This is a genomic window from Paenibacillus sp. B46(2026) (assembly GCF_056786355.1).
Genome location: NZ_CM165907.1, coordinates 288,358 through 403,700 on the forward strand (window position 1 = coordinate 288,358; position 115,343 = coordinate 403,700).

Genomic DNA, 115,343 nt, shown 5'->3' on the forward strand with positions numbered 1-115,343 from the left:
AACGTCCCTTTTTCGCAGGTTGTCTTGCAGGCGGATTAGTCGGTGGATTCTACAGCTTGGTGCACACAACAGCGAATGCAATTTCACTTCCAGGTGTACTGGCAATTGGTACGTATACATCTGATCGTTACATGTATGTCGTTATTGGTTGTATTGCTGCCGTTGTACTTGGCTTTGTGTTCACGCTGTTGGCTGGCATCAAGGAAGGTACAGAAGGAGCCAAACAGCAACAAGCTACTGATAAGGTAAATGACAATCCAACAGCAGTTGTCACAGAGGCAGCTCCAGAGTCAGTATCATCACAGACATCCACCTCTTCGGACATGCTTATCGTTAGTCCAATGACAGGGGAGATCAAACCAATCTCTGAAGTGGAAGATCAGGCATTTGCCCAAGAGTTAATGGGTAAAGGTATTGCGATTGTTCCGACAGATGGCAAGGTATACGCTCCATTTGACGGGGTCGTCGAAGCACTTTATCGCACCAAACACGCCATCGGATTGAAGGCAGCGAATGGTGTCGAGATCCTGATCCATATCGGGGTGGATACCGTTAGTCTGAAAGGCAAATATTTTAACGCTCATATCGAACAGGGACAGACAATCAAGGCTGGCGATTTATTGGTGGAGTTTGATCCAGAAGGCATTACGTCAGCAGGCTATAACACCATTACGTCCATTGTCGTTACCAACATGCAACAGTACGGAGACGTGCTGACCACAGCAACCAGCGGCCCGATTCGGGAGAGTGAACCTTTGATCAAGCTGATTTCGTAAGAACTGCCCATCTTTTCATTGGTCAAGCTACGAGCTATAAGCCAGAAGGTCTTATTAAGACCTTAATAACACGTAATAACAGGAGGAAGCTAAATGACAAATACCAATTTTCCAAAAGGTTTTTTATGGGGCGGTGCACTATCTGCCTGCCAGGCAGAGGGAGCTTATAATGTGGACGGCAAGAGCCTGACCATTCCAGAAGTGATGAAGTTTAACGAGAAGAACGACCGCAAAGTGACCAAGCAGATCAGAGTGAATTGGGAGATGATTGAAGAGGCCAGGAATGACCCGGATACGATTAAATATCCGAAGCGCCGGGGAATTGATTTCTATCATTCTTTCCGTGAGGATATCGCCTTGTTCGCCGAGATGGGCTTCAAAGTATTTCGTTATTCGATTTCATGGGCCAGAGTATTTCCGGGTGGCGATGATGCCGCTCCGAATGAAAAGGCACTAGAGTTCTATGATCAGGTTATTGATGAATGTCTAAAACAGGGTATGGAGCCCCTGATTACCATCAGTCACTTTGATACGCCAATTGTGCTGATGGACAAGTTCGGAGGATGGTATAACCGCAAGCTAGTTGATCTGTATGTGAACTATTGTGATGTGCTGTTTAATCGCTACAAGGGTAAAGTGAAATATTGGGTGACGTTCAACGAGATCAACATGAGCGTGAAAGCATCGGCCAAGACGCTGGGAATCATTGATTATGATGCTCCGAATTATGAGGAAATGTTGTTCCAGGGGTTGCATCATCAATTTGTAGCTGCGTCCAGAGCAACCAAGATAGCACATGAGATTGATCCGAATAACCAGATCGGCAGTATGGTGGCTTATTTTACAACGTATCCTTACACTTGCAAGCCGGAGGATGCACTTCAGATGCAGCAGGATGATCAGATGAAAAATCAGTTCTATCTCGATGTGCTTAATAAAGGCGAATACCCTTACTATAGTAAAACGTATTTCAAAAACAAGGAGATCCAGCTGAATATCGAGGATGGCGATCTGGATAGCATTCGCGCACACACGGCTGATTTCGTGGGAATGTCGTATTACAACTCGATGATTTCCAGTAGTGATACCGAACAACTTGAATTAACAGCCGGGAACGTACACAGCGTCTACAAAAACCCGCATTTGCCTGCAAACGAGTGGGGTTGGCAGATTGATCCGATTGGCCTGCGGTATACGCTTAATCTCGTCTATGATCGGTATCAAAAGCCTGTCTTTATTCTGGAGAACAGCTCAGGCTTCTACGACAAGCTGAATGAGGACGGAACGATCAACGATCCCTACCGGATTGATTTCCTGAGCAAACATATTGAACAGATGGGACTCGCCATTGCGGATGGGGTCGAAGTGTTGGGTTACACGATGTGGGGGCCGATCGACATGATCAGTTCAGGGACTTCCGAGATGAGCAAACGATACGGGTTTATCTACGTGGATCAGGATGACTATGGCAATGGTACGCTGAAAAGATATCGGAAGGATTCGTTCTTCTGGTATCAGAATGTGATCCGTACCAACGGAGCAGAACTGTAACAGGTCATGAATATTCTGGGTCGAATCAAAAAAATACCCGGCGGCTTGCTGATTGTTCCTATGCTGGCCGCCGCGGTCATCAACACGGTGTTTCCATCGTTTTTTCAGATCGGGGATCCAACGACAGCGCTATTCACATCGAAAGGTACCATGGTACTGATTGGCATGATTTTGCTGGTGTCAGGGACACAATTGAACTTGTCACAGCTTCTGGTGACCTTGAAGAGAGCAGGAGTACTCTGTATTTCACGTATCCTCATCAGCTGCCTGTTCGGCTGGGCGTTTGTACACTTTTTTGGCATAAGTGGGGTTGGAGGAGTGTCTGCGGTAGCCTTCATCGCCGTTCTGACCAGTTGTAATCCGGGATTATATCTGGCGCTGATGAACACATACGGAGATGATGTGGACCGTGCTGCGTTTGGCATTCTGAATCTAATAGCCGTACCGGTTATTCCGGTTATGATATTGAATTCGGCAAGCGGTGTTGGCATTGATTACCTTAGTGTACTTGCTACGTTAGTGCCTTTTTTCATCGGCATACTTCTTGGTAACCTGGATAGTAACATACAGAAGATGTTCGCTCCGGGAACACTGATTCTGCTGCCTTTTCTAGGTACCAGTTTCGGGTCCAACATTGATCTGCGTATTGCATTTCAGTCCAGTTTATCCGGCTTATTGGTCACGGTGTTATTTTTGCTGATCTGTATGCTGCCGCTCATTGGGATCGATCGCACGATATTAAGACGGCCCGGTTACGCCGCGGCTGCGACATGTTCGGTTGCTGGATTATCCATGGTGGTGCCTTCGATGGCTGCCGGGTTTAATCCGGCGTATGCGCCTTATGTGGACACAGCTATCGCTCAGATTGCGTTTGCCGTGATCCTGACGTCGGTGACCGTGCCTTATATCGTGAAGCGTTTGGCTGGAACAACAGCGACGGAAGCTTCTATACGGGAAAATCACTAGCAAAAACAGCATGTGTTCTGTCAGGTCATGACGGAATACGTGCTGTTTTAATTTGTTCATCTATATGAGCTCCTGGGGGAGGAGAGGGATCAATCGGTTTATTTTACAGATCAAGCAATTGTTTAACACTTTCGGCTACAGCTTTGCTGGATTGCGGATTCTGTCCTGTGACCACGCGGCCATCTGTTGTGACATAGGAGCTGAATGCAGCAGCTTTATCGTATTGTGCAGCGCGTTCTCTCAAAGCATCTTCCAACAGGAAAGGAACATACTCGGTTTGTTGAGCCAATGCTTCTTCTTCATTCGTGAAGCCGGAAACGGTTTTGTCTTTGATCAAAAGCAGGCCGTTGGACAGCTTCACATTCAACAAGGCTGTAACCCCGTGGCACACGCCGGATACAACGCCACCCTTTTCATAGATTTCACGAGAAAGCTCTTGAAGTTCAGCATTGTCCGGGAAATCCCACATCGTACCGTGACCGCCTGTGAAGTAGATCGCATCATAGTCACTTGCATTCACTTCGCTAGGTTTCAACGTATTTTTCAATTGGTTCATGAACGTTTCGTTCTCGAAATAGGCTTTGGTGCTTTCATCCAGAGAGTCGCCCAGACTTTTCGGATCAAGAGGTACGTTCCCACCTTTAGGGCTAACCAGATCGATCTGAACATTGTCATTATGGTCAAACTCTTCAATAAAGTGAGTTGCTTCGCTCAGCCACAAGCCAGTGGGCTCGTCCTTCGTTTCGTATTTATCTACATTTGTTAGAACAACCAGTATCTTTTTCATATAAAAACCTCCCGTAAAGTGTATAACATTCATTTATATTAAATATTACAAAATTAAATTGTGTAAAATATATTGTTAAATATAACATAACCATTTTCTAAAGTAAAATCATGAACGTATCGTCGATCTCCAATTTGATGTTAATTTGATTGAACAACTAGTTCTTGTGATTTAGAATGGCGGAAGATGCCAACCCAAAAACGGGATGAATGATGAATTTTATCAAAAAAATGCAGGATTCAAGATCATCTATCATCGGTAACATGCGTTAAGAACGGATGATTAACCGCAACAACACAAAAAGAGCGAAGCCGGAATTCAAATTCCGAAACTTCGCTTTTTTTTATTTCTCTTTTTTATTGTATTTCTCATTTCATTCCGAGTCACCCAGACCAATCACGACGCCGAGTGAACAGATCCTTCAGCTCATCTGTTGACAATTCGGTAATCCAGTTCTCGGAGCTTGTGATGATGTTATCGCTAAGCTGCTGTTTGCTCTCCAACATCTCGTCGATCCGCTCCTCCAATGTGCCAAGAGAGATGAACTTATGCACCTGGACATCCTTGGTCTGACCCATCCGATAAGCCCGGTCGGTAGCTTGATTCTCAACAGCCGGGTTCCACCAGCGGTCAAAATGGAAGACATGATTGGCTGCGGTCAGATTCAATCCCACACCGCCTGCCTTGATGGACAGAATGAAGACGGACGGTTGCTTATCCTCAGGCAATGTACGGGATTGGAATTCCTCAATCATGCGATCCCTTGCCGTCTTGGATGTGCCCCCGTGCAGGTATAGCACCGGCTCCTGTAACTCCTGACGCAATACCTGCTGCAGCATCTGTCCCATCCCGATGTATTGGGTGAAAATGAGGCATCGCTCGCCCTCGTCCCGCAATTCACGGACGAGCTCCATCAGTCGCTCCAACTTCGCGGAGCGGCTAATCAGCATGGCCATATCCTGCGGGCTGTACACGTCATAAGAGGATGTCAGTGTGCCGTCCTCGGGCAGTTCCTCCGGCAAAGCTTCTTTCGTTAGCAGCAGAGGGTGATCACACAATTGTTTAAGCTGGGTTAACGCCGATAGAATCGCACCTTTACGCTTGATGCCTTCCAGCTCTTTCATTTTATCCATCAAGGCCTGTACGGACTGGTCATACAATGCACTTTGTTCACCCGTAAGGTGAATGTAGGTCTTCATCTCGTTTTTGTCCGGCAGATCAAGCTGGATATTCGGATCTTTTTTCTTCCGGCGCAGCATGAACGGCTTCACCAATTGCTGCAGATCCTGCATCCGCTGCTCATCCTTGTCTTTTTCGATCGCACTGATGAAGCGAGTCTGGAATGCACGGGCGTTGCCCAGGTATCCTGGATTGATAAAGTCATAGATCGACCACAGCTCAGACAACCGATTCTCGATCGGCGTACCTGTCATGGCAATGCGGTGTTTCGCCGGGAAACTGCGGACAGCCAGGGATTGTTTGGTCTGGGCGTTTTTGATATTCTGTGCTTCATCGAGACAGATGCATGCCCACGTATAAGTCTGCAACATCTCCTGATCCAGTGTAGCTGTAGCAAAGGACGTGATAATAATATCCACCTTCTCCGTCTGCTCCCGGAATTCTTCTCTGCTTAATCGGCGTGCCCCGTAATGCAGGCTGACATGAATGGAGGGCGCAAAGCGGCTAATCTCCTTTTGCCAGTTGCCCAATACGGAAGTCGGACAGATCAGAAGTACCGGGGCTTGTCCCGGCTTACGTGGTTCATGTTCTTTGATGTGTAATAGATACGTGATGAACTGAATGGTTTTCCCGAGACCCATATCATCGGCAAGACATGCCCCAAGTCCAAATCTGCGCAGGAAACCAAGCCATGCAAAACCTTCCTTCTGATACGATCGCAGTTCGGCATGGAGCCCTGTCGGAATGGGCAGAGAAGGCGCGCCACCTTGTCCACCCCCCAGTTGTGCGATAACCCGATTCAGGTGTTCGTTAAGTTCAACCTCCAGCCGAATGTTCTCATTAGCCTGCGGTTGCTCTTCCTCCTCGGTTTGTTGTCCTTCCTTCCATTTCTGGTTGCGATATTCCCGTTGCTCATTATGCAGAAGATGCAGGTGCAGAATATCCTGGAATGAGAGTCCCTGTTCCCGATCTACACCGCCCATGGCACGGCGTATCTGTTCCAGCAGGTCAGGGTCGAGTGGAACCCATTCTCCACGGAAGCGAACCAATCGTTCATTACGGGCAACAAGATCGGCGAATTCATCTTCGCTAAGATCCGTGTCACCAATCGCAATTCGCCAGTCAAAATGAATAATCGAGTCCAGTCCAAAGAACGACTGTCCCCGCTCACTGCCTTCCTCCGGTTGCACCTTAGCACGCAGCTTTGGCTTCTTCTTACGGGCTGCTTCCCACCAACCAGGAAGCAGAACTTGCCAGCCCGCTGCGAGCAACCGCCCGCTATCCTGCGTCAGGAACTGCCAGGCTTCCTGATCTCCCAAAGGGTCACTCAGCACATCCCGTCTGCCGCTAATGGAGCTTCCCAGACGCGGCAGATGTGCGCGGAGCTGATCCAGCCATCCGGCGGAGCGATCCAGAATGAACGGTGTCCATACCTCTGGCCATTCGCCTTCAAGTCTGCCGCGTGAATCCAGCATGACGGGCACCAAGATGGCGGCATCCAGCTTGTTCTGCAACACCAGTCGCAGCCGCCAAGATGGCTCATCCTCGTCTGGCTCCTGCAATTGCAGCATGGGTCTGAATGGTGCGGCATCTGCTTTCCAGCCAATGGATACGAGCCAGGACTGGGCGTCCATTCCGGCTGTCTTAGGGAGAGTGCCGCGCTCTGGGAACAACTGCGGGAATTCACGCCGCAGATCGGTCCCAGCTTCCTCCGAACTGTACCAGCGCTGGAATACGAAGGCGGAATAGGCAGCCCCAAGTCCTTCGGCATAACTCTCGTCCGTCTGTTGAATCGCTTTGGTAAGTGATGCCCGATCCTGCTTTTTCAAGCTGTCTGGGTCCCAGGTCCACTGAAGCTGTCCTGCACGATAAGCCTCGAAGCTGGGCACGTATTTGCGTTTCTCGATAGATGCTGTGAGTGCCGGAGCCAGTCGAATCAGATGTTCCGCTTGTTCGTCCCACTTCCATTCAATATGAAGCAGGGTATGCATCTCGGCAAAGAAGGGAATCACTTCTTCCGCAGGCAGAACAACCAGCTCAATCTCCTCAATCTGCCGAACTTCTAATTCGGTACCGTAGAAGGAAGGGGCATGCCAAGCGAACAATCGCTGCTTAAGCGACTGTCCCGATACAAAGTGGTGTGTGTTGAGTGCTCCGTAAAACAAAGCATCGCCATATCCGGTTAAAGCGACGTGAACCTCAATCGTTTCAGTGTATGGATGAATTAAGCTCATGAGATCAGTTTACCTTTCCGAAGCTCTTCCTGCAGGGCACGCAGCCGACTGTTACGAACGGCGAGTGTGGTGATGAACTGCTCCCAGTGCGCTTCTTGCTTCAACTTTTTATAGATTTTGGACAGGCGTTTCAGCAGCTTCACCGCTGCCTTGTATCCGTCCCTGTTCTTGTGTCCGATATAACGCTCCACTGCCTGATGATAGAAGGGGAGCAGCAGTTCAGGTGCATCTTTTTCAATCGGTTGCAGCACCGCTACGCGGAATTCGAGAGGTTCCGTTCCTGTACTTAGCTGAAAATCAATCCATCTGCGCCACTGTCCACGCGAATGCATAGCATCCTCGTAGGCGGGGCGGGAGTGGGGAAGCATACTGACAAGCGTGTCCCACATACGGTTCTCTGCATCGGGCAGATGTTGAATGGCCGTATCCCATATATGCATGTAATCATTCAAAGGTGTATTACGGCGATTCGCCAGAAGGGGGCCAAGTTGTACCAACCAATCGCCAAGCCGCTTCCATTCAGCCGAATCTGCGAGTACATGGAGAAAATGCAACAGTTGTTCTGGCGGGAAACCGTAGGCCGAGCTTCCATGGATGAGTCGCTGCCATGCCTGATCATCCTGCCCCAGATGGAAGTGCATCCAGCTCTGCGCGAGTACTAGCGGCAGGGGCAGTGTTACGGCTTTGCCTGGTCTATCACTACTACTTCCATTACTTTGAGCGCTACTCAAGACACTTCCACCTGACTGGGAAGGTGTCGAAGCGGCGGTTATATTGCGCTCTATATCATCTAAGATGGCCTGTTCCGACACTAACATGTCCCGCGATCCTTGCAGCTTAGGTACGATCCAGTTCAACCACAGTTGTCGATAGATCGGAGTGAAGAACATCATGCTAGCTGTCTCAGGCATCATCTGTTTGCGTAAATAAGCCGAGGTTTCGGACAGTCTGTTCCAAAGTTGTTCAAGCTTGTTTCCCTTTAAACCTGACAGGTCTAGCGGATGGTTAAAGATCCGTTCAATGTCTTTCTGAAGTGCATCCACCGCGAGCTGGGCAGGGTAGCTCAAGTACACGGGGGTATGCGTGATGGAGTTACGAGCCGGCGGCACGCAGAATCGGATGAGGTACAGCTGCACATGTAGTTCAAAAAGTTGGTCCATCGCAGCGGGCAGCCTTGGCTTAATGGCATATAACTCGTCCGTTGCTTCCTGTACGTAGGATGTGCTTGCTGTGCCAGAACCCAGCCGTCTCAGACAGGAGTGGAATAGCTCATGCCATTCCGAGATTTCGAGATCAGCAAGCTCTGTCGCACGCTCCTTGATCTGGCTGTATTGGTTGTCCGGAATATCCATATCCTGTTGTTCATCGGCATCTGTATAGCTGGATAGTCCTGCGGACATGGCCCCGACGGGTTTGGTCGTTTGTTTGAGCGCAGTACTGGAGTGTGCATTCACAATGGCATGCACAGGTCGCTCCAGTTGCTCGGCATAACTCATCAATACAGCAGTCATATGTTTGCATACGGAACTCACCGGGCAGGTACAATGACTTGTAGACAGGGATTGCATGCTCAGGGTGACCTCATATTCTTCCGATCCTTGTACAACGGCCAAGATTCCTTGTTGTTCTGAATAGGTTAATGGTCCGACACGTTTCTGTTTATAATATTGGAATCCGCGCATGATTGTCAGGTTGTTAAAATGCTCTGCAACTTCCCGAATTAATTGTTGCCACTGCGCATCATCCATCCTCATGTTATTGGGTATGTTCATCATTCCATCTCCTGGGGTAAACATAGGTTCAGTAATCACCACGTCTATGACGTGATGTTGTAAATTTGTTGTATCCATCATATCAGTTATGAGCCAATCCGTGCATGGGTTATGAAGAATTTGAAGTTATTTTAGACCAACAGGAATCAGGATGAACACGTCGATTATGCTGGCGGACGACATGCAAGAATACACCATATTGTGTATGCTTATGGTATGTATTCCTTTCAGGAACGATGCAGGCCGGGGAAACGGTCATATTACAAACAACAGGAGAGAGCATATGAAAATACTTACGTTAAACACACACGCTTGGGCGGAAGAGGATCAACTGAACAAGATCAGTCAGCTGGCTGATTTTATTAATACACATCAATTTGATGTCATCTCCATGCAGGAGGTCAACCAATCCATGCAGGAAGCGGCGCTTTCTGAAGAAGAACTGGGGACTTATTTTGCTACTGAATCCGACGCTGTAATTAAAAAAGACAACTATGCCTACGTCCTGCTTCAACAGCTGACAGAGCAATATCACTGGACGTGGATTCCTGCCCATGTCGGGTTCCGAAAATATGACGAAGGACTGGCGATCCTTAGCCGGACGCCGATTAAGCAGGCTTTTGGAGAATACGTGTCCCACATGCGGGATTATAACAACTATCGTACACGCAAGATTGTGGGAATCCAGACGGTCGTCCAAGGTGAAGCAACCTGGTTTGTGAACGGGCACTACAACTGGTGGGATGATGCGCAGGAACCTTTCAAGGGACAGTGGGAGTTGACGGAGAGCAAGCTTGCCCGCTACATGGACCAGCCGTTATATATAATGGGTGATTTCAATAATGTCGCGGAAGTGCGTGATGAAGGCTATGATTATATGATGAGCAAAGGCTGGAATGACCTGTATACCACAGCATTGCAAAAGGATGATGGAGCAACCGTGGTGAAAGCCATTGCCGGCTGGGCAGACAATAAACGCGATCTGCGGATCGACTATATTTTCTCCAATCGTCCGATTCAGGCTAAATCTTCTACCGTGGTCTTGAACGGTAAAACCGGGCCGGTCGTGTCCGATCATTTTGGCGTCGCTGTAGAGATATAACAGCCGTGTGAACATAAACCATAAAGGTGATATCACCGCAAATATGAAACAAAGCCTCCGCTAACTTCCTGCAAGGGGAAGTGGCCGGAGGCTTTTCACATTCTAAATCATTTGTTATGTACATTTCATATCATCTTTATTTCTGCTGTGGAACTGTATTTTTATTCGAGCGCCAGCATCTGATGTACGAACTTTTTCAGATTTGCGCTTGTCTCGCTAAGCTGTTCGATACTTTCCATGAATTCGGTAACAAGCTTGGCCTGATCCACTGTTGCGGTTGTAATCTGACCGATCTCCCGCTCCATATGTTTCATGGAATCTTGTACACTGCCTAGGGATGTTTCGATATCAGTCGCTGCTTGTTTCGTATGATCCGACAGCTTGCGTACTTCACTGGCCACCACACCGAAGCCGGCTCCCTGATCGCCCACACGGGCCGCCTCGATCATGGCGTTGAGTCCAAGCAGATTGGTTTGTTCCGATACTTCACGAATGACGTTTGTTACTTTAGACACACTGACGGAGTTCTCGGAAGCTTTTTTGGAGTTGCGCAGAATCTCTTCCGAGGTCGCAGAGAGTTCTTCGGAATGTGCTGCAATCTGCTGAATGCCGCCGACGAGTGCATGAATGGTCGTTTCATTTTCACGGATCAGATTTTCGAGGGTCATATGGCTATCCAGTGCGTAGTTCACACCCAATATACCCACGACCTGATCGTCTTCCTTGATGGGAATTAGGATGGCGTCGAAAGGTCTGCCTTGCAGATCACCAGGCATACGTGCCACGGTACGCGTATCCTTGTTGGTGAGCATTTTGAAATCTTTGTAATCGTCATGCAGCTCATCTCCAACCTTCACACCAATCTCCAGACTTTTTGCTTCGGAAAAATACAATACTTTCTCATGATCATTAATGGATATGGATATGTCATCACGGAACATTTGGCTAACAAAAGGCATAGCATTTACCAGAGATTCAAGAGTATTCAATGTGCATCTTTCCTTCCCGTTACAAAAAGTGGAATTTTTCAGCCTACTATCTATATCGGCAACGTTTTCTGTTTTTTTAAACGAATGTTCAAATATAAGTTCAACGGGCGAGACATAAAGTAAGACTTTGAATTTATTTGTAAGCGTAATCAAAAATCTGTAGCCACCGTAGAACATGTCAGTTATACTGGGATTATTAATTGGTGTCTGAGTAAAACAGAGGATATTAACGTTCAGGGCAAGGGAGTTTCTTACGAAGGTTAAGCGCTATATCTCCTGAGGCTGTGACAGCAAAATACGGATCTGGTCTGCCCGGGCGAACGTTTAATTCGGATAAAACTTTTATTTCAACAGGAGAGGGATGTGTGCCATCGATGACGACCTATTTCAGTGAACCGCAGAGCATGTATTACCGATTTGGGGAAGATCAGGATCAGGTACTGAAGGTACTGGCCGAGAGGTATATTGGAGCAAATGCGCAGGCTGATTTTGTATATCGGGTATTCCAGAAGTCTGGTATTTTGCAAAATGAAAAAGGGCTTTATGATCTGAATTTAGGTAAACGCTTTCCTGATGCACCTAAAGACCATATATCCTACGCAGCTGCACTGGTTTGGGGGGACGAGGACCGAAACCTGGATGTACTGGTCCGCTGTTATGGGCCTGTTCGTTTCTATTTCAATGAGCAGATGGTCTATCGCTCAACAGTAATGGATGAGATTAGTCCAGACGCAACGGTGAAGCTCAGCATCGATATCAAGCCTGGTTGGAACACCATATGGCTGGAAATGAAAAACACCCCTGCCGGCTTCGGCTGCCAATTTGGGTCAGATGAAGGAAAAGTGCGCATTTTGAATGTATTTGCTCCATTCCAGGAGAGACAGGGGCAAGCCGGGTGGGTATTCTCCCAACCGAACCGAACCGCGAGTAAGCAACCGGACCTGCTTGGAAAAGAATCAGACTACAGCTTGAACTGGCTGCCTGAGACAGGCTGGTCTGATGAAGATAAAGCCAAATCAGCTTTCGAACGAATATACGGAAACCTTCCTGGAAAGCATGCTTATGCCTGGACCCATCTGAACAATAACGATTCAACCGGGAATGCGGTGCGATTGTCAGGTCAATCTTCCGGTTCTCTGAGTATTTGGATTAGCGGCAAGCCTGTGGCGCAAGTGAAGGAGCCGGGTTCGTTCGAAGTGGATGTACCAGTCCCGTTTGGACGGAATGACCTGCTTGTCCGAAGTGAATGCAACGATACGGCGAGACCTTGGCATTTTAATTTGAATGCAACCGTTTCGGGTAAGCAACTTTCACTGGAACTTCCTCAGCGTGTGCACGGTGCTACTGGAGAGTCTTGGTTATATGTTGGGCCTTTTGAGTCGGAAGTTGAACCGGATTTGCAGGAACTTACCCGAACGGACCGAGTGTACCAAACGGGGCTAGAACAGACATATTGGCGCTTAGATCGACCGGATGCTTGGATCAGACCTTATTATGAAAACGCCATGTTAAGCAACAAATGGACAGTGGGCAGTGTGACCAATTATGGCCGCTGGGATTATCCATTGGGTGTCACTGTATACGGTCTATTACGGACTGGGCGTTATTTGCAGAGACCGGACATTACACGTTATGCGGCTGAGCATGTGCAGGCGTGTACCCAGATGTATGAATACTCATTATGGGATCGGGAGCAGTATGGTTTCCCGGCAGTCAATCAACAATTGGTCATGCTGAAAATGCTGGATAACTGCGGTTCTTTTGGTTCGGCCATGCTGGAAGCGTATTCAGAGTGTCATGAACCAACGTTTCTTCCGATTGCTGAACGGATTGCGGATTTCATGCTTTCCCGCCTGGAACGGCAGGAGGATGGGGCGTTTTATCGCACATGCATAGGGGAGTATGCAGAGAATACCATGTGGGCAGATGACCTCTATATGAGCACGCCGTTTCTCGTTCGTTATGCCCGGGTGACGGGAAGCTCATCCGCACTGGATGAAGCCGCCAGACAATTTTTATTGTATCGGAAATATCTGTTCATGCCTGAGTTCAAAATTATGTCTCACGTATATGATTTCAAATATGGACAGGCAACGCAGATTCCATGGGGACGGGGGAACGGCTGGACACTATTTTCGTTGACGGAGGTGCTGGAAGCTTTGCCAGCAGAGCATCCTGAGCGCCCAGCCTTAATAGATTTCTTCAATGAGCTGTGTGAAGGGTACGCGGCACTTCAAGGGGAAAGCGGGTTATGGCATCAGGTGTTGAATGACTCGCAGACGTATGAAGAAGCCTCCTGCACGGCGATGTTTGCCTATGGTTTTGCGAGGGGTGTACGCTTTGGCTGGTTCAAAGACCCTGATGTTTACGTCACGGCTGCCCAGCAGGCATGGAAGGGACTCATCTGTAAAGCGATTGATCGTCAAGGGAATGTCCATGGCGTGTGCAGCGGTTCGAGATATGCGTTTACGGCAGAGTATTATGATCAGGACTTGCGTACCGTCACCAATGACAATCACGGAATAGGCATTATGATGCTGGCAGGAACTGAGGTTGCAAAAATGAAGAATCATTTGGCTGATCACAGGATGACTTCACCTGCCGCCACGCACTCCATCTGATTTTCATGCTTTCGTTTCATACAAACCCGCTATCTTCTGCTCCACGTACTACACTTGTATACCCGTAATCATATCTAATACGGGAACATCACCGCCGGGAATATCATTCCTGGTGGTTTTTGATTCCTGTAACTCCTTACTTTTTTGACAGGAAAGCTTACTTTTGTTTATGTCATGTGCAGCAATGGACCGATACAATAGGTTTTGTAAGCGATTCCATAAATGCAAGAAGGGGAGGAAATTCATTTATGATGATTACAAAAAAGTGGGTAACCCTGTTCTGCCTGTCCCTGTTATTGTTCGCTACAGCCTGTTCTGGAGGGGCCGCCGATACACCATCTTCTTCAGGTGAAGCAAGTGGAAGTGAAGGAGATTCATCAGGTAAGGTTGAACTGCGCATGACCTGGTGGGGATCACAGACCAGACATGATTTGACGACTAAAGTGATCCAATTGTTTGAAGAGAAACATCCGGGAATCACCATTAAACCTGAATACTCCGGTTGGGATGGTTATTTTGACAAGTTGACTACACAGGTAGCCGGTTCGAATGCACCGGATATCATCCAGATGGATTACGCCTTTCTGACTGACTTTGCCCGGCGTGGTGCCTTGCGTGACCTGACCCCGTTTGCAGAGAGCAAAGAGCTGCGGACAGAGGATCATGATCAGAGCATGATTACAGCCGGATCAATTGACGATAAATTATATGCAATTACGCTTGGAGTAAACGCACCGGGTGTCATCTATGACGCCACCGTATTTCAGGAATTAGGCATTGAAGAACCACAAGAGAGCTGGACATGGAAGGATTTTGGGGATATTGCGACCAAGATTGCCGCAGCCAAAGGTGAGGGGTTCTATGGATCTGCAGACATTTCCGGTACCACAAACATGTTTGAAGTGTTTATCCGGCAATCGGGGAAAGGATTGTTCGACGGTGGCACGATGACCGCTACCAGCGAGGAGCTTCAACAATGGTTCGATATGTGGGGCGCACTACGCGAGAATGGTGGAGTGACCACAGCGGAGATAACGGCATCCACAACCAATGCGCTGGAGACACGCCCGATCTCGCTGGGTACAGCTGCCATGGATTTTGCGTGGTCTAATCAATTGCTGACATTCCAGCAGGTGAACAAAAACCAGGATCATAAGCTTGGCATACAAGTGCTTCCGCATGGTGTTAACGAGCAGCAAATTGGCGAATATCTGAAACCAGGTCAGTTCCTTTCCGGATATGCCAAAACCAAACATCCGAAGGAAGTCGCCATGTTCATTGATTTCATGGTCAATGATCCAGAAGCAACCGCTATTCTTGGTTCTGAACGTGGTGTGCCGGTTAACTCCAGCATTCGTGAGCAGATGCAGCCAACGCTTCCGGAAGCGGAGCAAGTTATTTTCCAATTTATCGATACCGTATCGAAGCATTCCAGTGAGATTGATCCACCATACCCGCAAGGATTTGCTGAAGTGGACACGAGTTTCAAGAGCGCAAGCGAGCAGATCGCCTTCGGTCAAGGCAATACTCCGGATGTGATTGCTCAGTTTATTGAAGGGGCCAAGGCTACCCTTGGATCGAGTCAATAAACCATTGAAACCGTTCCAGACTTCTAATTCTGCGGGGAGGTTGCGAAGATGACGACATCACAGGTCAGTCAGGCCCGAATCGAGAGTGTAGCTAGCCGGCGGGTGAAACGAAGATATGCCCATAATGGAGCAGCGCTTCTGTTCCTCGCCCCATGGCTTGTCGGGTTGTTATTTCTAACCCTGGGTCCCATGTTGGTATCCTTGTACATTTCGTTCACCGATTACAGTATCCTGGCCGCCCCTTCCTGGGTCGGTCTGGATAACTACACCACCATGTTTACATCGGATAAACTGTTTACCCAGTCGCTCAAAGTCACATTCACGTATGTCGCTGTATCCGTACCGGTCAAATTGATCTTTGCACTGCTTGTAGCGATGCTGCTCAACAAAGGGATTCGAGGGCTCGGTATTTACCGGACGGTGTATTACATCCCGACATTGCTTGGGGGTAGCGTGGCGATTGCGATGTTGTGGCGTAAAATGCTGGGTGGGGACGGGCTGCTCAACAGTGTTCTTGCCATGGTGGGTATTAAGGCACCCGATTGGGTTGCGAATCCGAAGTATGCCTTGTACTCCATCGTGCTGTTATCCGTGTGGCAGTTCGGATCGTCGATGATTATTTTCCTGGCAGGCCTGAAGCAGATTCCACCCGAATATGATGAAGCCTCAGCGGTAGATGGTGCGGGCCCACTGCGGAGATTCTTCTATATAACGTTGCCGATTCTGTCACCCGTTATCTTCTTTAATCTCGTCATGCAGCTGATTACGTCCTTTCAATCGTTTACGCAGGCTTTCGTCATCAGTAATGGTAGCGGAGGGCCAGTGAATTCAACCCTAATGTACTCCCTGTATCTGTACAAGAAAGGATTCTCATTCTTTCAGATGGGCTATGCTTCCGCGATGGCCTGGGTACTGGTAATCCTGATTGGCGTATTTACATTGCTCGTATTCCGCAGCAGCAAGCTGTGGGTGCACTATGAGGATGGTGGAAAATCATGATTGGACAACGGAACTCTACAGCATGGGTCGTCGGCAAACATGTGTTGATCTCAGGCATCGCCTTTGTCATGCTCTACCCGATCCTCTGGATGCTGGGCAGCTCGTTCAAACCGGGACATATGATCTTTACAGAGACATGGTTCTGGCCGCAGGAATGGAATTGGCAAAATTACATGAATGGTTGGTCCGGAATTCAGGGCAATCCGTTCTCCCGTTTCTTGACCAACTCCATCGTCCTGTCGCTTGGAGCTGTGCTGGGCAATGTGATTTCCTGCTCTATGGCGGCATATGCCTTCGCCAGGCTGAATTTTCGTTTCAAAGCCATCTGCTTCGGCCTGATGCTCATGACGATCATGCTGCCACATCATGTGACGCTGATCCCGCAGTATATCCTTTTCAACCACCTGGAGTGGGTGAATACGTATCTGCCTCTCGTCGTGCCAAAATGGTTGGCGACTGACGCCTTCTTCATTTTTCTCATGGTGCAGTTCTTCCGGGGATTGCCCAAAGAGCTGGATGAAGCGGCCACTATTGATGGATGCGGCCCTGTGAAAATATATACCAAAATCATCATTCCACTGGCTTTCCCAGCGCTGGTTACCACGATGATCTTTACGTTCTTGTGGACATGGGACGACTTCTTCAGTCAGTTGATCTACTTGAGTGATGTGAGCAAATACACCGTGCCGCTGGGTCTGCGTCTATTCCTTGATTCCAGTTCTCAATCCGATTGGGGCCCAATGTTTGCGATGTCGGTATTGTCGCTGGTGCCATGTTTTATCGTATTTATCGTGTGTCAAAAGTATTTCGTGGAAGGAATCGCAACCTCTGGGCTCAAAGGGTAATTCCAAGACGAAACGAGTTGGTTTTCGCATGCGGAAAGGAAGATGGTCTTCATTTATTAATCAAAAGCTGCAACAAAGCAAGCTCTCCACATTGATGGTGACTTGCTTTATTGCGTTTAACCTGCTGCTCGTCTCGGTTGTGGTCTGGCTGGCATATCAGTCTTTCTCAGCAGTCACCTTTGCCGAGATTAGCAAAGCACGCCTGGCTCTTCTGAACGAGAGTACACGACGGGGATTTGATTTCATCACAAGTGTAACGGGAAATGCCTACGCTTTGGCAAGCAATAGGGAACTGTCCAGTCTGCTCGAAACGATGGAGACAGGGAGACTTTCGCAGATTCATCAACGGCGGGAAGTATCCCGCATATTGGATCATACGCTGGTCGTCAGTGAAGGTATTACTTCTATAGAGTTGTACACGGATGCATTTAACGGTGTAGCTGTTACCATGCCTGATCGCATCTTCCCGGTAGATACCATTTCCGGCGACTCCTGGTTCGGTGCATTGGAGCAGGCTGATGCGGCATGGGTCCCGCTGCGGGAGAATGAATCCGGTCAATCCCTCATTGGGTATGCTCAGCGAATCTTTGACAGCCGAGGGGGGACGGTAGCCTATGTGCTTATCCGGCTGAGTCGCGCAGACATTGTACGCAGATTTGCAGATATGCCCATGGTATTGGATGGCAAGGTGCTGCTGGTAGATACGGCTGGTAATGTCGTCATGCAGATGGGTGAAGCTGATCCCATTAAGAGATCTAAGTGGCCATATGACTCCAATACAAGTGTTGGAGATGAAGATTCCTCTTCTTTAGTAGACAGTGCCTGGATTCAGGAACATACCAAGCATGGTGAAGACGGATTCGAAGTGGTCTCTGGTCAGTCTGGTGGCTCACAGCTTGTGCTATATTCCAGACCGGCCATGCTTCAGTGGCGTCTGGTGCAGACGATCCCGGTTCATATGCTTTTATCTCCAGTCAGACAAGCAGGATGGCAGATCCTCGGAATTGCGGTGCTGGGGTTATTATGCTCGGCAGTACTCGCGTATCTCTTCGTGCGGCGGATTATTCGTCCTCTACGTCAATTGATCAAACGGATGAGACAATTGGAGAAAGGGGATTTCAATACCCGAGTGCAACTGTCTTTCACAGAGGAATACGCTCACTTGGCTTATGGTTTTAATCACATGGCTTCACAACTCACGACACTGATGGAACAGGTGAAGGATGAGAGCCGTGCCAAGCGGGAAGCACAGACGGGCTTGCTTGAGGCCCAGATCAAACCCCATTTTCTGTACAACACCCTCGACATGATCCATTGGCGTGCACTCGATTACGAAGCCAAAGACATCAGTCGTATGATTGTGCAACTCAGTAAGCTGTTACGGATCGGACTGAGTGGGGGGAGATTGTTTATTCGGGTACGAGATGAGTTGGAGCATGCGCGTTGCTACGTCAGTATTCAGTCAGAGCGTCTACCCTTCTCTATTCAATATCAGGAACATATTGATCCGCGTATTCGCGGTTGTTACATTCCCAAGATCATTTTGCAGCCCTTTATCGAAAATGCTGTTATGCACGGACACCCTGAAGAAGGCACACTTCGAATTCAGGTGCACATGCACGAAGCGGAAAGCACTCACACGGATATCGTTATTCGTATCACGGATAATGGGCAAGGTTTACCGGAAGGGTGGGAGCTGGAAGATACGTGTGGCATCGGTGTACGGAATGTACATCAGCGCATTCAGCTGTATTGTGGGAAGAGATATGGCGTTCAACTGAGCGATGGAGAGTCGGGTGGTGTGGAGGTGACCATTACGCTGCCATGCATAGAGACCAACGAGCAATTAAATCTGTGGCTGGACGGTGAAAAAGGATGAAGACCATTATGCTTGTAGATGACGATCCGCATATTGTAAAGGCATTAACCGAACATATCGACTGGTCTTCCCTGGGCCTCAGCATTGCAGGTACAGCTTCCAATGGCTTGGATGCGCTGGAGTTGTTCCACCGCATGCATCCCGATCTCGTCATGACCGACGTTTATCTACCGGGGATGACCGGGCTTGAGATTACACAGGCGCTGCGGCGCGATCATCCCCATCTGCCGATTATTATCCTTAGTGGATATGACGAATTCGAGAACGCCCGGGCAGCCATGCGCTGGGGTGTGAATCACTTTTTGCTGAAGCCGGCAGAGGTGGAGGAGATTGAGTCTGTGTTGCGTGAGGTATTATTGGAGCAAGATGTACGAGAGCGACATGAGCGGCTGGAGCGGACGTACAAGCAGGAGGTCGGGCGGGTACTTCCCTATCTGCGCAAACAATTTCTTCACGAACTGCTGACTACGCGATATCGGGCGGAGGAGCTGCCTAAAGAACGCATGGAGTATATAGGCATTCATATGTCCTCACAGGCACGAGCCATTAGTCTGCAACTGAATCGCCCCGTATTTTTGACACGGATGAAAGAACGGGACTGGCAGCTTCTCCGCTATGGGGTGGCCGATATTATTCAGGAGACGGTGAAAGAGCATGCGGTGCGCATGAATGGTCAGGTAGAAATTGTTGATTATTCGGATCAGGTATTTGTGTTGGTTCTATTAGGAGATAAAGATCATCTGGAGGAAATCCTGCCACTTGTGGAGAGGATGATCGATCAGATCTTTACGTATCTGAAAATTGAAGTAAGTGCTGGAATAGGAAGATCCAAGAGTCACCCATGTGAGGTGATAGATTCTTATCTGGAGAGCAGGGAAGCGGTGGAAACAGCAGAGTTTCAGGGTGGAAGTCGCATCTACCGTTATGAAGCGTCAGCGGATACGGGGCCAAGCGCGACTGATTATTCATTATTGCTTCGCCAATGGAATGAGGCATGGGCAGATATCAGACCCGATCAGGCGGAAGAGGTGTGGCATCGTATTCGTCTTTTACTGAAAGAGGGAAACTGTGTTGGGATACAGGATATACAGGTTGTTGCCGTCAGTCTGTTTGACACGTTGATTCATAGCTGGAATCGACTTCATCCCATGTTAACGCCGCCGCTTGCGATGAGTGATTTTCTGCGTGAAATTCAATCAAAATATGCATTGCATGATCTGGTAAACTGGATGGACTGTATTATCTGCAACTGGCTGGAACAGATACGCAAAGAGATGGGCGAGAAGAAAAGCAATAAACTGATAGAGCAGGTGAAACAGTATGTGGAGCTGCATTACGCCGAAGAGATTAGTTTTGAAGCGATTGCCAAGGGGCTATTCGTGCATCCAAAGTATCTGAGTCAACTGTTCAAAAGGGTGACTGGAGAGAATTTCGTCAGTTATTTGAACAGGTACCGAATTCAGAGAGCGTTGGAACTGTTGCAGTCGGGACATTACATGGTATACGAGGTGAGTGAGATGACGGGGTTCCGTAATGCTACGTATTTCAGTCAGGTGTTCAAGATGCTTACAGGCAAGAGTCCGTCTGAGGTTGGTTAGAGCAGTAGAGAGTACAGTAACTTAAATAAAGAGGAATAGGCGGATTGGTTCTTATGATTATCGATCAACAGGAGTATTACAATAAAGGAGTATCTTACTCGATTAGATCGGCAGAGGAAAAGGATGCTGAGGCTTTGGCTTCACTCCGTGTACAAATAGACGGGGAAACCGAGAACATGGATCGTGAAGAGGGTGAGGCGTGTATCAACGCAGCCGGGTTTAGGCGTATCATCCATTTGGACAACGAGAAGTCACGGAATTTGTTCCTTGTTGCTGTAGTAGCTGGCGAGATTGTGGGATACTCCCGATGTGAGGGTACAGAGTTGAAGCGTTTTTGCCATAAGGTTGAGTTCGGCGTGGGTGTAGCCAGAAATTTCTGGGGACATGGGATTGGCAAGAACTTGTTGGAGAAGTCGATAGAATGGGCAGACCAGACTGGTATAGAGAAGATGGCGTTGAACGTGCTGGCATCCAACGAAAAGGCAATTGAGCTATATCAAAAGTGTGGCTTTGGGATCGAAGGCGTTTTGAAAAGGGATCGGCGACACGCGGATGGACATTATCACGACACGATAGTGATGGGCAGGTTCAAAGACTGACCGTGTAGAAAGTAAAGGTTACAATCTATTACGCTCACAGAAGAGTGAGTTCAAATACTATTTTTGATATCTATATGATAGATAGCATTGTACTCGAATAGAGATAATGCGTTTTTAATTATATAGAACATAATTAGTTTGATCGCTCTGTTCACAACAGATATTGAGACAGATTAGACTGGTGTGTGTATAGGATATAGTAAGAGAGTATTACCATCCGAAAAAGAGTTTAGAAGAGATTGAATCAAGTAATCGATTAGTTCGCTAATGGGATATTTTACAAGTGGTATTTATATTGTGCATATGGTATATTCTATTTCCGGCCAAAAAACACGAGAAACAAAGTGCCGCAAGCAAAATTAAATAAGCTTCGAAAGAAACTTGAAAAAAAGAGCTTGCTAAGTTGGTTCGGTAGTGTTATGATATAAAAGTTGCTGAGGTAAACAACGCTCGGTAACAAAACAAGTTTGATCTTTGAAAACTGAACAACGAGTGAGTGAACATTCTGCTTACAGAATGAACGCGAAAGTTGGAGACAAGCCTTGGCTTGAATCGACTGGAGCACAAATGAGATTTTTAATCTCGTCAGATTCAAAATGAGCTTATCGCTCTTTTCAATTTATTGGAGAGTTTGATCCTGGCTCAGGACGAACGCTGGCGGCATGCCTAATACATGCAAGTCGAGCGGAGTTGATAGGAAGCTTGCTTCCTGGATACTTAGCGGCGGACGGGTGAGTAACACGTAGGCAACCTGCCCTCAAGTTTGGGACAACTACCGGAAACGGTAGCTAATACCGAATAGTTGTTTTCTTCGCCTGAAGAGAACTGGAAAGACGGAGCAATCTGTCACTTGGGGATGGGCCTGCGGCGCATTAGCTAGTTGGTGGGGTAACGGCTCACCAAGGCGACGATGCGTAGCCGACCTGAGAGGGTGATCGGCCACACTGGGACTGAGACACGGCCCAGACTCCTACGGGAGGCAGCAGTAGGGAATCTTCCGCAATGGGCGAAAGCCTGACGGAGCAATGCCGCGTGAGTGATGAAGGTTTTCGGATCGTAAAGCTCTGTTGCCAGGGAAGAACGCTTGGGAGAGTAACTGCTCTCAAGGTGACGGTACCTGAGAAGAAAGCCCCGGCTAACTACGTGCCAGCAGCCGCGGTAATACGTAGGGGGCAAGCGTTGTCCGGAATTATTGGGCGTAAAGCGCGCGCAGGCGGTCATTTAAGTCTGGTGTTTAATCCCGGGGCTCAACCCCGGATCGCACTGGAAACTGGGTGACTTGAGTGCAGAAGAGGAGAGTGGAATTCCACGTGTAGCGGTGAAATGCGTAGATATGTGGAGGAACACCAGTGGCGAAGGCGACTCTCTGGGCTGTAACTGACGCTGAGGCGCGAAAGCGTGGGGAGCAAACAGGATTAGATACCCTGGTAGTCCACGCCGTAAACGATGAGTGCTAGGTGTTAGGGGTTTCGATACCCTTGGTGCCGAAGTTAACACATTAAGCACTCCGCCTGGGGAGTACGGTCGCAAGACTGAAACTCAAAGGAATTGACGGGGACCCGCACAAGCAGTGGAGTATGTGGTTTAATTCGAAGCAACGCGAAGAACCTTACCAGGTCTTGACATCCCTCTGACCGGTACAGAGATGTACCTTTCCTTCGGGACAGAGGAGACAGGTGGTGCATGGTTGTCGTCAGCTCGTGTCGTGAGATGTTGGGTTAAGTCCCGCAACGAGCGCAACCCTTATATTTAGTTGCCAGCACTTCGGGTGGGCACTCTAGATAGACTGCCGGTGACAAACCGGAGGAAGGTGGGGATGACGTCAAATCATCATGCCCCTTATGACCTGGGCTACACACGTACTACAATGGCCGGTACAACGGGCTGCGAAATCGCGAGATGGAGCCAATCCCAACAAAGCCGGTCTCAGTTCGGATTGCAGGCTGCAACTCGCCTGCATGAAGTCGGAATTGCTAGTAATCGCGGATCAGCATGCCGCGGTGAATACGTTCCCGGGTCTTGTACACACCGCCCGTCACACCACGAGAGTTTATAACACCCGAAGTCGGTGGGGTAACCGCAAGGAGCCAGCCGCCGAAGGTGGGATAGATGATTGGGGTGAAGTCGTAACAAGGTAGCCGTATCGGAAGGTGCGGCTGGATCACCTCCTTTCTATGGAGAATCGTTTCCCGAGTGGAAACATTCAAATACGCAGACTTGATCTGCACAAACTACTCACTCGTTGCTCAGTTTTGAGAGCTCAAACTCTCAAACAGCTTGCTTTTGCATGGAGCTTGTTCTTTGAAAACTAGATATCGAAACGAAACAAACGCGAATTAGAACATTCCTTTTTAGCTGAACTTGTGTTAAAACAAGTTTCAATAAAAACGGTAGTTAATTGCTTTTGCGATGGTATTGGATGGGAGCGACTTTTGGCTTTGCGCAAGCAAAACAAGGGAAGCGAGCAGTCAAAACCGGAGCAATATGGTTAAGCTACTAAGAGCACACGGAGGATGCCTAGGCGCTAGGAGCCGATGAAGGACGTGGCGAACAACGAAACTGCCTCGGGGAGCTGTAAGCAAGCTTTGATCCGGGGGTGTCCGAATGGGGAAACCCAGCTGGGGTAATTTCCAGTTACTCACAACTGAATACATAGGTTGTGCAGAGGCATACCAGGGGAACTGAAACATCTAAGTACCCTGAGGAAGAGAAAACAATAGTGATTCCGTCAGTAGCGGCGAGCGAACGCGGAGAAGCCCAAACCAGAGAGCTTGCTCTCTGGGGTTGTGGGACGTCTCACATGGAGTTACAAAGGAACCGGTTAAGCGAAGAGGTCTGGAAAGGCCCGCCAAAGAAGGTAAAAGCCCTGTAATTGAAAGTTGGTTCCCTCCGAGACGGATCCCGAGTAGTGCGGGGCACGTGAAACCCCGTATGAATCCGGCAGGACCATCTGCCAAGGCTAAATACTTCCTAGCGACCGATAGTGAAGCAGTACCGTGAGGGAAAGGTGAAAAGCACCCCGGAAGGGGAGTGAAATAGAACCTGAAACCGTGTGCTTACAAAAAGTCAGAGCCCGTTTTAGGGGTGATGGCGTGCCTTTTGTAGAATGAACCGGCGAGTTACGTTCCCGTGCAAGGTTAAGGTGAAGAGCCGGAGCCGCAGCGAAAGCGAGTCTGAATAGGGCGAGTGAGTACGTGGACGTAGACCCGAAACCGGGTGATCTACCCCTGTCCAGGGTGAAGGTGCGGTAACACGCACTGGAGGCCCGAACCCACGCATGTTGAAAAATGCGGGGATGAGGTGGGGGTAGCGGAGAAATTCCAATCGAACTCGGAGATAGCTGGTTCTCCCCGAAATAGCTTTAGGGCTAGCCTCGGAAAACAGAGTCGTGGAGGTAGAGCACTGATTGGGTGCGGGGCCCGCAAGGGTTACCAAGCTCAGTCAAACTCCGAATGCCATAGACTTACTTCCGGGAGTCAGACAGTGAGTGCTAAGATCCATTGTCAAAAGGGAAACAGCCCAGACCATCAGCTAAGGTCCCCAAGTGTGTGTTAAGTGGGAAAGGATGTGGAGTTGCACAGACAACCAGGATGTTGGCTTAGAAGCAGCCACCATTGAAAGAGTGCGTAATAGCTCACTGGTCGAGTGACTCTGCGCCGAAAATGTAACGGGGCTAAACACACCACCGAAGCTATGGCTTGATGCTTTGCATCAGGGGTAGGGGAGCGTTGTATAAGGGTTGAAGGTGTACCGTAAGGAGCGCTGGACATTATACAAGTGAGAATGCCGGTATGAGTAACGAAAAGATCAGTGAGAATCTGATCCGCCGAAAGCCTAAGGGTTCCTGAGGAAGGCTCGTCCGCTCAGGGTAAGTCGGGACCTAAGGCGAGGCCGAAAGGCGTAGTCGAAGGACAACAGGTCGAAATTCCTGTACCACCGTAAGCCGTTATGAGCAATGGGGGGACGCAGTAGGGTAGTGACGCGGACTGATGGATGTCCGTCTAAGCAGTAAGGCTGATGTGTAGGCAAATCCGCACATTGTAAGGCTGAGCTGTGATGGGGAGTGAAAATTACAGTAGCGAAGGTCATGATCTCACACTGCCAAGAAAAGCCTCTAGCCAGGTGATGGTGCCCGTACCGCAAACCGACACAGGTAGGCGAGAAGAGTATTCTAAGGCGCGCGGAAGAACTCTCGTTAAGGAACTCGGCAAAATGACCCCGTAACTTCGGGAGAAGGGGTGCCCCGGTAGTGTGAATAGCACGAGGGGGCCGCAGTGAAAAGGCCCAAGCGACTGTTTAGCAAAAACACAGGTCTGTGCGAAGCCGTAAGGCGAAGTATACGGGCTGACGCCTGCCCGGTGCTGGAAGGTTAAGGGGAGTGGTTAGGGACTCGTCCCGAAGCTGTGAACCGAAGCCCCAGTAAACGGCGGCCGTAACTATAACGGTCCTAAGGTAGCGAAATTCCTTGTCAGGTAAATTCTGACCCGCACGAATGGCGTAACGACTTGGGCGCTGTCTCAACGAGAGATCCGGTGAAATTTTAATACCTGTGAAGATGCAGGTTACCCGCGACAAGACGGAAAGACCCCATGGAGCTTTACTGCAGCTTGATATTGAATTTGGGTACGATCTGTACAGGATAGGTGGGAGCCTTTGAAACGTGAGCGCCAGCTTGCGTGGAGGCAACGTTGGGATACCACCCTGATCGTATCTAGGTTCTAACCTGGTACCGTAAACCGGTACGGGGACAGTGTCAGGTGGGCAGTTTGACTGGGGCGGTCGCCTCCTAAAGAGTAACGGAGGCGCCCAAAGGTTCCCTCAGAATGGTTGGAAATCATTCGAAGAGTGCAAAGGCATAAGGGAGCTTGACTGCGAGACCTACAAGTCGAGCAGGGACGAAAGTCGGGCTTAGTGATCCGGTGGTACCGCATGGAAGGGCCATCGCTCAACGGATAAAAGCTACCCTGGGGATAACAGGCTTATCTCCCCCAAGAGTCCACATCGACGGGGAGGTTTGGCACCTCGATGTCGGCTCATCGCATCCTGGGGCTGAAGTAGGTCCCAAGGGTTGGGCTGTTCGCCCATTAAAGCGGTACGCGAGCTGGGTTCAGAACGTCGTGAGACAGTTCGGTCCCTATCTGTCGTGGGCGTAGGAAATTTGAGAGGAGCTGTCCTTAGTACGAGAGGACCGGGATGGACGTACCGCTGGTGTACCAGTTGTTCCGCCAGGAGCACCGCTGGGTAGCTATGTACGGAAGGGATAAACGCTGAAAGCATCTAAGCGTGAAGCCCCCCTCAAGATGAGATTTCCCAGTATGTAAGACCCCTTGAAGACGACGAGGTAGATAGGCTGGGGGTGGAAGTGCAGCAATGCATGGAGCTGACCAGTACTAATCGGTCGAGGGCTTATCCAATATGCAAGTTGTAAATCGCAGGTTTCGTTTCGAATCTAGTTTTCAGAGAACAACACTCTGAAGATGCGCTGAACCATTCATCCACACAGCCGTGCCCGGACCGAATGGAACGCGAACGCATTTGTTATACAAATGCCCGTTTGGTGGCGATGGCGGAGGGGTTCCACACGTACCCATCCCGAACACGACCGTTAAGCCCTCTAGCGCCGATGGTACTTGGACCGCAGGGTCCTGGGAGAGTAGGACGCCGCCAAGCGAAACCCCTTTGGGGTATTTTTTTTCGAAATTTGATAAGGGCCCTTAGCTCAGTTGGTTAGAGCGCACCTCTGATAAGGGTGAGGCCGGTGGTTCGAGTCCACCAGGGCCCATAGTAATATCAAAACAAGAAATACACCAGTGTATGGGGCCATAGCTCAGCTGGGAGAGCGCCTGCCTTGCAAGCAGGAGGTCAGCGGTTCGATCCCGCTTGGCTCCACCATTCCCTGATAGCTCAGTTGGTAGAGCACTCGACTGTTAATCGAGTTGTCACAGGTTCGAGCCCTGTTCGGGGAGCCAGTAAGGCCCGTTGGTCAAGGGGTTAAGACACCTCCCTTTCACGGAGGTAACAGGGGTTCGAATCCCCTACGGGTCATAGCTATATTTATTAGCTTCAAAAAGGGATGAGAATCCCAAAGGTTCGTCGGAGGATGTACTTCGTTAGCAACTGCTTCGCAGTCTCGAACGAAGTGAGAGTATCCCCTACGGGTCATATAGATGGAGGCTTAGCTCAGCTGGGAGAGCATCTGCCTTACAAGCAGAGGGTCGGGGGTTCGATCCCCTCAGCCTCCACCATATAACTTATTTTATAACGACGCGGGGTGGAGCAGCCCGGTAGCTCGTCGGGCTCATAACCCGAAGGCCGCAGGTTCAAATCCTGCCCCCGCAATTAACTTTCCTTGAGAAAGTACTATGGAACCGTGGTGTAGTTGGCCTAACATGCCTGCCTGTCACGCAGGAGATCGCGGGTTCGAATCCCGTCGGTTCCGCCATCATGTATATGCTTCAGGGATGAGAATCCGTTTTTGGGTTCGTCGGAGCATTTACTTCGAGAGTATAAGCTTCGCAGTCTCGAACGAAGTGAGAGTATCCCGTCGGTTCCGCCATTTTTTAATGTAGTAAGGCTCGGTAGCTCAGTCGGTAGAGCAGAGGACTGAAAATCCTCGTGTCGGCGGTTCGATTCCGTCCCGAGCCACCATTATAACACCATGTTATACGCCGGTGTAGCTCAACTGGTAGAGCAACTGACTTGTAATCAGTAGGTTGGGGGTTCAAGTCCTCTCGCCGGCACCATGTAATCCTGGAGGATTAGCGAAGTGGCCAAACGCATCAGACTGTAAATCTGCTCCCGTACGGGTTCGGTGGTTCGAATCCATCATCCTCCACCAGTTTTCTATGAGTCATTAGCTCAGTTGGTAGAGCACCTGACTTTTAATCAGGGTGTCGAAGGTTCGAGCCCTTCATGACTCACCATCATATGCGCGTGTGGCGGAATTGGCAGACGCACTAGACTTAGGATCTAGCGTCTTTGACGTGGGGGTTCAAGTCCCTCCACGCGCATCCCTTATATGCGGAAGTGGCTCAGCGGTAGAGCATCGCCTTGCCAAGGCGAGGGTCGCGGGTTCGATTCCCGTCTTCCGCTCCAATATTTTGCGCCCTTAGCTCAGCTGGATAGAGCGTTTGACTACGAATCAAAAGGCCGGGAGTTCGAATCTCTCAGGGCGCGCCATTATAACTTCATATTTTGCCGGCGTGGCGGAATGGCAGACGCGCTCGACTCAAAATCGAGTGGGAAACCGTGGAGGTTCGAGTCCTCTCGCCGGTATAGATAACGGGATGTAGCTCAGCTTGGTAGAGCACCTGGTTTGGGACCAGGGGGTCGCATGTTCAAATCGTGTCATCCCGATTGTTGTTATGCGGGTGTAGTTCAATGGTAGAACTTTAGCCTTCCAAGCTAATAGCGTGGGTTCGATTCCCATCACCCGCTTATATATCGTAAAAGAAAGAGATGGTATTCACCGTCTCTTTCTTTTTTTGCATTTATAGGTATGTTGGCGATTGTAGTATACAAAAATCACGGATTATATGGCTCACTAGTATGTACGAGCATGGATCATCGGTCCTTACGATAGTCCCCTCTCTTCTCTCTTAGTAATTGTGGAAGCTTTTGAAATGATGCAGGACTAATAGCTCTTACAACAATGAATTACCGCTGTTTTATCGCAATTTATAAAAACGCTTACAAAAATAGCTTGCGTAAATCAGCAGCCTGTAATACCATATCAATTAAGCGCTTAACCTTTAGGGGTAAGGCGCTTAAACTTAACGCAGATTAAGCGCTTAACCCGTAAAGGAAAGGAAGGCGATCAATTCATGACAACAATTCGATTAACGATGGCTCAGGCACTGCTTCGATACCTGGATCAGCAATATATCTCGGTTGACGGTGTGGAAACCAAGTTTGTGAAAGGGATCATCGGCATCTTTGGACATGGCAACGTAACTGGCATTGGAGAAGCGTTGGAGCGCAGTCCGGGAAGCCTGACGTATATGCAAGGAAAGAACGAACAAGGTATGGTGCATACGGCAGCGGCCTATGCCAAACAGAAGAACCGCAGACAGATCTATGCATGTACAACATCCATTGGTCCGGGTGCTTTAAATATGATTACAGCAGCGGCTACCGCAACGGTGAACCGGATTCCGGTTTTATTGCTTCCTGGAGATAACTTTGCTACACGGGAACCGGACCCGGTACTGCAGCAGTTGGAAGTGAGCAGTGATTATACAATCTCAGCCACTGATCCATTCAAAGCCGTCAGTAAATACTGGGATCGCATCGTTCGTCCTGAACAGTTGATGATTGCTGCTACACAGGCCATGCGTGTGCTTACCGACCCGGCAGAGACGGGAGCTGTTACGCTCGCGCTGCCGCAGGATGTGCAGGCAGAGGCGTACGATTATCCTGAATCGTTCTTCGCCCGCAAAGTACACTATCTGGACCGTCGCCCCCCGGTACAGGCAGCCATTGAACGGGCAACACAGCAGATTGCCCGAGGCAGAAATCCGCTGCTCGTTGCAGGCGGCGGTGTGTTGTACTCTGAGGCTTCCGCCCAGCTCGTGGAGTTCGCCGAGGCCTTTGGTATTCCGATCGCCGAGACGCAGGCGGGCAAGAGTGCAGTCTCTTGGGACCACCCACTGAATGTGGGAGCCATCGGGGTTACTGGCTCTCTGGCAGCCAACAGGCTGGCGAGAGAAGCGGATGTGGTGATCGGCGTCGGTACGCGATTCTCGGATTTTACGACGGCATCCCGCTCTGCCTTTCAACATCCGGAAGCGTCATTCATTAACATCAACCTGAACGGTATGGATGCCGCCAAGCTAGGCGGAGAAGCCATTCTGGCAGATGCACGCGAAGGATTGCAGGCTTTGCAGAAGGAATTGCAGCATAGACAATATCGCAGTGCATACGGTGCATCTGAAATCGCTGATCTCCGCGCTGAGTGGAATGCAGAAGTGGATCGGCTGTATGCAGCTCAACATGAAGCAGGACTGGCACAGACTACAGCAGTCGGCGTCGTTAACCGGAGCATTGATCCATCCTCCGTCATAGTGTGTGCGGCGGGTAGTCTGCCAGGCGATCTGCATCGTCTGTGGCGTGCGTCTGAACCAAAGACGTACCACATGGAGTATGGATTCTCCTGTATGGGGTACGAGGTAAGTGGGGCATTCGGAGCAGCACTAGCCGAGCCGGATCGTGAAGTGTACGCCATGGTAGGAGATGGCAGTTATCTGATGCTGCACTCGGAGTTTGTGACCAGTTTGCAGGAACAGAAGAAGATGACTGTCCTATTATTCAACAACAATGGATTCCAGTGTATTCATAATTTGCAACGGGAACATGGTAGTGACGGGTTCGGCAATGAGTTCCGTTATCGGGAATCAGAAAGCGGACGATTGACCGGGGATTACATGCCAATGGACTTTGCAGCTCACGCCCGAAGCATGGGAGCCAAATCCTATAGAGCGGAGACGGCAGAACAGCTAGAACAAGCACTCCGAGATGCGAAGAAAGAAACGGTAAGTACGTTAATTGAGATTCCGGTCGTGCCTGGAACCAACGCAGGTGGATACGAGTCATGGTGGAATGTGGGTGTACCTGAGGTATCTGCCGAAGAAAAGGTAGTTCATGCTCATCACACCATGCAAGCCAACCGCGCCAAAGCAAGACCGATTTAATCCGGTTTAATATAGTGAACCACAATGTTGAACGACAAAGGAGACGTGGAGCAATGAGCAAGCTGCCATTCCAGCTTGGGATTCATCCGATCAATTGGGTCGGTGAAGATGTGAAGGAGCATGGTGATGCGACAACGTGTGGACAGATTCTGGACGACATTCAGCGTCTTGGGCTGACAGGCACAGAGATGGGTCGTAAATATCCAACCGACCCCGTTATACTGCGAGAGGAACTGAGCAAGCGGGATATCAATCTGGTCTCCCAGTGGAAATCGGTGCTGTTGTCCGATCCGGCATATCGTCAGTCTGAGTTGGATAGCTATCGCAGACATGCGGAATTTCTGCAATCCATGGGCAGTAAGGTGATCAGTACGGCGGAGGTAGGCGGGTCACTTCATTTTGATCCAAGACGGACTCCGCATGAAAAAGAAGTGCTTAGACTCAGCGAATCCGAATGGCATATCCTCGCTGAAGGATTGAATGAAGCAGGAGCGATTGCCCGTGAACACGGGTTGAAGCTCACGTATCATCATCATGGAGGCACGGTGGTAGAACAACCGGATGAGATCGATCGACTGATGGAGCTGACAGATCCTTCTCTCGTGTATCTGCTCTATGACACAGGTCATGCCTACTATGGCGGAGCTGATCCGCTTGAACTGCTGCGTAAACATTATGACCGGATCGCTTATATCCATCTGAAAGATATCCGCCCTCATGTGCTGGATGAAGCACGCGCCGAGCAGTCTGATTTTGTCGGCTGTATTCGTAGAGGAGTGTTCACCGTACCAGGGGATGGATGCATTGATTTTGCACCAATACTGCAAGAATTGATCACACGAGGATATGACGGCTGGGCAATGCTTGAAGGAGAGCAGGACCCTGCGATTCATAACCCCTATGAGTATGCTAAACGCTCCTTGAACTATATGGAGTCCTTATACCAACACAGCTGATTCGTTCAGCATTGCAGCGGTCAGAGGCCACACTCATAAAGTGAAACAGGAAGAAGGCCAGCAAGAGTATAACGTTATGATTGGAAAATAAAACGGACCTACTCTAGCCGTTTACGAGTCCTCACGATGGAATGAGTAACGAGTCTAGATATCCATATAAACCATGTAAAATCTCAACACAGAAAGGGGCTCACATGAAATGACCTATGTATCCTTTCCAAGATCAAGGAAGAAGGATTTCACCGCGATTGGCCGTCTGTGTATCGACTTGAATGCCAATGAGATCAATCGCCCGATGGAAGAGACGATGACGTTCACGAAATATGTGGGTGGCTCTCCGGCCAACATTACGATTGGCATGTCCAGGCTGGGTATGGAGACAGCTTTTATCGGCAAAATCGCGGGTGACCAGATGGGCAGATTCATCCAGAGTTATTTGGAGAAGAACGGCATCGACACATCGAATGTGGTTACAGATGACACCGGAGCGGTGACAGGGCTTGCTTTTACCGAAATCAAGAGCCCAACCGATTGCAGTATCCTGATGTACCGGGACAATGTAGCTGATCTGTTATTACAGGCGCAAGAGGTACAAGAGCAATTAATTGCCGACTCCAAAGTACTGCTAATCTCAGGCACGGCTCTCGCTCAGAGCCCATCCCGTGAAGCCGTATTACAGGCACTAACGTATGCGAAAAAGCATGGCACGGTTATTGTGTTTGATCTGGACTACCGCCCATACACATGGACATCAGATGAAGAGACGGCGGTCTATTACAACCTCGCAGCCGAGAAATGCGATATCATTCTGGGCACACGTGAAGAGTTCGACATGATGGAGACATTCGACCACAATCCGGATCATAGCGATCAGGTAACTGCACAGAAATGGTTTGATTTCTCAGCCAACATCGTTGTAATCAAACACGGCAAGGAGGGGTCCATTGCTTATACGCGTGAAGGGCTTTCTCACCGTGCGGACAGCTATCCGGCAAAAGTGGTCAAAACGTTCGGTGCAGGCGACTCCTACGCGGCTGGCTTCCTGTATGGATTGATGCAGGGCTGGACGATTGAGCGCAGTATGGCGTATGGCAGTGGAGCAGCAAGTATCGTGATTTCAAGCCACAGCTGTTCGGATGCGATGCCAACGGTGGAACAGGTGAATGACTACATCGAACGTTGCAATCGGGGCGAGATTACCGCGCTCTGAAGCTCGTTGTAATTGTTTAAGCAACACGCTCATACAGATCAACACCAATGATATAAGTTGAACATAAGAGATCGACATATAAGCGAAGGGAGACAGGGCTATGGGAAAAGGGATTTCTGAAGCGTCTGCAACAGCGACAATGGTACAAAACTGGATCGGAGGTGCCTGGGTAACCCCAGCGGCAACTCGTACGGAGCCGGTTGTGAATCCGGCTACAGAAGAGGTTATTGCGCATGTGCCACTGTCCGAACAAGCGGACGTGGATCTGGCCGTTCAGACGGCACGGGAAGCGTTCAAGTCATGGAGCAGCACACCGGTTCCACGCCGTGCTCGTATTCTGTTCCGCTACCAGCAGCTGCTAGTGGAGCATTGGGAAGAGCTCGCCCGCCTGGTAACGTTGGAGAACGGTAAAAGCTACGCCGAAGCGTATGGCGAGGTATTGCGTGGCATTGAATGCGTCGAGTTCGCGGCAGGTGCCCCGAATCTAATGATGGGCAAACAACTGCCTGATATCGCGACAGGACTGGAGTCGGGCATGTACCGGTACCCCATCGGCGTAATTGGGGGAATTACCCCGTTCAACTTCCCGATGATGGTACCGTGCTGGATGTTCCCGCTGGCTATTGCGTGCGGTAACACCTTTGTCCTGAAGCCGTCCGAGCGTACACCACTGCTGGCAGGCCGCCTGGCAGAGCTGTTCAAGGAAGCGGGGCTTCCGGATGGCGTGCTCAACATCGTTCACGGTGCGCATGATGTCGTGAACGGTCTGCTGGAACATAAGGATGTTCAAGCGATCTCCTTTGTCGGCTCACAACCTGTAGCTGAATACGTCTACACCACTGCATCCAAGCATGGCAAACGGGTACAGGCACTGGCTGGTGCCAAAAACCACTCCATCGTTATGCCGGACGCCGATCTGGATCTAACCGTGAAAGAGATTACCAGTGCAGCATTTGGCTCAGCAGGGGAACGCTGCATGGCATGTTCGGTTGTTGTGGCTGTGGGTGATGTGGCTGACGAACTGGTACAAAAGCTGGTGGAAGCAGCAGACCGCATTACCATCGGTAACGGTATGGATGAGGGCGTGTTCCTCGGTCCCGTCATCCGTGGACCACATAAAGAGCGCACACTCAGTTACATTGAAGCCGGAGAGCAGGAGGGCGCGGCCTTGATCCGGGATGGACGTAAGGATCAGGCGACAGGTGAATCCGGTTATTTTGTGGGGCCAACGGTATTCGACCAAGTGCAGAGCAACATGAAAATCTGGCAGGATGAGATCTTTGCTCCAGTACTCTCGGTGGCAAGAGTGTCTACGCTGGAGGAAGCCGTTGAGCTTGCAAACCGTTCCGACTTTGCTAACGGGGCGTGTCTGTTCACCCGCAGCGGGGCGAGTATGCGTCAATTCCGTGAGACGATTGATGCGGGCATGTTGGGTATTAACCTGGGCGTACCTGCACCAATGGCATTTTTCCCGTTTTCCGGTTGGAAAAAGTCCTTCTATGGTGATCTGCATGCCAATGGCACGGATGGTGTTGAATTCTACACTCGCAAGAAGATGGTAACGGCGCGTTGGTAACAACCAGAGCATAACTCGGGCTAAGGGGAACGCCCAGCCCATATGGACGCACATAGGGAGGATAACGGAATGGGCAAGGACAAAGTGAGAATTGGCATCATCGGTGCTGGACGGATCGGCAAAATTCATGCAGACAATCTCCTGCGTAACCCGCATGCCGAGATTGTGGGAATCAGTGACTTGTTTGCAGGTCCTGAATTGGAGGCTTGGGCCTCCAGACGCGGCATCCCTGTTGTAACGACAGACAGCAGCCAGTTGATCTCAATGCCTAATGTAGATGCTGTGCTGATCTGTTCTTCAACAGATACACATGTGCCGCTGATCGAACAGGCCGCCCAGGCAGGTAAACACATCTTCTGCGAGAAGCCAGTCAGCATGGATCTAGCGCAGACCCAAGCAGCTGTAGCAGCGGTACAGAAGGCTGGCGTGAAGCTTCAAATTGGATTTAACCGCCGTTTCGATCACAACTTCAGACGGATACGGGCACATGTGCAGGATGGTACGATTGGTGATCCGCATATTATCAAAATTACGTCTCGCGACCCAAGTCCACCGCCTGCGGAATATATCCGGGTGTCTGGCGGGATCTTCATGGACATGATGATCCACGACTTTGACATGGCTCGGTATCTGTCCGGGAGTGAAGTGGAAGAAGTATACGCTCAAGGCAACGTGCTGATCAATCCGGTCTTTGCAGAACATGGCGATGTGGATACGGCGATTGTAACGATGACTTTTGCCAATGGAGCGATTGGTGTTATTGATAACAGCCGCCAAGCTGTATACGGGTATGACCAGCGTGTTGAAGTATTTGGTTCGATGGGCAGCGCCGCAGCGGCGAATGATCATCCGAATACGGCTGAGATCAGTACAGCGGCCGGGCTCATGCGCGACAAACCGTTACACTTTTTCCTGGAACGCTACAATGAAGCATATGTACAGGAGACAGCCCTCTTTATCGATGCAATCCTCCATGATAAACCAGTTATCGTAGATGGCCACGATGCAGTACAGGCAGAACGCATTGCACTGGCAGCAAAAATGTCCATGGAGCGTGGAAGACCTGTGAAGCTGAGTGAAGTCCCTGGGATGTCACTGGAATCGCAAACGGCAACACCATAGTGGATGATTAAAGTCACTTTTTCTAATAGAGGGCATGAATAGTCCAAGTTTTTATTTTTTTATAAGTATCAGGTTGTTGTGGACGACTACAGAAAGGAGTGGATGGCAAGATGTCAGAACGTATTGTGAAACCCGTGCCTAACCCGGAGGGAGACGGTACACTTATAAACGTAACACCGGAGTCGGCGGGGTGGGAATATGTTGGCTTTCAGGTAGCGAAGCTGGCGGAGGGGGAGACGTTAACCCGTGAGAGCGGTGATCAGGAACTCTGTGTGGTGCTTCTTAGTGGTTTCGCCAATGTAAGTACCCGGGAGCACACATGGGATAATATCGGAAAAAGAATGAGTGTTTTCGAGAAAATTCCGCCGTATTCGGTCTACGTCTCAACTTCCGATCAAGTACAGATCACAGCACGTACCGAACTGGAAATCGCTATATGTGTTGCACCCGGTAAAGGCACGTACCCGGCTCGTCTCATTGCACCCGAAGATGTAGGGGTAGAGGCGCGAGGGTATGGCAATCTGGAACGCCAGATTCACAACATTTTGCCGGAACAAAAGGAAGCGGACAGTCTGCTCGTTGTTGAGGTATTCACACCAGATGGGCATTGGTCCAGTTACCCGCCACACAAGCATGATCGGGACGCACTCCCGGATGAATCTTTGCTGGAAGAAACGTATTATTTCCGTGTGCAGCCTGAGCAGGGGTTTGCCATTCAGCGCATATACACGGATGATCGCTCTGTGGATGAGACGCTCGCAGTTAAGAACGGTGAAGTGGTGCTTGTTCCGGACGGATATCATCCGGTAGGTGCTCCTCCGGGGTATGAGGTCTACTATCTGAACGTGATGGCTGGACCAACCCGGACCTGGAAATTCCATAATGACCCTGACCATGAGTGGTTGATGAAAAAGTAAAACAGTTCATGCTACGCACATTTTGCTCGCTTCAAGTTGCGTATGCAGACTTCCCCCTGCATAATGAGAAGAGAACAATTATCTATGCGAATCAATTTCATAATTCACTAAAAATGGATTTTTGTAACTAAATATAGACAAATTGAACCATTTTGCTCTATATTTAGCCTTGATTGAAGCAGCTAAAGGTATTATGAAATTGATTCATGTATAACGAAATTTATATATAGCACAAATGGGGAAAAAACAATGAAAGCAACCATATACGATATCGCACGCGAGGCGGGTGTATCCATTGCAACTGTCTCGCAGGTCATTAATGGCAAAGGCAAGATCAGTGAGAAGCGGCGCGCCGAGATTATGGAGATCATGGAACGCCTCCACTATCAGCCCAGCGCGATCGCAGCCGCACTTACAGGTAAGCAGACGTATACATTGGGACTGCTTGTACCGGACATCTCGAACCCGTATTTTGCAGAACTCGCCAGAGCGGTGGAGGATCGAAGCCGTCAATTGGGCTACAGCGTGGTCATCTGCAGTACGGATAATAAGGACGAGCGGGTAGAGCGTTACCTGAATCTGCTCCAGCAAAAAAGGGTCGATGGCATGATGATCGGAACCGGGATCGATAATGCCGAGATTTTGTCACCTCTATTGCAGCAGTCCATCCCTGTCGCTTTGATTGCTCGCCATATGCCCTCACTGTCGGTGCATACAGTCACCATTGACGACTTGCTTGGCGGCACGCTCGCAGCACAGCATCTGCTTGAACTTGGGCATACTCGTGTAGCAGTGCTGTCGGAGCCGTCCAAAGTCAGCAGTAGTCAGGAACGTGTGCGTGGATTCCGCGAAACATTGAATAAGGCGGGATATACGCTGGAACCGAATCAGATCAGAGAATCGGCGGCTGACCTGAGCTCGGCCAAAAAAGAGGCGCTACTGCTGCTCGGTGAAAACAATCATCCCACAGGCTTGTTCTGCTGTAATGACATTCAGGCCATCGGTGCACTTCAGGCAGCCAAAGAGCTGGGTCTACGCGTGCCAGAGGATGTGTCGATTATCGGATTCGATAATACCATTCTAGCTTCGGTAACCAGTCCACCGCTTACGACCGTTGCCCAGCCGATTGAAGATCTGGGACATCGCGCTGTAGATCTGTTGATTGAAGAGTTGAAGGAAGAGCGAAGAGAGCCACAGAAGATTGTCCTGAAGCCCGAACTGGTCATCAGAGAATCAGCAGGCCGAGTATCGGGCTGAAAACAATGACACTTCCAGGTACTCTGACCAGCCGTGAGGCTAAGCTTACGTGTGTCATAGTCTTGTATCCAGATAGATGTGCCGTTTCATCTCTCATTCTGAATAAGTAACATATCAACATAACAAACAAGCCGCGTTCCCCCAATGGGAGAACGCGGCTTGTTGATTTAAATCTTGAACTTCTTCACTTCCTCGGCGAGCGTATTGGCTTGTTGAGCCAGTTCATTGGAGCGTTCCGAGATACTCGTAATGTAATTGAACTGTTCCTGCGTAGAGGAAGCAACCTCTTCTGTGGAAGCGGCGCTCTGTTCCGACATGGCCGCTACACTGGAGATCACTTCAGCAATCTTGCCAGAGCTGTTATCCAGTTCAGTTGTTGCGGATGATACTTGTTGAAGCTGGTTGTCGATGCCTTCAATGGATTGCTTGATTCGCATAAACGAGTTGCGCATCTCATGTACGGCAGCGACCTGTTGCTCAATACCATGTTCAGCAGAATCGACCTCGCTCACACTTTGGCGGCTAGCTGACTGAATTTCATTTAGCAATACGATAATATCCTGAGCAGAGCCTGCGGATTGTTCAGCCAGTTTGCGCACTTCCTCGGCAACCACTGCGAATCCACGTCCATGTTCACCCGCTCGGGCTGCTTCAATGGAAGCGTTCAGGGCCAGCAGGTTGGTCTGGGAGGCAATAGCTTGAATCATGCTGACGATGCCTTCAATCTTCTGTGATTTGTCTGCCAGTAGGGTGATGGATTCACCTACACGGTCAATCGATTGGCGGTTGCCATCCGAAAGTTCCACTTGGTAATCTACCGCCTGTAGTCCAGCCAGCATGGCTTCTCCTGCCTCACGCATCATCGTTACGGACTGCTCGACACTGCGATTAATGCCGCCGACACTATCACTCATCTCCGACAGACGGCTTGAGCCATCATACACGGATTCAGCCTGTGTACTGGAACCTTGAGCGAGTTCATCAGTGGCAATGGAGATCTGCTCTGCGATGCGTTTGGTGTTATCTGTATGCTCCTGCATCTCACCCGAGATACTTTGTACGCGATCGGCAGAAGCCGTTACTTGCCTGAACAGCGAGCTAAGCTGATCGGACATCTGATTGAATGCCATGCCAAGTTCAGCGAACTCATCTTTGCCTTTGATCTGCACCCGTCCTGTAAAATCACCACTCGACATCTGGCGGGACGTTCCATGCAGACTTCTCAGTGGCTTGATGAAGAGTGTTGCGATCCAATAGGCACCTGCCAGTACAACCAATAACGTAATGCCGATAATGAGAATGTAGTTATTGCGCAATTCATAATACTCAGCGTAGGCCAGCTTCTCGGAGATGATGGAGCCTACAACCCAGCCGGTGCTTGGAATCTGATGATAGAACAACAGATAATTCTCATCGTTATATTGGAATGGCTTCTGACCTGACGGATTCGTCTGCATATCTTCCAGCAGCGGGTTTAACTCTGTGTTATCCTTGGCGGAGGTGTTCACCAGTTTATCGTCAGGGTGAGCCAGAAGCAGTCCGTTTTTATCGATTAAAAAGGTGTAGCCCAATCCATCCAGATTTATTTTTGCCACGGTATCGGTAAGTGTAGAGAGCAACAAGTCGCCTGCGACAACCCCTTGCAATGCGCCTTCTTTATTTTGGACCGGCATGGCAATCGACACCGCATATTGCTCCGACATCATATCCAGATAGGGATCAGAGAATGTTAACTGATTGGCCTGCTTCGCTTTCTGATACCAAGGACGCTGTCTTGGATCATAATCTGAATCGGGGGTCCAATCTGAACCATTCATGAAGCTACCTTTTTGTTCTGAACCGTAATATAGATCCGACAAGCTCTCTTTATTACTGCCCAGCTTCATAATGTTAAAGTATTCTTCTGTGAGTTCTCCCTCGGGCACGCCCTCCTGGATGACAAAACCTAACGTTTCAATCACTTTGGCATTACTGCTGATCCAGCCATCCAACTGATTTGCGGAAGAGGACATTAAGCCATTCAGTTTGGAGTCAACATTACGAGTGGCTTGCTTTTCGGTTTGAAACAAGCCAAGTGAAGCCAGTGGCAATGCGGTGATCAACACAGCGGCAAGAAACATGATCATTAATTTTGGTTTGAGCTTCATTCCAATTCCCCCTAGCGTTTTACCATTACACACCTATACTTCTTCAAATCACATATTATCTTGCGTGGCGAGCATGTTGTTCCAAGCTGATTTGTTGATCATGCTCACTTGTTGAAACTGCCCGAGAATAGCCTCGGGATGTCATGGATGTGTAAGAATAAATGGAGCTTATGAAGTATATCGTCATTTTTAGTTCAAATTTTAGAAAATTAAACAAGTTAGTTAGCGAGTATGGATTTATATTTTGTCCACCAACATTGAAAGCGTAATTATGTATTGCAGTTCTTTTATAGCTGCTTATGTACACTTTTTCTTTTCCGTTCAAGCATTATGAGTAACTATAGTTTAGACAAAAACGTTATCGAAATAGATGGTAAGGAATAAGAAACGACATTGGAACAGAAAGATTGAGATGATATACTGGGAAGTATCATTAATTACCATTTTATATATGTTTTGTGGTGTATGAGGAGAGCGGTATGATTAAAAGAATTAAAATCATTATGGCTATCGTCACGATTATTGTTGTTGTAGCTATTGCAGTGCGTATGTATACCTCTGGTCAATATACTATGTATATCCCCAGCCAATATACGACGTTTCGAGCAGAGGTTACAGATCATATGAGCATGTTGGATAGATTGGATCGACTGACGATTAGGAAAATTTCAAGTGCAGATCCGTATAATGAAGATGATGAAGTGATGATTAAAGATTCTAAAGAGATTAGAGACATGCTGAAGCTATTAAAGGATGTTGAACTTAAAAGAGTACGGGAATTCGACGTTTCCGAAAGGAGTCCATATTACTATGAATGGCGACTTACCATTAATAAAGAAGGTCGCTTTACCGATGGATTCGGACTGACGTTTTATAATGAAAAGTCCATCTCAATCTACAGCGAGGCAAAAACGAGAGATAAACTTGAGGATTACGAGATTACTAATGAGTTTAATCTGAATGAGATGGAACGCCTATTTGAAAAGTTGAAGGAGGAGCAAACATGACCAAGACCAACTATCATGTACGTCCGATTGAGGAACAGGATATCCCCTTTCTATGGGAGATGTTATATGCATCCCTGCATACACGAGAAAGTGATGAACCTCTCCCAATCGAAAGTATACATTCTCCTGAGCTATCCAAATACGTTGAAGACTGGGGAAGAGAAGGGGATTTCGGGTATGTTGCGGTAGACCAGTATGGCAAGAGATTAGGTTCAATAACATTACGATTCTATACGGATCAGAATGCGGGATATGGTTATGTGAATGCAGCTACGCCAGAGATGGGGATGGCTGTAATTGAAGATGCACGCGGAAAAGGAGTAGGTACCTTACTGCTTCATATTGCACTGGATGAAGTTGAACGGCGGGGAATTGAAGCAGTCTCCCTCAGTGTTGATCCGGATAACCAAGCGATTCGCTTATATAGGCGGTTAGGATTTGTGGAGAAAGGCCTCTGTGGTACATCGGTAACGATGGTACGAGTGAGTGCTTCGGAATCTTAAATGATAAGCGATCCTTCTGCAAAGTAAGAAAACAAGGGTAAGCAAAGTATTACTGCATAAAAAAGGCGCTTCCTCATGGGAAACGCCTCTTTCTTTACTACGTGTAGCACATACATGTTCTCTCTCTTTGAAATCACATTGTAATACCTCAATTTATTTCAACAAAAATGCCAAAGCCTCGTCATACGTTTCCCATTGGAATTCCGTCTGGTGCGCCGATTCCTTGGAAATCCGATTCAATTGCATTTTGGCGATCGCACCACCTACGGCTACACTAGCCCGCTTCATACCCCACTCTAGCAGTAATTTCTGATGCGCTACAATTTTTTCTTTTGTATCCTGAGGGAAAGCCTTCATGTTCCGCATATCTACTAGCACATCAAAAGAACTTCCCAATTGTTCCGCTATTCTCTGGATTTCTGTATTCGCTTGTTCGACATGTTCAGGAGAAACAATACCTTCCCAGACAATTTCAATAATAGGTTTAGTTGAATCCAAACGTCTAACAGACATGTAGGCAGCTCCTCGATAATAAAATAGCTGCAATATGATAATATAAGATGAATACGTAAATTTAGAATCCAATCTTCAAACTGTTACCTTCCGTCGCTACACCTTTGGAAAGGGAAATGCTCAGCTTTTGTTCTGCCGAGAAACCGAGTGTTTCCCCGTCATGCAGTGTGACGTCGTTTTCAACCACATAAGTTGTGGTCATGAACATCATCTCAAATACATCGCTTAAGGACTCCGACGATTGTATAATCTCCATCTCTTCTTTTCCGAAGTTACGTAGTCCGTAAGTATAAGCTGAAGCGCCTTCGGCACTTTGGAATAATCCGATGAAAATCCAGAGTGAGACGGGCAACTCATCATGCTTGATTCCGCGGCTGGTTTCTACATATTGACTGGCTTCAACAACAAGCGGGGCCATATATATTGCAAGTGCGTGGTCCAACTGTAATAACGCACTCGCAGTCTGAGTGAACAGAACATGTCCCTCAATTGCATTTGTTGCGTTCAGAACGGATACGATAATCTGAGACTGGTGCCGTGAGGTGACTTGTTCTGCTTCTCGCCAAAGGATGTTTAGTTTGGCATTCTCCTCAACTTCACGGTCGGGTACAGGCGCGGCAATGTGAGCACATACCACCTGCATTCCATTTACCTCAAAAAAGAGATTGCCCTCCTCCGGGCGTTCCTCAATCTTGATATCCCACTCGTTTTTCATGTTCCTAATGAAGAGGTCAAAATCACAATCGTCACGCTCCAGCAGGACAAAACCCACGATGGTTTCACTGTAATTCGTCGATTCTACAGTGCCGCCTGTGGGTACCTTCTCCTTTTTACGCCGTCGAAGCTTGTCGAACAATCCCATAACATGTTCTCCTTCCGATCCCAGATTGATTCTGGTCATTGTACACTGCTATCTATTCACTACCTTACCATAAAGGAGTTAAGATGAATCGCAGCAATGCACCTATCGACAGGAAATTACAGGAACAAGACCAGCAACAATGCTATGATCGCAGGCAATCCTTGTTTGATAATGATTGACCGTGAAGCAGTTACTCCTCCATAGAGGGCCGCGATAATCACACAAGCCAGGAAGAAAATCTGAATATGCTGTCCAACGGCAGCATCCGGATACACGAGACCCCAGATCAGACCTGCGGCGAGAAATCCATTGTAAAGGCCTTGGTTGGCCGCGAGGGATTTGGTGGATTTGGCGAATTCCGGCGTGAGATTAAAGGTTTTCATTGTGCGTGGACGAGTCCACATGAACATCTCCATCACCATGATATAGATGTGTTCGACAGCTACAAGAGCTACAAAAATGATACTAATCAAAAGAAACACCTTACTTTCTGATATGTAATTTATTTACTTGTCCATCCTAGTATAAATGTTTGCAACGAGAACGGAAAGAGTAAAATTAATTTGTAACAATTTAATTGTGTGTTGTATAAAATATTTATCATTTTCCAAGTGAGTTATAATGTTAAAAATAAAAAAAACGTACAAAGGTAAGCATACGCCGATTGTCGACAATCCATTCATTGGGTAATAATGAACAATAGAGAAGTGATAATGCTCAGGAAAGGGAGGAGATTACTATGGGAACGGTTCAATTCGTTTTGTTGGCTGATGATCCATCCACATTTGTGACCCGAGTTGTACCTTTTATCGACATTGAGCTTGCAGGAATTCCGGGTGACCGTCATTATGGTCTGCTTCGTCCGGCGGACTCACGTCAGAAAATCTACAAGCGTGGCACACCGATTGCGAATCGTCGCCAGATCAGTATTGTGTCTGAGGAAGAATGTGCTCTTATTGCTGAGAAAATGAACATTCCTGAAGTGCGTCCAGAGTGGCTTGGTGCCAATATACTTGTCCGTGGCATTGATCATTTGACGGAACTGCCTGCTGGAACGCGGCTTTTATTTCCGAACGGTACAGGGTTAATATGCGAAGGGGAGAACCTTCCCTGTGTGCATCCGGGGAAAATGATTGAACAATTCTACGAACAGGACGGTTTGCGTAAAAAATTCGTGCCTGCGGCTCGCAAAAAGCGGGGAATCGTCTGCTCGGTCGAACGGGAAGGTGTCATCCATACGGGGGATACCATAGAAGTCATTCGCCTGTCCTGATTTTCAGGACAGGTTTATAATTGATCAGCCCTCGGCGCTTACTATTCGGAAGTGTAAGTACTCCTCTGGTGTACTGCCAATAATAGACTTGAAATCTCGGATGAAATGGGATTGATCATGATATCCAAGGTCCTGAGATAGCTTAATCAGGTCACATTGAAGACCGCGGTCCATCATTTCTGCAGCATTTTGCAGACGATACAACTTAATTACCGTTTTGGGTCCGATGCCCACATACTGATTGAACAGGCGCTGAAGCTTTCGGGTATGCATATTCCAATAGGAAGATAGATCATCCACTCTCAGCATCTCCCGGTTCTGTTCAATGTGTTGCACAATATCGTTAACCATTACCGCTTGAGCATCTTCAGCAGGAAGGTGTGCACATAATAGCTGGTCGATGTAACTGGTTTTATCCGCATCATCCCCCGCCCCAAGAAGCCGGTCTTCCAAGGATTCCCCTGTGACGTCAAGAATATTGGATACATTCATCGGCTGTCCGTACAATGAAGAGACAGGAACCCGCAGGAAGGGATAAAAACCTCCTGGTTTGAACTTCACGCCCAATACACGACCTTTCCCGCTCACAAGATAGGAGAATTTACGTCCCGATGGTCCGAAGAAAAACGTATTATTCCGTTCCACAATCAGATTGACACAGGGGTTAGGCACGACATGTTGGGGATACGGTTCAAGTCCAGTCAGATCCCACGATACGATCCAGTAATGTTTAACAAAAGGGCGAAGTGCTTCGGAAGGAGCATGGCGTGTCAGTTGATACTTATGATCACCTTCATTCAGATTCAGCAGGCCCATACTTGGTCTGTCTCCTTGTTCTACCTGTTTCATCCGAATCATTCCTCCTGCTCATCACACATTATTTAGGTTCTCTGAACAACAATGCCCGCACAGCAAAACGGGGTAAAATGAGTTGCCTGCGCCATCTCGAAGGTTGACTGAGGAGGCGATAGAGCCATTCCAGATTAAGCTTCTGCCATATCGCAGGGGCACGTTTGGTTTTTCCAGCCACGATATCGAGACTGCCTCCTACACCTATGGCTACACGAGCGTTCAATCGATGGCGATATTTGTTAATCCAGTGTTCCGCATGGGGCGCGCCAAGAGCTACAATAAGAAAGTCTGGTTGAGCAGTACGAATCTCTTCCACAATCTGTTGCTCCTCATCTGCCTGGAAATAACCATGGTGTCTGCCTTTTACGATAACTCCTGGGTAACGCTGTGCAATGATTTTTACTGCCTGTTTACTGACGCTTTCCTCTGCTCCCAGCAGGTAGAAAGACCAGTGTTTTTGATCGCCTTCCTCCAATAAACGAAATAGCAGATCACAACCGGTTACCCGTTCAGTCAATTGTCCGCCCCGAAAACGGGATACCATCACAATGCCAGCACCGTCAGCTGTGACCAACCCCGCTTGATCGACGACTTTGCGAAGAGAGGCATTCTTTTGACAGTTCATAACAATCTCGGGATTGCCTGTGATGACATGGAATAGTTCATTACTTTCCTGATCTACGACTTCACCAAGAATTGCAACAGTTTGATTCATCGTTACATTGGGAAAAGGGATGCCCATGATATGGGTTGACTGGCTCATGTCTTATTTCCTTTCTGCTTGTGTCTTATCAACTTGAACAACTCCTGTTATTTCATTCCAGTTTAGTATATCTGATCTTCTGGGAAAGCACTATATGGGCGTAATTCATTTGGATTGGGGTAGAACACTCCTGAAAACATAAAGGGCTTATATTTTACCTGATGTCGCGTTTTTACAATACGGCCTTTGGGGTATAACGATAGGATAGGAGTGCGAGGTTGGCAGATCGCTATCCATTACATAAAGGGAGTGAGTCCATGGAACTGAAATATGAATTCTATATCAACGCAGGACTGGAAGATGTGTGGAATGCTCTAATATCACCAGACGGCACACGGAATAGTTTTTTCGGCAGCGAACTTCGCACCAATTTCCAACCAGGCCAGCCATTTGCTTATGTAGGGCCAGGTAATGATGGTGCAGAGACTGTCCATGTGTATGGAGATATATTGGAATTTGAACCGTTGTCCAGACTTAGTTATCAGGAGCATCCCGGACCGTCATACCATGCCAATCATGCCGAGCTGCAATCCAGAGTGGTCTTCCAGTTGGAAACTGTGGGGGAGTGTACGAAGCTGACGCTGATTAATGATCAATTTACAGATAATCATCCTTCCATTGCGAATGCACAGAGCAGCTGGTGGATGATTATAAGCAGCATCAAAACTTGGGTGGAGACGGGGAAAACACTGAATTTTGGCTGGTAGCTGGTAAGAGGCAGTCATTTAAGATTTATTTTCAAAAAAATAAAGGCATTTAATATAAGAACCAGTGCTGATTCAGCGCTGGTTCTTGTTTTTATGCAAAATTAAGACCATTGCTCTACATTTAATGTCTGATAATGTCGAAATATATATCATATGAGCTAAGAGGAGAAATGAGCATGTTTCGTAAACGTACTGAATCGACCAAACACCTTCGTATAGATGCGCATCAGAATTTACTGGAGTATAGTCGTAAACTGGTAGCAAACGCAGAAAAGGGCGACTATGACGCATGTATCGAAGATGGCATTGAGTTTCAGGATACCGATGAAATAGCTAGTAATATCAAAAAAGCAGTACATATGATGAAAACACAAAACGAAGCCGTGGAAATGCGTCTTAGAATGCTGAATCAGGCAATGAATGTGGGATTATGGGAATCTGAAATTGTTGCTGGTGATCCACTGGATAACAATAATATCGTTTCATTTTCGAATGAATTCCGCCAAATGTTAGGCTTCCATAATGCCAAGGATTATCCCGATTCATTTGCAAGCTGGGCCAAATCGATATATCCGGATGACAGACCCCAACTGGTGCAGGAGATTATGAAACATGTGAATGACACAAGAGCAACAACTGCCTATAACGTCATCAGCCGTATGATTACAAAAAGTGGAGAGATTCGCTGGTTCCGATGCCTTGGACAAGTCATCCGAAATCAGGCTGGAGTTCCGGTTAAACTTCTGGGTATCATGTTTGACATTCATGAGGAGAAGAGCAAATCCGATGAGCTGGAAGCGCTCGTTACCCGATATGATCTTGTTAACCGCGCCTTGGTCGAGGCCCCATGGGATATGACCGTTGTAGCTGGAGATGTGGTTAATCCGAATAATGAATTTTGGTGGTCACCCCAGTTCCGCCGAGAATTAGGATTTAAAGATGAGCAGGATTTCCCGAATGTGTTCAGCAGCTGGAGTAGCCGTCTTCATCCAGAAGACCATGATCGCACGATTAACGAGTTCGCCAGACATATGAATGATTATAGTGGCCGTACGCCGTACGATCTGGATTATCGTTTGCAACGCAAAGACGGAGAGTATCGGTGGTATCATGCCGGCGGGGAGACCATTCGGGATCATGATGGAGTACCGCTCCGTGTAGCTGGAACCATTCGAGATGTTACCCATGAGAAGAACAAGGAACAGATCGTAGAAGCGATGAATATGAAAACCAAACAATTGTCGGAGTCCATTGGTGAGATGGTACGTGGAATCAATTCGATCACCGATCAGGCACAGGATTTGGTGACTGCACAGGAGTTATCTGCCGATGCAGCCATTCAAGTGAAAAGCAGTGCAGATGATACGAAGAATATAACGGTGTTTATTCGAGAGATTGCCAGTCAGACCAATCTGCTCGGGTTGAATGCAGCAATTGAAGCTGCACGAGCGGGGGAGCTGGGACTGGGATTTGGCGTCGTTGCGGGTGAAGTGCGGAAACTGGCTGATCATAGCTCAGAGGCCACAGTAAATATTGAAGACAGCATGCAGAAGATGAAAACACTGATTGATCAGATTCTTGAGCATATCGGTAATATGTCCACGTTAACGCAAAATCAGGCTGCCCTGACACAGCAGGTAAATGCTTCAATGGATGAGATCAACACCATGTCACAGGATCTGGTTAATTACTCGCGGAATCTATAATCTCGAGGCCGGTCGTTGTAACATCACGATCATTGACACACATCATCAACAAAAACCACCGGGAGGCATTTCTGCTCCCGGTGGTTTTTTGTAATTCTATTTATAGTTACATGTTCATCTGCTCAATTATACTTGTTGAACTTTAATCAGGTTTGTATTACCGGATTGACCGATTGGAACACCAGCGGACAATACAATAATGTCACCTTTTTCGATGTAACCTGTTTTGATTGCGTTACGTGTAGCAGACTCGAACATTTCATCCGTTGTGGTTACTTTGTCGCCCATAACCGGAATGACACCGGAAAGCAGGCAGATTTTCGCCAATACTTCTTCATGTTGTGTAACTGCGATGATCGGTGCTTTTGGACGATACTTGGAGATCATACGCGCGGTGAATCCACTCTCAGTCGAAGTGATGATTGCTTTTGCATTCAGTACGAGGGAAGAACTTACAGCGCCCTGACTGATAACTTCAGTAATATCAGCGATCTGTTGAGCCGATTTTTGTGCGAATTGTTCTTTGTAATCGATCATGGTTTCAGCACGGCGAGCAACAGCAGCCATCGTGCGGACGGATTGTACCGGATATTTACCAGCAGCTGATTCACCGGACAACATCACAACGTCTGCACCTTGAAGTACAGCATTCGCCACGTCACTAACTTCGGAACGAGTAGGGCGTGGGTTCACTTGCATGGACTCCAGCATGTGTGTAGCTACGATAACCGGTTTACCAGCGCGGTTACATTTATCGATCATTTCTTTTTGCATCATCGGCACGTCTTCGATCGGCACTTCAACCCCGAGATCTCCACGAGCTACCATGATACCGTCAGATGCTTCGATAATATCATCCAGGTTCGTCATACCTTCCTGGTTTTCAATTTTGGAGATGATCTGTACGTGTTCTACACCGCGCTCTTTCAGAATGCTGCGGATTTCACGGATGTCATCGCCTTTACGAACAAAGGATGCTGCAATAATTTCGATATCGTTTTCGATGCCGAATCCGATGTGCATAACGTCACGCTCGGTTACACCTGGCAGTGTCGTTTTGATTCCTGGCAAGTTAACCCCTTTGCGAGGTTTCAGAATGCCGCCACTGATAATTTTACAATGGATATCGGAACCCTCCACGGACAGTACAGTTAGATCCACAAGGCCATCATCAATGAGGATACGATCGCCAGGTTTTACAACGAGGTTCAGTTCCGGATAGTTAACTGAGATACGCTCAGCGTCACCAAGAATTTCTTCAGTTGTCAGGATCAGTTCTTTGCCAGCTTGCAGGTGGCAGGATGCTTCTTTCAGTTTGCCAATACGTACTTCCGGCCCTTTGATGTCCATCATGATCGGTACATAGGTGTTCAGTTCGGAAGCCGCTTTACGGATATTGTTAATCCGTGTAACGTGATCTTCCAGTTCGCCATGAGCCATGTTCAGACGGGCAACGGTCATACCTTCCTGAATCATTACTTTCAACAATTCGATTGAGTCACAAGCAGGTCCCATGGTACAAATAATTTTCGTTTTTAACATGCTAATTTCCTCCTCATATTTATGCTTATATGTGTATTGTAGCGTTTTCTGTCGAAACAGGGTATGAACTATAGTACAATGATTAGAGTATAGTCCAGTAATGAGGTGTGTTATGGTTACTCCACTTGAAGTACGACACATTAATGGTGTTGGTTGGTACGAAGAAGCTGTGCAAACTCAAGAGACTTGGCGACTTAGCTTGGTTACATATGGGAAATGTGTATATTGGGTGAACGGTGATAAACAGATCATGGAAAAGGGTGAATTGCTACTCATTCCAGGTGGTGTCCCGTATTATGGCAAGAGTATTCCTACGGTAACGCACACACAGATTGTGATTCAACTGCAGCGTGACCATACGGAAGGTTTACCTGCATTGGAGCGGTATGAGGCTTTGCGGCATAAACCGGGATGTTACGAACTGATTCATCAACGCATGAGCGCTATCCATCAGCAGTGGCAGGAGCGTCCGTCTTATTATGTCATGATGAGCCAAGCCTTATTGATGGAAGTGTTGATTTATATGAACAGGGAGCTTGATCGTGGAGTTATCCCGCCGGAGAGGCATAATCATGTTGAACGGATGAAGCGATATATTGAGCGGCATTATCGGGAGAAAGTGACGAAGGAAGAACTCGGGGACGAGATCAATAAGACTCCCAATTATGCTGCTGCCTTATTCAAAAGCATGACAAATCAGACCATCAGTCAATATGTCCATGATCAACGGATGAAACGAGCCATATATTTGCTCACCGAGTCACAACTCTCCATCCAGGAAATTGCCGAATTTCTCGGCTACCGGGATCTGTCTTATTTTTACCGCATATTCAAACGTATAACCGGAAGTCCACCGTCTGACCTTCTTCATGAACGGCCACCTATAGTATGAAACGCGTAGTCCAACCCAAATAAAGTTCTTCTATATAAGTAGGTTTAATTAAATGAGTACAAAAAAAGAGGGCCTATGCCCTCTTTTGCTGTATGGCAGGGTCATTTCCCTCCTGTTACATACATAAATAAATCGCACTATACATGACTGCTTGGATTAGAAGCTGTGAGTGGCTGCTTGCCTTTTTTTCGTGCCTGCCCAAGACGAAGAGCAAAGACATGTACAGTCCAATACGCGGCCTCTGCAAACAAAATCCCTCCGGCTATATCGAGCAAGGAATGCTGTTTAACAAACACCGTCGAAGCAATAATCAACCACAACCATACCGACCAGGAGATCCGTGCCAAAGGCTTAAAGTTCAAGTGTCTGTTGATGATAATAAATAGCAAGTAGCTGGTCAGAACGTGAACACTTGGGAAACAATTAAATGGAGCGTCATTCGAATAGATAAACTGTACTAACACGCTACTCAGATCAGTTCCGCCGACCTCCGGGCGTGGCACATGGGTAGGGAACACCGCAAAACAGACATTGGCAGCCATAACACCAACATTATAGGTAATCAACGTACGCCAGAATAGCGACTTGTTCGTCAGACCCAAATAGAGAAATCCAAGATACAGAATGGGCATCCAGCTAATGTACGGATAAATAAATTCTTTGAGAAAAGGAATCTGTGTATCAATCCAGGCATAATTGTAGAATACTTCACTTCCGGTGTTGCTGCCTAGAAATACGTAAATGGAGCCTTGGAGCGGTATGCACAGAATAGCGAGTAAATGCCCCCAGCGCTGAAAGAATGCTTTCATAGTATCCCCCTGATTTCATTATGCAGTGTGAAACTATCGTTTTGGTACTTCATAGATATATGACGTTGGAGAGTCGCCGCACCCCTGCAGCATTGGACTCTTGTAATACTATAATGGACAGATAAAGGTATAAGCCATACCTGATTTTAGGGGAAAAGCAGTCAGGATAAGTCTCTTTTTTGTTACTTTTATAGTTTTATCCATAATAGGGATATTCAATATATTGGCGATGTGATACAACTATATCGGCATATAAATTCATATGACAACGAAAAAAGTAAATGAAACGAGGTAGGCAAATGTATGATTCATCCGCAATCCAAGCCAAAACATTCCTTTTCCGAGCGCAAACCTATGCTCACCGTCGTGATTATTGAGCTGCTTCTCTTGTTAGCCGTATTTGCTGCTGGGCCATTGCGACGATAGAACAACTGGACTACACTTCCCCTGTATTCATCTCCTTTACACCCATTGCAATTGTTCTGATGATCTATCTGACGTTAAGACGCAAGTGGGGAGAGACTGGATTTCGGTCCTTGCGAAGTATCCCGGCTGGCCACGCAAAGTATTATATTCCACTACTCCTTGTACTGGGTACACTTGCCCTGAAAGGATTTGGGGAGCTGCACTGGCGTTATTAATGCTGAAGAACGGAAATATCTTACCGCTCATTTTGTTTCATTTCATACATAATCTGATTCAATTCCTCGGGAATGACCTGGAGGACCCAGGAACACTTCCCTATGATCTTTTCATACTGGCAGTACTGATTGCATACTGTGCATGGTTAGTCTGGAGCCATCGAGAGAATTCATCTATTCCTTCCAAAGGGAATGAGCAGGCTAATACGGTTGTTCATTAAGGGTCTCACCTGAAAGGTATCATATAGTTTCCCGTCAGCAGTTGGATCATGGTATACTTCAGTCTGGCGGGGAAGACAGGTATGTTCATAATGCGAATTCTGTCTATTCGTACATTAGTACAGACAGTAGGTGAGATTGTGGAAAAGACAGCACAGGGCGTAGCGGAATGGATGGTTCAGGAGATTAAATTCACAGGAACACTTCATCAGGAAGCTGCCATAGAATATGTGAAGACCCATTTTGGCGAAGAGTTTGTTTTTGTGAACGAGAACGGCAATACGTCGTTGTCCAAGGAAGTGAAGAAGGCTTTCCGGAAGCTTCATCGTGGGCAGATCGCCTGGGATCGGGATGCATTTATGTGGGCATGGACATAGTGTGTTAAACTGTAACAAAATGATTCTTTGGTTGTGTTGGATATGCATGTCAAAATATTATATAAAAAATGTATAAGCTGGATGAGATCTGCATATCCTTTCATAAGACCGCACACGAGCGGCCTGGCACATAAGCGTGTAAACCCTGTCCCCGTGCCAGTTAATAACATGTATTTCCAAAGCTGTTTGAAAAGAAAATACAAAGATTTGCTTTTTGGCTGAATTGGAGTTATAATAAAAACAAGTTGTAGAGAGTGGAAAACCTAATTCATATATTGTAAAGGGCGATCACTTATAGGTTTATGACTGGTACCTTTTTCAATGTGTGAATTTTTATTTGCTTGCTGCAAAGAACAAAGGAACATGTTAATCTTTATTTGGAGGTGTAATTCACATGCAAAACGGAACAGTAAAATGGTTCAACGCTGATAAAGGCTTCGGTTTCATCGAAGTTGAAGGCGGAGAAGATGTATTCGTACACTTCAGCGCTATTACAGGCGAAGGCTTCAAAACGCTGGACGAAGGTCAACGCGTGCAATTTAAAATTGTACAAGGAAACCGTGGTCCTCAAGCAGAAGAAGTTGTAAAACTGTAATTAAAGCATAGCTGCCTTTAACATGTTATAATGGTAAAGGCAGCTTCTTTTTTTTGATCAGTTATATAAAAAGTCGGCCCATTAGTTGTCGAGGCAGGAGTTCGGTGGGACGTGAAACTTCCGCTAAGTGTAGGCTTCTGTGAAATAACGTCGGTTAGATGTTTTTCCATAACAAAGGGGGTAGAAGTCATGTATAATCGCAAAAAACCGTTGGAAGAGATTCCACAAGCTGATGCGGCAATCTGGGAATGTACGAGTGATACGTGCAAAGGATGGATGCGGGACAATTTTGCGTTTGATAACGTACCTACTTGTCCAATATGTGCTTCTGAGATGGTTAGCACGACTAGGATGCTACCATTGCTTGAGAATTCGAATAGCAATCTGAAAACGATGCCTAAAGGAAATCGGATTTAACATAGCTTACCCGCCTCTAACGAGGTGTTTTTTTTTAAGATCAAACCACCCTGTGCGAAGGTAAGGGTATTAAATATGAAGTTCCCGGCATTCGTTTTAGCGAATGCCTTTTTTTGTATTATTTTTTAACAGAATATATAGTGTAATTTACGTGAATCGTATGAAAAAGATAAAGACCCCTTTCGCTATAAGCAAAAAGGGTCTTTGTTAGGACTACAATTTTACCACGATCAGATTTGATTTTTAGATGAATAGGAATGGCAGCAGGAACAGTGTTGCTACCAGAGCCAGTTCGATCCCTGCTCCATAGCCATAACCCCGACCGTATCCGTATGGACCGTAGGCCGAAGATTTAACTTTCTTTGTTGCAACAGCGTTTTTCTTGCTGCTTTTTACCAGCTGCTGTTTGGATTTGACTGAACATAGCCGTGGTCCCTCGAAACATCCGTTCAAATAAACTTTGCCATCACGACATTGACTAAGCGTACCATACATATGCTTACCGTCTTTCATAATGAGACAAACGGGACGTCCCACGTGCGGAGACACCGTCTCTTCACATACCGGATGAATTCTATGCATGTATATCCCCCTCATAGTTGCGGTTTGCCGCTAAAATCAACGGTTTGTATATCATAGTAAATAAAAGAGGATTTGGTATGGACGAGTACCCGGTAAATCGAATAGGGAGGAGCCGTTTTTGAGTCTATTCCATACACTGGGAGGAGTGAGGAGGGAATGTTGCGTGGATTATCATGACATGCTGGCTCGGTTAGGGGAGGGGAGTGCCCATCCCGGAGGATTTTTGGCAACGATGAAGTTACTGGATAGCTTATCTCTGCCTCTGGGTAGTCATATCCTTGAGATAGGGTGCGGCACTGGGAGGACTGCGTGTTACCTGGTTAAAAGTGGTTATCGGGTAACAGCCATTGATCTTCATCGCCACATGCTGGATAAGGCAGTTCGGCGAGCAAGGCGAGAACGAGTGGATGTTCGATTTGTTCAGGCCGATGTAGCAGCGTTACCTTTTCCGGAAAATCATTTTGATGTGGTATTTGTGGAGTCGGTTACGATCTTCACCCCATGGCGGAGTGCACTTGCTGAGTATATAAGAGTGTTGAAGCCCGCTGGACTTTTGGTGGATCGGGAGATGGTTCTATCCGGACGGAAGACCGAATTGATGTGTCGCAGACTAAAGCAATTTTACGGCATACGAACCCTGGCAACGGCGACAGCATGGAGAAAACGCCTCAAACAGTGTGGTTTCACCAAGGTAGAGGTCAAAGAACATTCGCGATCTATGGGAAAATGGGGCGTTGATCATGATCCGCATCGCGAGATGGATATGAATTGGTTTGAGGATGAACGTATGCAGCGTATGAGTCGCACCAATGATCGTTTACTCGCTAAATACGGTAAAAAATTAGGATATGCTGTTTTTGCGGCTAGGGCACCGTTGGAGGTCAAAAAGGAAAAGTAGGAAAAAGGCAACTCACAATAGTGTGGGTTGCCTTTGGTTTGTTTCGACAGAATGTACTACAGCATATCGTTATCGATAATACGCCAATGGTGCTTAAGCAGGGATTCCAGTTGTAACTTATCCTTGGCTCGAAAAGCGCTTAAAATTTGTCGGTGCTCTTCATTAACTTCGAGCAGTACCTCAGACAGTTTTGGCTTATTATCACTAACATATGACTGCCGGATGAAGCTGTTCTTCAACGTGTTTAACATCTCAATTACTGTGGCGTTACCACATCGCTGGATGTAGAGGTTATGGAACTGGTACTGGTTCTTGTTATAAGCGGCAAGATCAAGTTGGCTAATATCCTCGTCCATTCGGACAACCAGAGTTTCCATTTCCAATAGTTCGGATGGTTTAAGGTGATCTGCTGCGAGTGTGGCAGCAAGTGACTCCAGTACACCGATTGCCTGGGAGAACTCCAGTTTTTTACCTGCATCAAAAGGAGTGACAATAAATCCCCTGCGTGGGATGTATTGCAATAGATTGTCCGAAGCCAGTTGGAAAAGCGCCTCGCGAGTAGGCGTGCGACTGATGTCCAGCTTTTTGCATATCTCGGCCTCGTTGATCTTTTGATTGGGAAGTAGCGTCCCGTCCTGAATCTTCTGGGCAATGTAATCGTATACGTGATCTTTCAAGGACCGGTATTTAGGTACCTCCATACCGAATCCTCCTTTCTATGTATAGTGATGATTGGATGGGTGTGGGGCCAAACAGTGAGCGCCGTTCAGGAGTTTAAAGTTTTTATCATCTTAACACCGAGGGGGAAGTTGGGCAAGCAATCTTCATGCTCCAGGCGGTGTAAGTGCCATGATATATATAGTATATTTTATGGAATTAAAGCGTATAATTGTTTAAAAAATGATTGTGATAAACCGGAATGTTTGTTAGTATTACTTACATATAAGCCCATATATTGTCTTATGTATATTGTATACAAATTTATCGTTATGTTACTCAGTCCAACAAAAGAATAGGGGTATGCTGTGTGAGAAAAGTACTGTTGCCAATGATGCTGTTGTTAGTGGTTGTAATCATGTCTGCTTGTGGTCAGGAAAAAACGACAGGAACCGGATCAGACGCTACTTCGTCTTCGGGAAGTAGCTCTGCGGAAAAGGAAGTAATTGTACTTGGAACCAGCGCGGACTATGCACCCTATGAATTTCATAAGAAAATTGATGGTAAAGATACTATCGTAGGTTTTGACATCGAGATTGCCAAAGCGATTGCGGCTGATCTGGGAGCCGAGCTGAAGATTGAGGACATGGACTTTGATGGACTTCTTATGGCCCTCGGTACAGATAAGGTTGACTTTGTAATATCAGGCTTAACCCCTACCGATGAACGAAAGGAGAACGTTGATTTTACGGATATCTACTATTATGCAGAGCAGGCTGTACTTGTTAGAGAAGGGGAAAATGCGGCAATAAAATCCGTAGATGATCTATCGGGCATGCAGGTTGGTGTACAGAAAAGTTCCATTCAGGAAGGAATTGCTCAGGAAATCGAGGGAGCAAAGCTCACCTCACTGGCTAAAATACCTGAACTGATTCTGGAGTTGCAGACGGAGCGCGTAGATGCACTCATTTTGGAGAAGCCAGTGGCTGAACAGTATGTGAAGAACCAAGAGGGGCTTGTTGTTGCGGGTATAGAGATTGAACAGGCTGAAGATGAGGGGGGTTCGGCCATCGCGGTGAAGAAAGGTAATCAGAAGCTACTGGATCAGATCAACACTACATTGGAAAAGCTCAAAACCAACGGAGATATTGAACGGTTCGTCGTTGAAGCGAATGAGATGCTCGGTGAATAAACCGGACGAGTGAGGGATATGCCGTGAATTTAGATTTTTCCTTTCTATTAGAACATTGGCAGGATTATGCACGAAGTGCGTGGGTCACGCTTGAGCTTTCCTTCTTCGGCGTATTGTTAGGTACGTTGCTTGGTGTGATCATGGCACTAATGCGGATATCTCGAATATGGCCAATTAAGTTGGTCGCATCGGCGTATATTGAACTTATTCGAGGGACCCCGATGCTGGTACAGATTCTTATTATTCATTATGGTCTGACCGTTATAGGTGTGAACTTGCCGGCATTTATGTCGGGGGTGGTGGCTCTAACGATGAATAGCTCAGCTTATATGGCGGAGGTGTTCAGGGCCGGGATTCAAGCGATTGATAAAGGACAGACGGAAGCTTCGCGCTCCCTTGGCATGACGCATGGTATGACACTTCGCTACATTATACTGCCACAGGCTTTTCGTAACATGCTCCCAGCTATAGGCAATGAATTCATTATTATCATTAAAGATTCTTCGCTTGTCTCCATGATCGGCATAGCCGAGATTATATACACGGCGAGAACGGTTCAGGGTGTTACGTTCCAGCCACTTGCTCCGCTGCTTGTTGCCGCGGGACTCTACTTTATAATCACATTTACACTGGCCAACTTGCTCTCCTGGTTGGAACGTAAACTGTCTACTTCTCGATAACTATTGATAAAGGATTCGATTCGAAGAAGAGCTGGGAGTAGGCTACTGTGGAAATAGTGGGATGTAGTCGTAAATGGCGGTGGTATCGCATACATTGATATTATATTTTGTATACAATATTTTGGAAAGGTGTTGGGCGTGTATGTCAGATTCCAAAATGTTAATGGATTGGTCGGAGCGTTATGCTGCACCTAATTATCATCCACTCCCTATTGTTGTTGAACAGGCGGAAGGAGTATGGGTAGAAGACCCTGAAGGCTGCCGTTATATGGATATGTTAAGTGCATACTCTGCATTGAATCATGGTCACAGACATCCTGTGATCATACAGGCGCTCAAGGATCAGGCAGATCAGGTTACGCTGACATCACGGGCATTCCATAGTACTTCAGCTTCTTTTTTCTATCAGAAACTCGCACAATTCACGGGAAAATCCAAGATTCTTGCCATGAATACAGGAGCGGAAGCAGTGGAGACCGCGGTAAAGGCGGTGCGCCGGTGGGCTTATCGTTGTAAAGGTGTGCCGGAGAATCAAGCCGAAATTATCGTATGTTCTGGTAACTTTCACGGAAGGACTTTGACGGTTACGTCCTTTTCATCTTCAGAGGAGTATAAAAAAGATTTTGGGCCGTTTACACCTGGATTCCGAATTATCCCTTATGGAGATATTGAAGCACTGAAGAAAGCCATTACACCGAATACGGCTGGGTTTCTTGTTGAGCCCATTCAGGGTGAAGCCGGAATTGTTATCCCGCCCGATGGATATCTGGCTGAAGCTTTTGCTTTGTGCAAACAACAGCAGGTGTTGACTGTATCTGATGAGATCCAGACTGGATTCGGAAGAACGGGTCGCCGGTTTGCCTCCGATTGGGAAAATGTTGAACCAGACATCTGGATTATGGGCAAAGCGCTGGGTGGAGGGGTCATGCCTATCTCGGCTGTTGCTGCTGATGCGGAGATACTGGACTTGTTTGAGCCGGGGTCTCATGGATCTACGTTTGGGGGGAATCCACTGGCCTGTGCTGTGGCTGTAGCAGCCCTGAAGGTTCTTGAAGATGAGAAGCTCGCTGAGCGATCGGAGCGTCTGGGGAACTATTTTATGAAAAGACTTCGTGATATTCGCAGTTCGGCTATAAAGGATATTCGGGGTAGAGGTTTATTTATTGGGGTTGAGTTGTATGGATCGGCACGTCCTTATTGCGAGCGTTTGATGTCTGCTGGACTGCTGTGCAAAGAAACCCATGAGACAACCATTCGGTTTGCTCCACCACTAACGATTAGAGAGTCCGAAATTGATTGGGCCCTGAAGAGAATTGAACAGATTCTGATAAACAATGAAGGAGCTGACCAACATGAAAAATGATGATGATGTCCATGGTGGGATAAAAGATACTTCTAATAATACTGGTCAAACATCTGCACGGCGCAATGTTGCCATCATTAAGGTTCCTTTCGGACTCGGTGGAGCGAGAGGTGGTGCAGAGTTAGGACCAGATGAATTAATTACAGCTGGACTGAAGCGGGAGATCGCGAGCCTGGGGCTAGTGCTTTCCAAAGAAGTGCGAGTAAAGTGTCCAATTGAACCGTCTGTCCCTGCTGAGCGGAATCGGGTGAAATATTTAAACGAAGTACGTCAGGTCAGCGAGAATGTGTTTAATGAAGTATCTGTTGCGGTAGAGGAGGGGGCCTTTCCGCTTGTGCTTGGAGGAGATCATAGTGTAGCGATAGGTACTTTCGCCGGATTAACTGCGCATTATTCTAGTCTGGGAGTGATCTGGTTTGATGCGCACGCAGACTTGAATACGGAAGAACGAAGCTTGTCCGGTAACATGCATGGGATGAGTGTGGCTGCTTCTTTGGGTCATACTGCATATAATCTGTCTCACATTGCTGGAGCAGGCGCATTTATAGATCCGTCCAACTTGGTCTATATTGGTCTGCGTGATCTGGATGAGTATGAGAAGGAACAGATTAAGGGACTGGGCATCCAAGCATTCACGATGCATGATATTGACCGGATGGGTATACAGCAAGTTATTGAGCAAGCAATAGCTATAGCTGGAGAAGGAACGGATGGTATTCATGTCAGCTTTGACATGGATTGTCTGGATCCACGAGAAGCTCCGGGTGTAGGGACGCCAGTACCGGGTGGTTTGAATTACCGAGAGGCACATTACGCATTGGAGCTACTTGCTTCCACTAATCAAGTTACGTCCATGGAACTGGTGGAAGTGAATCCGTTGCTTGATCACAATAGACATACGGCAAGACTCGGGGTAGAACTGATCGCTTCGTTACTTGGTAAGCGGATTTTGTAAGCACTGAGAAGAGAAGCTGAGTGTGCATGTAGTGCTTAAGGTATGATTGTCTTCTTTATATAGAAAAAAAGAGAAAAAGAGATTTCCGAAAATCAGGGCTAGTCACAATGAATGTCCTCTGAAATCGTAGTGGATGTGACTTCCCTGGTTAAGTTTATTGGATAAGTATAATAGTAGCTTCGTAATAAGCATGCTGAGGTTAATGATAGTACAAGGGTGACAGATTACATATTAGGCGGATGAAGCAGGTTGTTTTCATTATCAAAAAAATACTTGCAATCAAAATCCGTACATGGTATATTCTAATTCCGGCCAAGAAAACACGGTATATACGGTGCGGCAAGCGAAACGGATAAGCTTCGAAAGGAACTTAAAAAAAGAGCTTGCAAAGTTGGTTCGGAAGTGTTATGATATAAAAGTTGCTGAAGAGAACGACATTCGGTAACAAAACAAGTTTGATCTTTGAAAACTGAACAACGAGTGAGTGAACATTCTGCTTGCAGAATGAACGCGAAAGTTGGAAACAAGCCTTGGCTTGGATCGACTGGAGCACAAATGAGATTTTTAATCTCGTCAGATTCAAAATGAGCTTATCGCTCTTTTCAATACTTTATTGGAGAGTTTGATCCTGGCTCAGGACGAACGCTGGCGGCATGCCTAATACATGCAAGTCGAGCGGAGTTGATAGGAAGCTTGCTTCCTGGATACTTAGCGGCGGACGGGTGAGTAACACGTAGGCAACCTGCCCTCAAGTTTGGGACAACTACCGGAAACGGTAGCTAATACCGAATAGTTGTTTTCTTCGCCTGAAGAGAACTGGAAAGACGGAGCAATCTGTCACTTGGGGATGGGCCTGCGGCGCATTAGCTAGTTGGTGGGGTAACGGCTCACCAAGGCGACGATGCGTAGCCGACCTGAGAGGGTGATCGGCCACACTGGGACTGAGACACGGCCCAGACTCCTACGGGAGGCAGCAGTAGGGAATCTTCCGCAATGGGCGAAAGCCTGACGGAGCAATGCCGCGTGAGTGATGAAGGTTTTCGGATCGTAAAGCTCTGTTGCCAGGGAAGAACGCTTGGGAGAGTAACTGCTCTCAAGGTGACGGTACCTGAGAAGAAAGCCCCGGCTAACTACGTGCCAGCAGCCGCGGTAATACGTAGGGGGCAAGCGTTGTCCGGAATTATTGGGCGTAAAGCGCGCGCAGGCGGTCATTTAAGTCTGGTGTTTAATCCCGGGGCTCAACCCCGGATCGCACTGGAAACTGGGTGACTTGAGTGCAGAAGAGGAGAGTGGAATTCCACGTGTAGCGGTGAAATGCGTAGATATGTGGAGGAACACCAGTGGCGAAGGCGACTCTCTGGGCTGTAACTGACGCTGAGGCGCGAAAGCGTGGGGAGCAAACAGGATTAGATACCCTGGTAGTCCACGCCGTAAACGATGAGTGCTAGGTGTTAGGGGTTTCGATACCCTTGGTGCCGAAGTTAACACATTAAGCACTCCGCCTGGGGAGTACGGTCGCAAGACTGAAACTCAAAGGAATTGACGGGGACCCGCACAAGCAGTGGAGTATGTGGTTTAATTCGAAGCAACGCGAAGAACCTTACCAGGTCTTGACATCCCTCTGATCGGTACAGAGATGTACCTTTCCTTCGGGACAGAGGAGACAGGTGGTGCATGGTTGTCGTCAGCTCGTGTCGTGAGATGTTGGGTTAAGTCCCGCAACGAGCGCAACCCTTATATTTAGTTGCCAGCACTTCGGGTGGGCACTCTAGATAGACTGCCGGTGACAAACCGGAGGAAGGTGGGGATGACGTCAAATCATCATGCCCCTTATGACCTGGGCTACACACGTACTACAATGGCCGGTACAACGGGCTGCGAAATCGCGAGATGGAGCCAATCCCAACAAAGCCGGTCTCAGTTCGGATTGCAGGCTGCAACTCGCCTGCATGAAGTCGGAATTGCTAGTAATCGCGGATCAGCATGCCGCGGTGAATACGTTCCCGGGTCTTGTACACACCGCCCGTCACACCACGAGAGTTTATAACACCCGAAGTCGGTGGGGTAACCGCAAGGAGCCAGCCGCCGAAGGTGGGATAGATGATTGGGGTGAAGTCGTAACAAGGTAGCCGTATCGGAAGGTGCGGCTGGATCACCTCCTTTCTATGGAGAATCGTTTCCCGCGTGGAAACATTCAAATCAGCAGGTTCTAAGAACCTGCGACAGCGATTCATTTCGGTCCGTCACTTCGGTGTGGATGAAATGAAGAGCACAAGTAACTCACTCGTTGCTCAGTTTTGAGAGCTCAAACTCTCAAACAGCTTGCTTTTGCATGGAGCTTGTTCTTTGAAAACTAGATATCGAAACGAAACAAATGCGAATTAGAACATTCCTTTTTAGCTGAACTTGTGTAAACAAGTTTCAATAAAAACGGTAGTTAATTGCTTTTGCGATGGTATTGAATGGGAGTGACTTTTGGCTTTGCGTAAGCAAAACAAGGGAAGCGAGCAGTCAAAACCGGAGCAATATGGTTAAGCTACTAAGAGCACACGGAGGATGCCTAGGCGCTAGGAGCCGATGAAGGACGTGGCGAACAACGAAACTGCCTCGGGGAGCTGTAAGCAAGCTTTGATCCGGGGGTGTCCGAATGGGGAAACCCAGCTGGGGTAATTTCCAGTTACTCACAACTGAATACATAGGTTGTGCAGAGGCATACCAGGGGAACTGAAACATCTAAGTACCCTGAGGAAGAGAAAACAATAGTGATTCCGTCAGTAGCGGCGAGCGAACGCGGAGAAGCCCAAACCAGAGAGCTTGCTCTCTGGGGTTGTGGGACGTCTCACATGGAGTTACAAAGGAACCGGTTAAGCGAAGAGGTCTGGAAAGGCCCGCCAAAGAAGGTAAAAGCCCTGTAATTGAAAGTTGGTTCCCTCCGAGACGGATCCCGAGTAGTGCGGGGCACGTGAAACCCCGTATGAATCCGGCAGGACCATCTGCCAAGGCTAAATACTTCCTAGCGACCGATAGTGAAGCAGTACCGTGAGGGAAAGGTGAAAAGCACCCCGGAAGGGGAGTGAAATAGAACCTGAAACCGTGTGCTTACAAAAAGTCAGAGCCCGTTTTAGGGGTGATGGCGTGCCTTTTGTAGAATGAACCGGCGAGTTACGTTCCCGTGCAAGGTTAAGGTGAAGAGCCGGAGCCGCAGCGAAAGCGAGTCTGAATAGGGCGAGTGAGTACGTGGACGTAGACCCGAAACCGGGTGATCTACCCCTGTCCAGGGTGAAGGTGCGGTAACACGCACTGGAGGCCCGAACCCACGCATGTTGAAAAATGCGGGGATGAGGTGGGGGTAGCGGAGAAATTCCAATCGAACTCGGAGATAGCTGGTTCTCCCCGAAATAGCTTTAGGGCTAGCCTCGGAAAACAGAGTCGTGGAGGTAGAGCACTGATTGGGTGCGGGGCCCGCAAGGGTTACCAAGCTCAGTCAAACTCCGAATGCCATAGACTTACTTCCGGGAGTCAGACAGTGAGTGCTAAGATCCATTGTCAAAAGGGAAACAGCCCAGACCATCAGCTAAGGTCCCCAAGTGTGTGTTAAGTGGGAAAGGATGTGGAGTTGCACAGACAACCAGGATGTTGGCTTAGAAGCAGCCACCATTGAAAGAGTGCGTAATAGCTCACTGGTCGAGTGACTCTGCGCCGAAAATGTAACGGGGCTAAACACACCACCGAAGCTATGGCTTGATGCTTTGCATCAGGGGTAGGGGAGCGTTGTGTTGGGGTTGAAGGTGTACCGTAAGGAGCGCTGGACACAACACAAGTGAGAATGCCGGTATGAGTAACGAAAAGATCAGTGAGAATCTGATCCGCCGAAAGCCTAAGGGTTCCTGAGGAAGGCTCGTCCGCTCAGGGTAAGTCGGGACCTAAGGCGAGGCCGAAAGGCGTAGTCGAAGGACAACAGGTCGAAATTCCTGTACCACCGTAAGCCGTTATGAGCAATGGGGGGACGCAGTAGGGTAGTGACGCGGACTGATGGATGTCCGTCTAAGCAGTAAGGCTGATGTGTAGGCAAATCCGCACATTGTAAGGCTGAGCTGTGATGGGGAGTGAAAATTACAGTAGCGAAGGTCATGATCTCACACTGCCAAGAAAAGCCTCTAGCCAGGTGATGGTGCCCGTACCGCAAACCGACACAGGTAGGCGAGAAGAGTATTCTAAGGCGCGCGGAAGAACTCTCGTTAAGGAACTCGGCAAAATGACCCCGTAACTTCGGGAGAAGGGGTGCCCCGGTAGTGTGAATAGCACGAGGGGGCCGCAGTGAAAAGGCCCAAGCGACTGTTTAGCAAAAACACAGGTCTGTGCGAAGCCGTAAGGCGAAGTATACGGGCTGACGCCTGCCCGGTGCTGGAAGGTTAAGGGGAGTGGTTAGGGAGCAATCCCGAAGCTGTGAACCGAAGCCCCAGTAAACGGCGGCCGTAACTATAACGGTCCTAAGGTAGCGAAATTCCTTGTCAGGTAAATTCTGACCCGCACGAATGGCGTAACGACTTGGGCGCTGTCTCAACGAGAGATCCGGTGAAATTTTAATACCTGTGAAGATGCAGGTTACCCGCGACAAGACGGAAAGACCCCATGGAGCTTTACTGCAGCTTGATATTGAATTTGGGTACGATCTGTACAGGATAGGTGGGAGCCTTTGAAACGTGAGCGCCAGCTTGCGTGGAGGCAACGTTGGGATACCACCCTGATCGTATCTAGGTTCTAACCTGGTACCGTAAACCGGTGCGGGGACAGTGTCAGGTGGGCAGTTTGACTGGGGCGGTCGCCTCCTAAAGAGTAACGGAGGCGCCCAAAGGTTCCCTCAGAATGGTTGGAAATCATTCGAAGAGTGCAAAGGCATAAGGGAGCTTGACTGCGAGACCTACAAGTCGAGCAGGGACGAAAGTCGGGCTTAGTGATCCGGTGGTACCGCATGGAAGGGCCATCGCTCAACGGATAAAAGCTACCCTGGGGATAACAGGCTTATCTCCCCCAAGAGTCCACATCGACGGGGAGGTTTGGCACCTCGATGTCGGCTCATCGCATCCTGGGGCTGAAGTAGGTCCCAAGGGTTGGGCTGTTCGCCCATTAAAGCGGTACGCGAGCTGGGTTCAGAACGTCGTGAGACAGTTCGGTCCCTATCTGTCGTGGGCGTAGGAAATTTGAGAGGAGCTGTCCTTAGTACGAGAGGACCGGGATGGACGTACCGCTGGTGTACCAGTTGTTCCGCCAGGAGCACCGCTGGGTAGCTATGTACGGAAGGGATAAACGCTGAAAGCATCTAAGCGTGAAGCCCCCCTCAAGATGAGATTTCCCAGTATGTAAGACCCCTTGAAGACGACGAGGTAGATAGGCTGGGGGTGGAAGTGCAGCAATGCATGGAGCTGACCAGTACTAATCGGTCGAGGGCTTATCCAAATATGCAAGTTCTAAATCGCAGGTTTCGTTTCGAATCTAGTTTTCAGAGAACAACACTCTGACATGTAAGCTAAGCTATGCGTTTGGTGGCGATGGCGGAGGGGTTCCACACGTACCCATCCCGAACACGACCGTTAAGCCCTCTAGCGCCGATGGTACTTGGACCGCAGGGTCCTGGGAGAGTAGGACGCCGCCAAGCGATTTCCCTTTGGGGTATTTTTTTTGCCCCCCTTGCCAAGGAATAAGGGATATATATTAGGGCCCTTAGCTCAGTTGGTTAGAGCGCACCTCTGATAAGGGTGAGGCCGGTGGTTCGAGTCCACCAGGGCCCATAGCAAGACCACAACAAGAAATACAACAGTGTATGGGGCCATAGCTCAGCTGGGAGAGCGCCTGCCTTGCAAGCAGGAGGTCAGCGGTTCGATCCCGCTTGGCTCCACCATTCCCTGATAGCTCAGTTGGTAGAGCACTCGACTGTTAATCGAGTTGTCACAGGTTCGAGCCCTGTTCGGGGAGCCATATGGAGAGGTGTCCGAGCTGGCCGAAGGAGCACGATTGGAAATCGTGTAGGCGTCACAAGCGTCTCGAGGGTTCGAATCCCTCTCTCTCCGCCAGATATTTTTTTAGCAAGGCCCGTTGGTCAAGGGGTTAAGACACCTCCCTTTCACGGAGGTAACAGGGGTTCGAATCCCCTACGGGTCATAATATGGAGGCTTAGCTCAGCTGGGAGAGCATCTGCCTTACAAGCAGAGGGTCGGGGGTTCGATCCCCTCAGCCTCCACCATATAATTTATTTTATAACGACGCGGGGTGGAGCAGCCCGGTAGCTCGTCGGGCTCATAACCCGAAGGCCGCAGGTTCAAATCCTGCCCCCGCAATTAACTTTCCTTTGAGAAAGTACTATGGAACCGTGGTGTAGTTGGCCTAACATGCCTGCCTGTCACGCAGGAGATCGCGGGTTCGAATCCCGTCGGTTCCGCCATTTTTTAAATTAAATATACACCGTGCCGGTGTAGCTCAACTGGTAGAGCAACTGACTTGTAATCAGTAGGTTGGGGGTTCAAGTCCTCTCGCCGGCACCACTTTTAGTATTTACATCTGAATTTGTAATAGAATGTATATTACAAGTAAAGTTGTTAATACTAAGATATTCTTAGTGGATGAATGGCTTACTCTATGGCGGTCGTGGCGAAGTGGTTAACGCACCGGTTTGTGGATCCGGCATTCGGGGGTTCAATTCCCCTCGATCGCCCCATGATTTTTTAATGGGGATTAGCCAAGCGGTAAGGCAACGGACTTTGACTCCGTCATGCATAGGTTCAAATCCTATATCCCCAGCCATTTCATTATGAGTCATTAGCTCAGTTGGTAGAGCACCTGACTTTTAATCAGGGTGTCGAAGGTTCGAGCCCTTCATGACTCACCATTATATTTTGCGGTCGTGGCGGAATTGGCAGACGCGCACGGTTCAGGTCCGTGTGGGCTAACCCCCCGTGGAGGTTCGAGTCCTCTCGACCGCACCATATATTTTGCGGACGTGGCTCAGCGGTAGAGCATCGCCTTGCCAAGGCGAGGGTCGCGGGTTCGATTCCCGTCGTCCGCTCCAATATTTGCGCCCTTAGCTCAGCTGGATAGAGCGTTTGACTACGAATCAAAAGGCCGGGAGTTCGAATCTCTCAGGGCGCGCCATTATTTTCATAAGTATCGGGATGTAGCTCAGCTTGGTAGAGCACCTGGTTTGGGACCAGGGGGTCGCATGTTCAAATCGTGTCATCCCGATTTTTTTATTTTGCGGGTGTAGTTCAATGGTAGAACTTTAGCCTTCCAAGCTAATAGCGTGGGTTCGATTCCCATCACCCGCTTCCTAGTAACGTATAGAAGAGCCTTTGCTTATAGCAGGGGCTCTTTTGTTTGAGCCTATAAGAAGAGGTGATTCTCTAAAAATCAGGGTTTAATGTGAGTAGACAACTCGGAGATGATCAGGTGAGATAAGTAAAAATCTCAACTGATGATAAACGTAGAATTACTTAAATAATTGATTTCATTTCATTCACTACGCAAAAAAGACAAGCTCCTCTCCTACGATGTATACAGGAAGAGGAACTTGTCTTTTTTGTTATAGCTAGTGATTAGTATCTTTCCAGAATGGTCTGTGTTTTCAATCCATCGGCAGGAATCAGCCAGTTGTTGTTCTCCAGCAATTGCAGCAGTTGGGTACGCAGTCCGGATACGGCTACAGCATCATCGGTTTTGAAAGAGACTTCTACGATATTCTCAATACCTGTACCTGCTGCGTTGCGGATTGGCCATACTTCGAGCGTAAGTTCTTGACCATTCCATGTACCTTCATAACGTTGGAATGTGATTGGGCCATATGCACGGGATTGAGTCAGTTGCTGCTTGCCCCAGTTGGAGGCAGACCAGTTTTTCAATTTGCCCGGAAGCTTGTCCAATAACATGTTTAAGGCTTCTTGCTCCGAAGGAAGTTGAACACCTGTCGCTTTGGTATCGACTTTTTTGGTGTTGGAGAAACTCAGCGTTTGTTTGCCGTATCCCCAATCGATTTCAGCCTCGTAATTATCATCCGATTTATCGAATCCTTCTTGGTTAGCCAGTGTCAGCGCTGCGTTGATATCGCCATTGATCACAGGGTAGCGTTTTTTATAAGTCAATTCGTAATTGTTCTTGTCATCCTTTTTGCGAAAACGAACATTCCATCCTTGCTCATCCAGTCCATGCGCACTGGTGTCAAAGTACTCTACGTTAATGTTTCTTGGCGTGGAACTCAGGCCGAGGGTCTGAATCACTTCACTGCGTGGTGTCCCATCTGTATTCAATACAAGTTCCGGCTTGGCCAGAAACTTCACTTCATAAGCAGGAACGGCATTGGCAGCAGCGGAAGCCTGGGGTGCTTCCAGAAACGTCAGTCCACTTCCCAATGTTACGATGCTCAGCATGAATGAGGCGGTTACCTTTTTCCACTTTTTCAAAACCAATCACTCTCCTAATCTGGATTAACGTACAGATCCCACTTTATCGTCCGAGTATCTGAAAGCGATTAACGGGGAGTGCACATTGCGTTAATCCTGCATAGATTTGATGAATGGCAAACGATAGTTTATAGAGGATCAAGGCAATCAGCCATGGAAAATGGGGAAGCCGGGTGACTCACCTCTCGCAGCACTTCTTTGAAGCGGTTTACCTGAACTGAAGGGTGGCGGTCCTTGTTATGTACCGTATAGATATGGCGCGGTGCCTGCTCTCCCGGAATGGGAAGAACCTGAATGAGCCCCTGCTGTTCCTCCCACTGTACCGCCATCCGAGACATGAATGAGACATGCCCCCCGATTAACACAAGTTGTTTGATCGCCTCAAGGGAATCCATCTCCACGGTGCTCCGCAAACGAATGTCATGTTGCGCAAGCCATTGATTGGTCAACCGTCGAGTACTGGATTCATTGCCATGTAAGGCAAAAGGAATCTGTGCGATATGATCAGGTGTTAATACATCCTTCTGGGCCAACCCATGCTGCGGAGAACAGATTAAAACCAGGTCGTCTTCACACAGCGTCTCGGCTTGCAGCGCGGGTCCAACAAACGGCTCGGAAGAGATCACACCCAGATCAATCTGATGTCGAATCAGCATCTCGCGAATGACAGGTGATGGTTTAACGGATAAGACGATACGAATGCCCGGGAATTCCTGCGAAAAGGTATTGAGCATGGCGGGCAGCAGGTATGTAGCCGGTACATAGCTTGCCCCAATGTGCAGGGTGCCCCGATAGAGACTGTCATATTCCTTCACTACCCGCCTTGCCTCTTGGGTCAAAGCATTGATTTTGATGGAATAGTGGAGCAGAGCTTGTCCGGCCTCGGTCAGAAAGGTCTTTCCACTACGCGATTCGAATAATCGCACACCCATCTCTTCCTCCAATGACTTCATATGAAATGTAACAGTGGGTTGCTTGATCCCCAGTAACTCGGCCACGCTTGTCATGTGATGATGCTTATCGATCAGCTCAACAATTTGCAATTTGATCAGATTCAATGTCCCAACACTCCTCTCACTTCTACTATATAAATTGAACTAAAGATTATTTACACAGACGCTACGATGACAGAACAACCTTCCAATCGCTGTTATCCCCAGATTTTTTGATTCCCTTTTCCAAGGGGAAATCCGGTGATAGCGTATGCTTCCGATGCAGCTTTCTTTCAGAAAGCTTTTAGGCGAACGCTCCGCTTTTTCAGGTTTTTTCTGTCCTCTCCGTTATTGTGCAAATGATTAGTTCACCTACTATAGATTTAATCTATGAACATCAACAGAATTCATCTAAAAAGTTAATTCCAATTTTACATACAAGACATACAACTCGCGAAAGCGGACGTTAGACTGAGAACAGTGCAAGAGATCAAGTAACAAAAGACAGGCAGGGATGCTTATGAAATTAGAGATGACTGGAATTCAAAAATCATTTAATCAAACACCCGCACTGCTGCCGACAGATCTAACGCTTGAACATGGAAAGTTCACAACACTTCTCGGCCCATCGGGCTGTGGCAAAACAACACTGCTCCGCATGTTGGCCGGGCTGGAACAGCCGGACGCGGGGGAGATTCGTGCAGATGGTCAGTATATCTACTCTGCGGCGAAGCGGATTGATATACCGACACACAAGCGTAATCTGGGCATGGTGTTTCAGGATTTTGCATTATGGCCGCATATGACCGTATACGAAAATGTAGCGTTTGGCCTAAAGGCCGGAAAACAGAAGTCCGATCTGCGGCAAAAGGTGAACGAAGCACTTGGCATGGTTCGCCTGCAAGGCATGGAAGATCGATATCCTCATCAGCTGTCTGGTGGACAGCAGCAACGGGTTGCTTTTGCCAGAGCCGTAGCGGTCAGACCAGGTGTCATCCTGTTCGATGAGCCACTGAGTGCACTGGATGCTGTACTCCGGGAAGAGATGCGGATTGAGATGATGTCTTTGGTACGGGACATGGGACTGACTGCGCTGTACGTCACACATGATCAGATAGAGGCGATGTCAATGTCGGATGAGATTGTGGTGATGCAGAAGGGGCGGATATTGCAAAAAGGAAGCCCGGAAACGATCTACTCGGCGCCAAGTGATCCGTATGTCGCTTCGTTTATCGGAAAGTCCAACTGGCTCACGCCTAATCAATCGATGGTGCGTCCGGAGCATGTCACCTGGAACAAAACAGGTCATGACGATCTGTGTTATCCAGGAACTGTACTCAGCGTCAGTTATGTAGGTGAACGTTACGAAGTACGAGTGCAGATGGAAGGGCTTGGCGTATGGACAGCCTATATGAACCAAAGGGTGCGCGTAGGGGAGCGGGTGCAGCTCTATGTAACCCCTGAGCGGATATGCCGAATGAACGGTTATGACCACCCGAGTATGAAGCAGAACGAAGCGATCGCAGTGGCATATTAAATTGTTGAACGAGCACGCAGTTGGAAGCAGGAGTACACATTTTATAAGAAACCAAGGAGATGGACGAATATGTTGGGTATGAAAACACGGAAAAAGAGCGCAATGCTGTTATTAACTGCGGTAATGAGTATCAGTTTGTTCGGATGTAGCACAGGGAACACAACCACAGGCAATGCGGCACAACCCGCAGGTGAAGGAAACACAGCAGTAGCGGCGGAAACAACGAAACCGGCTGGCGGCAAGTTGGTATTGTACAGTGCTGGCCCACAGAAGCTGGCCGATAACATCGTGAGTGGATTTACGGATAAAACAGGTATCGAAGTCGAGATGTTCCAGGGGACGACAGGTAAAATTCTGGCTCGTATGGAAGCAGAGAAGTCCAATCCGGTTGCAGACGTTGTAATCCTGGCCTCTTTACCTTCAGCACAGGCTCTGAAAGCGGATGGTTTGACCATGCCTTACCCGGACGCAGCCAATGCAGACAAGCTGAACAAGGATTGGTCGGATGCAGAGGGCAACTACTTCAGCAGCAGTGCTTCCGCACTGGGTATTGTGTATAACACCAAACTGGTATCTACACCACCAACAAGTTGGGCAGAGCTGGCTACGCCTGCCTGGAAAGATGCAGTGAACATTCCCGACCCTACATTATCAGGTTCAGCACTCGACTTCATCACAGGATATCTGAGTGCGAACGGTGAAAAAGGTTGGGATCTGCTGAGTGCCTATAAAGCCAATGGTGTAGCGATGGCAGGAGCCAATCAGGAAGCACTTGATCCCGTCATTACGGGTGCCAAAAGCATCGTAGCAGCAGGTGTGGACTACATGGCGTATTCCTCCAAGGCAAAAGGTGAACCACTGGATATCGTATATCCTGAGGAAGGCACGGTAATCAGCCCAAGACCGGCAGCGATTCTGAAATCCAGTCCAAATGTAGAGAACGCGAAAGCGTTCATTGACTACCTGTTGTCCGATGAAGCACAGAAGCTCGTTGCAGATGCCTATCTGATTCCGGGCCGCGAAGACATTGAAGCGACTAACCGTGCCAATGTGAAGGATATTCCACAACTTAAAGTGGATTGGAACTGGATGAGCGAACATGGCGAAGAGACAGCGGCGCGTTTTTCCGAGACTTTTAAGTAAGTACTTTTGCATAAATCCAAAGAGCGTCTTTAAATAAGCAAGGTATAGATCGAAATGTTTCTATTCGTCTATACCTTGTACCCGCGAGCGATTTGATTCGAATTATGCAAAATACCGAAAGAAGAACAAGTATATAGACAATTAGGCAAAAGGAATACCTGCTGTCTGTGGAAAGTCATGTGAGGTGAACGTAGTGAAGCCTGTTGGAATGGACAACAACCGTATTTTTCGGAGAGTGGGCGTGATTCTGGCCCTCTTTCTGCTGACTATAAGCATTGGCGTGCCGCTCTTGCTGATCTTCTGGCAAAGTGTGTATCCGGACGGACAATGGGACTGGCTGGCCCCGATTCGCACGATTACGGGTCACCATTTATCAGGTGTATTGCTGAATTCCGTCTGGCTTGGTATCTGCGTTGTAGCGGTAACCACGCTGCTGGCGCTGCCGCTTGCCTGGATGATGGCGAAGACCCGGATGGGCGAGCATCGCTGGGTTGATGTCATCCTGATGATTCCGTTCATGACCCCGCCGTATATCGGCTCGATGGGCTGGATTCTGTTTATGCAAAAAGGGGGATATCTCCAGCAGTGGGTGCCCTCATCTGCGGGGTGGAGTGAGCTGTTCTTCAGCTTCTGGGGCATGGTGCTCATTATGAGCTTGCACCTGTTCCCCTTCCTGTACCTGCTGCTTCGGGATGCATTGATTCGCATTGGCGGCAATCTGGAAGAAGCGGGAGCCGTGCATGGAGCGCGTGCAGGATACCGTTTCAGACGCATTATTTTACCCTTGTTGTTGTCGTCTTACGGCATGGGGATCATGCTTGTCTTTGTCAAAACGATTGCGGAATTTGGAACACCGGCAACCTTCGGGCGCAAGATTGGCTATTATGTCATGACCTCCGAGATCCATAAGTACATCTCCAGTTGGCCGATTGATTTCGGCAAGGCGACTTCACTCGCATCCGTGCTGCTGTCCGTCTGTCTGGTGATGTGGTATATGCAGTCTGCCATGAGCCGGAAGTTCACGTATCGTCTGGTTGGTGGCAAAGGGCAACGTTCCAAGCGATATTCTCTACGTGGCGGAGCAGGATGGTTGTGCGGGGCGTATCTTGCGATCCTGTTGATCCTGTCGATAGGAATCCCGTATTTCTCCATCATCGCCGCTTCGACCATGAAGCTACGGGGATCGGGAATCGCTTTTGATAATCTCACCTTGGATCATTACAAGGAGCTGTTATCTTGGGGTTCGGTGAGTATGAAGGCGATCGGGAATAGTCTGGGACTATCCCTCGCGGCTTCAACCGTTGCTGTTATTATCGGTACGGGTTTTGCACTCGCAATCGGCAGATCATCTTCATTCATGCAGCGTGTGATTGACTTGTTCAGTCTGTTGCCTAATACGGTGCCGGGCATCGTGATGGTGGTGGGTCTGATTCTTTTCTGGAACTCACCTTGGATGCCAGTCACGTTGTATAACACCTACGGCATGGTTGTGCTCACGTACGTTGTTCTCTTCTTGCCTTACACCGTGCAGTATGTAAAATCGAGCTTTACCCAGATTGACGGAACGTTGTTCCAGGCGGGGCAAGTATTTGGCGGGAAGCCGCTGTATATTCTGCGGCGTATCCTGATCCCGCTGATCCTGCCCGGCATGCTGGCCGGCTGGATGATGACCTTTACGATTGCTACCCGTGAGCTGGTAGGTTCGTTGTTGATTCTTCCACCGTCGATGCAGACGTCGGCTACGTATATTTTTGCCCAGTTTGAACAAGGTCAGGTATCACTCGGAATGGCGATGGCCGTTGTTACTGTTGGCATGACGGTGCTGATGCTGCTGGGAATCGAAATGCTGAATTCAAAGAGAAAGTGGAATGCATCATGATCAAACTTAACGTATGGGGCGGTGCAGGGGAACATGGACGTTCCGCCTATCTCCTGAGCGGGAGCCGGTTTCGCCTTTTGTTGGATTGTGGTGTCAAAAAAGAAGGCACGGGCCAGTATCCGCTGATTGACCCGGAGATTGTCCCGCAACTGGACGCGGTCCTCTTGTCCCACGCCCATGAGGATCATTCGGTCGCTATCCCTTTGCTGTATAAGATGGGCTACGAGGGTGAAGTGTGGACAACAAGGGAGACGAGGGAGCAGCTGCGTACGTATTTTGCCAACTGGCGGAGATTCGGAGAGCGTGTCGGGGAAAAGCTCCCTTATGATGAAGTAGATGAGCGGGCTATTCGTTACCGGTATCTGGAGGATGAGGTGGTGTCCCAAACCTGGTTCGAACCGATTCCCGATGTAAAAGTGATGTGGGGCCGGAGTGGACATCTGGCTGGATCGGTGTGGTTTGGGGTTGAAATGGAAGGTAAGCGAATTTTTTATTCCGGGGACTACACGTCAGAATCGATGCTTTTACAGGAGGATTGTCCAGCGGAGGCGTTCTGGCAGACAAACATGCTTTGTGAGAATCCTGTGTCCGATGTTTCTAGCAATGAACGGTGGGGGACGGAAGAACTAATCGCTATGAATAGCGGGCAAAAGGCTGGAGAATTCATAACGTCACAGGATCTGATATCTGTTGCATCAGAGGCATCGTCAAGCACACTCGTATCCATGGAGATACCCATCAAGCAGAGAAATTTCACATCCAACGGAGCAGATGGAGCAGGCAGAGCAGGCAGAGCAAACGTAGCAGACGTTGCGCCAATATCTTCCGTCGGGATGGTAGATCTGGCGATCGTTGATGCGGCCTATGGTACGGACCAGGATACACAGGCCAACAAACTGAAACAGCTTGAACGAGCCATTCGCCAGACGATTGCTCAAGGTGGCAAGGTGTTGTTACCCATGCCTGTTGTAGGGCGTGGACAGGAGATCATACTGTGGGCGCAGCAACAGTTCCCTGCTGTTCCAATCGTAGTGGAACAAGGGCTGGTAGATGGCATGAAGCAGCTTATGCAAGTTCCATACTGGTTGAGGGAGAAGGGAGAGCATGTCATCGGAAGTTCGTTGAAAGACGAGATTGATTGCTTCCTGGCCGGTCGAGAGTGGGATCTGCCTACGACTACGCAAGAGCGGGAACAACTGTTGGAATATCATGCTGCTTCGCTATGGTTCATTCCGGACGGAATGATGCAGTCCTCGCTTGCCCGTTGGTATTATAGTCAATTATCGGACAGGGAAGAGAATCTGATTCTGCTCACTGGGCATGTTGCTCATGGTACATTTGCGGATAAGTTGCTACGGGTTCCTGACAAGTATGGAGCGTGTGAGGTACGGAAAATACGTTATAAAGTGCATCAGGGCTGGAAGGATGTCGAGCGGATGCTGCATCAGATTCCAGCAAGACATACGGTCCTTGTGCATGCTGACCGGGCAGAGACGGACAGATTAAAAGAAGGTTTGCTCAGAAATAGCCCGTCACCGGGAACAGCGATACATTCACTGTCTGCTGGTGACGAGCTACATGTGTGAATTGTGCATGAATCGAGTTGTTATGTTATCTGAGAACGTCCCTGGGGACGTTCTTTTTCCATTGGATTGTTATACTTTATGGTTCGCGATGAATGGGGTGCTCAAGTTCCGAATGACCCATCAAACTATCAACGGCTTCACCATCCACGAGTATATCCAGGCTGTTCACTTCATCAAATTGAAACATCGTTGTTGTTAAAGCTTCCAATGCGAGCAATTCCCCACTGGTACCGAGGTTGGCTTCGGCGGGGATATGAACATCCAAAGTCACCGTACCCTCAGCATATTGGATAGAAAGCAATTCAACCTGCTCCCAGAGGGAAACAAGCTCTGAATCGGTGTTCGTTTGCATAGCTGCAAATGTTTTTTTGTATTTTTCGGAATCATCCTTGTATTCAATTTCCTGCTCTGTTTTCTCAAGCTCCAGTACCTGAGAATCTGCCAAATATACATCGACGACTTGTGTATTCATCTTGCCCAGATCCACCTCCGTTTCGGATGGGTTGGGTTCATTTGATCCGGATTCACTCACTGGCTTCTGGGCACATCCAACTCCGATAAGGATCAAGCATGATAATATCAGTGCACAACCTAGCTTCTTATTCAAAGAATCACTTCCTTCATCTAGTTTATTTGATGATTTATAGGCCCAAATACTCCTTGATTCCATCAGCTATCGCTTGAGCGGCTCTCATCTGAACGTCATCGGACGACATCAGTTCTTCATCGAGCACATTACTCAGGAAGCCCACTTCCAAAAGCACTGCAGGCATAGTCGTGTCTCGGATCACTTCCAAGTTGCCATTTTTCACACCACGATCTCTGAGTCCCATGGCTTTCACCAAACGTTGATGAATGATATTAGCTAATTCCTTGCTGTTACTGCGTTGATAATAATATGTCTCCGTACCTGTCGCTTGGGGGGCGGACTTCACGCTATTGCCATGGATAGATACGAATACATCCGCGTTTAATTGATTGGCGAGCTGAACACGCTCAGGACGGGTCGGATAAGTATCACCCTCACGAGTCATCACCAATTCGATATTTGGTTCATTGAGCAGCAGGGCTTGTACTTTGTGAGCCAATGCCAGATTGTAGTCCTTCTCGGGTTTGTTCGTGATGCTAATCGTCCCCGGATCACTGCCACCGTGTCCTGGATCGATCACAACGACTTTGCGTCCTGAATCACCTACTGGAGTTACAGGAGCAGGTGCGACGTTGTCTCCCGTAACATTCAGATCAATAATCAGTTTATCGGCAATGACGTTCTGGCTGTACTGGACATCCTTCACATTATTTAATTCTACGACAATTCGAACTTGCCCGGGATCTCGTTTGAAAAGCGAATATCTCACTTCCGTCACATGGGGATAACCGCTCACATCCAGCTTGCCATTGAATCCTTGATCCAGCGGTTGGGATATATCACCAAAGTTGGCTCCAGGCAAGTCCACAACCAGACGGTCTGGGTACTTTAGGGTCGTTACTACCGGCTGAACGGCCCCATCCGTGGATAACACGAGCTGATTATTGGCAAATTGGATATCGGTAACCTGGGCGTTAGACGTTGAATCCCCTTTTCCAGAACTGTTGCCTGGATCGATAGCAGGTTCCTTACTGGTGTTCGTTAAGTAAACGATCTTGTCTTGGTTGTTCCATTTTACCTTAAGCCCCATTTGTTCACTGACAAATCGAATGGGCACCACCAGAGTTTTGTTCAAAATTTGCGGTGCTGTATTCAAAGTGACTTGCTTGTCAGCAACCATGGCTTGCTTTTGATCCACGGTTAGAGATATTGTCTGTTGATCTTGTTGAATTTTTACATTGCGTGCTTGCTGGTTCCAATCGACTTTGAATTTCAAATTTTCGGCAACGACACGAATCGGGATCATCACGTTTTTATTGATAATCGTCACCTGTGTATCGCTTGGGAGGACTAATTCCTCTCCATCCATAAAGATTTTCGACGTACTTGCAGCGGCATTTCCCTGATTAGGGAGCAAAAAGAGTAAGAACAGACTCAAAAACAGGAGTAAAATGGTTTTCTTCATTATGCACCTCGACTAGTATTAGATCTAAATCTCACTTCCAAAATATACCTACATAATATAAACGGTAAAAATGTAAAAATGTTTCTCTTTTGATATCAAATTATCTATTGATGAAAGAAAATAATATGTATGTTCGCAAATAGGGCAAATATCTCTCTTTTCATTTTCAGTTTTGTAATTAAATTTCACGTAATGTTTGACTTGTGAAATTTAATATCATATACTGGGTGAAATTATGGCAGGATGATGTGTTCATCAAGTCTGGCGGGAGGTTGTGAATGGATGGATACAGGCAGCTATCCGATGTGGGAACAGTATCGCTTGAAGCGGGAGCATTACATCATCGGGCTGATGTCAGGAACGTCACTCGATGGAACGGATGCGGCATTAGTACGTATTTTGACGGATGATAATGGGGCATTGGAGCAAATGGATCTGGTTGATTTTGTGTGCGTACCCTACTCCAACGAGCTGAGAGAAGCGCTTATTCGGCTATGTTCACCGGAGACGGCGCGAGTGGATGAGCTGACGACTGCACATTTCGGTGTATCGGAGTGGTATGCGCATAGCGTCATGAAACTGATCCATTCTTCAGGCATCTCACCCCGACAGGTGGATGCGATTAGCATGCACGGGCAAACGGTATGGCACGCACCTGTAGGGTCCGCTTTTCCAGGACCCGCAGGAGGTAGTCTTCCGGTAGTGTCCACGCTACAGATCGGTGAATGTGCTGTCGTTCGAGAACGGACTGGACTGCCAGTGATTGGCAACCTGCGAGCAAGGGATATGGCGGCTGGTGGGGAAGGTGCCCCGCTTACGCCTTATGCGGATGCTCTGATGTTCCGCAGCCCGACGGAAGGGCGGCTGGTGCAGAATATCGGCGGCATTGGAAATGTCACGGTGCTTCCATCCGAGTCATCTACCGAAGGTATTTCGGCTTTTGATACGGGACCGGGCAATATGGTGATGGATGCCATTGTGCGGCAGGCAACGGATGGACGGCACCATTATGATCCGAGTGGAAGTATTGCCGCACAGGGGAAGGTCGATCAGGGTCTGGTAGACCTGTGTTTAGAGGATGAGTATTTCAAAAGACTTCCGCCGAAAAGTACCGGGCGAGAAGTATATGGCGGCGCGTATGCAGTGAGACTGATGAAGATGGCTGCAGCACGTTCCTTAACGCTGGAAGATACGCTGGCTACTGCCACCTGTCTGACCGCGGAGACAATTGTGCGTGCAGTGAAGGATTTTATCCTGCCCAAGGTGCAAATATCGGCCATGCTCGCCTGTGGTGGGGGCACTTCCAATGCCACGCTGATGGAGATGATCCGTCATAAACTTCCGAAGGATATCCGTTTGGAAAGAACAGCAGATTATGGCATACCCGATGATGCTCGGGAAGCCATTGGATTTGCTCTACTTGGCCATGAAGCACTCATGGGAAGAACTAATACGCTCCCGGCAGTAACCGGAGCAAAACACGCCGTAATCTCAGGCAACCTGACACTGTAGTGCAGCAAGGCTTTTGAATGAGTTGGCTATGCAAGGGCGTTTAATCCATTAGACGCGAGTGGAATTATAGGATAAAATGCTTGTACATGAATGCAGTACGGAAAGGAGGAGCGGATGGAAGGCATGAAAGGTGGACTTGTACGTTTACGCGCATTAATGGATGACTTGACTCCGTCGGAACGAAAGATCGGGGCCTATATTCTCGATCATCCCCAAGAAACGGTCCAATCCTCGGTGGCACAGCTGTCTGAACGGAGTGGAGGCAGTCCTGCTGCCATTATTCGTCTTTGTAAATCGCTGGGGGTAACGGGTTTTCAGGAGCTGAAGCTGAAGATTGCCGGAGATTTGCAGACGAGTGAGCCATATCAATATACGGAGATTCGTCCCCAGGACTCCATGGAGAGCATTATTCAGCATGTGTCCGCAAATAATATTCAGTCGGTGAAGGATACGGTTCATATTCTGGACCCACGTCTGGTGGAAAAGGCCGTGGACGTGCTTCATCGGGCGAACCGGATCTTTTTCTATGGAGTGGGGGCCTCCAACCTGATTGCGCTGGATGCACACTACAAGTTCATGCGAATCAATCGCACAAGCTTTTCGTTCGCCGATCCGCATATGCAGATTTCGTCCGCAACGACGCTTCGCGAAGATGATGCAGTTGTATGTATCTCGTATTCAGGGGAGACTTCGAACGTGATTTCCTGTCTGAAGCATGCTCGTGAAGGCGGTGCAGCGACAATCAGCATTACCAAGTGGGGCAGCAATACACTCAGTAGTATGGCGGATGTGCCCCTAATGATTACTTCCACCGAAAGTGATATTCGGAGTGGAGCAACATCGTCACGAATTGCACAGCTGAACGTGATCGACATCCTGTATCTGGCCATTGCCAGTCGGGATTACAACCAGTCTGTGGAATATTTGGAGAAGAGCCGACAGGCTATTCTGGAGCACAAGTGAAGTAGAACCGTATGAATCCCTTTCTGTTTATACAGGAGGGGATTTTTTAACGGATTATATCCGCTTTTAGTATAAAAAATCAAAAAAAAGAGCCCAGATTAGTATAAAGTGTTGGGCTCTTTCAACCTCTAATAATACCCCTGTACGGCTCAGGAAGGCCCCGCAATAGCGCTGCGGACAAATCCGTCAGCCAGATCAAGCCTGCGCTGGGCTTCCATGGCGTCCACGCCTGCCATCAGCATGACGATTGCCGTTTTTACATGACCGTCTGCACCGGCAAAAGCCTGTTCAATATCCGCTTCATTCGCTCCGGTTGCCAGCTGGATCATGCGTTTGGCCCGATGGACAAGCTTTTCGTTCGAAGGGTTCAGATCGACCATGAAATTACGGTAAACCTTGCCCAGACGAATCATGGCGGTTGTGGTGAGCATGTTCAGAATCATTTTTTGGGCGCTGCCTGCCTTCATACGTGTTGATCCCATCACAACCTCTGGGCCGACAACAGCCTCAATGCTCACATCAGCCAAAAGGGTCATCGGCGTACCTGCGTTGTTACTCAGGCTAATCACAGTAGCTCCGATCTCCTTGGCGTGTCTCATCGCACCCAGCACATATGGCGTTCGTCCACTGGCTGCAATGCCAACCACGACATCGTTTTTGTCCAAGCCATGTTCATCAAGGTCCGCAGCTCCCAATTCCTCACTATCTTCAGCACCTTCAACCGGGTCCTTCACTGCCCGGAATCCCCCTGCAATAATCCCCTGCACCATGGAGGGCGGGGTTCCGTAGGTAGGTGGGCATTCCGAAGCGTCAAGTATTCCTAATCGTCCACTGGTGCCTGCGCCTACATAAAATAGCCTGCCGCCAGACTGAAACGCCTCCAAGATCCGGTCCGCAGCTTGAGCAATGACCGGAATCAGGGGCTGAATGAGCTCCGCAATCCGTTGATCTTCCTTATTAATTAGCTCCATAATTTCTGCCGAAGGCAATTCATCTATATGATCCGTTAGTGGATTGGGTTGTTCCGTTAGTAGTGAGTTCAGCATGTGATTCATCCGTATGGCCTCCTTCTCTCTTTTAAAATGATTCATTCAGGGAACAGCGTTTTCTTGCCAGTTGTGCTGCGCCAACCGCTGGAGCGGGGGCATCTTCACGATATACAAAGTCCAACTCTCCATAATATCCCGATAACTTCTGGATAAATGTATTTCGGAAAAGTGCAGCGTATCGAAACAGTGATCCGGACAGGACAACCGGAGTGGATGCAAATTCGGGATGACGGGCAATCAGCGCTTTGGCGGTATCCGCCAATTGTGAGGCTTCGTCCATGATCAGTGACCGGGAGGCCTCATCTCCGAATTCAGCTGCTTCTATAGCTAAGCGGGCGATGGATGCGGTCTCGGTTTTGCCCCAAGCCGTCTGATACACCCGCGTCTTTAGCTCCGATATATCCCGAAGGTTCAGTTTCTTTAGAAGAAGCGGGGTTAAACGGGTCGGAGGAAGAACACCGTCATAGCTCTGCATAACCACTTGGAGTGCACGCTGCCCAATACGATAGCCGCTCCCCTCATCTCCGAGCAGATGACCCCAGCCTCCTGCACGGTATCGCTCTCCTTCCAGCGTAAATCCGTACACGATGGACCCTGTTCCAGAGATGCACAATACACCGTGAGTATGTCCGAGAGAGGCCATCAGAGCAATCTCTCCTTCGGATACAACCCAGACTAGACAGCCTTCTGATCCCTGTCGATTACGACTCTTCATATAGTTATTTACTGCTTCGGCTATAAGTTGCCGTTCTTGGATCGTATCTACACCTGACATGCCAAGGCATATACCCTCACAATTTGTCGATAATTTATTTATTAGATTAAATAGCTGTTCCAGCACTCGTTGCAGTTCGGAAAGGGCCTGTTCAGTTGATACGCTGTGAGGATTCGTAGGACCGCCGCTGAATCGGGCGAGAATTTCACCAGATTCGGAAATGATTGCTGCATCAGTATTGGTACCGCCTCCATCAACGCCTACATATACTCGCAAAGTGGCTCACCTCGCTTGCTTGGGTTTTCTTTTTACATAGTATAGTGGCATGAAAAGAAAAAGTAAAATTAAATTTTATGATATAAAATAATGTTGAATTTTTATTTTACAACTCATATAATGAACTCAATCTACAATTTTGGAAGGAATTAATACTGTTAATGTTAACTAAGTTAACGTTAATATTGCATTTAAGAGATTTAGCCTGCGTACTGGCAGGTCGAATCTACAGGGGAGGTGCTTTTCCTTACTGCCGCGTTTATAGGTGGATGCCGTTTGAAGGCCGAATGATCTCAAAGGGGTAGCATGGTTAGGCAATGGGGCAATGGAAGAATCGGAAGACGACACGCGAGGGAGATGAAGGGATGAAAAAGATGGGTCTGGTATGGACAATGTTGTTGATGATGGTCTGGGTTACTGCCTGTGGGAACAGCGGGGGTGCTGCTTCGGATGACCCGAATGCGGACGATACGGTAACGGTATGGACCTATCCTGTACATGGCACATATGAAGATGAACTGAAGGATCTGATCTCTGATTTCAATAAAGAACACCCGAACATTACCGTGAAGACGGAAATGCTCTCCTGGGCGGAAGGGCCCAAAAAATTCGACGTCGCTCTGAACGCGGGCAACCCGCCGGATCTTTACTTTCATAGTGTAGACGGCACGTATGTGAATACAGGATTGGCACTTGAGCTGGACAGCTACCTGGCACCTGAGATCAAGGACGATTACCTGCCGGGTACGCTTGATTTAGGCCAGATTCAGGGGAAACAGTATGGACTGCCGTTGTATCAATTCCAATGGGCATGGGGTGGCAACAAACGCATTCTGGAGGAAGCGGGCATTGACTGGAAATCCATTCAACAAAATGGCTGGACCTGGTCCGAATTCAACGATGCTGCTGCCAAGCTGACCAAAACGCTGGATGGCGGGGCCAAGCAATATGCACTGGTTACCGACGGAACCTCGCTTGACTTCATTGAAATGCTGTCCCGGAACAATGGGATGATCGATGTTCTTGATAAAGACGGCACGTTCCAATGGAATGATGGTCGCATTCTGGATACCCTTTCTTTTATCAAAAACCTGATGGATCAAGGGTATATGCCGAAGGAAACGGCAGCTCTCGCTCCAGCGAAACGGACGGATATGTTCTACGCGGGGGAAACGGCGATTATCTCCAAAGCGATTCCTTATTATGATGTGATGATTCAGAACCGCAACAAGGACATCGATGATGGCAAGGTGCAGGGAGAGAAGATTGATTTTGTCCTTCTGCCTGTACCGCATAATGACGATCAACCTGCGGCCACAACAATGGGCGGCGAAGGGTATGTAGCCTTCAAACAGAAAAAGGACAAGGGCGAACAGCATGCCAAAAATACGTTCCTGGTGATGGAGGCGCTTAGCGGTGCGAAAGCAGGAAACTCGGCCAATGAACTGGCGCTTCCATTCGTAAGACAGTCCCAAGTGGAACTGTTTAAAGGAAAAGAGCTTGGTCAACCGGATAATCTGGCTGCTGCAAAAGTCATGGCAGAGAATATCGCGATGCCGGTTGTACTGGAACTGGATATCGACAAAGCATCCCAACAAAAACAATTCAAGGAACAAGTTGTGAAGCCAAACATCCAGGCGCTGTTCTCGGGTGAGAAAACACCGGAGCAGATCGCAGAAGACTTCAAGAGCAAAGGCCAGCAGATGTTTGGACAATAACTCGGACAATCAAACATAACGTAAAACCACACTGATTAGGAGAGGAGGATTCGCCATGCAGACCGCCCTTGCGCCAAAACCGTCAGTGCCCCGGACTTCCCGGGTTGCCCGGTTTTGGCGGGACTACGGGTGGGCGTATTTGTTTATTTTGGCGCCTGTCCTGCTGTTTCTCATTTTTACGCTGTATCCGGTACTTACGGCTCTTATTATGAGCTTCCAGAAATACAACATTATGAACTCGACGTGGGTTGGATTGGATAACTATGAACGACTGGTGAAGGATGAGACGTTCTGGAAGTCGATTAAAAATACAGTCATCTTCACCGTAGGCACAGTCCCGGTCAATATTCTCATCACATTTGTACTGTCCTATTTCATCTTTCAGATGAAAAGCAAATGGCAGACTTTTTTCAAAGCTACCATGTATCTGCCTGCGGTAGCCTCCGGGGTAACCATCTCCATCGTATGGCTGGCAATCTTTGACCCGACGGATTCGGGGCTGCTCAACCGTTTTCTCGGCTTGTTCGGCTTTGATCCGGTGATCTGGCTGGGCCAGTCGGGAACGGCACTCTTTTCCCTCATTCTGATGAACTGGCTTGGATCGCACGGAGCGGGCATTATTCTGTATCTGGCAGCCATGGGCGGTATTCCAAAATCGCTGTACGAAGCGGCGGATATTGATCATGCGAGCGGCTGGACCCAGTTCAGCAAGATTACGTGGCCGCTCCTCAAACCAACGACGCTGTATTTGCTCGTGACAGGTGTCATTACGTCCTTCCAGGTGTTCATCTCGGTATATCTGATGACGCAAGGTGGACCGAATTTTGCTACAACAACGATTGCCTACCTGATCTACGAAACGGCATTTAAGTTCTATGAATTCGGATTGGCTTCGGCACAGTCGTTCGTATTGGCGGTTATCATCATAGTCATCTCCGTCATCCAGTTCAAATATTTCTCCAGCGATATTGAGTATTAGAGGTAGTTCAAAACACGTACGATTAGAGCACGTTGCATTAAGCATCCGGGGGTGAATGAAATCCATGAAATCAACACAGAAAAAGATCCTGCTCGTTGTTGCATCCATTCTGCTGGTGGTCTGGGCGCTGGTGACGGTCATTCCGATGTATTGGATGCTCGTCGGTTCGGTGCAGGATAGTGCGATGTCGGCTTCGTTTAAACCGCAGATGATTCCGGAGCAACTGTCGTTATCACCATATGAGCGCTTTTTTGCCAAAACCGATGCCTGGCGCTGGTTATACAACTCGCTGCTCATCTCGATCATTCTGACCGTAACAAATGTATTCTTCGCCTCCCTGGCGGGATATGCATTTGCCAAACTGAAGTTTCCGGGGAGTCAGGCGGTATTTTGGACCCTGCTTGGGACCATGATGATTCCGGCACAGGTGACGTTAATTCCTTTGTACATTCTGATGGTCAACGTGTTTGACCTGGGGGATACCTATACGGCCATTATTCTGCCTGCTGCCGTCAGCGTAGGGAACATATTCCTGATGAAACAGTTCATGTCCACGCTGCCCACGTCGCTGATACATGCGGCGCGTATCGATGCATGCAGTGAATTCGGCATCTTCTGGAAAGTCATTCTGCCGATGGCGAAGCCAGGGATCGCGGTGCTGGCGATATTCACGTTTGTGGCTTCGTGGAACGAATTTTTCTGGCCGTTCCTCATTACCAACTCTAACGAGATGCGTACCATTCAGGTGGGGCTGGCCTCGTTTGTATTTGCCGAATCAACCGATTTCGGTGCGATGATGGCGGGGGCAACAATAGGTGCGCTGCCCATGATCATTCTGTTTTTCTCACTGCAACGTTATTTCCTACAGGGCATTACGATTGGTGCAGTAAAAGGTTAATTCCAATATATGTTCAACTAAACATTTACACCATAACAGCGATCGGAAGGTTGTTCTGTCATCGGAGTGCCAGTGTAAATATTCGTTAGTTGAACTTATATAGTTCAGGACAAGCGACAACGTAAAGGGGGATCTACCTATGGCACGCGTGGAGTTTCGCCAAGTGCGCAAAGAATTCAAAGACGATCATAAAGGAACGTTCACGGCTGTGGCCGGCTCGGACTTTGTTATAGAAGATAAGGAATTCGTAGTGTTTGTTGGTCCTTCGGGCTGTGGCAAGACAACGTCACTGCGGATGATTGCCGGACTTGAAAAGCAAACAAGCGGTGATATTGTGATTGGTGACCGGCTTGTTAACGATCTGCATCCGAAGGATCGGGATATCGCGATGGTGTTTCAGGATTATGCACTGTATCCGCATATGACCATCCGTGAAAATCTTTCCTTTGGCCTGAAAAATCTGAAAAAGCCAAAGTCCTATATTGATGAACAGGTGCAGAATGCGGCCTCCATTCTGGGATTGGAAGCGATGCTGGAGCGCAAACCACGCGAGCTGTCCGGTGGTCAGCGCCAGCGTGTTGCGGTGGGACGGGCGATCGTCCGTGATCCGCAGGTGTTTTTATTCGATGAACCACTGTCCAATCTGGATGCCAAGTTGCGGGTGCAGATGCGGGTGGAGTTGGGCGAGCTGCATAAACGTCTCGGTGCAACGATTGTGTACGTGACGCATGATCAGGTGGAGGCCATGACACTTGGGGAACGCATCGTGGTCATGAATCATGGAGATATCCAGCAGGTGGCTTCACCGAAAGAACTGTATGCGAGTCCACGTAATATGTTTGTTGCCGGATTTATCGGTTCCCCGGCGATGAACTTCATCGATGCGCGGATTGAAGGCACGCAGGTTGTTATCGAGGGAGCATCATTCAACCTGCCAGAGGATGTACTCGCACGTCTGCAGAGCCATCAGGGTAAGTCCGTGATTATGGGTCTGCGTCCAGAGCATATTTTTGGTGACGATGTCGCTCCGAATATCCCGACAGACCATATGCTGCAAGCACGGGTTCAGGTCGTAGAACATTTGGGCTCCGAGAATTTGGTATATTTTCATTCCGGTGCCCGTACCGTTACAGCCAAGGTTCACCCGGAAACACATGCTTATGTAGGAATGGACAAAAATTTTGTGCTGGACTTGCGTAAGGCGCACTTTTTCGATCCAGAGACGGAGCTTGCGATTGGAAGAGAGTAAGAGACGAGGCCGAGCGAAGAAGGAACGGTGAGAAAGGGGAGAGTGAAGATGCGTAAGCTGAGTGAAGTGTTGGTCAAGTCGGGCGCGGAAATCTATCAGGATATTATTCCGGTGGCCTTGTACAGTGTCGTTAGCTCCATCGTATTGGTTCCCATTCTGATGTTTGCTCCGCTGCCAATCGCGGTGCTGCTTCTGGCCTTGATGTATATGCCCATCCTGTTCGGTGTCTGTTATGCGGTGCATCACAGATTGGAACGTAAGGAACGGCGCAATGGACTTAAGGACATCTGGATCGGAACGTTGAAGGGAATAATCCCGGGAGTGTCGGTGGGTGTGCTTTTCGCGGTGCTTGGTTTCATTCTATGGTCAACCTGGTGGTATTACGGTGGACAGGGGGGAATTACAGGTACAGCAGTGAGCGTATTCCAGACGTTCTTTGTTCTCATGGCTCTAATGTCACAGTTCTATACCTGGCAGCTTGTTTTACAAAAAAACATGGGCATCGTTCAGGCGATGGGGGAAAGTGTAAAGCTGTTCTTCCGTCACCCGGGGTACACGATGGGCGCTTGTTTTCAGGCCATGTGCCTGACTGCTTTGCTGATGCTGACTGTCGTTGGTTTCGGAGCGCTGTTTGGAGGTATGTTTGCCATCTATCAGCATAAGGTGGCTCTCAATGTGCTGGAGCCTGAAGAGGAACCTGTCGTAACAGGCGGTAATGATCACCAGCATACAGGGTGGATAAGCCAGGGGAATGTGTGATGGGCCGGTTGAGTGGAACCGAGCAGATTCCGGCTGTAAAAACGGGAGTTGATCTTCTGTCCAGAGGGTTATCGCATCCATGGTTAACAGGTGCTCGAATCGGTCTAATCACGAACCCGACTGGTATTACAGCGGATTTTGTATCAACAATAGATGTGTGCGCCGGACTGGCTAATGCCGAGCTTACAGCGCTCTATGCCTGTGAGCACGGACTGGATGGAGAGCTTCAGGCGGGTGTCAGATTCGGAGACATGCTTCATCCACGTCTGGACATTCCGGTGTTCAGCCTGTATGGAGATTACAAGAAACCTACGCCTGCAATGCTGGCTGGAGTCGATACTGTCCTGTTTGACATTCAGGATGTGGGCATCCGTTATTACACGTATGCCTCAACCCTGTTCCATATGATGGAGGTCTGCGCTGGAGTGGGCAAACGCATGCTGATTCTGGACCGTCCCAATCCGCTGGGTGGAGACGTTGTGGAAGGCGGTGTGCTGAACGCGGGGTATGAATCACTCGTTGGCGCTTGGCGTGTACCTGTACGTACGGGATTGACGGTAGGTGAACTGGCCCTGATGGTCAACAGCGAGATGGATGTACCTTGCGAATTGGACGTGGTTGCCATGGAAGGGTGGCAGCGCTTCATGAGGTTTACGGATTGCCAGCTTCCCTGGATGTTGCCCTCCCCTAATATGCCTACGCTGGATAGCGTACAGGTATATGCGGGTACGTGCCTGTTCGAAGGCACTAATGTATCGGAGGGCAGGGGCACGACCCGCCCATTCGAGTGGATTGGGGCACCCTGGGTTGAGGGTGAGCGTTTGGCGGAACGATTTCGGAAATACAAGCTGGAAGGTGTGCATGTGCATCCGGTGTACATGTCGCCAACATTCTCCAAACATGCAGGTGAGCTGTGTGGTGGCGTAAGAATTTTTGTAACGGACAGCAGGAAATTCCGGGCGGTAGAGACAGGGTTGGTGCTTTTGCATGAACTGGTTTCACTCTATCCGGAGCAATTCTGCTGGCTGGAGCCACCAGAGCCGGGTTCAAGGTACTTTATCGACCTGCTGGCAGGGGGTAAGGAAGTCAGGGAAACCATTCATGACCGGGCGGAATTTGTTCGTTTAATGGAAGCGTGGAATGTACAGGCAGCAGAATGGAAGGAGCGGCGAAAGCCATTTTTGTTATATCAATGAACGGATGTTTTTTATCGGAGGGAGGCATGAAATGAGTGGGCCAAAAGAGTTATACCAGACGAAGCTGAAACAGATGACCTTGCGTGAGAAAGTCGGGCAAATGTTGCTTTGTGGCTTTCATGGCACCGAAGCTGCTGGCGATGTGGAACCCTTTCTCCGAAAGTATCCAATCGGTGGCGTGATCTATTTTGCGCGCAACGTTGAGTCGCCAGAGCAGGTAGAGCGGTTATCGTTAGGGTTACAACAGATTGCCAAAAGCAGCGGTAATGTACCGCTCTGGATCTCCATTGATCAGGAGGGCGGCATGGTTGCCCGGATTACCGAAGGAATCACCTTGATGCCTGGACCAATGGCTATTGCCGCTGCCGGTTCCATTGACGATGCATATCAGGCAGCATATATCAGTGGGCTGGAGCTGAAGTCCATGGGCATTAACATGAACTTTGCTCCGGTATTGGATGTGAACAATAACGCGGCCAATCCGGTCATCGGTGTGCGATCATTCGGCGAATCTCCACAATCGGTTGCAGAATATGGGGCCAGAACCATTGCGGGAATACAGGACGCTGGGATTGCAGCGACTGCCAAGCATTTCCCGGGGCATGGGGATACGGATACCGATTCCCATCTGGACCTCCCGATCATCACTCATGATCGTGATCGGGTAGAGCGCCTAGAGTTGATTCCATTCCGAGCCGCCATCGCGGAAGGTGTCGATGCCATGATGTCGGCGCATATTTATTTCCCTGCACTGGAGCCAGAGGGTCTGCCCGTAACGCTATCGCAAACCGTATTAAGCGGTCTGCTTCGCCAGGAACTGGGTTATGAGGGCATGATCGTGACAGATTGCATGGAGATGGATGCCATTGCCGTGAATTATGGCACTGTCGATGCAGCCGTAATGGCGGTAGAGGCCGGGGCAGATCTGGTCTTAATTAGCCATACGGCCAAGCTTCAGGCAGAGGCATTTGAGGCGTTGTTAGCAGCTGTGGGGAGTGGGCGGATTAGCGAGAGACGTGTTGATGAGTCGGTGAATCGCTTGCTGATGTACAAGGCGAAACGTGGTTTGCTGGAGAATGGAATGGGCGGTGCAGGTGATGATGAAATGTATGGTGTAGTATCGAATGCATCATCGTCAAAGGCATCAAACGATCCTGCTCATTCCAGCGGGTCTGAGCGCAACAGTTTGCTTCATCATAAGGTTGCCCGCCGTATTAGCGAGAACAGTATCACACTGGTACGCGATCAGCTGAACATGCTGCCTTTGAAGCCGGAACGCACGCTGGTCATAACGGTTGCCACGTCCGTGACGACAATTGCCGACGAACAGCTGACTCAGACGTTCACCTTGGGCTCAGCCTTATCCATTTATGGTCTGGATGTTGTCGATCTGACGGTCACGCCCGAGGAAGTCGCCATTCGTTCCGCACGTCTGCTTCAGGCAGCGGAAGCAGATGACATTCGGCAGATTGTAGTGGGGACCTACAATGCGGGAAGCCCCTCCGGCGATCCACAGTGCAGGCTGATTGGTTGGATACAGCAATTGGGCAAACCGCTGGCTGTTGTAGCACTGCGAAGTCCCTATGATCTGCTGGCGCTTCCGGATGCCCAGGTCTATGTAGCGGCTTACGAGAGCCGGCCACTTGCCATGGATAGCGTCGCTCAGGCGCTGATGGGCCGTATTCCTTTTGCGGGGAAACTTCCTGTAACGTTAAAGTAAAAATGAAGACTTATACAGAGCAAAGAGACGATCCTTTAAAGGACCGTCTCTTTGCTCTGTATAAGCGATGAATTATGGATTATTGCAATTGCAGTGCTTTGGCTGTTTTGGCCTCAACTTCATCCAAAAGTGAAGTCATATCCATACCTGCGTGGTTGCCGAGCAGGATAATCGTGATATCATCGGACAGATTACGTGAAAAGGCTGTGGCAAACCCGCCACCACTACCGTTGTGAAAGACGGTACGGTTTGAGCCATTTTCTTTGAGAATCCAGGCGTAGCCATAATTTTTATCGGAGTAAGGCTCATGCATTTGTTCAATCGTATCCTGGCTTAGAATCTGGTCTGTATACAGTGCACGATCCCATTTCAGCATATCGTCTACCGTGGAATAGATGGTTCCTGACCCGGATTGGGAAACATAATAAGGGGCCGTTACCCATGCGTTATTTTGTTGAACAAAACCACTAATCGTATGCACGTTACGGGAGGCCTCTCCCGAATTTTTCATACCAAGTGGCTTCAGTATCGTCTGTTGCACGTAATCGGCATAACTCATGCCAGATACCTGTTCAACGACGTATGCGAGCAAAACATACCCGCTGTTGCTGTATAGATAGGCACTCCCCGGTTCAAACTTCAGCGTTTTGTGGCGAATCTCTTCCACAGTCTCTTCCATGGAAGTTCCTTCACCCCGACCGAATGCGGATGGCAGACCTGAGGTCTGGGATAACAGCATATGCAGTGTGATCTGATCTCCCTTCGGTATACCGGAGATATACTTGGAGATTGGATCTTGCACATTAATCTTACCCTCCTCCACCAGACTCAGAATGGACGCGGCCGTGAAGGATTTGCTCAGCGATGCGATCCGAGTCTTCTGATCCGGACGATTCAGCGTCTGTTCGTCGGCAAGTCCGTAGCCTTGTCTTAGCAGAACTTCACCTTCGCGGGCAAGCAGCGCCATACCTGGATAGTTGATCTCGCGCAGATACGTATCTACGCTGGCAACTTCGCTGTTCAGCAGGCTGACCTGATCAGTGACGATATTGACACTCATCTGACCTGTGGCTGTGCGTTGGACCTTGATGTCTGCCTTGATTGCATTAGCCATGGCCCGGACAGGTACCATCAACGTACCGTTAACGGTACGTGAATTCACACCTGTAGCCAGATCGACCTGGTTTACCTTAATGGAATTGCTGCCAGCCTGATGGACCAGCTTGTCTCTGCCAACAGTAACGGTAGCCGTCTTGGTGCGAGCATCCCATTTCAACGTGCCTTTAACGGATGTGACCACGTCCCGCAGTGGAACAAACGTTGAACCTTTGATTATAAGTGGTGCGTTCTTCCAGGATTGCTGCTCACCATTCACTTCAATGTGAACTGCTTGCGTTGCCTGCGCTGTGGATGCCGTGATACCGGCTTGTCCCAGAATCGGGCCTGCGCACAGGATGAACGCTAACAGGATACGGAACATGGATGAATATACCGTGGAAACAGGTTGTTGCACATGCGACTTACGTAAGATTTGAATCCTCTCCTTCCAATCGTTTCATGAATAGACAACTTATGAGCATTGTAAACGATCTCGCTTAGAGGGTCAAAACGAAAAGAAGGATAAGGTGAATCCATATAACCTGACCGAAAAGATTAAATTTATTTTAATTTAGTATCTATACATAATATTTTTACAGCGATTGTCCGATAAAAGGATGGGTGAAGATTATGATGGGGGATAGTTAAATGAAGAAAAGGATTCGAAATTGGTTTACTTTAACCGTAAAAAAACGCCTGATCGCTGCATTACTCCTGTTCCTGATTGTACCGAGCATTACCGTGGGATGGTTGTCTTATCAAAAGGCTGCTGACCAGGTTAAGCAGGAAATAATTCGTTCCGCTCAGGCCAAAACAGAAATGCTTAGTCTGCAGATAAATCAAATGCTGGATATGGAGAAGGATAACGCGGCACAGATGGCTGCAGGTATTACTTCAAACGATATTATTAATAAATCCCCTGCACTGCAAAGGCAGATGGATCGGATGTCTCAGAATCATAAGGAACTGGGTGTGCTTACCGCAGGTGCCGAAGATGGTAGCTGGATGAAGTCCCCTGAATCCGTGGAACAGAATTATGATCCTCGAGAACGTTCATGGTATAAGATGGGCATGTCTCAGGATGAAACTGTAATCTCGGATACGTTCCAGTCGGCTTCGACGGGTGAATGGGTTGTGACCGCGGCGGCCAAGCTGGCTGACGGCAAAGGGGTATTCGGAGCCAATGTCAGTCTCAATCATCTGAAAGAATCCGTTGATCAGATACACATTGGTAAAGAAGGAAAACTGTACATGCTGGATAACGGGGGTAAATTCCTGTTCCACTACAATATTGAATCCGGTACACAGTCAGATGAAAGCTACATTAATGAGATGTACACGAAGGAAAGTGGAACGGTGAAGTATACATATGATGGTCGCGAAGTGGAAGCTGTGTATTTTACTAATCCGGTGACGGGTTGGAAAATTGTTGGTGAGATGGTTCCTTCGGAAGCAACGGAAGCTGTGATGCCTATTTTGATCCGTTCAATTACGATTGTGGCATCTGCATTGATTATTGGGTTGATTTTGCTTGTTTTCATTATTCGCAGCATTCACCGGCCATTACTTCAATTGACGCAGGCAGCATCCCAAGTAAGCGCAGGGGATCTAACGGTTCGTGTAGGTTTGCAGCGTAAGGATGAGTTCGGACAGCTCGGGGAAAGCTTCGACACGATGACGACTTCACTACGTAGTGTGCTTGGAGAGGTACATGATACGTCCAGTCAGCTGGCCGCATCTTCTGAAGAGCTGATGGCAAGTTCCGAGCAGACATCCAAAGCGACAGAGCAGGTGGCTGAACTGATGCAGGATGCAGCTGCAGGAACGACTTTGCAAAACAATAGTCTCGCTGCTACAGGTCAACTCGTGGGCGAAATGTCCATTGGAGTCAAAGAGATCTCATCAAGTGCTGAAGACACCGCTCGTATCGCTCTTGATGCATCCACCAAGTCGGAAGCGGGTATGGTTACCGTGGAAGAAGCGGTTACCCATATTCAGCAGGTGAATGACGAGAGCAAAGCCATGTCTGTGGTAATTGAGGATCTGCGAGCGAAAAATGAAGAGATTCTTGTGATTGTGGCCGAGATTACGGCCATTGCCAAGCAGACAAATATTCTCGCATTAAATGCATCCATTGAAGCTTCAAGAGCTGGCGAGCAAGGGCGAGGATTCGCAGTTGTAGCCAACGAAGTGAAAACACTGGCTCACAGTTCAGGCGCTTCAGCCGAGCGGATTAATGAGCTTATGCATGAGATGCAGGAGAAAACCAATGCGGTGCAATCGACTTTTGCCCGTACAGGAGAAGGTATGGTGAAGAGTTCGCAGATGGTTACAGAAGCGGGCGAAGCATTCCATAACATTCGTACTGCGGTACAGTTGGTGGCTGCACAAGCTGGAGAAGTATCCGCGGCCTCCCGTCAGATTGATGGGGGCATGGGCCATATCAACAAAGCAGTAAATGATACGATGGTTCTGTCGGACAGAATTGCCTCTGGAACGGAAGATGGATCAGCGGCGGCTCAAGAGCAGTTGGCCACGATGGAAGAGGTCGCAGCATCTTCGGCAGCATTGTCACGTATGGCTGAAGATCTGCAAAGCATGATTGAACGGTTTAAGTTGTAACAGTGATTGAAATGAGACTGCAGGGTTGCGACCCTGCAGTCTTTTTTCTGTTGAACAAGGGGTATCCGTTATGTCATCAAACACAACATCCTTTTCAGTTATGTTGACATAAACTAAACAAAATTATATTATGTCTATAAATAAACAAGCAAAATTATAAAATATTTGATTAATATTCGTTTGGGAATGACCATAACAATGATAAAAAGGAGCTTTACCATGAAATCATCAGAATCCTGGTTGCAAACAGCTTCGCTGGAAGAGATCAAGCGTGGTTATATGGAGGAAGGTCCCGCCTATATATGCGTCTGCTGCGGATACAGGACGGAAGTGGGGATTATCTACCCTGAAGAAGGGGTGCTCTATGAGGCAGCCCGCTATATGCGTGTTCATATTGAGAAGGTCCATGGATCGGTTTTTGAGTATTTGCTGGAGCTGGATAAAAGCGTAACCGGATTGTCCGATGTCCAGCGTGGCTTGCTGGCCCAGTTTCATGAAGGCAAGAAGGATGCTGAAGTACAGAAGGCCCTTGGCATCGGGAGTGCTTCCACAATCCGGAATCACCGGTTTGTATTGAAGGAGAAGGAACGGCAGGCCAAGATATTCCTGGCTTTAATGGAACTTCTCAAAAGTAAGGATACCCAGGCTCCAGCCGAATGGGTGTCGCCCGTTACAAGACATGGACATACGATCCATCATGACTCATTTGATATTACAGAACAGGATCGGGAGAAGGTGTTGAATAAGTATTTTCCAGAGGGCACCAGCGGTCCACTGACGACGTTTCATATGCAGCAAAAGCATAAATATATTGTGCTCACCGAGATAGCCAAACGATTCGATACAGAGCGCAAATATTCCGAAAAACAGGTCAATGAGCTGCTGAAGGAAGTTAATGATGATTACGTGGAAATACGGAGGTATCTCATCGACTATGGTTTGCTGGAACGTGAGCCAGACGGCAGTCAGTATTGGCAGGGAAGCCGCGCAGATCAACAGAGCGCCGGAGATGGAAAACAGGAGCGCAAAGAAAAGGGGGAGCGGAAGAACATGAATCGTCGCAAAGAATTGCAGGAACAGGCGAAGGAATTCAAAACGGAAGCGGGCGTCTACCAAATTCGGAATGAACGTAACGGCAAAGTTTATATCGACAGCACATTTAACCTGAAAACCATTAACGGACAACGGTTCATGCTACAGATGGGTAGCCATCTGAATCGAAGGTTGCAGGCTGAATGGAATGAATATGGAGAGAGTGCCTTCGTGATCGAAGTGCTGGAGACATTGAAGCAAGACGATAACCCGTATTACGATCCCAAAGATGCACTCGCCAAATGTCTAAACCGCTGGTTTGAACAGTTAGAGCCCTATGGAGATCAAGGGTACCACGGAGATAAAAAGCAATCTGCTGAATAGGAGAGGCATCTCCTTTCTAAAATGCCTGACCTTTTATAACCCAAAAGCCCCTTTGCCAATATGATGGCAAAGGGGCTTTTGGTGTTACAGACTTCTTGTTATATAAGTTGAACTAATCTTTTCCACGATAACAGCGATTGGAAGGTTGTTCTGTCATCGTAGTGTTAGTGTAAATAATCTTTAGTTCAACGGTTACAGCTTGAATTGTTCCACCAGCTTCTGCAGCTTGTGAGCCAGATGGGCGAGTGAGTCAGCAGAGGAAGATATCTCCTGCATGGAAGCCACCTGCTCCTCCGTAGCTGCGGAGATGTTCTCTGTTCCATCGGCATTGGTTTCCGATATCGCGTGGATCTGATCAATGGATTGCACCACTTCGGCTGTACTTGCAGACATCTGTTGTGAGGCGGCTGCAATGTTCTCAAGCTGATGATTAACGACCCCGACAGCATCACTAATCTGGGCAAAAGCTTCATCTGCAAACTGAACGGCACGAATGCCGTTGCTCACATCCTGTTGCCCGATCTGTACACTGTGATTGGCCATTGAAATCTCCTGTTGAATCGCTCCGACCATCTCTACAATCTTCTGGCCGGACTGGCTGGATTGTTCCGCGAGCTTGCGGACTTCGCTGGCAACAACGGAGAAGCCGCGTCCATGCTCACCTGCACGTGCTGCTTCAATGGAAGCATTGAGAGCAAGCAGATTGGTCTGTGCAGCGATGTCTGTAATGACAGATACCATCTCGCCAATGGATGTGGAGTGCTGTTCAAGTCGTCCCGCAGTATCTGCCATACCTTGCACAAAGCGACTGACGGAATCCATCTCGGATACGGCTGTCTGCATGGTAGCATTCCCTTTATCCGCGAGCTCACTTGCTTGCATGGCGGCCTCGGATACTTGTTGTGTGCTGTTCGATACCTGTCCTACACCTCCAGCAAGCTCATTCATCTGCTGTGCCGTATGCTTCAGGCTGCTTGCTTGTTTCTCAAGTCCAGCTGCGGATTCTTCCGTGATCAAGGCGACTTGCTCAGTTGCTTTGGTTGTCTCAGACGAATTGACTGCCAATTGTGTTGAAGAGGCAGTTAACTCGTCAGCCGTGTGACGAACGTCCTGAATGACGTTTCGTAAAGATTCGCTCATCTTATTGAAGCTAGTGCTGAGTTTCCCGAACTCATCCTGTCCCAACACAGCAACCTCAATGGTCAGATTACCATCACTAATTTCGTCAGATGCCTTCACCAGGCGGTTCAGCGGTTTGGTAATTGACTGCACGATCCAGAAGATAATGATCGAGCTTACAGCAATTGCAATCGCTACAACGACAAGTGTGGTATAGAGAATCGGACGGACAGACGCTGTCACTTCACCGCTGTCAATGACACCAACCACGGTCCAGCCCGTCGTTTCATTGGTGGCGAAAAAGGCGTGTTCCTGGTTTCCATTTAGTGTATAAGTCAGACTTCCGTTCTTCTGTGCAAAAATATCTTTATAAGGTTCCATGGTTCCTTCGGTTCCCGGTTTTTCGGTAGGATGTACAATGATTTTGTTGGCATTATCAATGATATAGACATAACCCTTCTCGCCGATCTTCGTGGAATTAACGGTCTGGGAAAGGGCTTCAAGCGACAGGCTGACAGAGACGACACCATGGCCATCCGCTGAGGTCTGAGCTACCGAAGCAACAACATTGCCGGTATTGCTTGATATGTAGGGGGTGATTACGGTAGGGACATCTTTGTTCTGTGTAGCAGCCTGATACCACGGGCGTTCGCGCGGGTCGTATCCTTCCTTATTCACCGCCGTTACAGGGGAGTTAATATACACGCCCTGATCGGTACCGATGGAAGCAAGTTCTACGTCATCATGGGTTTCCTTATACGCGTCGAGCAAAGTACGGATGGTATCCGTCTCGTCACCCTGGTTGGGTCCGACATTGCCTGCATCCAACTGACTTGCCAGGAAATCAACGTTTTTGCGTGTTGCACCAATGATCTGGTCAATGGTCTGGTTGAGTACAGTAACACTGCTGATCGCGTTCTCATACATTTTCTCTTCGACCTTGGCATCGGCTGTTTGGAACGAGATAATGCCCAGACTGATTGTTGGAATGAGTAGCACGATCGCAAATGACAAAATCAGTTTCTCTCTCATTTGTAGCGTTCTTTTGGCCCTTTGTTTAAAAATCTTCTTCATACACATTCCCCCTCTGTGTAACCCATCCCCATGTCTAGTGGACAAGTCCATCTGGTAAAAGATATTCCATTCCATCCTTTCCAGAAGTTTCTGGTGCTATCGTATGACAAATTTCGCGTTTATTCAACATAATTTATGAGTTTTGCGAAAATATTTTTTAATTTTGTAGGTATTTAGGATTACATCTGTTCTATAAAAAATATTCTGTCTCTCCCTTAGTGCACATCTTGTGGTATATTTCTGAATTAATGTGAAGTGAATTTTGCAAAATGTGAAATCCATAAGGCATGTAACTGGTCATGTTGAATACACAAAGAAGTTGTTTTCATGAATAATGGACCTGGATGGATCTACATCCATATATATCGGTTTATGGGGACAGAAATTGGAGAGGGGTTGTACGGCAGTTGGACCAAAGTACACTACAGATATCTGGACAGGAGAACATGAAAGAGGTCCAGGATCAAGCTACATTCATGCAGGGGGTCAAAGATTGTATCCCAACCCTGCTTGGCTATTTGAGTATTGGTTTTGCAGCGGGTGTCATTGAAATGACCGCAGGTCTGAGTCTGGCGGAAACGGCTCTGCTCAGCCTGATTTTATATGCAGGTTCGGCTCAGTTCATTGCAGCAGGCATGCTCGCATCGAATGGGTCAGCAGTAGCCATCATGTTCACCATATTTTTTGTGAATCTTCGTCATTTGCTGCTCAGTGCAGCTGTATCACCGTATTTTCGGCATCTGACCCCGCTTAAAAATATGTGGATTGGTTCATTGCTTACCGATGAGTCTTTCGGCGTGGCAATGACACGTGCGATTGGCAGAGAAAGGCTCAGTGAACGCTGGATGCACGGTCTGAATATTACCGCATACCTGAACTGGTTCGTGGCTAATATGGCGGGAGCGTACTTTGGACGCTGGATCACCAATCCGGAACGACTGGGTCTGGATTATGCTCTGCCAGCGATGTTTATTGGACTGGTTGTACTCCAGTTGGTGCATCGTAAAAACAAAAAATTACACATTAATGTGGCGATTATCGCCGTGGTCTGTGTAATCTTCGCCAGTATGGCTTCACTTGGCAGCATGAGTGTTATTGTGGCTGCGGTCATTGCGGCAACGATGGGAGTGTTCATGGAACGATGGAAGTAAGATGGGATGTATTCTGGATTATTATGGGCTCGGCGCTGTTAACATTTATCCCGCGTGTACTGCCACTGATGCTGTTCAGCAAGATACAGATTCCAATGTGGTTGTTACGCTGGCTTGAGTATGTACCCGTAGCGGTCATGGCAGCGCTAATTGGTCAGGAACTGTTCATGTCGGACAACCAGTTAGTGCCGATTACGCGCAATGCAGCTCTGTGGGCATCGCTGCCTACGATTGCAGTAGCGATCTGGACACGAAGTCTGCTTGGAACCGTATTGGTCGGTATTGTGGCTATGATGATACTGCGATATTGGATCGGATAATTGCTAGGCTAATATCCGGTAATTCCTTCGCCTGATCGGTTAATACTGTTTTATAACTAGCCTATCTGAGCGAAGGGAGCTGGATTCATGAGTGAACTGAAGCGCAAGCTGTTAATTACGGGAGCCGCTGGAGTCATTGGTCGCAGTCTGTTGGAGGGGTTGAGATCTAAGGGCACGTACGACATCGTTGCGGCCGATCTGCATGAAGACGAGAAAGCTGGCATTGTAGCCATGGATGTGACAGACGGGGAACGCTTGAAAGAACTGATGCAGGGAGTTCACACCGTTCTGCACATTGCATGGGCCAAGGATGAGGAAGACTTTCTGGGCAAAGTTCTGCCGATCAATGTAACTGGAGCCTACCATGTATATGAAGCTGCACGGTTGAACGGTGTTCAGCGGGTGATTTTTGCAAGCTCCAACCATGCAACAGGCTTCTATCCTACCGGTGAGGATATTGAAGTGGATGATCCGTACCGACCGGACAGCTTCTATGGACTTAGCAAATGTTATATTGAACTGCTGGGGCGGTATTACGTGGATAAATATGATATGTCCTCATTTAACATTCGAATTGGTAATTTCTCGGGTGATGCCTATCCGCACTCGGAACGCTCGGCTCATATCTGGATCTCGCCAAGGGACATGGTCCAGCTGGCCGAGTGCTGTATTGAGGCGGATTCGGATATGAAGTATCTGAATCTGTACGGGACTTCAGCGAATACAGACAATTATTATGATATTGGCTATCTGGCACAGAAGATTGGATACCGTCCTCAGGATGATGCAGCCGAGTTGTGGGAAGAGGCAAAGCTTAGGGGCGTACCCGATAAACAGGACGAGACAGCCTATCAGGGCGGAGGCCATGTGGAGAAAGAACCGAAGGATTCATAGATTGGTAACTATATAAGATGAATTAATCAATTACACGATAACGGAGAGGACAGAAAGAACCTGAAAAAGCGAAGCGTTCGCCTTTATCCTCGGATTTTCCCTTCTGAAAAGGGAATCAAAAAAATCTGGGGATAACAGCGATTGGAAGGTTGTTCTGTCATCGTAGTGTCAGTGTAAATATATGTAGTTCAACTTATATAGTTATGAAAACGCTATTTTCTATTGCAACCGAAAGGGATAAAATGGAGACTGAGGTGTTCAGTGTTTCCATTTTGCACAAGAGGAAGGAACGATTTCAATCATGAGTACAAGTCCATCCGTTATATTGTTTCAGGGAGATTCGATTACAGACGGGGGAAGATCACGCAATGATGATCCCAATCATTTTCTCGGACACGGATATGCGTATCTGATCTCCAGCAAACTGGGTATGGAACTGGCAGGCAAGCATAAGACGTTCTATAACAGAGGCATCAGCGGGGATCGGGCATCCGATCTGTACGCACGCTGGAATGAGGATACAATTAGTCTGAGACCGGACCTGATCAGTATCCTGATTGGGGTTAATGATGCCTGGCGTACGATGAATGGAGAACCTAGCGGGGTTACGGATCGTTTTGGACGAGCGTATCGCCATTTGCTTGAAGAAACACGGGAAGTGATGCCGGATACGGGGCTGATTTTGATGGAGCCGTTTATTCTGAGAACCGGAGCGACTGTGGAGAAATGGGAGGCTTGGGAAGAGCATATTGGTCAGTATCAGAAGCTGGCGCAAGGTCTCGCTGAAGAATTCGGGGCTGTGTGGGTACCATTGCAGCAAACGTTCAATGATGCTCTGAAGCAGGCGGACGCAGCATACTGGTTGTGGGATGGTGTGCATCCAACCGCAGCAGGTCATGAGCTGATTGCACGCCATTGGTTATCTGTTGTACAAAATTCCCCACTTGCGATTGTGTAATAACAACAACGGACAGTTCCGATATGAGAGGCAGAAACAAGTATTCGGGATTAGATAAGGATATGAGATAGACATAAAAAGCCTGTGGTTACAGGCCGAATGCAACGGAGAACCTGACGAAGGTTCTTCGTTTTTTTTGTTAGGAAGGAGAAGGACATAACGTTGTGGAAAGGGTTCTAATGGATAATTCTTCAAAAGTGCTATCATATCCGGTAAAATGAAATCGATTACATGATAATATTGGTATGACAATCCATTAACGAAGAGTGGTGAATCCAGTGGAAGATTCCATTCACGAAGTCGAAAATGAAAACATAAACAAACGTGGAACTGAGAGCAAAGCAGTGAGCTCCCTAAGTGCCGACAGACTCCGAGAGAAGTTGTCGCGGCCTGAATTGGCTACGTTATATACGGACTTGAAGGCATATGGTGAACGCGCCTTGATTGATCCTATGCCTTCCTTGTCGTTCCGTCTATATCGACAGTTCAGCGATACAGGTGAGCGGAAAGCCTATGAGGAGGCTTATTTTGATCGAAGGGGCAGACTGGCTGCTGTGGCGATGCTCGCATTGGACACGGCCAGGCCGGATGCACTGCAAGCGTTGGAAGAAATGTTGTGGGACATATGTGGCGAATATACGTGGTGCTTGCCTGCGCATCTGGGTACAGGAGAGGTCAACCAGGTGGATGGAAACATCGATCTGTTTGCCGCAGAGACGGTACATATGCTGGCCGAAGTTGTGACGATTCACGCCGAGCGGCTGGATCGCCTTGTCATAGAGCGGATCAGGTCTGAAGCAGAGCGGCGAATCTTCACCCCGCTTTACCGGGATCAACGGAAGTTCCACTGGCAGTCAGCGGATCACAACTGGTCGGCGGTCTGTAGTGGCTGCTGTGGCATGGCTGCATTGTTGCTGCTCGAGGATGAGCCCACACTACGGGAATCGATCTGCCATACAGTCAGCTGTATGAACGCATTCTTGAGCGGATATGGCGAGGATGGCGGCTGTGCCGAAGGCATTGGATATTGGGTATATGGCTTTAGTTATTTCACCTATTATGCCGAGATGCTTCGTGAATATAGTGGGGGCGAAATAAATCTGCTGACGGGCTCCAAAATAACAGCAATCGCAGTCTTCCCGCTGCGAGTTCATCTGTCGGGCGGAACATTCGTGAACTATTCGGACAGTGCTGAGCAGGAAGAGATTCCTTCCGGATTACTCTCCTTACTGGCATCCCGGGTCGGGTTGCAGGTGGATCTGCCGCTTCATATTCCACTGTTTACCGATGATCCCTGTCATCGCTGGGCTCATCTGTTGCGGAACGTGATGTGGAGCGATCCGGCAGTGTACGGTGATGAAGGAGCCTTTGGACAGGCTGAACGGGGATTTATTTTTCAAAATCTGGGCTGGATGATTGCAAAAGGCTCGCTCGATTCTCCGGATACAAAACGTACGAACAGCGCCCCCCTTCATGTGGCTATTTCCGTTAAAGGCGGGCATAACGACGAACCTCATAACCATAATGATCTGGGGCAGTTCATTATCCATTGCGGTGGTGAGAACATCCTATGTGATCCAGGAGCAGGGTTGTATAGCCAAGCCTATTTTGCACCAGGCAGGGAGCAACTGTTCCACATCTCATCATCCGGGCATAGCGTTCCGCTCATTGAAGGTCAGGAGCAAAGCTCGGGTCGGCAAGCGCAAGCCCAAGTGTTGGAGGCAAATCTGGCAAAGGATAGCGGTGAGCTGGATACAACATTGGATCTGACATCCGCATACCCTGGAGCTGCTTCACTGGCTCGTTATACGCGCCAATTCCATTGGAAGATGGCTTCTGGGGGTAGCAGGAATGGAGCAGAGTTGCGTCTCATTGACCGTTTTCAATGGAAGAGCAGGATTGTGCCTTCGGCTGAACGATTCTCTTCTGTGGGCGATTCAGATGCAGGGTGTTCGAGCGTTGTGGAGCGATGGATGAGCAGAGTACAGCCTGAGGTGGTGAAGAGCGGTAATCTTCGCTGGCAAGGTGTCCATGGAACGGTCCATATGACGTATGATGCGAACCAGTGGCAGGTCTTTACGGAGGCAATGGACACAGTTGATCATGACAATGTCCCAGTCACATTCTATCGGACGTCACTATCATGGACAGGTGTGATTGATGAGACGGATGTTCGGATAGAAAGTTCTGATCTGATTGAAACGGTATGTGAGGTACACTTCATCATTGAACCGAAAAATGGGAGAAACCGAGGTGAGTATGCGTGAGTAAATATACATCTGCGTCAACATATCCATGGAAAGATGAACTCGAACATTACCGTACATTGGCAGAACAAGCGGGCCCCCCTCCAGCAGACGGCTGGAATAGGGAGCGCAAGTTGGCACTTGTTGAAAGTGTTGTTCGCGCTTACACACCATATCAGGACAGCCATGGTGCAATTATCGACCCGTTCTCGGGTGTGGAGAGATATTATTCTACACCAGCCTATGCAATGGCTGCGGCAGTTCTGGTTGATGCGGGGCGTACAGATCTGCTTGATTCCGCATCGGCAGCCCTGTCACAGAGCATTGATGCCGTGGTCAAAGGTAGCGTACCTGACAATCACCCTGATTTTTTTCCAGTGCTCATGATGAGAGCTTACATGTTGTTAAAGTCACACCTGCCTGAACAAGCGAAGATTTGGGCTGAGGCGCTCAAGACGATCGATCCTGAACAAGATTATGTATTTACGATGAGCAAGATGAACAATCCCAATCGCATGATCAACTGGAACGCCATTATGATCTCTGGCGAATATCTGCGGTGGCATGAACAGCTGGCAAATGAGGATACAGCGTGGATGGATCGTTATCTGGAAGCCTATCATGTACCCCGATTTACGGCCCTTGGGTTGTATCAGGATGGACCGCTGGACCGACCCAATTGTCCATTTTCCTACGATATTGCCACCCGTTATCACCTTGGGGTGATGCTTGAAGCTGGTTACGAGGGAACCACTGCCGATACGTTACGTGAGCAGCTGCGCCATGGTGCGTTCAGCTCGCTGCTGACGTTATCACCGCTAGGTGAGATTCCACCGCGTGGTCGCAGTTCCCAGCACCAGTGGAATGAAGCGGCTGCGGCTTATGTGTGCTCCACACATGCAACACTAGCTTTGCAGGCGGGAGATCCGGTGATGGCGGGTGCTTTTGCACGTGCGGCTAATCGGTGTTTTGCTGCTGTGGAGCGCTGGAAAATGGAAGATGGGCGTCTGAAAATTGTACGCAATGAATACGCACCAGAAGATCGTCACGGCTACGAAATCTATACCAACCATACGTGTTACAACCTGTGGACGGCAGCAGCACTGGCTCACGCTTGTCTCAGTGATCTTGGCGAAGATGTAGGCGAAGTGTACCTTCCTTCCGAAGTGGGCAGCAGGGTTTTGCAGACCGATGGCTGGTTCGAAACCGTGATTGCTTCCGTACCTGGTCAGCAACTGGTATTACACACGGCGATGAATGATCCGTATACGATCCCTGGTTTGGTACGGATTCAGCAGACGGGATTACCTGGGCTGATTGGTCCATCTGCTGCCAGCCATATGCAGGCTGGATTCACGGAATTTGCCGAAGGGGCAGTTCGTCCGCTCAGTTACTGTCCTGCCTGGAAGACACCAGATGGGGGATGGCACAGTCTTGCAGAGGGTATTCCATCCGGTGGTGCATATGATCGTGACGTTGGATTGGACCCTGCACAGGGAGGAGGTTCCATTGTGTATGAGAAGGTGGAACATGATATGTGGAATCAAGTGGAGCAGCATCTGGCGGAAAGAGCGGCAGAAGATGGCGGAGAACGTCAGGTTAATTCTTTTGCCGTGACATGGGTCGGTCCATTACCCGGAATTGATACATTGCGTACTCATTATGTGCAACAGGCGGATTTGCTGACCATAACGTATGAATTCGAAGGTGAGATTGCGGCGGCAGGTGCACTCATTCCATTGATGTTCCATGATGGTCGTGAACAGGCGGTGATTACCCATACGGATCATAGCGTGCGAACGGCGTATCGGGGAGCATATGTAGAATCTACAGCGCTGGATCAGGGGGCCATTATTCATATGGAGGAGCAGACCGTGGCCTCCCGTAATGGGTTGCTGAAGGAAGCGCGGATTGAAGTGAACGGAGCACGTAGTCTGACATTTACAATCCGCTTGGGCGAGGTTACATGAAGATGTTCAGGTCGAGGGTTAAAGTAAGGATGACGAACAACATAACAGCAGATATGGTGAGCTTTAACTGGAGCAACAAGCAAAGATGTCCGGTACTGAATCGAGGAGGGATATGTTCATGAACACATCAACATCGGTAAAATGGTTAGAGGAAGCGTGGCAACAGGGAGCTGCCAAAACGATTCGGAATGCCAAGCGGATTAAGGATACATTTCCACACATTGCCCCGCAAGGGACGTATGACCGGAATGATCCGGAATGGTGGACGGCAGGTTTCTGGCCTGGATTGTTATGGCTGGTTTATGGGGAATCTCCGGAAAGTGAAGCAGCGGCTCCGCTACATCGCATTGCCGAAAGCTGTGAGCGGCAACTGGAAGGTTGTCTGCGTGATCCCGAATCGGTGGATCACGATCTGGGGTTCATCTGGCTGCTTAGTGGCGTAGCCAACTACCGCCAGACGGGCAGCATGGATGGACGGCGGCGTGGCATGCTTGCCGCCAATCTGCTCGCTGCCCGCTTCAACGTGCGCGGTGAGTTCATCCGCGCCTGGAACTTCAGCTCGTCAGCAATGGATACGCGCGGCGTAGCCATCATTGACAGCATGATGAATCTGCCGCTGCTCTACTGGGCATCCGAGCAGAGCGGCGATCCTCGCTTCCGCTGGCTGGCGGAAGCACATGCGGACACCGTGGCGCGCGAATTCATCCGCGCTGACGGGTCCATCTGCCACGTGGTGGAGTTCGATCCACACACGGGGCAGAAGCTGCGAGAGCATGGCGGACAGGGCCATGCTCCAGGTTCCGCCTGGGCGCGGGGCACCGCCTGGGCGTTGCACGGGTTTGCGCTGTCTTTCCGGTATACGGGCGAAGCCCGATATCTGGAGACAGCGGAGCGTGCGGCCGATTTCTTCCTCGCCATGCTTGGCGAAGAGATCGTGCCGGTGTGGGATTTCCGCGCACCTGTGGAGCATCAGGTGGCGTGGGACTCGTCCGCTGCGGCGATTGCCGCGAGCGGGTTGCTCGAGCTGGCGAAGCTGTCGCCACGCGGGGAAACCTATGCCGCCGCGGGAGAGCGTATCGTCCGCGGCTTGCATGAGAACTATAGCTCCGGTGACTCGGCAGCGGAAGAAGGTCTGATCATGCAGGGAACGGTGCATTACCCGGAAGGGCGAGGGCTGAATGTGCCGATTATATACGGCGATTATTTCTATATGGAAGCGTTGGCGAAGCTGCGTGGACGTGAGGGGTTATTTTAAAAGAGGAAATAAGAACTATGCACAGGATGAACTGAAGTTTAGAACGAATCAGTCGGGGCCTGTTATTAGCCTTCGAATTGTTGCATTAGATTAAACTAATAAATCATTTTATATTGCAGTAGTTAGTAGTAGCATCAGTAGAAAATCCATCATCACTTGCCCGGGTGTGGCTGTCTCCAATATTAGGAACGATATCCCTTCTATTGGAGACAGCCACACTGGAATAGACAAGTCCAGAAAAGCGGACAGGCGGATGATGTACATAAGCGAAGGAAGACGAAAGAAGAAGCTAACATATGAAGATCTCACTCGTGCGGTTCCTGTTGGGTTACAGATTGGTAGTTGTTATGCTCTATTAAAAGGATCAAGTCTCATTTTGAAGGCGTACGTCTCAGAATGACAAAGCTGTCGGAGCGAATGAATTAATTTCCACAGAATTCCCTGAAAATTTCCTGAAAGTCTAAACATCTGGAAAGGACTTGCCGACATTAAATATAAGGAAAAAAATGATGATTATCGGGGGGAAATGATGTTAAAGCCAAGATTGACCAAGTACATGGTGATGATGCTGGTGTTGATGCTGAGTATATCCAACGTAGGCTTGGCCGCTGCGGCAGATAAAGAACTGTCCAAAATTGTGGTTTCCAAGAATGAGATGTCGCTCGAAGTTGGTGATTCCAGTTCTGTTACGGTAACAGGTGTATATTCTGATAATACGTCGACAAACGTAACGATCAGTTCATCCTGGAGTAGCAGTCATACTTCGATAGCAACTGTATATAATGGTGCAATTACAGCCAAAGAAGAAGGTACAGCAACGATTACCGCAGCGTATCAGGGTCAGACTCAGACCGTTCAAGTGAAAGTGACGAAGAAGGTCAAAGCTCTTTCGAAAAACGTGCAAAGTCTGGATTTGCGCACAGGAGATACGAAAGATATCGTTTTGACAGCAACATATAGTGACAACACCACAAGTGAAAAGGCGTCCGAGACTGCAGAATGGTCTACCAGTGATGAGAAGGTTGCTACCGTTGTGAATGGTAAAGTAACTGGACAAAGCGCCGGTACAGCCGTGATCACAGCCAAAGTTGGCAGCCAAAGTGTGACCGTGGATGTTAACGTTGAAGTGGTTAAACGTGTAGATGTGGATAAAAAGCAGGTTAACCTGCTGTTGGACAAAAGTGAAAGTGTGAAAGTAACGGCTACTTATCCAGATGGCACAACCAAAGATGTAACCGATCTGGCGGAGTGGACATCCAGCAATGAGAAAGTCGCAGACGTTCTTAAAGGCGAAATTACAGGGTACTCGGCAGGTTCTGCCAAGATCACAGCCAAATACGGTACGAAATCAGTATCCGTTGACGTGGACGTGGATCTGACCAGCAAACTGAGTGTGGAGAAACAAAGTATTTTCTTCCGTTTGAGCGAAACAACCAAAACGGCCAATGTCGTTGTAACGGCTTCTTATCCGAACAGCAGCGATGTGAATGTAACTGATCAGGCGACATGGACGTCCAGCAACGAGAAGGTTGCAACGGTATTCAAAGGACAGATCACAGCCATTAGCGCAGGTTCAACAACGATCAAGGCAACCTATAGTGGCAAAACAGTAGAAATTGCTGTGGATGTAGATACGGCAAGATATTTGGATATCAAAGATGTGGATGACAAGCTCGCCATGAGTGTTACGGGTGATAACAAGTCCAAGACATTGGTAGCCAATGCAGAGTATATTGATGGAAGTAAGGAAGATGTAACTTCCAAAGCAACATGGACTTCAAGCAATGCAGATGTTGTATATGTATCCAACGGCGATCTGATCGCATACAAATCTGGTACAGCTACGATTACCGTAGCTTATGGTGGTAAAACCGTTAAATTTACAGTAAATGTAGATGTAGCGGACAAGTATGAGATGGATAAGAAAAAAGCATCGGTAGCCGTTGGCGGAACGACCAATGCCAAAGTACTGGCGTTGTACGGTGAAACGTCCAAGGATGTATCCGAAGATGCAACCTGGAGCAGCAGCAGCGACAAAATCGCTGAGGTAGATAGCAAAGGTGTTATCACAGGTGTTGCTACAGGTAAAGCAACTATTACAGCGAAGATTGAAGGCAAAACGCTAACTCTGCCTGTTGAAGTAGGTATGGCAAGTGGACTGGAAGCAGATGTGAACTTTGTTGTTCTGTCCGCCAAAGAAACACAAACCATTCTTCTGACAGGTACGGATGAAGACGGCAACACGCTGGATGTAACATCCGAAGCAACTTGGAAATCAAGCAACTCACGTGTAGCTGATGTGAAAAAAGGTGTGATCACGGGTAACAGCAGTGGTAAAGCCAATATCACGGCAGAATACGGCTCCAAAAAAGTGACCATTCAGGTTGAAGTGGATGTCATCTCACGTATTGAAGCTTCCGAACCGGCTCTTTCCCTGAAATCAGGCGATACAGCTGATCTGACGGTAACTGCTATCTTGAGCGACGGTAGTGAGCGTGATGTTACGGACAAAGCTGAATGGAAAACCAACAGCTACAAAGTAGCTCAGGTAACCAAAGGTAAAGTCAAAGCTATAGGTTCCGGTAAAGCCAAAATTACAGCAAAATACGGCAGCAAGTCTGTCACGATTGCAGTAGATGTGGATACACTGAAATATTTGCAGACGGATAAAGTAACGTTGACCATGAAACCTGGAGAAAAGGTAACTGTAGCGGCTACTGCAACGTATGCCGATGGCAGTGAAGCTAATGTATCCAAACCGGCTCTCTGGAAGTCTTCCCGTATTGCGACAGCATCGGTGAAAGACGGCATCATTCAGGCAAATGGCAAAGGTAAAGCAACGATTACAGTAACATTTGCAGGTGTGAAAACCAAAGTGACGGTAGTGGTTGAAGCGAAGTAATTGGGTCTCCCAATGCTACGTAAAATGTGAAATATAATAAACGGTGATGCCAGCTTAATAGCGGGTATCACCGTTTTTTTTTGTATATAAACTAATGTAAAAAAAGAAACGCCCAGAACCTCTGCATACACCTACAGCAGGTGTATAATCATTGATTCTGTAACGTTCCTTTTCTTTTTGATAATAATTGAACTTACTAATCTCTATCACTACATCGTATGAGACAGTACCAGTGCACCATAGGCAAAAGCGATCACAATAAGTATGGCTGGATGCAGCTTGGTCTTGGTCATGACCCAGAGCGAGATGCCTGCAATGATCAACGTCTGCCAGATGCCGATGGAATCGGTGGATAGCTGACCAAATTCCCATGTGAGCAGAATCATGAGTACAGCGATAACAGGTTGCACGAGTAGGGTCATGCCTTTGACTTTTGGTGACGTGCGATGTTTGTTCAAGAGACGAAGTAATATAATTAATGCGGTTGCGGAAGGTACGATTGTGGCAAAGCTTGCGATAAATGCCCCAAACCAGCCTGCCACGTGATACCCGACAAATGCAGCGATTTTGGTTGCGATCGGGCCGGGAAGAGCGTTACCAATCGCCAGTACATCACCGAATTGCTCTGTGGTCATCCATTGGTAGTGGTTCACAATTTCTTCCTGCATGAGCGGAATGGAAGCCGGGCCGCCCCCATACCCCAAGATGTTTGCTACGAAAAATCCCCAAAATAATTCCCACCAGGTCTGGAGCATCCTTAGGACACCCCCTTATCGGACTTGCCTTTGGACTTGAAGCGCTGGACCAGATCCAGATGGAAGACACCGTATCCAAGGAAAACCGCGATCACAATCCCCGGATGGATATCCAGCAGCTGCAATAGTACAAAGGCAATTACGCCAAATAGGGCGGCAAAAACCTTGCCGAGTCCCTTCCAGGCTTTCATGGCGAATTCATAAGCCATCATACCCAGCATGACAAAAATGACCGGCCGAACGGCGGCTACCATGCCTGCCACCACTTTCGACTCGCGCAGCGCGTACATGGAACCGAGCAGAGCAATGATAGCAATGCTTGTCGGTAAAATGTGAGCGAGTACGGACACAATCGCGCCCAGTACACCTTTAGTTTTATAACCCAGATATGCGGCCATCTTGGTCGCAATGGGACCGGGCAGGGCGTTGGCGATAGCCAAAATCTCGCCGAACTCCTCATCACTGACCCATTTGTAACGCGTAACAGCTTCATAACGGATCAATGGAATAACCGAAGGTCCACCGCCATATCCGAGAATCCCGGTTCGGACCATTCCGATCACGAGACCGTTGTAATCTTTCCAACCCATGCTGATTTCCTCCTAGAGTCTCATGCCCATCCGGCTTTTATAGCGTTTCAACAACAGCTGTGATTCGACTTTGACGATGCCTGGCATCTTGTAAAGCTTCTCGAGCAAGAACTGCTCCATCTCTTCCATATCCGCAAAAATACCGTGCATGTGCAGGGTACTCGGGCCTGTCATATGATAGAGGCTGGTGACGGCCGGTTCTTCGTCCAGTTTCTCCGCGACTTCATCCAGGAAGGGCGGTTCAACGTCGACATTGAAAAAGGCCGAGACCTGTAGCCCAACCTTGCCAGGGTTGATCACCACGGTGAAGCGTTCGATGATTCCTTTTTCCGATAAGGCATTAATGCGAGCTTGGACTGCTACACGTGACAACCCGATCTGTGTACCCAGATCCGTATAGGATATTCGGCTGTTCTGGTGAAGCGCGGCGATGATTTTGCGATCCATCTCGTCCAGATTGTACATTTGCGGAATTTCCCCTCCCTTGGAGGAGCGTTTCTCTGACATGTTGACCATCCTTTTCTCTTGCTATATGAAATGAATTGAAATTTTACTAAACATACAATGTGTATGTGGCATTCATAGTTTAATGACGAATCGTAACTGGAGTCAATCTATTTATCATGATTAATGAATTTAACCGATTTTGAGCGTTCATTTTGTCATTTTGACCAATCGGAAATAAAAAGACCACTCGCACAGTCCAATAGCGAGCAGCCATTAAAAAATAGATAAGCTGGAGTGAAGCGCAAAGCAAGATACGAAGCATGTCCGGTTATGCTTGGGCTGTCTTGGGCAGTAAAAGAGTAACGGTAGTCCCTTCGCCAGGCTCGGAAGAAACTCTCAATGTTCCTCCTGCACCACGGGCACGCTCTTCCATACTGAATAATCCAACGCCATTGCCAGCGGTTGCTTCGCTGAAGCCAGCACCCTGGTCTTCAATAATAACCATCGTCATGTCTTCAGCATCTTCTACAGTAACACGTGCCTCAGCAACATCGGCATACTTCGCGACATTCGTTAAGGCTTCCTGGATAATCCGGTATATGGCAATCTCCCGGTTCATCTCCAGTCGTTTGCGCAAATTACATTCCAGATCGACTTCGATCCCGTAGTGACGGGTGTAATTCTCAATATAGGTTCGAATCGCGGGAACAACACCCAGATCATCGAGAACGGATGGCCTTAGTTCCCATGCCATGCCGCGCACATCTTCCATGATACCCGTGACTTGTTTCCGCAGTGCTTCGACGCCCGGTTGAGGCTGATCTGCCAGCAGCCGGTCCATCTGGATAACCAGAGAGAAGAGACTCTGTCCGATCCCGTCATGCAGTTCACGCGAGATCCGGCGTCGCTCCTCTTCCTGAATGTTCATCACTTGGGACATCATCTTCTGCAACTCGCCTTCGACAGATTTCAGCTTGGTTACCTCACTACGTACAGCCAGATATTGATATGGCTCGCCATCGTTATCGAGGAAAGGCACGATGGTGGTGTTGACCCAATAATAACTGCCATCTCTGGCACGATTGCGAATTTCTCCGTTCCATACCTTACCTGAGGATATCGTGTCCCACAGGTTTTTCATAAAGCTTTTGCCATGGTATCCGGAATTAATGATTCGATGATCCTTACCGATCAGTTCTTCGCGTTCATACTGCGAGATCTCACAGAATTTATCATTCACATATTGGATTTTCCCTTTGCGGTCCGTGAGGGCAACAATGGAGGACTCATCCAGAGCAAATTTCAGATCACTCAGTTGATGCAGGGAACCCTTCAACCTGCTGCGAAATTCATTATCGGTAATGTGATTGTCAATTTCGTTCAGCAGGAGGCGTACGGGCTGGTCTGCGAGTCCACTTAGTCTGTTCTTGCGTGCACTACTCAAAGTTCAGCAACCCCTTTTTCATGGCGAACTTCACCAGTTCCGGTCGTGTACGCAGGCCAAGCTTCTCCATCAGATTGCTTTTGTGGGATTCGACCGTCTTGACACTGATGATCAGATGTTCGGCAATTTCCTTGTTGGCGTATCCTTTGGCAATCCAGGACAGTATTTCTTTCTCCCGATCGGAAAGTGTGTCATAGGGTCCGGCATTTTCCTGTTTGGCTTTGTCGAGATACTCGCTCATCAGCCGTTTGGTCGCACTCGGGTACAGATAAGCACTGCCATCTGCCACAGAGCGTATAGCGGCCAACAATTCTTCGTGCGGCGCACTCTTGAGGATGTAACCGGAAGCTCCGGCATGAATCGCTCGGAAGAGGTACTCCTCATCATCATGCATCGTCAGAATCAGGATCGCGAGATCCGGCATTAATTTCTTCAATTCAGCGGTAGCCGTCAGGCCGTCTTTGCCTGGAGGCATACTGAAATCCATCAAGACCACATCTGGTTTCAATTCTTGAGCCTTGGCAATGGCTTCATCACCGTCAGCGGCATCTCCAACGATATGTATATCATTCTTTCCTTCCAGTAAGGCGATCAGCCCGGAGCGCACGACAACATGGTCGTCTACAACTAATAGTTGAATCACATCATTTCCCCCTGTCCGCTTCCACAGTTCTATCTATATCATAACAAAAAAAGAAGCCATTCAGAGCTTAAATCTCCGAATAGCTTCTCTCACTCTCTAGTTCAACTTTTTATCCATATACGTGCGGCTCCAGATGGAGAGCGACTTGTTCGGTCTGCCGGATCATATTCGGTGAAAAGGTACAAGGCAGTCTGCTGCCAACGAGCAGCACGGCACCAGGCACGCTTCCTTCCTGAAACACAGGTACCGCTATGGCACTTACCAGCCGCTCAGCAAGCATTAACGGGCAGCGACCGGGTGTATGCTCCCCGGTGGATTGTGCATCAGATCGAGCTGTGCGCCCAGTCCGAAGGGCTGTACCTACCAGATCTTGTCCGGGACGCATTTCCATGCGTTTCACCCGTTCATTACTAGCCCCAGAGGTATATTTCCAGCGTAGCATCGTCCCGTTCAGGCAGGCAAGTCCACAGAAGTCGCTGGATGTGTTCAGACGCAGGCCGTCGATCATCTCCTGAATGCCAGATGGCAGTTCATCATGCATGAGAGGACACTTCCTTTTTCGGATTATAACGTACGTAACGGTGTAATCATTATCATTAATAATCTTTGGACAGGATCATCTTAAAGAGGTTGTTCAAAAAGTCCGCTTTTGATTACGAAGGATGCCTAGTGGCATCATCAGCATCGAATATGGAACTCAGCCGAAATGTCCGTTACTCACGTAGTTTTCCCTACGCTCCGCTACTCCATTTCTAGCTTCATCCCATCTTCTCGGTACTGAAAACCGTTCTTTTTGAACACGCACTTAAAGTAAGGGTATTACGATGTTAGTTCTATTGTAGACCCTTTCTCGTACATTGTAATTCAGGGAAAACCCCTATTTCCGTTCTATAATTTACTGAACATGGGCATTGAAGGGCTCCTGAATCAGGTACACCAAGGGATTGAAGAAATGCGAAGGATGAGGCATATCGGTGAAATGTGACTTTTCTCACAGCAAATTCAGGGAGTTTCTCGTCAATGATCAGGTAATCCCCCGATAACCCTGAAGCTACTTTCGCGATATGATGTATACATAAGGAATCACCGAGGGGGACGAAGGTTATGGGTACAGTATTTGTGGAAAGAACAACCCAAAGAACAGAGCAGAAACAAACGGAGGCGGGCAAAATGACACGAGAAACAGGCGGAATCCTTTCGTTCGTTACACCTGAGCAATGGGACCTGATTGAAGCGAAGATGCAGCCCAAACGGGTGAAATCGGGGTATAGTCTCTTTCTCGAAGGCGATGAAGCCGGATATCTGTACTACATTCGTTCGGGACGAGTGAAAATGACCAAGTCGACGGAGGATGGCAAGGAAATTATTTTATCGATTCAGCAAAGCGGCGATCTCATCGGTGAGTTCGGCGGCATCGGCGGACTGAATCATAGCTATAGTGCAGAGATGGCGGAAAAAGGGG

At 48.4% G+C, this 115,343-nt stretch carries 86 protein-coding genes, 34 tRNA genes and 6 rRNA genes (2 of these 126 only partly in view); 98 read left to right on the forward strand and 28 right to left on the reverse strand.

The features are described 5' to 3' along the window. The 3 genes from AC1S8V_RS01320 to AC1S8V_RS01330 form a co-directional block, all read left to right on the forward strand. Nucleotides 1–776, forward strand: the end of a protein-coding gene (locus AC1S8V_RS01320; RefSeq protein ID WP_482072134.1) for a beta-glucoside-specific PTS transporter subunit IIABC. Its footprint begins 1,150 nt before the window's first position; the window shows 776 of its 1,926 coding nt (coding positions 1,151–1,926); its start codon lies beyond the left edge, outside the window; it ends in the stop codon at nt 774–776. 93 nt (nt 777–869) lie between these two features. Then, on the forward strand, nt 870–2,327 hold the full coding sequence (locus AC1S8V_RS01325) for a glycoside hydrolase family 1 protein (protein WP_482072135.1): 1,458 nt from the start codon (nt 870–872) through the stop codon (nt 2,325–2,327). A 6-nt stretch (nt 2,328–2,333) separates the two neighbouring features. After that, the gene (locus tag AC1S8V_RS01330) at nt 2,334–3,293 is read left to right on the forward strand and encodes a 2-keto-3-deoxygluconate permease (protein WP_482072136.1); all 960 of its coding nucleotides are present in this window, start codon (nt 2,334–2,336) and stop codon (nt 3,291–3,293) included. A gap of 103 nt (nt 3,294–3,396) precedes the next feature. On the opposite strand, the gene AC1S8V_RS01335 is transcribed toward AC1S8V_RS01330, so the two are convergent. From AC1S8V_RS01335 to AC1S8V_RS01345, 3 genes are all read right to left on the reverse strand, one after another. Beyond that, the gene (locus AC1S8V_RS01335; RefSeq protein ID WP_482072137.1) at nt 3,397–4,080 is read right to left on the reverse strand and encodes a type 1 glutamine amidotransferase domain-containing protein; all 684 of its coding nucleotides are present in this window, start codon (nt 4,078–4,080) and stop codon (nt 3,397–3,399) included. Between the two features lie 383 nt (nt 4,081–4,463). Beyond that, entirely contained in the window at nt 4,464–7,484 is a 3,021-nt protein-coding gene (locus tag AC1S8V_RS01340; protein WP_482074358.1) for a DEAD/DEAH box helicase, read from the reverse strand. 5 nt (nt 7,485–7,489) lie between these two features. After that, on the reverse strand, nt 7,490–9,247 hold the full coding sequence (locus AC1S8V_RS01345) for an SWIM zinc finger family protein (protein ID WP_482072138.1): 1,758 nt from the start codon (nt 9,245–9,247) through the stop codon (nt 7,490–7,492). A gap of 301 nt (nt 9,248–9,548) precedes the next feature. Between AC1S8V_RS01345 and AC1S8V_RS01350 the strand changes: the two genes are divergently transcribed. Next, on the forward strand, nt 9,549–10,367 hold the full coding sequence (locus AC1S8V_RS01350; RefSeq protein WP_482072139.1) for an endonuclease/exonuclease/phosphatase family protein: 819 nt from the start codon (nt 9,549–9,551) through the stop codon (nt 10,365–10,367). A 161-nt stretch (nt 10,368–10,528) separates the two neighbouring features. Here AC1S8V_RS01350 and AC1S8V_RS01355 read toward each other — a convergent pair whose 3' ends face one another. Continuing rightward, the gene (locus AC1S8V_RS01355) at nt 10,529–11,356 is read right to left on the reverse strand and encodes a methyl-accepting chemotaxis protein (protein ID WP_482072140.1); all 828 of its coding nucleotides are present in this window, start codon (nt 11,354–11,356) and stop codon (nt 10,529–10,531) included. A gap of 374 nt (nt 11,357–11,730) precedes the next feature. Here AC1S8V_RS01355 and AC1S8V_RS01360 point away from each other — a divergent pair, with 374 nt between their 5' ends. From AC1S8V_RS01360 to AC1S8V_RS01525, 34 genes are all read left to right on the forward strand, one after another. Next, complete coding sequence (locus tag AC1S8V_RS01360; RefSeq protein ID WP_482074359.1) at nt 11,731–13,977, forward strand: glycoside hydrolase family 88/105 protein; 2,247 nt, start codon at nt 11,731–11,733, stop codon at nt 13,975–13,977. 248 nt (nt 13,978–14,225) lie between these two features. Continuing rightward, entirely contained in the window at nt 14,226–15,566 is a 1,341-nt protein-coding gene (locus tag AC1S8V_RS01365; RefSeq protein ID WP_482072141.1) for an ABC transporter substrate-binding protein, read from the forward strand. A 48-nt stretch (nt 15,567–15,614) separates the two neighbouring features. Then, nucleotides 15,615–16,565 carry a carbohydrate ABC transporter permease gene (locus AC1S8V_RS01370; protein WP_482072142.1) on the forward strand — a complete coding sequence of 317 codons (951 nt, stop codon included), beginning with the start codon at nt 15,615–15,617 and terminating at the stop codon, nt 16,563–16,565. After that, nucleotides 16,562–17,410 carry a carbohydrate ABC transporter permease gene (locus AC1S8V_RS01375; RefSeq protein WP_482072143.1) on the forward strand — a complete coding sequence of 283 codons (849 nt, stop codon included), beginning with the start codon at nt 16,562–16,564 and terminating at the stop codon, nt 17,408–17,410. The genes AC1S8V_RS01370 and AC1S8V_RS01375 overlap by 4 nt, the downstream gene beginning before the upstream one ends. 28 nt (nt 17,411–17,438) lie before the next feature. Then, nucleotides 17,439–19,289 carry a cache domain-containing sensor histidine kinase gene (locus tag AC1S8V_RS01380; RefSeq protein ID WP_482072144.1) on the forward strand — a complete coding sequence of 617 codons (1,851 nt, stop codon included), beginning with the start codon at nt 17,439–17,441 and terminating at the stop codon, nt 19,287–19,289. Beyond that, nucleotides 19,286–20,887 (forward strand): response regulator, encoded by a 1,602-nt coding sequence (locus tag AC1S8V_RS01385; RefSeq protein ID WP_482072145.1) that lies wholly within the window; start codon nt 19,286–19,288, stop codon nt 20,885–20,887. The genes AC1S8V_RS01380 and AC1S8V_RS01385 overlap by 4 nt, the downstream gene beginning before the upstream one ends. Nucleotides 20,888–20,940: 53 nt before the next feature. After that, on the forward strand, nt 20,941–21,486 hold the full coding sequence (locus AC1S8V_RS01390; protein WP_482072146.1) for an N-acetyltransferase family protein: 546 nt from the start codon (nt 20,941–20,943) through the stop codon (nt 21,484–21,486). A 619-nt stretch (nt 21,487–22,105) separates the two neighbouring features. Continuing rightward, nucleotides 22,106–23,658: ribosomal RNA gene (locus AC1S8V_RS01395) — 16S ribosomal RNA — on the forward strand. Nucleotides 23,659–23,972: 314 nt separating this feature from the next. After that, nucleotides 23,973–26,900, forward strand: a 23S ribosomal RNA gene (locus AC1S8V_RS01400). A 139-nt stretch (nt 26,901–27,039) separates the two neighbouring features. After that, nucleotides 27,040–27,156, forward strand: a 5S ribosomal RNA gene (gene rrf / locus AC1S8V_RS01405). Together the 16S, 23S and 5S rRNA genes with 17 tRNA genes alongside form the textbook arrangement of a ribosomal RNA operon. Before the next feature lie 38 nt (nt 27,157–27,194). Next, nucleotides 27,195–27,268: transfer RNA gene (locus AC1S8V_RS01410), tRNA-Ile, on the forward strand. A gap of 34 nt (nt 27,269–27,302) precedes the next feature. Then, nucleotides 27,303–27,378: transfer RNA gene (locus AC1S8V_RS01415), tRNA-Ala, on the forward strand. 1 nt (nt 27,379) lies between these two features. Next, nucleotides 27,380–27,455 (forward strand) — tRNA-Asn (locus AC1S8V_RS01420). Nucleotides 27,456–27,459: 4 nt separating this feature from the next. Further along, a tRNA-Glu gene (locus AC1S8V_RS01425) sits at nt 27,460–27,531 on the forward strand. 124 nt (nt 27,532–27,655) lie between these two features. After that, nucleotides 27,656–27,731 (forward strand) — tRNA-Val (locus tag AC1S8V_RS01430). Nucleotides 27,732–27,751: 20 nt separating this feature from the next. Beyond that, nucleotides 27,752–27,825, forward strand: a tRNA-Met gene (locus tag AC1S8V_RS01435). A gap of 25 nt (nt 27,826–27,850) precedes the next feature. After that, nucleotides 27,851–27,928, forward strand: a tRNA-Asp gene (locus AC1S8V_RS01440). Nucleotides 27,929–28,058: 130 nt separating this feature from the next. Next, nucleotides 28,059–28,134: transfer RNA gene (locus tag AC1S8V_RS01445), tRNA-Phe, on the forward strand. Nucleotides 28,135–28,153: 19 nt separating this feature from the next. Continuing rightward, nucleotides 28,154–28,229, forward strand: a tRNA-Thr gene (locus tag AC1S8V_RS01450). A gap of 9 nt (nt 28,230–28,238) precedes the next feature. Next, a tRNA-Tyr gene (locus AC1S8V_RS01455) sits at nt 28,239–28,324 on the forward strand. Nucleotides 28,325–28,333: 9 nt separating this feature from the next. Further along, a tRNA-Lys gene (locus AC1S8V_RS01460) sits at nt 28,334–28,409 on the forward strand. A 6-nt stretch (nt 28,410–28,415) separates the two neighbouring features. Further along, nucleotides 28,416–28,496: transfer RNA gene (locus AC1S8V_RS01465), tRNA-Leu, on the forward strand. A 10-nt stretch (nt 28,497–28,506) separates the two neighbouring features. Then, nucleotides 28,507–28,581 (forward strand) — tRNA-Gly (locus AC1S8V_RS01470). A 7-nt stretch (nt 28,582–28,588) separates the two neighbouring features. After that, nucleotides 28,589–28,665 (forward strand) — tRNA-Arg (locus tag AC1S8V_RS01475). A gap of 17 nt (nt 28,666–28,682) precedes the next feature. Further along, nucleotides 28,683–28,761: transfer RNA gene (locus tag AC1S8V_RS01480), tRNA-Leu, on the forward strand. Nucleotides 28,762–28,768: 7 nt separating this feature from the next. Next, a tRNA-Pro gene (locus tag AC1S8V_RS01485) sits at nt 28,769–28,842 on the forward strand. A gap of 10 nt (nt 28,843–28,852) precedes the next feature. Beyond that, nucleotides 28,853–28,923 (forward strand) — tRNA-Gly (locus AC1S8V_RS01490). A gap of 386 nt (nt 28,924–29,309) precedes the next feature. Next, on the forward strand, nt 29,310–31,175 hold the full coding sequence (iolD, locus tag AC1S8V_RS01495; protein ID WP_482072147.1) for a 3D-(3,5/4)-trihydroxycyclohexane-1,2-dione acylhydrolase (decyclizing): 1,866 nt from the start codon (nt 29,310–29,312) through the stop codon (nt 31,173–31,175). Nucleotides 31,176–31,228: 53 nt separating this feature from the next. Then, nucleotides 31,229–32,131 (forward strand): myo-inosose-2 dehydratase, encoded by a 903-nt coding sequence (gene iolE / locus AC1S8V_RS01500; RefSeq protein WP_482072148.1) that lies wholly within the window; start codon nt 31,229–31,231, stop codon nt 32,129–32,131. 199 nt (nt 32,132–32,330) lie between these two features. Then, a complete protein-coding gene (gene iolC / locus AC1S8V_RS01505; protein ID WP_482072149.1) occupies nt 32,331–33,341 on the forward strand; it encodes a 5-dehydro-2-deoxygluconokinase in 1,011 nt (336 codons plus the stop codon). A gap of 100 nt (nt 33,342–33,441) precedes the next feature. Then, nucleotides 33,442–34,917, forward strand: a complete 1,476-nt coding sequence (locus AC1S8V_RS01510) for a CoA-acylating methylmalonate-semialdehyde dehydrogenase (protein ID WP_482072150.1) — start codon at nt 33,442–33,444, stop codon at nt 34,915–34,917. 69 nt (nt 34,918–34,986) lie between these two features. Then, entirely contained in the window at nt 34,987–36,039 is a 1,053-nt protein-coding gene (gene iolG / locus AC1S8V_RS01515) for an inositol 2-dehydrogenase (RefSeq protein WP_482072151.1), read from the forward strand. 110 nt (nt 36,040–36,149) lie between these two features. Next, entirely contained in the window at nt 36,150–36,956 is an 807-nt protein-coding gene (iolB, locus tag AC1S8V_RS01520) for a 5-deoxy-glucuronate isomerase (protein WP_482072152.1), read from the forward strand. A 249-nt stretch (nt 36,957–37,205) separates the two neighbouring features. Further along, nucleotides 37,206–38,213 (forward strand): LacI family DNA-binding transcriptional regulator, encoded by a 1,008-nt coding sequence (locus tag AC1S8V_RS01525; protein ID WP_482072153.1) that lies wholly within the window; start codon nt 37,206–37,208, stop codon nt 38,211–38,213. A gap of 167 nt (nt 38,214–38,380) precedes the next feature. On the opposite strand, the gene AC1S8V_RS01530 is transcribed toward AC1S8V_RS01525, so the two are convergent. Further along, nucleotides 38,381–40,360 carry a methyl-accepting chemotaxis protein gene (locus tag AC1S8V_RS01530; RefSeq protein ID WP_482072154.1) on the reverse strand — a complete coding sequence of 660 codons (1,980 nt, stop codon included), beginning with the start codon at nt 40,358–40,360 and terminating at the stop codon, nt 38,381–38,383. Between the two features lie 479 nt (nt 40,361–40,839). On the opposite strand from AC1S8V_RS01530, the gene AC1S8V_RS01535 reads away from it, so the two are divergent. Together AC1S8V_RS01535 and AC1S8V_RS01540 are read left to right on the forward strand one after the other, a co-directional pair. Continuing rightward, a complete protein-coding gene (locus AC1S8V_RS01535; RefSeq protein ID WP_482072155.1) occupies nt 40,840–41,367 on the forward strand; it encodes a hypothetical protein in 528 nt (175 codons plus the stop codon). Further along, complete coding sequence (locus AC1S8V_RS01540) at nt 41,364–41,870, forward strand: N-acetyltransferase family protein (RefSeq protein ID WP_482072156.1); 507 nt, start codon at nt 41,364–41,366, stop codon at nt 41,868–41,870. Before AC1S8V_RS01535 ends, AC1S8V_RS01540 begins: the two co-directional genes overlap by 4 nt. A 153-nt stretch (nt 41,871–42,023) precedes the next feature. On the opposite strand, the gene AC1S8V_RS01545 is transcribed toward AC1S8V_RS01540, so the two are convergent. The 3 genes from AC1S8V_RS01545 to AC1S8V_RS01555 form a co-directional block, all read right to left on the reverse strand. Then, nucleotides 42,024–42,383: a hypothetical protein gene (locus AC1S8V_RS01545; RefSeq protein WP_482072157.1), complete on the reverse strand. Its 360-nt coding sequence runs from the start codon at nt 42,381–42,383 to the stop codon at nt 42,024–42,026. Between the two features lie 61 nt (nt 42,384–42,444). Next, nucleotides 42,445–43,284, reverse strand: a complete 840-nt coding sequence (locus tag AC1S8V_RS01550) for a DUF4261 domain-containing protein (protein ID WP_482072158.1) — start codon at nt 43,282–43,284, stop codon at nt 42,445–42,447. A 77-nt stretch (nt 43,285–43,361) separates the two neighbouring features. Beyond that, entirely contained in the window at nt 43,362–43,727 is a 366-nt protein-coding gene (locus tag AC1S8V_RS01555) for a DUF1304 domain-containing protein (protein ID WP_482072159.1), read from the reverse strand. Nucleotides 43,728–43,984: 257 nt separating this feature from the next. Between AC1S8V_RS01555 and AC1S8V_RS01560 the strand changes: the two genes are divergently transcribed. After that, nucleotides 43,985–44,518 (forward strand): MOSC domain-containing protein, encoded by a 534-nt coding sequence (locus tag AC1S8V_RS01560; RefSeq protein WP_482072160.1) that lies wholly within the window; start codon nt 43,985–43,987, stop codon nt 44,516–44,518. 24 nt (nt 44,519–44,542) lie between these two features. Here the strand turns inward: AC1S8V_RS01560 and AC1S8V_RS01565 are convergent, their stop codons facing one another. Both AC1S8V_RS01565 and AC1S8V_RS01570 read right to left on the reverse strand, forming a co-directional pair. After that, complete coding sequence (locus AC1S8V_RS01565) at nt 44,543–45,367, reverse strand: AraC family transcriptional regulator (RefSeq protein ID WP_482072161.1); 825 nt, start codon at nt 45,365–45,367, stop codon at nt 44,543–44,545. 28 nt (nt 45,368–45,395) lie between these two features. Next, the gene (locus tag AC1S8V_RS01570) at nt 45,396–46,133 is read right to left on the reverse strand and encodes a WecB/TagA/CpsF family glycosyltransferase (protein WP_482072162.1); all 738 of its coding nucleotides are present in this window, start codon (nt 46,131–46,133) and stop codon (nt 45,396–45,398) included. A gap of 257 nt (nt 46,134–46,390) precedes the next feature. Here AC1S8V_RS01570 and AC1S8V_RS01575 point away from each other — a divergent pair, with 257 nt between their 5' ends. Together AC1S8V_RS01575 and AC1S8V_RS01580 are read left to right on the forward strand one after the other, a co-directional pair. Next, complete coding sequence (locus AC1S8V_RS01575; RefSeq protein ID WP_482074360.1) at nt 46,391–46,840, forward strand: SRPBCC family protein; 450 nt, start codon at nt 46,391–46,393, stop codon at nt 46,838–46,840. Nucleotides 46,841–47,016: 176 nt separating this feature from the next. Next, entirely contained in the window at nt 47,017–48,546 is a 1,530-nt protein-coding gene (locus AC1S8V_RS01580) for a methyl-accepting chemotaxis protein (RefSeq protein WP_482072163.1), read from the forward strand. 126 nt (nt 48,547–48,672) lie between these two features. Here the strand turns inward: AC1S8V_RS01580 and pyk are convergent, their stop codons facing one another. After that, entirely contained in the window at nt 48,673–50,088 is a 1,416-nt protein-coding gene (gene pyk, locus AC1S8V_RS01585) for a pyruvate kinase (protein ID WP_339239141.1), read from the reverse strand. 112 nt (nt 50,089–50,200) lie between these two features. On the opposite strand from pyk, the gene AC1S8V_RS01590 reads away from it, so the two are divergent. After that, a complete protein-coding gene (locus AC1S8V_RS01590; RefSeq protein ID WP_482072164.1) occupies nt 50,201–50,980 on the forward strand; it encodes a helix-turn-helix transcriptional regulator in 780 nt (259 codons plus the stop codon). A 137-nt stretch (nt 50,981–51,117) separates the two neighbouring features. On the opposite strand, the gene AC1S8V_RS01595 is transcribed toward AC1S8V_RS01590, so the two are convergent. After that, nucleotides 51,118–51,789, reverse strand: a complete 672-nt coding sequence (locus AC1S8V_RS01595; RefSeq protein WP_482072165.1) for a phosphatase PAP2 family protein — start codon at nt 51,787–51,789, stop codon at nt 51,118–51,120. Nucleotides 51,790–52,274: 485 nt separating this feature from the next. On the opposite strand from AC1S8V_RS01595, the gene AC1S8V_RS01600 reads away from it, so the two are divergent. The 5 genes from AC1S8V_RS01600 to AC1S8V_RS01620 all read left to right on the forward strand — a co-directional run bounded on the left by AC1S8V_RS01600 (nt 52,275) and on the right by AC1S8V_RS01620 (nt 54,038). Further along, complete coding sequence (locus AC1S8V_RS01600) at nt 52,275–52,430, forward strand: hypothetical protein (protein WP_482072166.1); 156 nt, start codon at nt 52,275–52,277, stop codon at nt 52,428–52,430. Further along, the gene (locus AC1S8V_RS01605; protein WP_482072167.1) at nt 52,430–52,651 is read left to right on the forward strand and encodes a hypothetical protein; all 222 of its coding nucleotides are present in this window, start codon (nt 52,430–52,432) and stop codon (nt 52,649–52,651) included. The genes AC1S8V_RS01600 and AC1S8V_RS01605 overlap by 1 nt, the downstream gene beginning before the upstream one ends. A 138-nt stretch (nt 52,652–52,789) precedes the next feature. Next, nucleotides 52,790–53,026, forward strand: a complete 237-nt coding sequence (locus AC1S8V_RS01610) for a DUF6953 family protein (RefSeq protein WP_036607962.1) — start codon at nt 52,790–52,792, stop codon at nt 53,024–53,026. Nucleotides 53,027–53,420: 394 nt separating this feature from the next. Next, on the forward strand, nt 53,421–53,621 hold the full coding sequence (locus AC1S8V_RS01615; protein ID WP_024633772.1) for a cold-shock protein: 201 nt from the start codon (nt 53,421–53,423) through the stop codon (nt 53,619–53,621). A 189-nt stretch (nt 53,622–53,810) separates the two neighbouring features. Continuing rightward, nucleotides 53,811–54,038: a cold-shock protein gene (locus tag AC1S8V_RS01620; RefSeq protein WP_017691121.1), complete on the forward strand. Its 228-nt coding sequence runs from the start codon at nt 53,811–53,813 to the stop codon at nt 54,036–54,038. 243 nt (nt 54,039–54,281) lie between these two features. Here AC1S8V_RS01620 and AC1S8V_RS01625 read toward each other — a convergent pair whose 3' ends face one another. Continuing rightward, on the reverse strand, nt 54,282–54,620 hold the full coding sequence (locus tag AC1S8V_RS01625) for a hypothetical protein (RefSeq protein WP_482072168.1): 339 nt from the start codon (nt 54,618–54,620) through the stop codon (nt 54,282–54,284). Nucleotides 54,621–54,783: 163 nt separating this feature from the next. On the opposite strand from AC1S8V_RS01625, the gene AC1S8V_RS01630 reads away from it, so the two are divergent. Next, nucleotides 54,784–55,518: a class I SAM-dependent methyltransferase gene (locus tag AC1S8V_RS01630; protein WP_482072169.1), complete on the forward strand. Its 735-nt coding sequence runs from the start codon at nt 54,784–54,786 to the stop codon at nt 55,516–55,518. A gap of 56 nt (nt 55,519–55,574) precedes the next feature. Here AC1S8V_RS01630 and AC1S8V_RS01635 read toward each other — a convergent pair whose 3' ends face one another. Next, nucleotides 55,575–56,219 (reverse strand): GntR family transcriptional regulator, encoded by a 645-nt coding sequence (locus AC1S8V_RS01635; protein WP_482072170.1) that lies wholly within the window; start codon nt 56,217–56,219, stop codon nt 55,575–55,577. A 326-nt stretch (nt 56,220–56,545) separates the two neighbouring features. On the opposite strand from AC1S8V_RS01635, the gene AC1S8V_RS01640 reads away from it, so the two are divergent. The 24 genes from AC1S8V_RS01640 to AC1S8V_RS01755 all read left to right on the forward strand — a co-directional run bounded on the left by AC1S8V_RS01640 (nt 56,546) and on the right by AC1S8V_RS01755 (nt 67,684). Beyond that, on the forward strand, nt 56,546–57,367 hold the full coding sequence (locus AC1S8V_RS01640) for a transporter substrate-binding domain-containing protein (protein ID WP_482072171.1): 822 nt from the start codon (nt 56,546–56,548) through the stop codon (nt 57,365–57,367). 23 nt (nt 57,368–57,390) lie between these two features. Next, on the forward strand, nt 57,391–58,047 hold the full coding sequence (locus AC1S8V_RS01645; protein ID WP_482072172.1) for an amino acid ABC transporter permease: 657 nt from the start codon (nt 57,391–57,393) through the stop codon (nt 58,045–58,047). Between the two features lie 142 nt (nt 58,048–58,189). Then, nucleotides 58,190–59,410 carry an ornithine--oxo-acid transaminase gene (locus AC1S8V_RS01650; RefSeq protein WP_482072173.1) on the forward strand — a complete coding sequence of 407 codons (1,221 nt, stop codon included), beginning with the start codon at nt 58,190–58,192 and terminating at the stop codon, nt 59,408–59,410. Further along, nucleotides 59,400–60,365 carry an arginase gene (gene rocF / locus AC1S8V_RS01655; RefSeq protein ID WP_482072174.1) on the forward strand — a complete coding sequence of 322 codons (966 nt, stop codon included), beginning with the start codon at nt 59,400–59,402 and terminating at the stop codon, nt 60,363–60,365. Before AC1S8V_RS01650 ends, rocF begins: the two co-directional genes overlap by 11 nt. A gap of 610 nt (nt 60,366–60,975) precedes the next feature. Continuing rightward, a 16S ribosomal RNA gene (locus AC1S8V_RS01660) occupies nt 60,976–62,528 on the forward strand. 366 nt (nt 62,529–62,894) lie between these two features. Beyond that, a 23S ribosomal RNA gene (locus tag AC1S8V_RS01665) occupies nt 62,895–65,822 on the forward strand. An 82-nt stretch (nt 65,823–65,904) separates the two neighbouring features. After that, nucleotides 65,905–66,021, forward strand: a 5S ribosomal RNA gene (rrf, locus tag AC1S8V_RS01670). 59 nt (nt 66,022–66,080) lie between these two features. Beyond that, nucleotides 66,081–66,154: transfer RNA gene (locus tag AC1S8V_RS01675), tRNA-Ile, on the forward strand. A gap of 34 nt (nt 66,155–66,188) precedes the next feature. Then, nucleotides 66,189–66,264 (forward strand) — tRNA-Ala (locus AC1S8V_RS01680). A gap of 1 nt (nt 66,265) precedes the next feature. Beyond that, nucleotides 66,266–66,341, forward strand: a tRNA-Asn gene (locus AC1S8V_RS01685). Nucleotides 66,342–66,344: 3 nt separating this feature from the next. After that, nucleotides 66,345–66,436, forward strand: a tRNA-Ser gene (locus AC1S8V_RS01690). A 16-nt stretch (nt 66,437–66,452) separates the two neighbouring features. Further along, a tRNA-Glu gene (locus AC1S8V_RS01695) sits at nt 66,453–66,524 on the forward strand. 6 nt (nt 66,525–66,530) lie between these two features. Further along, nucleotides 66,531–66,606: transfer RNA gene (locus AC1S8V_RS01700), tRNA-Val, on the forward strand. Nucleotides 66,607–66,626: 20 nt separating this feature from the next. Then, nucleotides 66,627–66,700, forward strand: a tRNA-Met gene (locus AC1S8V_RS01705). A 26-nt stretch (nt 66,701–66,726) separates the two neighbouring features. Further along, nucleotides 66,727–66,804, forward strand: a tRNA-Asp gene (locus AC1S8V_RS01710). Nucleotides 66,805–66,828: 24 nt separating this feature from the next. Then, nucleotides 66,829–66,904: transfer RNA gene (locus tag AC1S8V_RS01715), tRNA-Thr, on the forward strand. 97 nt (nt 66,905–67,001) lie between these two features. Then, nucleotides 67,002–67,077: transfer RNA gene (locus tag AC1S8V_RS01720), tRNA-His, on the forward strand. Between the two features lie 11 nt (nt 67,078–67,088). Beyond that, nucleotides 67,089–67,163: transfer RNA gene (locus AC1S8V_RS01725), tRNA-Gln, on the forward strand. 9 nt (nt 67,164–67,172) lie between these two features. Then, nucleotides 67,173–67,248, forward strand: a tRNA-Lys gene (locus AC1S8V_RS01730). Nucleotides 67,249–67,257: 9 nt separating this feature from the next. After that, nucleotides 67,258–67,345 (forward strand) — tRNA-Leu (locus AC1S8V_RS01735). A gap of 8 nt (nt 67,346–67,353) precedes the next feature. Continuing rightward, nucleotides 67,354–67,428 (forward strand) — tRNA-Gly (locus AC1S8V_RS01740). 6 nt (nt 67,429–67,434) lie between these two features. Next, nucleotides 67,435–67,511 (forward strand) — tRNA-Arg (locus tag AC1S8V_RS01745). Between the two features lie 16 nt (nt 67,512–67,527). Further along, nucleotides 67,528–67,601, forward strand: a tRNA-Pro gene (locus AC1S8V_RS01750). Between the two features lie 12 nt (nt 67,602–67,613). Continuing rightward, nucleotides 67,614–67,684, forward strand: a tRNA-Gly gene (locus AC1S8V_RS01755). A gap of 267 nt (nt 67,685–67,951) precedes the next feature. Here the strand turns inward: AC1S8V_RS01755 and AC1S8V_RS01760 are convergent. After that, entirely contained in the window at nt 67,952–68,812 is an 861-nt protein-coding gene (locus AC1S8V_RS01760; protein ID WP_482072175.1) for a hypothetical protein, read from the reverse strand. A 128-nt stretch (nt 68,813–68,940) separates the two neighbouring features. After that, a complete protein-coding gene (locus tag AC1S8V_RS01765) occupies nt 68,941–69,870 on the reverse strand; it encodes a LysR family transcriptional regulator (RefSeq protein WP_482072176.1) in 930 nt (309 codons plus the stop codon). A 394-nt stretch (nt 69,871–70,264) separates the two neighbouring features. Here AC1S8V_RS01765 and AC1S8V_RS01770 point away from each other — a divergent pair, with 394 nt between their 5' ends. From AC1S8V_RS01770 to AC1S8V_RS01785, 4 genes are all read left to right on the forward strand, one after another. After that, on the forward strand, nt 70,265–71,281 hold the full coding sequence (locus tag AC1S8V_RS01770) for an ABC transporter ATP-binding protein (RefSeq protein ID WP_482072177.1): 1,017 nt from the start codon (nt 70,265–70,267) through the stop codon (nt 71,279–71,281). A 69-nt stretch (nt 71,282–71,350) separates the two neighbouring features. Further along, nucleotides 71,351–72,424, forward strand: a complete 1,074-nt coding sequence (locus AC1S8V_RS01775; RefSeq protein ID WP_264933344.1) for an ABC transporter substrate-binding protein — start codon at nt 71,351–71,353, stop codon at nt 72,422–72,424. 208 nt (nt 72,425–72,632) lie between these two features. After that, on the forward strand, nt 72,633–74,303 hold the full coding sequence (locus tag AC1S8V_RS01780) for an ABC transporter permease (protein WP_482072178.1): 1,671 nt from the start codon (nt 72,633–72,635) through the stop codon (nt 74,301–74,303). Beyond that, the gene (locus AC1S8V_RS01785) at nt 74,300–75,889 is read left to right on the forward strand and encodes an MBL fold metallo-hydrolase (protein ID WP_482072179.1); all 1,590 of its coding nucleotides are present in this window, start codon (nt 74,300–74,302) and stop codon (nt 75,887–75,889) included. Before AC1S8V_RS01780 ends, AC1S8V_RS01785 begins: the two co-directional genes overlap by 4 nt. Nucleotides 75,890–75,965: 76 nt before the next feature. Here the strand turns inward: AC1S8V_RS01785 and AC1S8V_RS01790 are convergent, their stop codons facing one another. Together AC1S8V_RS01790 and AC1S8V_RS01795 are read right to left on the reverse strand one after the other, a co-directional pair. Beyond that, nucleotides 75,966–76,421, reverse strand: a complete 456-nt coding sequence (locus tag AC1S8V_RS01790; protein ID WP_482072180.1) for a GerMN domain-containing protein — start codon at nt 76,419–76,421, stop codon at nt 75,966–75,968. A gap of 109 nt (nt 76,422–76,530) precedes the next feature. Continuing rightward, nucleotides 76,531–77,943 (reverse strand): N-acetylmuramoyl-L-alanine amidase family protein, encoded by a 1,413-nt coding sequence (locus tag AC1S8V_RS01795; RefSeq protein ID WP_482072181.1) that lies wholly within the window; start codon nt 77,941–77,943, stop codon nt 76,531–76,533. A gap of 282 nt (nt 77,944–78,225) precedes the next feature. Here AC1S8V_RS01795 and AC1S8V_RS01800 point away from each other — a divergent pair, with 282 nt between their 5' ends. Together AC1S8V_RS01800 and AC1S8V_RS01805 are read left to right on the forward strand one after the other, a co-directional pair. Next, nucleotides 78,226–79,455 carry an anhydro-N-acetylmuramic acid kinase gene (locus AC1S8V_RS01800; RefSeq protein WP_482072182.1) on the forward strand — a complete coding sequence of 410 codons (1,230 nt, stop codon included), beginning with the start codon at nt 78,226–78,228 and terminating at the stop codon, nt 79,453–79,455. 123 nt (nt 79,456–79,578) lie between these two features. Continuing rightward, nucleotides 79,579–80,418 carry a MurR/RpiR family transcriptional regulator gene (locus tag AC1S8V_RS01805; RefSeq protein WP_482074361.1) on the forward strand — a complete coding sequence of 280 codons (840 nt, stop codon included), beginning with the start codon at nt 79,579–79,581 and terminating at the stop codon, nt 80,416–80,418. A 149-nt stretch (nt 80,419–80,567) separates the two neighbouring features. On the opposite strand, the gene murQ is transcribed toward AC1S8V_RS01805, so the two are convergent. After that, the gene (gene murQ, locus AC1S8V_RS01810) at nt 80,568–81,473 is read right to left on the reverse strand and encodes an N-acetylmuramic acid 6-phosphate etherase (RefSeq protein ID WP_482072183.1); all 906 of its coding nucleotides are present in this window, start codon (nt 81,471–81,473) and stop codon (nt 80,568–80,570) included. Nucleotides 81,474–81,495: 22 nt separating this feature from the next. Further along, nucleotides 81,496–82,458: an N-acetylglucosamine kinase gene (locus tag AC1S8V_RS01815; RefSeq protein WP_482072184.1), complete on the reverse strand. Its 963-nt coding sequence runs from the start codon at nt 82,456–82,458 to the stop codon at nt 81,496–81,498. A 365-nt stretch (nt 82,459–82,823) separates the two neighbouring features. Here AC1S8V_RS01815 and AC1S8V_RS01820 point away from each other — a divergent pair, with 365 nt between their 5' ends. The 7 genes from AC1S8V_RS01820 (at nt 82,824) to nagZ (ending at nt 90,977) form a co-directional block, all read left to right on the forward strand. Then, entirely contained in the window at nt 82,824–84,176 is a 1,353-nt protein-coding gene (locus AC1S8V_RS01820) for an ABC transporter substrate-binding protein (RefSeq protein WP_482072185.1), read from the forward strand. Between the two features lie 55 nt (nt 84,177–84,231). Further along, nucleotides 84,232–85,155: a carbohydrate ABC transporter permease gene (locus AC1S8V_RS01825; RefSeq protein ID WP_482072186.1), complete on the forward strand. Its 924-nt coding sequence runs from the start codon at nt 84,232–84,234 to the stop codon at nt 85,153–85,155. Between the two features lie 64 nt (nt 85,156–85,219). Next, complete coding sequence (locus AC1S8V_RS01830) at nt 85,220–86,053, forward strand: carbohydrate ABC transporter permease (RefSeq protein WP_017691096.1); 834 nt, start codon at nt 85,220–85,222, stop codon at nt 86,051–86,053. A gap of 139 nt (nt 86,054–86,192) precedes the next feature. After that, complete coding sequence (locus AC1S8V_RS01835) at nt 86,193–87,302, forward strand: ABC transporter ATP-binding protein (protein ID WP_482072187.1); 1,110 nt, start codon at nt 86,193–86,195, stop codon at nt 87,300–87,302. A gap of 48 nt (nt 87,303–87,350) precedes the next feature. Further along, the gene (locus tag AC1S8V_RS01840; RefSeq protein ID WP_482072188.1) at nt 87,351–88,061 is read left to right on the forward strand and encodes a hypothetical protein; all 711 of its coding nucleotides are present in this window, start codon (nt 87,351–87,353) and stop codon (nt 88,059–88,061) included. Beyond that, the gene (locus AC1S8V_RS01845) at nt 88,061–89,257 is read left to right on the forward strand and encodes an exo-beta-N-acetylmuramidase NamZ family protein (RefSeq protein ID WP_482072189.1); all 1,197 of its coding nucleotides are present in this window, start codon (nt 88,061–88,063) and stop codon (nt 89,255–89,257) included. Before AC1S8V_RS01840 ends, AC1S8V_RS01845 begins: the two co-directional genes overlap by 1 nt. Nucleotides 89,258–89,288: 31 nt before the next feature. Continuing rightward, nucleotides 89,289–90,977, forward strand: coding sequence for a beta-N-acetylhexosaminidase (gene nagZ / locus AC1S8V_RS01850; protein ID WP_482072190.1), 1,689 nt, complete (start codon nt 89,289–89,291; stop codon nt 90,975–90,977). Nucleotides 90,978–91,056: 79 nt separating this feature from the next. Here the strand turns inward: nagZ and AC1S8V_RS01855 are convergent, their stop codons facing one another. Next, a complete protein-coding gene (locus AC1S8V_RS01855; RefSeq protein ID WP_482072191.1) occupies nt 91,057–92,490 on the reverse strand; it encodes a serine hydrolase domain-containing protein in 1,434 nt (477 codons plus the stop codon). Nucleotides 92,491–92,723: 233 nt separating this feature from the next. On the opposite strand from AC1S8V_RS01855, the gene AC1S8V_RS01860 reads away from it, so the two are divergent. Together AC1S8V_RS01860 and AC1S8V_RS01865 are read left to right on the forward strand one after the other, a co-directional pair. After that, nucleotides 92,724–94,697, forward strand: a complete 1,974-nt coding sequence (locus AC1S8V_RS01860) for a methyl-accepting chemotaxis protein (protein WP_482072192.1) — start codon at nt 92,724–92,726, stop codon at nt 94,695–94,697. 219 nt (nt 94,698–94,916) lie between these two features. Then, nucleotides 94,917–96,113, forward strand: coding sequence for a DUF2087 domain-containing protein (locus AC1S8V_RS01865; protein WP_482072193.1), 1,197 nt, complete (start codon nt 94,917–94,919; stop codon nt 96,111–96,113). Between the two features lie 192 nt (nt 96,114–96,305). Here AC1S8V_RS01865 and AC1S8V_RS01870 read toward each other — a convergent pair whose 3' ends face one another. Further along, nucleotides 96,306–98,306 (reverse strand): methyl-accepting chemotaxis protein, encoded by a 2,001-nt coding sequence (locus AC1S8V_RS01870; protein ID WP_482072194.1) that lies wholly within the window; start codon nt 98,304–98,306, stop codon nt 96,306–96,308. A gap of 446 nt (nt 98,307–98,752) precedes the next feature. On the opposite strand from AC1S8V_RS01870, the gene AC1S8V_RS01875 reads away from it, so the two are divergent. The 8 genes from AC1S8V_RS01875 to AC1S8V_RS01910 all read left to right on the forward strand — a co-directional run bounded on the left by AC1S8V_RS01875 (nt 98,753) and on the right by AC1S8V_RS01910 (nt 110,002). Then, on the forward strand, nt 98,753–99,457 hold the full coding sequence (locus AC1S8V_RS01875) for an AzlC family ABC transporter permease (RefSeq protein WP_482074362.1): 705 nt from the start codon (nt 98,753–98,755) through the stop codon (nt 99,455–99,457). Next, nucleotides 99,448–99,777: an AzlD domain-containing protein gene (locus AC1S8V_RS01880; protein WP_482072195.1), complete on the forward strand. Its 330-nt coding sequence runs from the start codon at nt 99,448–99,450 to the stop codon at nt 99,775–99,777. The genes AC1S8V_RS01875 and AC1S8V_RS01880 overlap by 10 nt, the downstream gene beginning before the upstream one ends. Before the next feature lie 96 nt (nt 99,778–99,873). Next, nucleotides 99,874–100,671 (forward strand): NAD-dependent epimerase/dehydratase family protein, encoded by a 798-nt coding sequence (locus AC1S8V_RS01885; RefSeq protein WP_482074363.1) that lies wholly within the window; start codon nt 99,874–99,876, stop codon nt 100,669–100,671. A gap of 301 nt (nt 100,672–100,972) precedes the next feature. Next, nucleotides 100,973–101,629, forward strand: coding sequence for an SGNH/GDSL hydrolase family protein (locus AC1S8V_RS01890; RefSeq protein WP_482072196.1), 657 nt, complete (start codon nt 100,973–100,975; stop codon nt 101,627–101,629). A 269-nt stretch (nt 101,630–101,898) separates the two neighbouring features. Further along, nucleotides 101,899–103,896 carry a heparinase II/III domain-containing protein gene (locus tag AC1S8V_RS01895; RefSeq protein ID WP_482072197.1) on the forward strand — a complete coding sequence of 666 codons (1,998 nt, stop codon included), beginning with the start codon at nt 101,899–101,901 and terminating at the stop codon, nt 103,894–103,896. Next, on the forward strand, nt 103,893–105,845 hold the full coding sequence (locus tag AC1S8V_RS01900; protein ID WP_482072198.1) for a glycosyl hydrolase: 1,953 nt from the start codon (nt 103,893–103,895) through the stop codon (nt 105,843–105,845). Before AC1S8V_RS01895 ends, AC1S8V_RS01900 begins: the two co-directional genes overlap by 4 nt. A gap of 118 nt (nt 105,846–105,963) precedes the next feature. Further along, nucleotides 105,964–107,100 carry a glycoside hydrolase family 88 protein gene (locus AC1S8V_RS01905; RefSeq protein ID WP_482072199.1) on the forward strand — a complete coding sequence of 379 codons (1,137 nt, stop codon included), beginning with the start codon at nt 105,964–105,966 and terminating at the stop codon, nt 107,098–107,100. 556 nt (nt 107,101–107,656) lie between these two features. Further along, nucleotides 107,657–110,002, forward strand: coding sequence for an Ig-like domain-containing protein (locus AC1S8V_RS01910; RefSeq protein ID WP_482072200.1), 2,346 nt, complete (start codon nt 107,657–107,659; stop codon nt 110,000–110,002). A 209-nt stretch (nt 110,003–110,211) separates the two neighbouring features. Here the strand turns inward: AC1S8V_RS01910 and chrA are convergent, their stop codons facing one another. The 6 genes from chrA to AC1S8V_RS01940 form a co-directional block, all read right to left on the reverse strand. Next, nucleotides 110,212–110,757 carry a chromate efflux transporter ChrA gene (gene chrA, locus AC1S8V_RS01915; protein WP_017691072.1) on the reverse strand — a complete coding sequence of 182 codons (546 nt, stop codon included), beginning with the start codon at nt 110,755–110,757 and terminating at the stop codon, nt 110,212–110,214. Nucleotides 110,758–110,759: 2 nt separating this feature from the next. Further along, entirely contained in the window at nt 110,760–111,347 is a 588-nt protein-coding gene (gene chrB / locus AC1S8V_RS01920) for a chromate efflux transporter ChrB (protein WP_100527801.1), read from the reverse strand. A 12-nt stretch (nt 111,348–111,359) separates the two neighbouring features. Beyond that, a complete protein-coding gene (gene chrS, locus AC1S8V_RS01925) occupies nt 111,360–111,854 on the reverse strand; it encodes a chromate efflux transcriptional regulator ChrS (protein ID WP_105406131.1) in 495 nt (164 codons plus the stop codon). A gap of 268 nt (nt 111,855–112,122) precedes the next feature. Then, entirely contained in the window at nt 112,123–113,238 is a 1,116-nt protein-coding gene (locus AC1S8V_RS01930; RefSeq protein ID WP_482072201.1) for a PAS domain-containing sensor histidine kinase, read from the reverse strand. Next, complete coding sequence (locus AC1S8V_RS01935; protein ID WP_458125002.1) at nt 113,231–113,881, reverse strand: response regulator; 651 nt, start codon at nt 113,879–113,881, stop codon at nt 113,231–113,233. The genes AC1S8V_RS01930 and AC1S8V_RS01935 overlap by 8 nt, the downstream gene beginning before the upstream one ends. Before the next feature lie 109 nt (nt 113,882–113,990). Beyond that, nucleotides 113,991–114,422 (reverse strand): GAF domain-containing protein, encoded by a 432-nt coding sequence (locus AC1S8V_RS01940; RefSeq protein ID WP_482072202.1) that lies wholly within the window; start codon nt 114,420–114,422, stop codon nt 113,991–113,993. Nucleotides 114,423–114,985: 563 nt separating this feature from the next. On the opposite strand from AC1S8V_RS01940, the gene AC1S8V_RS01945 reads away from it, so the two are divergent. Continuing rightward, on the forward strand, nt 114,986–115,343 hold the 5' end (the start) of the coding sequence (locus tag AC1S8V_RS01945) for a Crp/Fnr family transcriptional regulator (protein ID WP_482072203.1). It continues 419 nt past the right edge of the window; the window shows 358 of its 777 coding nt (coding positions 1–358); its start codon is at nt 114,986–114,988; the stop codon falls past the right edge of the window.

Bases quoted from the DNA above. Each gene is read 5' to 3' on its own strand.
- AC1S8V_RS01845 (WP_482072189.1), top strand. From the start codon at position 88,061: ATGGGCCGGTTGAGTGGAACCGAGCAGATTCCGGCTGTAAAAACGGGA.
- AC1S8V_RS01635 (WP_482072170.1), bottom strand. From the start codon at position 56,219: ATGGAGGTACCTAAATACCGGTCCTTGAAAGATCACGTATACGATTAC.
- AC1S8V_RS01510 (WP_482072150.1), top strand. From the start codon at position 33,442: ATGGGAAAAGGGATTTCTGAAGCGTCTGCAACAGCGACAATGGTACAA.
- AC1S8V_RS01890 (WP_482072196.1), top strand. From the start codon at position 100,973: ATGAGTACAAGTCCATCCGTTATATTGTTTCAGGGAGATTCGATTACA.
- AC1S8V_RS01910 (WP_482072200.1), top strand. From the start codon at position 107,657: ATGGTGATGATGCTGGTGTTGATGCTGAGTATATCCAACGTAGGCTTG.
- iolB (WP_482072152.1), top strand. From the start codon at position 36,150: ATGTCAGAACGTATTGTGAAACCCGTGCCTAACCCGGAGGGAGACGGT.
- AC1S8V_RS01365 (WP_482072141.1), top strand. From the start codon at position 14,226: ATGATGATTACAAAAAAGTGGGTAACCCTGTTCTGCCTGTCCCTGTTA.
- AC1S8V_RS01590 (WP_482072164.1), top strand. From the start codon at position 50,201: ATGGTTACTCCACTTGAAGTACGACACATTAATGGTGTTGGTTGGTAC.
- AC1S8V_RS01540 (WP_482072156.1), top strand. From the start codon at position 41,364: ATGACCAAGACCAACTATCATGTACGTCCGATTGAGGAACAGGATATC.
- AC1S8V_RS01805 (WP_482074361.1), top strand. From the start codon at position 79,579: ATGAAAGGTGGACTTGTACGTTTACGCGCATTAATGGATGACTTGACT.
- AC1S8V_RS01345 (WP_482072138.1), bottom strand. From the start codon at position 9,247: ATGAGGATGGATGATGCGCAGTGGCAACAATTAATTCGGGAAGTTGCA.
- AC1S8V_RS01380 (WP_482072144.1), top strand. From the start codon at position 17,439: ATGCGGAAAGGAAGATGGTCTTCATTTATTAATCAAAAGCTGCAACAA.
- AC1S8V_RS01575 (WP_482074360.1), top strand. From the start codon at position 46,391: ATGGAACTGAAATATGAATTCTATATCAACGCAGGACTGGAAGATGTG.
- AC1S8V_RS01330 (WP_482072136.1), top strand. From the start codon at position 2,334: ATGAATATTCTGGGTCGAATCAAAAAAATACCCGGCGGCTTGCTGATT.
- AC1S8V_RS01535 (WP_482072155.1), top strand. From the start codon at position 40,840: ATGATTAAAAGAATTAAAATCATTATGGCTATCGTCACGATTATTGTT.
- AC1S8V_RS01785 (WP_482072179.1), top strand. From the start codon at position 74,300: ATGATCAAACTTAACGTATGGGGCGGTGCAGGGGAACATGGACGTTCC.
- AC1S8V_RS01650 (WP_482072173.1), top strand. From the start codon at position 58,190: ATGTCAGATTCCAAAATGTTAATGGATTGGTCGGAGCGTTATGCTGCA.
- AC1S8V_RS01570 (WP_482072162.1), bottom strand. From the start codon at position 46,133: ATGAGCCAGTCAACCCATATCATGGGCATCCCTTTTCCCAATGTAACG.
- AC1S8V_RS01350 (WP_482072139.1), top strand. From the start codon at position 9,549: ATGAAAATACTTACGTTAAACACACACGCTTGGGCGGAAGAGGATCAA.
- AC1S8V_RS01620 (WP_017691121.1), top strand. From the start codon at position 53,811: ATGTATAATCGCAAAAAACCGTTGGAAGAGATTCCACAAGCTGATGCG.
- AC1S8V_RS01385 (WP_482072145.1), top strand. From the start codon at position 19,286: ATGAAGACCATTATGCTTGTAGATGACGATCCGCATATTGTAAAGGCA.
- iolC (WP_482072149.1), top strand. From the start codon at position 32,331: ATGACCTATGTATCCTTTCCAAGATCAAGGAAGAAGGATTTCACCGCG.
- AC1S8V_RS01800 (WP_482072182.1), top strand. From the start codon at position 78,226: ATGGATACAGGCAGCTATCCGATGTGGGAACAGTATCGCTTGAAGCGG.
- AC1S8V_RS01595 (WP_482072165.1), bottom strand. From the start codon at position 51,789: ATGAAAGCATTCTTTCAGCGCTGGGGGCATTTACTCGCTATTCTGTGC.
- AC1S8V_RS01770 (WP_482072177.1), top strand. From the start codon at position 70,265: ATGAAATTAGAGATGACTGGAATTCAAAAATCATTTAATCAAACACCC.
- AC1S8V_RS01875 (WP_482074362.1), top strand. From the start codon at position 98,753: ATGAAAGAGGTCCAGGATCAAGCTACATTCATGCAGGGGGTCAAAGAT.
- AC1S8V_RS01550 (WP_482072158.1), bottom strand. From the start codon at position 43,284: ATGACCAGAATCAATCTGGGATCGGAAGGAGAACATGTTATGGGATTG.
- AC1S8V_RS01565 (WP_482072161.1), bottom strand. From the start codon at position 45,367: ATGAAACAGGTAGAACAAGGAGACAGACCAAGTATGGGCCTGCTGAAT.
- AC1S8V_RS01780 (WP_482072178.1), top strand. From the start codon at position 72,633: ATGGACAACAACCGTATTTTTCGGAGAGTGGGCGTGATTCTGGCCCTC.
- AC1S8V_RS01335 (WP_482072137.1), bottom strand. From the start codon at position 4,080: ATGAAAAAGATACTGGTTGTTCTAACAAATGTAGATAAATACGAAACG.
- AC1S8V_RS01325 (WP_482072135.1), top strand. From the start codon at position 870: ATGACAAATACCAATTTTCCAAAAGGTTTTTTATGGGGCGGTGCACTA.
- AC1S8V_RS01615 (WP_024633772.1), top strand. From the start codon at position 53,421: ATGCAAAACGGAACAGTAAAATGGTTCAACGCTGATAAAGGCTTCGGT.
- AC1S8V_RS01905 (WP_482072199.1), top strand. From the start codon at position 105,964: ATGAACACATCAACATCGGTAAAATGGTTAGAGGAAGCGTGGCAACAG.
- AC1S8V_RS01880 (WP_482072195.1), top strand. From the start codon at position 99,448: ATGGAAGTAAGATGGGATGTATTCTGGATTATTATGGGCTCGGCGCTG.
- AC1S8V_RS01865 (WP_482072193.1), top strand. From the start codon at position 94,917: ATGAAATCATCAGAATCCTGGTTGCAAACAGCTTCGCTGGAAGAGATC.
- AC1S8V_RS01625 (WP_482072168.1), bottom strand. From the start codon at position 54,620: ATGCATAGAATTCATCCGGTATGTGAAGAGACGGTGTCTCCGCACGTG.
- AC1S8V_RS01830 (WP_017691096.1), top strand. From the start codon at position 85,220: ATGAAATCAACACAGAAAAAGATCCTGCTCGTTGTTGCATCCATTCTG.
- rocF (WP_482072174.1), top strand. From the start codon at position 59,400: ATGAAAAATGATGATGATGTCCATGGTGGGATAAAAGATACTTCTAAT.
- AC1S8V_RS01360 (WP_482074359.1), top strand. From the start codon at position 11,731: ATGACGACCTATTTCAGTGAACCGCAGAGCATGTATTACCGATTTGGG.
- AC1S8V_RS01870 (WP_482072194.1), bottom strand. From the start codon at position 98,306: ATGAAGAAGATTTTTAAACAAAGGGCCAAAAGAACGCTACAAATGAGA.
- AC1S8V_RS01825 (WP_482072186.1), top strand. From the start codon at position 84,232: ATGCAGACCGCCCTTGCGCCAAAACCGTCAGTGCCCCGGACTTCCCGG.
- AC1S8V_RS01795 (WP_482072181.1), bottom strand. From the start codon at position 77,943: ATGAAGAAAACCATTTTACTCCTGTTTTTGAGTCTGTTCTTACTCTTT.
- AC1S8V_RS01525 (WP_482072153.1), top strand. From the start codon at position 37,206: ATGAAAGCAACCATATACGATATCGCACGCGAGGCGGGTGTATCCATT.
- AC1S8V_RS01820 (WP_482072185.1), top strand. From the start codon at position 82,824: ATGAAAAAGATGGGTCTGGTATGGACAATGTTGTTGATGATGGTCTGG.
- chrS (WP_105406131.1), bottom strand. From the start codon at position 111,854: ATGTCAGAGAAACGCTCCTCCAAGGGAGGGGAAATTCCGCAAATGTAC.
- iolG (WP_482072151.1), top strand. From the start codon at position 34,987: ATGGGCAAGGACAAAGTGAGAATTGGCATCATCGGTGCTGGACGGATC.
- chrA (WP_017691072.1), bottom strand. From the start codon at position 110,757: ATGCTCCAGACCTGGTGGGAATTATTTTGGGGATTTTTCGTAGCAAAC.
- AC1S8V_RS01390 (WP_482072146.1), top strand. From the start codon at position 20,941: ATGATTATCGATCAACAGGAGTATTACAATAAAGGAGTATCTTACTCG.
- nagZ (WP_482072190.1), top strand. From the start codon at position 89,289: ATGAGTGGGCCAAAAGAGTTATACCAGACGAAGCTGAAACAGATGACC.
- AC1S8V_RS01775 (WP_264933344.1), top strand. From the start codon at position 71,351: ATGTTGGGTATGAAAACACGGAAAAAGAGCGCAATGCTGTTATTAACT.
- chrB (WP_100527801.1), bottom strand. From the start codon at position 111,347: ATGGGTTGGAAAGATTACAACGGTCTCGTGATCGGAATGGTCCGAACC.
- AC1S8V_RS01545 (WP_482072157.1), bottom strand. From the start codon at position 42,383: ATGTCTGTTAGACGTTTGGATTCAACTAAACCTATTATTGAAATTGTC.
- AC1S8V_RS01860 (WP_482072192.1), top strand. From the start codon at position 92,724: ATGAAGAAAAGGATTCGAAATTGGTTTACTTTAACCGTAAAAAAACGC.
- AC1S8V_RS01940 (WP_482072202.1), bottom strand. From the start codon at position 114,422: ATGCATGATGAACTGCCATCTGGCATTCAGGAGATGATCGACGGCCTG.
- pyk (WP_339239141.1), bottom strand. From the start codon at position 50,088: ATGTTAAAAACGAAAATTATTTGTACCATGGGACCTGCTTGTGACTCA.
- AC1S8V_RS01370 (WP_482072142.1), top strand. From the start codon at position 15,615: ATGACGACATCACAGGTCAGTCAGGCCCGAATCGAGAGTGTAGCTAGC.
- AC1S8V_RS01560 (WP_482072160.1), top strand. From the start codon at position 43,985: ATGGGAACGGTTCAATTCGTTTTGTTGGCTGATGATCCATCCACATTT.
- AC1S8V_RS01600 (WP_482072166.1), top strand. From the start codon at position 52,275: ATGATCTATCTGACGTTAAGACGCAAGTGGGGAGAGACTGGATTTCGG.
- AC1S8V_RS01375 (WP_482072143.1), top strand. From the start codon at position 16,562: ATGATTGGACAACGGAACTCTACAGCATGGGTCGTCGGCAAACATGTG.
- iolD (WP_482072147.1), top strand. From the start codon at position 29,310: ATGACAACAATTCGATTAACGATGGCTCAGGCACTGCTTCGATACCTG.
- AC1S8V_RS01605 (WP_482072167.1), top strand. From the start codon at position 52,430: ATGCTGAAGAACGGAAATATCTTACCGCTCATTTTGTTTCATTTCATA.
- AC1S8V_RS01840 (WP_482072188.1), top strand. From the start codon at position 87,351: ATGCGTAAGCTGAGTGAAGTGTTGGTCAAGTCGGGCGCGGAAATCTAT.
- AC1S8V_RS01530 (WP_482072154.1), bottom strand. From the start codon at position 40,360: ATGAAGCTCAAACCAAAATTAATGATCATGTTTCTTGCCGCTGTGTTG.
- AC1S8V_RS01580 (WP_482072163.1), top strand. From the start codon at position 47,017: ATGTTTCGTAAACGTACTGAATCGACCAAACACCTTCGTATAGATGCG.
- iolE (WP_482072148.1), top strand. From the start codon at position 31,229: ATGAGCAAGCTGCCATTCCAGCTTGGGATTCATCCGATCAATTGGGTC.
- murQ (WP_482072183.1), bottom strand. From the start codon at position 81,473: ATGAATCACATGCTGAACTCACTACTAACGGAACAACCCAATCCACTA.
- AC1S8V_RS01835 (WP_482072187.1), top strand. From the start codon at position 86,193: ATGGCACGCGTGGAGTTTCGCCAAGTGCGCAAAGAATTCAAAGACGAT.